This is a genomic window from Streptomyces sp. NPDC006643, assembly GCF_042870175.1.
Taxonomy (GTDB): domain Bacteria; phylum Actinomycetota; class Actinomycetes; order Streptomycetales; family Streptomycetaceae; genus Streptomyces.
Map to the genome: position 1 here is coordinate 57,155 of NZ_JBIAHA010000006.1, position 115,343 is coordinate 172,497.

The 115,343-nt window shown below is 69.0% G+C and carries 96 protein-coding genes, 1 tRNA gene, 5 pseudogenes and 1 CRISPR repeat array (2 of these 103 running past the window's edge); of the genes and pseudogenes, 35 read left to right on the forward strand and 67 right to left on the reverse strand.

The annotated features are described in order from the left end of the window. Positions 1 to 1,483, reverse strand: partial view of a CHAT domain-containing tetratricopeptide repeat protein gene (locus tag ACFYNU_RS10020; protein ID WP_356595345.1) — the start only. Its footprint begins 2,993 nt before the window's first position; the window shows 1,483 of its 4,476 coding nt (coding positions 1-1,483); it begins with the start codon at positions 1,481 to 1,483; its stop codon lies beyond the left edge, outside the window. Between the two features lie 113 nt (positions 1,484 to 1,596). On the opposite strand from ACFYNU_RS10020, the gene ACFYNU_RS10025 reads away from it, so the two are divergent. Next, complete coding sequence (locus ACFYNU_RS10025; protein WP_356595343.1) at positions 1,597 to 2,019, forward strand: hypothetical protein; 423 nt, start codon at positions 1,597 to 1,599, stop codon at positions 2,017 to 2,019. Next, entirely contained in the window at positions 2,019 to 2,969 is a 951-nt protein-coding gene (locus tag ACFYNU_RS10030; protein WP_356595341.1) for a hypothetical protein, read from the forward strand. Before ACFYNU_RS10025 ends, ACFYNU_RS10030 begins: the two co-directional genes overlap by 1 nt. A gap of 265 nt (positions 2,970 to 3,234) precedes the next feature. Here the strand turns inward: ACFYNU_RS10030 and kynU are convergent, their stop codons facing one another. From kynU to ACFYNU_RS10090, 12 genes are all read right to left on the reverse strand, one after another. Beyond that, positions 3,235 to 4,494 carry a kynureninase gene (gene kynU, locus ACFYNU_RS10035; RefSeq protein WP_356595339.1) on the reverse strand — a complete coding sequence of 420 codons (1,260 nt, stop codon included), beginning with the start codon at positions 4,492 to 4,494 and terminating at the stop codon, positions 3,235 to 3,237. Further along, positions 4,487 to 5,332: a tryptophan 2,3-dioxygenase gene (locus ACFYNU_RS10040; RefSeq protein ID WP_356595337.1), complete on the reverse strand. Its 846-nt coding sequence runs from the start codon at positions 5,330 to 5,332 to the stop codon at positions 4,487 to 4,489. The genes kynU and ACFYNU_RS10040 overlap by 8 nt, the downstream gene beginning before the upstream one ends. 92 nt (positions 5,333 to 5,424) lie before the next feature. Beyond that, the gene (locus ACFYNU_RS10045) at positions 5,425 to 6,330 is read right to left on the reverse strand and encodes a DUF3152 domain-containing protein (RefSeq protein WP_356595335.1); all 906 of its coding nucleotides are present in this window, start codon (positions 6,328 to 6,330) and stop codon (positions 5,425 to 5,427) included. A gap of 189 nt (positions 6,331 to 6,519) precedes the next feature. Then, positions 6,520 to 6,933, reverse strand: a complete 414-nt coding sequence (locus ACFYNU_RS10050) for a DUF3151 domain-containing protein (protein ID WP_356595333.1) — start codon at positions 6,931 to 6,933, stop codon at positions 6,520 to 6,522. Positions 6,934 to 7,098: 165 nt separating this feature from the next. Continuing rightward, positions 7,099 to 8,607 carry an MFS transporter gene (locus ACFYNU_RS10055; RefSeq protein WP_356595331.1) on the reverse strand — a complete coding sequence of 503 codons (1,509 nt, stop codon included), beginning with the start codon at positions 8,605 to 8,607 and terminating at the stop codon, positions 7,099 to 7,101. An 86-nt stretch (positions 8,608 to 8,693) separates the two neighbouring features. Beyond that, on the reverse strand, positions 8,694 to 9,863 hold the full coding sequence (locus ACFYNU_RS10060; protein ID WP_356595434.1) for an aminotransferase class I/II-fold pyridoxal phosphate-dependent enzyme: 1,170 nt from the start codon (positions 9,861 to 9,863) through the stop codon (positions 8,694 to 8,696). 121 nt (positions 9,864 to 9,984) lie between these two features. Continuing rightward, a complete protein-coding gene (gene fbaA, locus ACFYNU_RS10065; RefSeq protein WP_356595329.1) occupies positions 9,985 to 11,016 on the reverse strand; it encodes a class II fructose-bisphosphate aldolase in 1,032 nt (343 codons plus the stop codon). Between the two features lie 105 nt (positions 11,017 to 11,121). Beyond that, complete coding sequence (gene pyrE / locus ACFYNU_RS10070) at positions 11,122 to 11,667, reverse strand: orotate phosphoribosyltransferase (protein WP_356595327.1); 546 nt, start codon at positions 11,665 to 11,667, stop codon at positions 11,122 to 11,124. Between the two features lie 36 nt (positions 11,668 to 11,703). Further along, positions 11,704 to 12,522 (reverse strand): aldose 1-epimerase, encoded by an 819-nt coding sequence (locus ACFYNU_RS10075; RefSeq protein ID WP_356595325.1) that lies wholly within the window; start codon positions 12,520 to 12,522, stop codon positions 11,704 to 11,706. A 35-nt stretch (positions 12,523 to 12,557) separates the two neighbouring features. Then, positions 12,558 to 14,072, reverse strand: a complete 1,515-nt coding sequence (locus ACFYNU_RS10080) for an SRPBCC family protein (protein ID WP_356595323.1) — start codon at positions 14,070 to 14,072, stop codon at positions 12,558 to 12,560. 82 nt (positions 14,073 to 14,154) lie between these two features. After that, a complete protein-coding gene (locus ACFYNU_RS10085) occupies positions 14,155 to 15,774 on the reverse strand; it encodes a polyamine aminopropyltransferase (protein WP_356595321.1) in 1,620 nt (539 codons plus the stop codon). A 113-nt stretch (positions 15,775 to 15,887) separates the two neighbouring features. Further along, positions 15,888 to 16,406 carry a DUF2617 family protein gene (locus ACFYNU_RS10090; protein ID WP_356595319.1) on the reverse strand — a complete coding sequence of 173 codons (519 nt, stop codon included), beginning with the start codon at positions 16,404 to 16,406 and terminating at the stop codon, positions 15,888 to 15,890. Between the two features lie 1,000 nt (positions 16,407 to 17,406). Here ACFYNU_RS10090 and ACFYNU_RS10095 point away from each other — a divergent pair. Continuing rightward, entirely contained in the window at positions 17,407 to 18,609 is a 1,203-nt protein-coding gene (locus ACFYNU_RS10095; protein WP_388765764.1) for a pyridoxal phosphate-dependent aminotransferase, read from the forward strand. Between the two features lie 102 nt (positions 18,610 to 18,711). Here the strand turns inward: ACFYNU_RS10095 and ACFYNU_RS10100 are convergent, their stop codons facing one another. After that, positions 18,712 to 21,909, reverse strand: a complete 3,198-nt coding sequence (locus ACFYNU_RS10100) for a hypothetical protein (protein WP_356597323.1) — start codon at positions 21,907 to 21,909, stop codon at positions 18,712 to 18,714. Next, positions 21,906 to 22,286: a hypothetical protein gene (locus ACFYNU_RS10105; RefSeq protein WP_356597325.1), complete on the reverse strand. Its 381-nt coding sequence runs from the start codon at positions 22,284 to 22,286 to the stop codon at positions 21,906 to 21,908. Before ACFYNU_RS10105 ends, ACFYNU_RS10100 begins: the two co-directional genes overlap by 4 nt. A gap of 236 nt (positions 22,287 to 22,522) precedes the next feature. Between ACFYNU_RS10105 and ACFYNU_RS10110 the strand changes: the two are divergent. Next, positions 22,523 to 22,966 (forward strand): annotated as a pseudogene (locus ACFYNU_RS10110) (aminotransferase class I/II-fold pyridoxal phosphate-dependent enzyme); the annotation flags it as partial. Between the two features lie 38 nt (positions 22,967 to 23,004). Here ACFYNU_RS10110 and ACFYNU_RS10115 read toward each other — a convergent pair. After that, a complete protein-coding gene (locus ACFYNU_RS10115) occupies positions 23,005 to 26,895 on the reverse strand; it encodes a CHAT domain-containing protein (RefSeq protein ID WP_356587462.1) in 3,891 nt (1,296 codons plus the stop codon). Positions 26,896 to 26,979: 84 nt separating this feature from the next. Between ACFYNU_RS10115 and ACFYNU_RS10120 the strand changes: the two genes are divergently transcribed. From ACFYNU_RS10120 to ACFYNU_RS10130, 3 genes are all read left to right on the forward strand, one after another. Continuing rightward, on the forward strand, positions 26,980 to 27,396 hold the full coding sequence (locus ACFYNU_RS10120; protein WP_356587464.1) for a hypothetical protein: 417 nt from the start codon (positions 26,980 to 26,982) through the stop codon (positions 27,394 to 27,396). 82 nt (positions 27,397 to 27,478) lie between these two features. Continuing rightward, positions 27,479 to 28,363, forward strand: coding sequence for a hypothetical protein (locus ACFYNU_RS10125; protein WP_356587466.1), 885 nt, complete (start codon positions 27,479 to 27,481; stop codon positions 28,361 to 28,363). Positions 28,364 to 29,199: 836 nt separating this feature from the next. Beyond that, the gene (locus ACFYNU_RS10130) at positions 29,200 to 30,543 is read left to right on the forward strand and encodes a hypothetical protein (protein WP_388765768.1); all 1,344 of its coding nucleotides are present in this window, start codon (positions 29,200 to 29,202) and stop codon (positions 30,541 to 30,543) included. Positions 30,544 to 30,568: 25 nt separating this feature from the next. Here the strand turns inward: ACFYNU_RS10130 and ACFYNU_RS10135 are convergent, their stop codons facing one another. Both ACFYNU_RS10135 and clpB read right to left on the reverse strand, forming a co-directional pair. Continuing rightward, a complete protein-coding gene (locus tag ACFYNU_RS10135; protein ID WP_356587468.1) occupies positions 30,569 to 31,114 on the reverse strand; it encodes a YbjN domain-containing protein in 546 nt (181 codons plus the stop codon). 252 nt (positions 31,115 to 31,366) lie between these two features. Next, positions 31,367 to 34,012, reverse strand: a complete 2,646-nt coding sequence (clpB, locus tag ACFYNU_RS10140) for an ATP-dependent chaperone ClpB (protein WP_356587470.1) — start codon at positions 34,010 to 34,012, stop codon at positions 31,367 to 31,369. A gap of 193 nt (positions 34,013 to 34,205) precedes the next feature. Here clpB and ACFYNU_RS10145 point away from each other — a divergent pair, with 193 nt between their 5' ends. Then, a complete protein-coding gene (locus ACFYNU_RS10145) occupies positions 34,206 to 34,610 on the forward strand; it encodes a TIGR03618 family F420-dependent PPOX class oxidoreductase (protein ID WP_356587472.1) in 405 nt (134 codons plus the stop codon). Positions 34,611 to 34,765: 155 nt separating this feature from the next. On the opposite strand, the gene ACFYNU_RS10150 is transcribed toward ACFYNU_RS10145, so the two are convergent. Next, entirely contained in the window at positions 34,766 to 35,086 is a 321-nt protein-coding gene (locus ACFYNU_RS10150; RefSeq protein ID WP_023539836.1) for a hypothetical protein, read from the reverse strand. A gap of 293 nt (positions 35,087 to 35,379) precedes the next feature. Between ACFYNU_RS10150 and ACFYNU_RS10155 the strand changes: the two genes are divergently transcribed. From ACFYNU_RS10155 to ACFYNU_RS10165, 3 genes are all read left to right on the forward strand, one after another. Next, positions 35,380 to 36,363, forward strand: coding sequence for a helix-turn-helix transcriptional regulator (locus tag ACFYNU_RS10155; RefSeq protein WP_356587475.1), 984 nt, complete (start codon positions 35,380 to 35,382; stop codon positions 36,361 to 36,363). 175 nt (positions 36,364 to 36,538) lie between these two features. Then, positions 36,539 to 37,528 carry a LuxR C-terminal-related transcriptional regulator gene (locus ACFYNU_RS10160; protein ID WP_356587477.1) on the forward strand — a complete coding sequence of 330 codons (990 nt, stop codon included), beginning with the start codon at positions 36,539 to 36,541 and terminating at the stop codon, positions 37,526 to 37,528. An 18-nt stretch (positions 37,529 to 37,546) separates the two neighbouring features. Next, positions 37,547 to 38,527: a LuxR C-terminal-related transcriptional regulator gene (locus ACFYNU_RS10165; protein ID WP_356587479.1), complete on the forward strand. Its 981-nt coding sequence runs from the start codon at positions 37,547 to 37,549 to the stop codon at positions 38,525 to 38,527. A gap of 160 nt (positions 38,528 to 38,687) precedes the next feature. On the opposite strand, the gene ACFYNU_RS10170 is transcribed toward ACFYNU_RS10165, so the two are convergent. From ACFYNU_RS10170 to dnaK, 5 genes are all read right to left on the reverse strand, one after another. Then, a complete protein-coding gene (locus ACFYNU_RS10170; RefSeq protein WP_356587481.1) occupies positions 38,688 to 39,065 on the reverse strand; it encodes a peptidase inhibitor family I36 protein in 378 nt (125 codons plus the stop codon). 362 nt (positions 39,066 to 39,427) lie between these two features. Further along, positions 39,428 to 39,904, reverse strand: a complete 477-nt coding sequence (locus ACFYNU_RS10175; RefSeq protein WP_356587483.1) for a heat shock protein transcriptional repressor HspR — start codon at positions 39,902 to 39,904, stop codon at positions 39,428 to 39,430. Between the two features lie 5 nt (positions 39,905 to 39,909). Beyond that, positions 39,910 to 41,115, reverse strand: coding sequence for a molecular chaperone DnaJ (gene dnaJ, locus ACFYNU_RS10180; RefSeq protein ID WP_356587485.1), 1,206 nt, complete (start codon positions 41,113 to 41,115; stop codon positions 39,910 to 39,912). A 70-nt stretch (positions 41,116 to 41,185) separates the two neighbouring features. Further along, entirely contained in the window at positions 41,186 to 41,863 is a 678-nt protein-coding gene (gene grpE / locus ACFYNU_RS10185; RefSeq protein ID WP_356587487.1) for a nucleotide exchange factor GrpE, read from the reverse strand. Next, entirely contained in the window at positions 41,860 to 43,722 is a 1,863-nt protein-coding gene (dnaK, locus tag ACFYNU_RS10190) for a molecular chaperone DnaK (RefSeq protein WP_356587489.1), read from the reverse strand. The genes grpE and dnaK overlap by 4 nt, the downstream gene beginning before the upstream one ends. 294 nt (positions 43,723 to 44,016) lie before the next feature. On the opposite strand from dnaK, the gene ACFYNU_RS10195 reads away from it, so the two are divergent. The 4 genes from ACFYNU_RS10195 (at position 44,017) to ACFYNU_RS10210 (ending at position 49,518) form a co-directional block, all read left to right on the forward strand. Beyond that, a complete protein-coding gene (locus ACFYNU_RS10195; RefSeq protein WP_356587491.1) occupies positions 44,017 to 44,646 on the forward strand; it encodes a sugar transferase in 630 nt (209 codons plus the stop codon). A gap of 132 nt (positions 44,647 to 44,778) precedes the next feature. After that, entirely contained in the window at positions 44,779 to 47,046 is a 2,268-nt protein-coding gene (locus tag ACFYNU_RS10200) for a (Fe-S)-binding protein (RefSeq protein ID WP_356587493.1), read from the forward strand. Between the two features lie 278 nt (positions 47,047 to 47,324). Beyond that, positions 47,325 to 48,401 (forward strand): VCBS repeat-containing protein, encoded by a 1,077-nt coding sequence (locus ACFYNU_RS10205; RefSeq protein WP_356587860.1) that lies wholly within the window; start codon positions 47,325 to 47,327, stop codon positions 48,399 to 48,401. 157 nt (positions 48,402 to 48,558) lie between these two features. Continuing rightward, entirely contained in the window at positions 48,559 to 49,518 is a 960-nt protein-coding gene (locus tag ACFYNU_RS10210) for a Yip1 family protein (RefSeq protein WP_356587495.1), read from the forward strand. A 69-nt stretch (positions 49,519 to 49,587) separates the two neighbouring features. Here ACFYNU_RS10210 and ACFYNU_RS10215 read toward each other — a convergent pair whose 3' ends face one another. The 3 genes from ACFYNU_RS10215 to ACFYNU_RS10225 form a co-directional block, all read right to left on the reverse strand. Then, on the reverse strand, positions 49,588 to 50,094 hold the full coding sequence (locus ACFYNU_RS10215) for a phosphoribosyltransferase (protein ID WP_356587862.1): 507 nt from the start codon (positions 50,092 to 50,094) through the stop codon (positions 49,588 to 49,590). Positions 50,095 to 50,099: 5 nt separating this feature from the next. Then, positions 50,100 to 50,675 (reverse strand): dCTP deaminase, encoded by a 576-nt coding sequence (gene dcd / locus ACFYNU_RS10220; protein ID WP_356587497.1) that lies wholly within the window; start codon positions 50,673 to 50,675, stop codon positions 50,100 to 50,102. Between the two features lie 73 nt (positions 50,676 to 50,748). Continuing rightward, positions 50,749 to 50,946 (reverse strand): hypothetical protein, encoded by a 198-nt coding sequence (locus tag ACFYNU_RS10225; protein ID WP_356587499.1) that lies wholly within the window; start codon positions 50,944 to 50,946, stop codon positions 50,749 to 50,751. Between the two features lie 185 nt (positions 50,947 to 51,131). On the opposite strand from ACFYNU_RS10225, the gene ACFYNU_RS10230 reads away from it, so the two are divergent. Further along, positions 51,132 to 51,205: transfer RNA gene (locus ACFYNU_RS10230), tRNA-Gly, on the forward strand. A 283-nt stretch (positions 51,206 to 51,488) separates the two neighbouring features. On the opposite strand, the gene ACFYNU_RS10235 is transcribed toward ACFYNU_RS10230, so the two are convergent. The 3 genes from ACFYNU_RS10235 to ACFYNU_RS10245 all read right to left on the reverse strand — a co-directional run bounded on the left by ACFYNU_RS10235 (position 51,489) and on the right by ACFYNU_RS10245 (position 53,193). After that, positions 51,489 to 52,694 (reverse strand): site-specific integrase, encoded by a 1,206-nt coding sequence (locus ACFYNU_RS10235; RefSeq protein ID WP_356587501.1) that lies wholly within the window; start codon positions 52,692 to 52,694, stop codon positions 51,489 to 51,491. Continuing rightward, positions 52,691 to 52,957, reverse strand: coding sequence for a helix-turn-helix domain-containing protein (locus ACFYNU_RS10240; RefSeq protein WP_356587503.1), 267 nt, complete (start codon positions 52,955 to 52,957; stop codon positions 52,691 to 52,693). The genes ACFYNU_RS10235 and ACFYNU_RS10240 overlap by 4 nt, the downstream gene beginning before the upstream one ends. 107 nt (positions 52,958 to 53,064) lie before the next feature. Next, positions 53,065 to 53,193: a hypothetical protein gene (locus tag ACFYNU_RS10245; RefSeq protein ID WP_356587505.1), complete on the reverse strand. Its 129-nt coding sequence runs from the start codon at positions 53,191 to 53,193 to the stop codon at positions 53,065 to 53,067. 725 nt (positions 53,194 to 53,918) lie between these two features. Between ACFYNU_RS10245 and ACFYNU_RS10250 the strand changes: the two genes are divergently transcribed. The 5 genes from ACFYNU_RS10250 (at position 53,919) to ACFYNU_RS10270 (ending at position 59,684) form a co-directional block, all read left to right on the forward strand. Continuing rightward, positions 53,919 to 54,824 (forward strand): helix-turn-helix domain-containing protein, encoded by a 906-nt coding sequence (locus ACFYNU_RS10250; protein WP_356587507.1) that lies wholly within the window; start codon positions 53,919 to 53,921, stop codon positions 54,822 to 54,824. 7 nt (positions 54,825 to 54,831) lie between these two features. Then, entirely contained in the window at positions 54,832 to 55,653 is an 822-nt protein-coding gene (locus ACFYNU_RS10255) for a hypothetical protein (protein WP_356587509.1), read from the forward strand. Beyond that, on the forward strand, positions 55,650 to 57,254 hold the full coding sequence (locus ACFYNU_RS10260) for a hypothetical protein (RefSeq protein WP_356587511.1): 1,605 nt from the start codon (positions 55,650 to 55,652) through the stop codon (positions 57,252 to 57,254). The genes ACFYNU_RS10255 and ACFYNU_RS10260 overlap by 4 nt, the downstream gene beginning before the upstream one ends. 313 nt (positions 57,255 to 57,567) lie before the next feature. Continuing rightward, on the forward strand, positions 57,568 to 57,963 hold the full coding sequence (locus ACFYNU_RS10265) for a plasmid mobilization protein (RefSeq protein WP_356587513.1): 396 nt from the start codon (positions 57,568 to 57,570) through the stop codon (positions 57,961 to 57,963). Then, positions 57,960 to 59,684: a relaxase/mobilization nuclease domain-containing protein gene (locus ACFYNU_RS10270; protein ID WP_356587515.1), complete on the forward strand. Its 1,725-nt coding sequence runs from the start codon at positions 57,960 to 57,962 to the stop codon at positions 59,682 to 59,684. Before ACFYNU_RS10265 ends, ACFYNU_RS10270 begins: the two co-directional genes overlap by 4 nt. Before the next feature lie 538 nt (positions 59,685 to 60,222). Here the strand turns inward: ACFYNU_RS10270 and ACFYNU_RS10275 are convergent. From ACFYNU_RS10275 to ACFYNU_RS10370, 20 genes and pseudogenes are all read right to left on the reverse strand, one after another. Next, positions 60,223 to 60,693 carry a hypothetical protein gene (locus ACFYNU_RS10275; RefSeq protein ID WP_356587517.1) on the reverse strand — a complete coding sequence of 157 codons (471 nt, stop codon included), beginning with the start codon at positions 60,691 to 60,693 and terminating at the stop codon, positions 60,223 to 60,225. Continuing rightward, positions 60,690 to 61,939: pseudogene (locus ACFYNU_RS10280) on the reverse strand (IS256 family transposase). The gene ACFYNU_RS10275 and the pseudogene ACFYNU_RS10280 overlap by 4 nt, the downstream one beginning before the upstream one ends. Positions 61,940 to 62,075: 136 nt before the next feature. Further along, positions 62,076 to 65,471: a hypothetical protein gene (locus tag ACFYNU_RS10285; protein WP_356587519.1), complete on the reverse strand. Its 3,396-nt coding sequence runs from the start codon at positions 65,469 to 65,471 to the stop codon at positions 62,076 to 62,078. Between the two features lie 835 nt (positions 65,472 to 66,306). Beyond that, positions 66,307 to 66,435, reverse strand: a complete 129-nt coding sequence (locus ACFYNU_RS10290; protein WP_356587521.1) for a hypothetical protein — start codon at positions 66,433 to 66,435, stop codon at positions 66,307 to 66,309. A 155-nt stretch (positions 66,436 to 66,590) separates the two neighbouring features. Beyond that, entirely contained in the window at positions 66,591 to 67,409 is an 819-nt protein-coding gene (locus ACFYNU_RS10295; RefSeq protein WP_356587523.1) for a DUF317 domain-containing protein, read from the reverse strand. Between the two features lie 2 nt (positions 67,410 to 67,411). After that, complete coding sequence (locus ACFYNU_RS10300; protein WP_356587525.1) at positions 67,412 to 67,546, reverse strand: hypothetical protein; 135 nt, start codon at positions 67,544 to 67,546, stop codon at positions 67,412 to 67,414. A 699-nt stretch (positions 67,547 to 68,245) separates the two neighbouring features. Continuing rightward, complete coding sequence (locus ACFYNU_RS10305; RefSeq protein WP_356587527.1) at positions 68,246 to 68,698, reverse strand: hypothetical protein; 453 nt, start codon at positions 68,696 to 68,698, stop codon at positions 68,246 to 68,248. Between the two features lie 120 nt (positions 68,699 to 68,818). Continuing rightward, positions 68,819 to 69,706: a lipopolysaccharide kinase InaA family protein gene (locus ACFYNU_RS10310; protein WP_356587529.1), complete on the reverse strand. Its 888-nt coding sequence runs from the start codon at positions 69,704 to 69,706 to the stop codon at positions 68,819 to 68,821. After that, positions 69,703 to 70,497 (reverse strand): class I SAM-dependent methyltransferase, encoded by a 795-nt coding sequence (locus tag ACFYNU_RS10315; RefSeq protein WP_356587531.1) that lies wholly within the window; start codon positions 70,495 to 70,497, stop codon positions 69,703 to 69,705. The genes ACFYNU_RS10310 and ACFYNU_RS10315 overlap by 4 nt, the downstream gene beginning before the upstream one ends. An 89-nt stretch (positions 70,498 to 70,586) precedes the next feature. After that, complete coding sequence (locus ACFYNU_RS10320) at positions 70,587 to 71,015, reverse strand: hypothetical protein (RefSeq protein ID WP_356587533.1); 429 nt, start codon at positions 71,013 to 71,015, stop codon at positions 70,587 to 70,589. Between the two features lie 292 nt (positions 71,016 to 71,307). Beyond that, positions 71,308 to 71,469 (reverse strand): hypothetical protein, encoded by a 162-nt coding sequence (locus ACFYNU_RS10325; RefSeq protein ID WP_356587535.1) that lies wholly within the window; start codon positions 71,467 to 71,469, stop codon positions 71,308 to 71,310. A 103-nt stretch (positions 71,470 to 71,572) separates the two neighbouring features. Continuing rightward, complete coding sequence (locus tag ACFYNU_RS10330) at positions 71,573 to 71,710, reverse strand: hypothetical protein (protein WP_356587537.1); 138 nt, start codon at positions 71,708 to 71,710, stop codon at positions 71,573 to 71,575. 320 nt (positions 71,711 to 72,030) lie between these two features. Then, a complete protein-coding gene (locus tag ACFYNU_RS10335; RefSeq protein WP_356587539.1) occupies positions 72,031 to 72,642 on the reverse strand; it encodes a DUF6624 domain-containing protein in 612 nt (203 codons plus the stop codon). Beyond that, positions 72,639 to 73,229 carry a hypothetical protein gene (locus ACFYNU_RS10340; protein ID WP_356587541.1) on the reverse strand — a complete coding sequence of 197 codons (591 nt, stop codon included), beginning with the start codon at positions 73,227 to 73,229 and terminating at the stop codon, positions 72,639 to 72,641. The genes ACFYNU_RS10335 and ACFYNU_RS10340 overlap by 4 nt, the downstream gene beginning before the upstream one ends. Continuing rightward, positions 73,226 to 74,416 carry a hypothetical protein gene (locus ACFYNU_RS10345; RefSeq protein ID WP_356587543.1) on the reverse strand — a complete coding sequence of 397 codons (1,191 nt, stop codon included), beginning with the start codon at positions 74,414 to 74,416 and terminating at the stop codon, positions 73,226 to 73,228. The genes ACFYNU_RS10340 and ACFYNU_RS10345 overlap by 4 nt, the downstream gene beginning before the upstream one ends. Continuing rightward, positions 74,413 to 74,634 (reverse strand): DUF5999 family protein, encoded by a 222-nt coding sequence (locus ACFYNU_RS10350; protein WP_356587544.1) that lies wholly within the window; start codon positions 74,632 to 74,634, stop codon positions 74,413 to 74,415. Before ACFYNU_RS10350 ends, ACFYNU_RS10345 begins: the two co-directional genes overlap by 4 nt. 17 nt (positions 74,635 to 74,651) lie before the next feature. Next, positions 74,652 to 75,014: a hypothetical protein gene (locus tag ACFYNU_RS10355; RefSeq protein WP_356587545.1), complete on the reverse strand. Its 363-nt coding sequence runs from the start codon at positions 75,012 to 75,014 to the stop codon at positions 74,652 to 74,654. Beyond that, positions 75,011 to 75,487, reverse strand: a complete 477-nt coding sequence (locus ACFYNU_RS10360; RefSeq protein ID WP_356587546.1) for a DUF6415 family natural product biosynthesis protein — start codon at positions 75,485 to 75,487, stop codon at positions 75,011 to 75,013. The genes ACFYNU_RS10355 and ACFYNU_RS10360 overlap by 4 nt, the downstream gene beginning before the upstream one ends. Further along, a complete protein-coding gene (locus ACFYNU_RS10365) occupies positions 75,484 to 75,924 on the reverse strand; it encodes an ATP-binding protein (RefSeq protein ID WP_356587548.1) in 441 nt (146 codons plus the stop codon). Before ACFYNU_RS10365 ends, ACFYNU_RS10360 begins: the two co-directional genes overlap by 4 nt. Beyond that, positions 75,911 to 76,393, reverse strand: coding sequence for a hypothetical protein (locus tag ACFYNU_RS10370; RefSeq protein WP_356587550.1), 483 nt, complete (start codon positions 76,391 to 76,393; stop codon positions 75,911 to 75,913). Before ACFYNU_RS10370 ends, ACFYNU_RS10365 begins: the two co-directional genes overlap by 14 nt. Positions 76,394 to 76,673: 280 nt before the next feature. Between ACFYNU_RS10370 and ACFYNU_RS10375 the strand changes: the two genes are divergently transcribed. The 3 genes from ACFYNU_RS10375 to ACFYNU_RS10385 all read left to right on the forward strand — a co-directional run bounded on the left by ACFYNU_RS10375 (position 76,674) and on the right by ACFYNU_RS10385 (position 79,428). Next, positions 76,674 to 78,023, forward strand: coding sequence for a hypothetical protein (locus ACFYNU_RS10375; protein ID WP_356587552.1), 1,350 nt, complete (start codon positions 76,674 to 76,676; stop codon positions 78,021 to 78,023). A 25-nt stretch (positions 78,024 to 78,048) separates the two neighbouring features. Continuing rightward, the gene (locus ACFYNU_RS10380; protein WP_356587864.1) at positions 78,049 to 78,603 is read left to right on the forward strand and encodes a GNAT family protein; all 555 of its coding nucleotides are present in this window, start codon (positions 78,049 to 78,051) and stop codon (positions 78,601 to 78,603) included. Between the two features lie 246 nt (positions 78,604 to 78,849). Continuing rightward, positions 78,850 to 79,428 carry an HD domain-containing protein gene (locus ACFYNU_RS10385; protein WP_356587554.1) on the forward strand — a complete coding sequence of 193 codons (579 nt, stop codon included), beginning with the start codon at positions 78,850 to 78,852 and terminating at the stop codon, positions 79,426 to 79,428. A gap of 941 nt (positions 79,429 to 80,369) precedes the next feature. Here the strand turns inward: ACFYNU_RS10385 and cas3 (ACFYNU_RS10390) are convergent. The 5 genes from cas3 (ACFYNU_RS10390) to ACFYNU_RS10410 form a co-directional block, all read right to left on the reverse strand. Next, positions 80,370 to 82,766 (reverse strand): CRISPR-associated helicase Cas3', encoded by a 2,397-nt coding sequence (cas3, locus tag ACFYNU_RS10390; RefSeq protein WP_356587556.1) that lies wholly within the window; start codon positions 82,764 to 82,766, stop codon positions 80,370 to 80,372. Next, positions 82,763 to 83,434, reverse strand: a complete 672-nt coding sequence (gene cas5 / locus ACFYNU_RS10395; RefSeq protein ID WP_356587558.1) for a CRISPR-associated protein Cas5 — start codon at positions 83,432 to 83,434, stop codon at positions 82,763 to 82,765. The genes cas3 (ACFYNU_RS10390) and cas5 (ACFYNU_RS10395) overlap by 4 nt, the downstream gene beginning before the upstream one ends. A 129-nt stretch (positions 83,435 to 83,563) precedes the next feature. Beyond that, positions 83,564 to 84,592, reverse strand: coding sequence for a type I-B CRISPR-associated protein Cas7/Cst2/DevR (gene cas7i, locus ACFYNU_RS10400; protein ID WP_356587560.1), 1,029 nt, complete (start codon positions 84,590 to 84,592; stop codon positions 83,564 to 83,566). A gap of 2 nt (positions 84,593 to 84,594) precedes the next feature. Then, positions 84,595 to 85,983: a hypothetical protein gene (locus ACFYNU_RS10405; RefSeq protein ID WP_356587562.1), complete on the reverse strand. Its 1,389-nt coding sequence runs from the start codon at positions 85,981 to 85,983 to the stop codon at positions 84,595 to 84,597. After that, a complete protein-coding gene (locus ACFYNU_RS10410; RefSeq protein ID WP_388765794.1) occupies positions 85,980 to 86,501 on the reverse strand; it encodes a CRISPR-associated endoribonuclease Cas6 in 522 nt (173 codons plus the stop codon). The genes ACFYNU_RS10405 and ACFYNU_RS10410 overlap by 4 nt, the downstream gene beginning before the upstream one ends. Before the next feature lie 2,991 nt (positions 86,502 to 89,492). Between ACFYNU_RS10410 and ACFYNU_RS10415 the strand changes: the two are divergent. Next, positions 89,493 to 89,804 (forward strand): annotated as a pseudogene (locus tag ACFYNU_RS10415) (transposase); the annotation flags it as partial. Between the two features lie 27 nt (positions 89,805 to 89,831). On the opposite strand, the pseudogene ACFYNU_RS10420 reads toward ACFYNU_RS10415, so the two are convergent. After that, positions 89,832 to 90,842 (reverse strand): annotated as a pseudogene (locus tag ACFYNU_RS10420) (IS630 family transposase). A gap of 1,235 nt (positions 90,843 to 92,077) precedes the next feature. On the opposite strand from ACFYNU_RS10420, the gene cas6 reads away from it, so the two are divergent. The 9 genes from cas6 to ACFYNU_RS10465 all read left to right on the forward strand — a co-directional run bounded on the left by cas6 (position 92,078) and on the right by ACFYNU_RS10465 (position 102,094). Continuing rightward, positions 92,078 to 92,752 (forward strand): CRISPR-associated endoribonuclease Cas6, encoded by a 675-nt coding sequence (gene cas6, locus ACFYNU_RS10425; protein WP_356587566.1) that lies wholly within the window; start codon positions 92,078 to 92,080, stop codon positions 92,750 to 92,752. Next, entirely contained in the window at positions 92,749 to 94,179 is a 1,431-nt protein-coding gene (locus tag ACFYNU_RS10430; RefSeq protein ID WP_356587568.1) for a hypothetical protein, read from the forward strand. The genes cas6 and ACFYNU_RS10430 overlap by 4 nt, the downstream gene beginning before the upstream one ends. Positions 94,180 to 94,199: 20 nt before the next feature. Beyond that, the gene (cas7i, locus tag ACFYNU_RS10435) at positions 94,200 to 95,237 is read left to right on the forward strand and encodes a type I-B CRISPR-associated protein Cas7/Cst2/DevR (RefSeq protein ID WP_356587866.1); all 1,038 of its coding nucleotides are present in this window, start codon (positions 94,200 to 94,202) and stop codon (positions 95,235 to 95,237) included. A 5-nt stretch (positions 95,238 to 95,242) separates the two neighbouring features. After that, on the forward strand, positions 95,243 to 95,917 hold the full coding sequence (gene cas5, locus ACFYNU_RS10440) for a CRISPR-associated protein Cas5 (RefSeq protein WP_356587570.1): 675 nt from the start codon (positions 95,243 to 95,245) through the stop codon (positions 95,915 to 95,917). Continuing rightward, complete coding sequence (gene cas3 / locus ACFYNU_RS10445; protein WP_356587572.1) at positions 95,899 to 98,325, forward strand: CRISPR-associated helicase Cas3'; 2,427 nt, start codon at positions 95,899 to 95,901, stop codon at positions 98,323 to 98,325. Before cas5 (ACFYNU_RS10440) ends, cas3 (ACFYNU_RS10445) begins: the two co-directional genes overlap by 19 nt. Further along, positions 98,322 to 98,849 carry a CRISPR-associated protein Cas4 gene (locus ACFYNU_RS10450; RefSeq protein ID WP_356587574.1) on the forward strand — a complete coding sequence of 176 codons (528 nt, stop codon included), beginning with the start codon at positions 98,322 to 98,324 and terminating at the stop codon, positions 98,847 to 98,849. The genes cas3 (ACFYNU_RS10445) and ACFYNU_RS10450 overlap by 4 nt, the downstream gene beginning before the upstream one ends. Further along, positions 98,849 to 99,829, forward strand: coding sequence for a type I-B CRISPR-associated endonuclease Cas1b (gene cas1b / locus ACFYNU_RS10455; RefSeq protein ID WP_356587576.1), 981 nt, complete (start codon positions 98,849 to 98,851; stop codon positions 99,827 to 99,829). The genes ACFYNU_RS10450 and cas1b overlap by 1 nt, the downstream gene beginning before the upstream one ends. 6 nt (positions 99,830 to 99,835) lie before the next feature. Further along, the gene (gene cas2, locus ACFYNU_RS10460; RefSeq protein ID WP_356587578.1) at positions 99,836 to 100,099 is read left to right on the forward strand and encodes a CRISPR-associated endonuclease Cas2; all 264 of its coding nucleotides are present in this window, start codon (positions 99,836 to 99,838) and stop codon (positions 100,097 to 100,099) included. A 99-nt stretch (positions 100,100 to 100,198) separates the two neighbouring features. Continuing rightward, a CRISPR array of direct repeats spans positions 100,199 to 101,856; the repeat unit is 29 nt; unit sequence GTCGTCATCAGCCCTGGAGGGCTCGCAAC. A 94-nt stretch (positions 101,857 to 101,950) separates the two neighbouring features. Next, positions 101,951 to 102,094: a hypothetical protein gene (locus ACFYNU_RS10465; protein WP_356587580.1), complete on the forward strand. Its 144-nt coding sequence runs from the start codon at positions 101,951 to 101,953 to the stop codon at positions 102,092 to 102,094. Positions 102,095 to 102,488: 394 nt separating this feature from the next. On the opposite strand, the gene ACFYNU_RS10470 is transcribed toward ACFYNU_RS10465, so the two are convergent. From ACFYNU_RS10470 to ACFYNU_RS10520, 11 genes and pseudogenes are all read right to left on the reverse strand, one after another. Beyond that, entirely contained in the window at positions 102,489 to 103,418 is a 930-nt protein-coding gene (locus ACFYNU_RS10470) for a hypothetical protein (RefSeq protein WP_356587582.1), read from the reverse strand. Positions 103,419 to 103,647: 229 nt separating this feature from the next. Continuing rightward, positions 103,648 to 103,920 (reverse strand): DNA-binding protein, encoded by a 273-nt coding sequence (locus ACFYNU_RS10475; protein ID WP_327235382.1) that lies wholly within the window; start codon positions 103,918 to 103,920, stop codon positions 103,648 to 103,650. Continuing rightward, complete coding sequence (locus tag ACFYNU_RS10480) at positions 103,917 to 104,645, reverse strand: hypothetical protein (RefSeq protein ID WP_356587584.1); 729 nt, start codon at positions 104,643 to 104,645, stop codon at positions 103,917 to 103,919. Before ACFYNU_RS10480 ends, ACFYNU_RS10475 begins: the two co-directional genes overlap by 4 nt. A 12-nt stretch (positions 104,646 to 104,657) precedes the next feature. Then, entirely contained in the window at positions 104,658 to 106,679 is a 2,022-nt protein-coding gene (locus tag ACFYNU_RS10485; protein ID WP_356587586.1) for a hypothetical protein, read from the reverse strand. Beyond that, entirely contained in the window at positions 106,666 to 106,911 is a 246-nt protein-coding gene (locus tag ACFYNU_RS10490; protein WP_356587588.1) for an S-type pyocin domain-containing protein, read from the reverse strand. The genes ACFYNU_RS10485 and ACFYNU_RS10490 overlap by 14 nt, the downstream gene beginning before the upstream one ends. Before the next feature lie 228 nt (positions 106,912 to 107,139). Beyond that, positions 107,140 to 108,024 carry a hypothetical protein gene (locus ACFYNU_RS10495; RefSeq protein ID WP_356587590.1) on the reverse strand — a complete coding sequence of 295 codons (885 nt, stop codon included), beginning with the start codon at positions 108,022 to 108,024 and terminating at the stop codon, positions 107,140 to 107,142. Then, the gene (locus tag ACFYNU_RS10500) at positions 108,021 to 110,189 is read right to left on the reverse strand and encodes a hypothetical protein (protein ID WP_356587592.1); all 2,169 of its coding nucleotides are present in this window, start codon (positions 110,187 to 110,189) and stop codon (positions 108,021 to 108,023) included. The genes ACFYNU_RS10495 and ACFYNU_RS10500 overlap by 4 nt, the downstream gene beginning before the upstream one ends. Then, entirely contained in the window at positions 110,186 to 111,109 is a 924-nt protein-coding gene (locus ACFYNU_RS10505; RefSeq protein WP_356587594.1) for a hypothetical protein, read from the reverse strand. Before ACFYNU_RS10505 ends, ACFYNU_RS10500 begins: the two co-directional genes overlap by 4 nt. A gap of 1 nt (position 111,110) precedes the next feature. Further along, the gene (locus ACFYNU_RS10510; RefSeq protein ID WP_356587596.1) at positions 111,111 to 111,914 is read right to left on the reverse strand and encodes a Crp/Fnr family transcriptional regulator; all 804 of its coding nucleotides are present in this window, start codon (positions 111,912 to 111,914) and stop codon (positions 111,111 to 111,113) included. 730 nt (positions 111,915 to 112,644) lie between these two features. Continuing rightward, positions 112,645 to 113,489, reverse strand: a pseudogene (locus ACFYNU_RS10515) (sigma-70 family RNA polymerase sigma factor). Then, a complete protein-coding gene (locus ACFYNU_RS10520) occupies positions 113,486 to 114,064 on the reverse strand; it encodes a carboxymuconolactone decarboxylase family protein (RefSeq protein ID WP_356587598.1) in 579 nt (192 codons plus the stop codon). The pseudogene ACFYNU_RS10515 and the gene ACFYNU_RS10520 overlap by 4 nt, the downstream one beginning before the upstream one ends. Before the next feature lie 204 nt (positions 114,065 to 114,268). On the opposite strand from ACFYNU_RS10520, the gene ACFYNU_RS10525 reads away from it, so the two are divergent. Then, positions 114,269 to 115,343 carry the 5' portion of an EcsC family protein gene (locus tag ACFYNU_RS10525; protein ID WP_356587600.1) on the forward strand. The gene runs 50 nt beyond the window's last position, so only the first 1,075 of its 1,125 coding nucleotides appear in the window; its start codon is at positions 114,269 to 114,271; its stop codon lies off the right edge, out of view.

Below are 115,343 nucleotides of genomic sequence, written 5' to 3' on the forward strand. Positions count from 1 at the left end.
GGTTGTTCAGGGACCGGAGACGGTCGGGGGCGCCGACGGGCGTGGCATCGACGACGGCGCGCTCGCACGCGGCGGCGTCGACGAGTTGACCGATGTCCCCCGTGTACTCGTACTCCTGAAGGAGGGCGGCGGCCAAGCCGCTGAGCCGCCCCAGCCGGTCGGGGCCGTCGTCGGAGACGTCGACCGCCTGCCGGGCGACGGCGACCGCCTCCTTCGCCGCCGTGGGGTCGGTGCTGTGCTCGGCCAACGTACGAAGGTTCTCGGCGAGGTTGTGGAGGTACCGCGCGCGGTCGGCCGGAGCGGTCCTGGCCGCAGAGCTGACCGGAGCGTCAGCCCAAACCGCGTCGACCCCAGCCGCCTCGACCGCGCCCCGGCCGGCGGTGATCGCCTCTCTCAGCGCCGACAGATCTGCCGTGCGCTTGAACAGTCCGTTGAGGCAGCCGGCGAACCGGTCCAGACAGTCGGCCCGCACGGGCAGGCCGGCGGGGAGCGCGGCGGCGGCCTCCCGGCCGACGGTGGCCCCTTCGCGGAGCAGGTCCAGCTCGGCGGTCCGCCCGTACTGCTTCTGGAGAGCGATGAGGAGGATATGGAGCTGGGTGCCTCGCGCGGGGGCGCCCGCGGGCATGGTGGCGAGGACGGCCCGGGTCAGCTCGATCGCCTCGGCGGCTGCCACCGGATCGGCCTCGGCGTCGGCCCACATGTGCAGGATGACGGCGAGGTTGTTGCGGTACACCATCAGATTGGCGTGGCCGGGCGAGGTCGTGACGACGGCCCTGCGGGCGGCGGCGAGCGCCTCACCGAGCGTCCGGGTGTCCGTCTCCGCTTCCTTGTCCCGCATGTGCAGTTGGAACAGGGTGAGTCCCAAGTTGGTGAGAAACATGGCGTGTTCGGGATGCCCGGTGGCGTGGACCGCCTCGCGGGACGCCGTGACCGCCTCGTCCAGCACGCCGCCGTCCTTGGTCAGTTCGTACGTCTGACGAAGGACGAGCCCGAGGTTGCTGAGGCTCATGGCGCGGTCGAGCGGATTCTCGAACGGTCCGGCGACCGCCGCGCGGAACAGCTCGACGGCCCGCCGCAGCAACGGGTAGTACTGGCCGCGCTCGTACGCCCGGTACACGGCGAGGCCGAGTTCCAGGGCCTCCTCGCCGGACACGTCCTCGCCCGTACCCTCCTCGGCGGCGAAGACGGGGCGCAACGGATCCGGTACGGCCTCCGGGTCCACGTCGTGCACCGGGGCCAGGAAGCGAACGGCCTCGATCACCGTCTCCTCGCGCGCCGGCCCGTCTGGCAGCGCGGTGAACCGGATCCAGTGGTACACACCCAGGACGTGGCTCGCCTCGACATCGGTCGCCGGGTCGGTGACGGCAGTGAGGGCTGCGGCGGTACGTTCCGCGCCGGCCGTGAACAACCCGGCGGCGTCGTCCGCGTCCACAGCCGTGCCGATACGCCACCGGAGGTCACCGAGCAGATCCCGACCGGTCATCCCGTCCTCCGATTCGCGCGGTGCTTCGGCTACTGGATGGTACATTCACAAATCCGCCTGAATGCAGGCCAGTTGACACGCCGAGGGCACCGGGACGCTGTGGAGGTAGCAGGGTGGCGAGGTCGCGGAACGGCACGCGGAACCGGCTGGGTGTGCTGTGCGACCAGCTCGCCCGGCACGAGTCGATGGCGGCGGAGATCGACACCGCCGGGGCGGGCCCGCAGTTGCGCGAACTGCTCGAACTGATAAGCAGCGGAGCCGCGTCGGCCGGGGGAGCCCGCGAGACGGAGCTGCTGGACAGCATCGAGGACGCCTGCGTCCGGCACGGCCTGTCCGCGCTCGACGTACGCGAGTACGGCAACGCACAACTGCCGGACGGGTTCGGCCTGCCTCGGGAGAACGGCACGGGCACGCCGGGAGCCTGGGTCTGTCCGTGGGGCAACTGCGGACGCGTGGTCCTCCCCGGCGAAGCCGGGGCGTCCGCGCCCCGGTGCGCGGCGGGCGACGAACCGCTGCGCGCCTTCCCGGCCGCCTGATGCCCGGACTGCTCGCCGGGATCGGCACCTGGATCGCGGACCGATGGCTCCAGACGGTGGTCCTGTCCGGGATGCTGTGGGTCGCGACCCTCGTCGTCGCCGCGCGGCTCGGCCAATCGCACCCGTTCGACGTGGCACGGCTCCACGGGTGGCTCGACGAGATCGCCGCGCAACGGGCCGGGCACAGCCCCGCCGCCATCCTGCTGGCCGTGGCCGCCGCCCTGCTCGCGGCCGGTGCCGCGGGCCTGGCGGCCGGCGGACTGGGCGCCCTGCTCCAGCGCCTGTGGGGTGCCGACGGGGCCGGGCCGCTGCTCGCCAGGCTGGCGCGGTGGCGCCGGAGTTGGTGGGAGAGGCGGTACTCGGAGCCCGCCCGGCGGGCCGTGGCCCACGCGGTCGCCCCCGACGACGGCGACCGGTCGTCGGACCCAGCCCCGGCCCGACAGACCGCGCAGGCCCAACAGGCACGACAGGCACGACAGGCACGAGCCGAACGCGCGCTACGCCTGCGGGCCGAGCGGGAACCGCATCGCCCCACCCGCGTCGGGGACGCCTTCCACGCGGTCGCCGTCCGGGTGCGCACGCGCTACGCCCTCGATGTGGACCTGGTCTGGGCCCGGCTGTGGACGATACTCCCGGACGCCCCGCGCGCCGATCTGTCCGGCGCCCGCACCGCGTACAACTCCGCCGCCCGACTGGGGGGTTGGGGTCTGCTCTACGCCGCGCTCGCCGTGCTGTGGTGGCCGGCCGCGCTGATCGGCGCCGGTGTGCTGATCACCGCCGTGGCTCGGGCCCGCGCCGCCGCGGCCGTCCTCGCGTCCCTGGTGGAGGCCGCGGTCGACCTGCACCTCACCGATCTCGCCGACCAGCTCGGCGTCCAACCGGACACCGACAACCTCACCGACCTGGGCCGCGCCCTCACCCACCGCCTGGGCCCGCCCCCAACTCCCTGACGCCGTCGGGGGCGTGCGCGGAGCGGGGCCGGGCCGTCCCGGTGTTCGCGCCCACGGCACCGCGGGCGCACCTCCCGTGCCGGCACCCCGCCGGAACACCTGGCGAGCGGGCGGAGGGGGCACAACTCAACACCACGCCTCCACCACCTCGCGATCCCCGGCACGGCCGAGCCACAGCGCGACGCCCTGCGGGGCGGGGGCGTGCCCCGGATCAGACCAGGTCAACGCCCCCGGGCCGGCGCCACCCCACCGGACGGCGACCCGCTCAGGTCCCCGGAGCCCCCGCGCCACCCCCCGTACCGCGCCGCGCGCCGCCCGCCGGGATCTCGCGCAGGACCTCGCCCAGCACCCGCGCCGCCCGCTCCGCGTCGCGGAAGCCCACGTACAGCGGTGTGAAACCGAAGCGCAGTACGTCCGGGCGGCGGAGGTCGCCGATCACGCCCCGGGTGATCAGCTCCGCCATCACCGCCGGTGCCTCCGCGCAGCGGAGTGCCACCTGGCTGCCGCGCTCCGCGTGTGCCGCGGGCGTCAGGGAGGTGACCCGGCCCGTCGGGGCGTACGTGTCCACGCACCGCAGGAAGAAGTCCGTCAGCGCCAGGCTCTTCCCGCGCAGGGCCTCCAGCGAGACGCCGTCCCACACGTCGAGCGCCGCTTCCAGAGCCAGCATGGAGAGGATGTCCGGCGTGCCGACCCGGCCGCGTGTCGCGCCGTCGGCGGCGGTGTAGTCGGGTGTCATCCCGAACGGGTCCACGTGCGAGGTCCAGCCCGGCAGCGGGGAGTCGAAGGCCGCCTGGTGGCGTTCGGAGACGTACAGGAAGGCCGGTGAACCCGGCCCGCCGTTCAGGTACTTGTACGTGCAGCCGACCGCCAGGTCGACCCCGTCCGCGTCCAGTGCGACCGGCAGCGCGCCCGCGCTGTGGCACAGGTCCCAGATCGCCAGCGCGCCCGCGTCGTGCAGGGCCGCCGTGATGCCGGGCAGGTCGTGGAGCCGGCCCGTGCGGAAGTCGACGTGGTTGACGAGCGCGGCGGCCGTACGCGGCCCGGCGGCGCCCGGCACCTCGGCCGGAGACACCGGCACCGGCCGCAGGCCCGTCATCCGCGCCGCCGACTCCGCGATGTACCCGTCCGTGGGGAACGTGTCGGCGTCCACGAGGAGTTCGTCGCGGCCCTCCCCCGCCAGCCGCGCCGCCGCCACAACCGCCTTGAAGACGTTGACACTTGTGGAGTCGCCGACCACGATCCGGCCCGGCCCCGCGCCCACCAGCGGCGCGATCCGGTCGCCGATCCGCTCCGGCGCGGTCCACCAGCCGCCCTCGGTCCAGGAGCGGATGCGCAGCTCGCCCCACTGCCGGGTGATGACGTCCTGGACCCGCTCGGGTACGTGGCGGGGCAGCGCGCCCAGGGAGTTGCCGTCCAGGTAGACGGCCTCGTCGAGGATGAACCGCTCGCGGTACGCGGCCAGTTCGTCCGCCGCGTCGAGTTCGGCGGCGCGCTTCGACAGCATCTCGGACAGCGCCTCAGACATGGCTGCGCGCCGTCCACAGCTCGGGGAACACGTTCTTCTGCGCCCGCTTCTCCAGCCAGGCGACCCCGGCGGACCCGCCCGTCCCGGTCTTGGACCCCATCGCGCGCCGGGTCGCCACGAGATGGTCGTTGCGCCAGCGCCACACCAGCTCGGCGACGTCCGTCAACGCCTCGCCCAGCCTGATGAGTTCACCGTTCTGGTCGGGCTCCGCGTACAGCCCGGCCCAGATTCCCTCGACCGCCTCGGACGGCTCGTACTTCTGTGTCAGGTCCCGGTTCAGCGCCGACGCCGGCACCGGCAGCCCGCGCCGGGCCAGCAGGCCGAGCACCTCGTCGTACAGGCTCGGCTCCTGGAGCGCCTTCTCCAGCTCCGCGTGCACGCGCGGCGCGCCCCGGTGCGGTACGAGCATGGACGCCGACTTCTCACCGAGCAGGAACTCCATCCGCCGGTACATCGCCGACTGGAAGCCGGAGCCGTCACCGAGCGCGCTGCGGTACGAGTTGAACTGCGCGGGTGTCAGCTGGCCCAGCGGCGTCCACGACGCGTTCAGCGCCTCGAACTCGCGCACCGAGCGCTTCAGCGCGTCGACCGCGACCGGCACCCGGTCCTCGCGCAGCGCGCGCGACGCGGTCTCCCACTCATGGACGATGACGGTGAACCACAGCTCCATCACCTGGGTGGTCACCAGGAAGACCATCTCGCCGGGATCGTCGGACACCGGGTGCTGCAAATGGGTGAGGACGTCCGCCTGGACGTAGTCCTCGTAGGGGGTCGTACCCGCGAAGTCGAGGTTCGGGGAATCCGAACCGGCTCCGGAGGCATCGGGGTGCTGCGACATCTCTGTCTCCTCGATATTGCTACCGGGTAGCGGTCCGCCCCTTCCAATCGGCATCGGAGCTCCGGTCCCCTGTTCGCATCATAATCCCGACTTCAGGACACCGCCGGGCCTGTGATGTACGTCCCGTCCTCCGCGTACGGCCATGCATTCGCAACGCAGCCGTACAACCCCTTGATCTGCTGCATCATCGCCGGCGCGGGCTCGCCCTCCCCGCCGCACGTGACATGGCCCCGGCCGAGCCGGTGGCCGACCTCATGATTGATGATCAGCGCGCGGTACTCGGTGACCGGGCCGTCGAACTGCTCGGACCCCAGCACCCATCGCTTGAGATTCACCACGACGGTGCGGCCGACGGTGCAGTTCACCTCGCCGCGCGTGAGCAGGCCGGCGGCGCCGCAGATCCGGTCCACCGTGCCCGGCGTCGCGATCTTCACGTCGAAGTCGGACGGGCCAGAGCCGACGAGTTGGAAGGAGCTGCGGCCGTCGGCGGTCCAGCCCCGGGGGTGCGCCAGGATTGTCTCGATCTCGACGGCGGCGTCCCGCTCGGACAGCTCGATGCCCTCCTCGACCTGGACCCGGTAGCGGCGCACGGTGGCGCCGGAGCCGACCGGGGAACCGGCGGAGCGGGCGGTGGTGAAGGTGCCGGGCCCGTTGGCGGGTATCGGGATACGGCGCGCCGAATCCGCCGAGTCGGAGGAGTCGGCGGAGGAAGAGGGGGAGGGGGAGGCGGAGTCCGAGGGCGACTTCGACGCGCTCGGGCCGGGTGACGTCTCGGGTGCCCCGGACGTGGGGGCCGGGGGCTCACCGGCCGCCGCGTCGGCGGCGGGCCCGCTGCCGGACCGGCCCGCGAGGGCCGCGGCCCCGCCCACGACCACGGCGACCAGACACACGCCGAGGATCACGGCGCGGCCACGGGCTCGGGCGCGGGCACGAGGACGGCTCCCGGCTACGACACGGTTGCCCACGATGTACTTCTCCCTGCGTTCGACCGGAGTCAACGGGGAGAGGGTGCCGGGGCCTCGTACCGGATTCGATGGCGTGTGCGATCGTATCGACCGAACACCGCGGGCCCGTGGCCGCCGTAGCCTTTCGGACGTCCACGGACCTGCGGCGCGACCTCGGCCCGGAGGCCGCGGGACTCAGAAGCCGCGGGACTCAGAAGCCGCGAGGCTCAGAGGCCGCGAGGCTCAGCCGAGGGTGTCGGCCGCCGCCGCCGAGGAGTCCCGCAGGAAGACCGAGCAGCGCTCGTACTCCTCCTGCTCGCCGATCGCCTGCGCGGCGCGGGCGAGGGCGTGCAGGGCGCGCAGGAAGCCACGGTTCGGCTCGTGCTCCCACGGCACCGGGCCGTGCCCCTTCCAGCCGCTGCGGCGCAGGGAGTCCAGGCCCCGGTGGTAGCCGGTACGGGCGTACGCGTACGACTCGACGACCCGGCCGTTCTCGAACGCGTCGTCGGCGAGCTGCGCCCACGCGAGGGACGAGGTCGGATACTTCGCCGCGACGTCGGCGGGCGCCGTCCCGTTCGCGAGAAGCTCGCGCGGTTCGGGGTCGTCGGGCAGGTGGGTGGGGGGCGGTCCCCCGAGAAGATCTTTATGGATGGCCATGCCTCCGAGTGTCCCAGGTCGCGCGGGATTCCGTGGCAGTGGTGCGGGTTTGCCACCGGCAATCGCCACCGTCGCCAACGGCAATCGCCACCGTGCCCGGACACCTGTCCTACACCCGTCCCAACGCCCGCCGCTCGCCCTGCCCGCGACCGGCCCACGCCCCGCTCACGCCCCGCTCTCCGCCCCTTCCCCCAGCCCCTGCGCCTGCCCCTGCCGCCGTACGGTCGTCGGCTCCAGCGGCGGCGCCGACAGCCCGCAGTTCACCTTGCACTGGGGCAGGGTCGGCGCGGCCTCGGCGGTCTTGTCGGCGGCGGACGGCGTACGCACCAGCGCCCACGCGATCAGCGACCCCAGCACCAGCACGCCCGCGCACATGGGCATCGCCCGGTCGAACGCCGCGTCGAACTGCGTCGGCGAGCGGTACACCTCCGGCCCCGCGCCCGCCAGCAGCGGCAGCGCCGCCACCGCGATCAGACCGGCGGCGCGCGCCGCCGCGTTGTTGATACCGCTCGCCAGCCCCGCGCGCGAGCTGTCGACGGACGCCAGGACCGTCGACGTCAGCGGCGCGACCAGGGTCACCATGCCGAGGCCCATCACCACCAGCGCGGGCAGTACGTCCCGTACGTACGAGGCGTCCGCCCCGCCGCCCACCCGCAGCATCAGCAGCAGCCCGCCCGCGCACAGCAGCGGCCCGACGGTGAGCGGGATACGCGGTCCGATCCTCGCGCCCAGCTCGCCCGACCTGGCGGAGAACAGCAGCATCAGCACGGTCGTCGGCAGCAGTGCGGTGCCCGCGCCGAGCGCCGAGTAGCCCGCGACGACCTGGAGCTGCAACGCCGCGAGGAAGAAGAACCCGCCGAACGCCGCGTACACGCACAGCGTCACCAGATTCACCGCCGTGAACTGCCGCGAGGCGAAGATCTTCGGCGGCAGCATCGGATCGGGCCGGCGCCGCTCCAGCATCACGAACGCCACGGCCACCAGCACCCCCGCGGCCCCCGCCCACCACGCCTTCGCGATCAGCGCGTACGTCACCAGGCCCAGCGCGACGGCCCCGAGCACCGCCCCGAGCACGTCGAACCGGCCGTGCGCCGCCGGATCCCGCGACTCCGGCACATGCCGCAGGGCCACCGGCACACAGAGCGCGGCCAGCGGCACGTTCAGCAGGAAGACCCACCGCCAGCCGGGCCCGTCCACCAGGAACCCGCCCAGGAACGGCCCCACCGCGGCGCCGACACCCCCGAGCCCCGACCACAGCCCCACGGCCCGCGCCCGGTCGTCCGGATGGAAACTCGCCTGGATCAGCGCGAGCGACCCGGGCACCAGCAGCGCCCCGCCGACCCCCTGCAACGCCCGCGCCAGGATCAGTACCTCGGCGGTGGGCGCGACACCGCACAGCAGCGACCCGAGCGCGAACCACACGATCCCCACCACGAAGATCCGCCGCCGGCCGTACCGGTCCCCCAGCGACCCGCCGAGCAGGATCAGCCCGGCGAGCGTGAGCATGTACGCGTTGACCGTCCACTGGAGGTCGGCCAGACTCGCGTTCAGATCGTCACCGATGTGCGGCAGCGCGACATTGACGACGGTCGAGTCGAGCAGCGCCATGGTCGAGCCGAGCACCGTCGTCAACACGATCCACCGGCCGGAGGCCGTGCCGAGCCTGATGTCCATAGGGGGATCATCCCCGCCGAGACGGCGCCTGGCGAGCCTCGCGACGAGGTGGGCGAGCCCTTCGGCTCCGGCTGCGGACCCCGCGACTACGTGGTCAGCCGGCGGAGCGCGCGGATCAGCGCGTCCGTGCCCAGCTCCGCCTTGGCGCGCGGACAGCCGACGTTGAGCCGGACATGACCCGCGCAGCCGTACGTCGTACCCGGCATGATCGCCACCTTCTCGCGCTCGATCAGCTCGCGCTGGAGCGCGTCGTCGTCCACGCCCAGCGCCCGAAGATCCATCCAGGCGAGATAGCCGGCCTCCGGCGGGCGCCAGCCGAGTTCGGGGAAGGCCGCGTCGAGACGGGCCGCGACCATCCGGAGGTTGGCCGTGACGTACGCGTTCACCGCGTCCAGCCAGGGCGCGCCCTCGCGGTACGCGGTGATGGTGGCCGTCAGCGCGAGGACCGCCGGGGAGCCGAGCCCCTCGGCCGTCAGCATCCGGCGCATGAACTCCGCGTGGTCGTCCGGGTCGCCGACGATGCCCCACGAACCAGTGAGCGCGGGGAAGTTGAAGGACTTCGACGCCGAGGTGACGATCGCCCACCGCCCCGTGCCGAACCGGGTCCACGGCAGATGACGACGCCCCGCCGGGACGAACTCGGGGTGGACGAAGTCGGCGTGGATCTCGTCGCTGATCACCGCCACGCCGTACGCCGCCGCGAGCCGCGCGAACTCCGCCAGCTCGCTCTCCGTCCACACCCGCCCCGTCGGGTTGTGCGGCGAGCACAGGATCAGCACGCTGCTGTCGCCCCGCGCCAGCTCCCGCTCCAACGCGGCCGTGTCCCCCACCGGCACACCGCGCAGCTCCCGGCCGAGCCCGGTGACCGCCTTGCGGAAGCCGTCGTACGTGGGGGTGTGGACGACCACGCCGTCGCCGGGGGCGCTCCACATCCGCAGCAGCTGCGCCACCTGGTTGAGGACGGACGGCCCGTACACGACGCGGTCGGTGTCCAGTTCGGTGCCGTAACGCGTGGTGAACCAGTGGCGCAGCGCGGAGAGGAAGTCCTCGTGCCGCCAGTCCGTGTAGCCGAGCACGCCGTGCGCGAGGCGCGCCCGGAGGGCGGCCAGCACCTCGGGCGCGCAGGCGAAGTCCATGTCGGAGATGGTGAAGGGGAGCAGCCCGTCCACGCCGAACCGGTCGGCGACGCCGTCCCACTGGACGCTCCAGGTGCCACGGCGGTCGACGGGGGTGTCGAAGTCGTACTCCACGTCCACGTCCACGGTCGTCGGTTCCTCCTCGGGACAGCCCTCGGGCCCGGCATCACGGGGACACCGGGCCCGATACTCGCGGGTGTTACTTGAGACTGGTTACTTGAGACTGGTTACTTGAGCCTGGTTACTTGAGCCTGGTGCCGGTCGAACGCAGCGCCGCGCACGCCTCGGTCACGCGCGTCGCCATGCCCGCCTCGGCCAGCTTGCCCCAGGTGCGCGGGTCGTACGTCTTCTTGGAGCCGACCTCGCCGTCGACCTTCAGGACGCCGTCGTAGTTCTTCAGCACGTGGTCGGCGACGGGACGCGTGAAGGCGTACTGGGTGTCGGTGTCCAGGTTCATCTTCACGACGCCGTTCTCCAGCGCCGTCGCGATCTCCTCGGCGGAGGAGCCGGAGCCGCCGTGGAAGACGAAGTCGAAGGGCTGGCTGCCGGCGGGCTTGCCGTACTTCGCCGCCACACCCTCCTGGAGGTCCTTCAGCAGCTCGGGACGGAGCACGACATTGCCCGGCTTGTAGACGCCGTGCACATTGCCGAAGGACGCGGCCAGCAGGTAACGGCCCTTGTCGCCCAGGCCCAGCGCCTCGGCGGTGCGCAGCGCGTCGTCGACGGTCGTGTAGAGGGAGTCGTTGATCTCGTGCGAGACACCGTCCTCCTCGCCACCGGTCGGGGTGATCTCGACCTCAAGGACGATCTTCGCGGCGGCGGCCTGCGCGAGCAGTTCCTCGCCGATGGTGAGGTTGTCGGCGAGGGTCTCGGCGGAGCCGTCCCACATATGCGACTGGAAGAGCGGGTTCCGCCCGGCCTGGACGCGCTCGGCGGAGACCGCGAGGAGCGGACGCACGTACGTGTCCAGCTTGTCCTTGGGGCAGTGGTCGGTGTGCAGCGCCACCGTGATGTCGTACTTCGCGGCCACGATGTGCGCGAACTCCGCGAGCGCGACGGCGCCCGTCACCATGTCCTTGTTGTACTGACCGCCGAGGAACTCCGCACCACCGGTGGACATCTGGATGATGCCGTCGCTCTCGGCCTCCGCGAAGCCGCGCAGCGCGGCGTGCAGAGTCTGGGACGAGGTCACGTTGATGGCCGGGTAGGCGAACTTGCCTGCCTTCGCCCGGTCGAGCATCTCGGCGTAGACCTCGGGGGTTGCGATGGGCATCGGGCCGCTCCTTGTGATGTGCGGGTGTGAGGTGCTTTATCCCTGACCTGGGGGCGACGTCATTGTCGCCCTCATCTTTCCAGATCCTTTTCCGTACGGTGAGGCTCAGGCCAGCCCGAGGTCCGGCAGCGTGTACGCGCTGACGTAACGGACCCCCGCCGCCTCCACGGCCGCGGCGGCGCCCCGGTCCACGATGACCGCCACCGCGACGACCTCGCCGCCCGCCTCACGCACCGCCTCGACGGCGGTCAGCGGCGAACCGCCGGTCGTCGAGACGTCCTCCACCACCAGACAGCGGCGGCCCTTCACGTCCGTGCCCTCGATGCGCCGCTGCATGCCGTGGGCCTTGCCCTGCTTGCGTACGACGAACGCGTCCAGGCTCGTGCCGCGCGCGGCGGACGCGTGCAGCATCGACGTCGCGACCGGGTCCGCGCCGAGGGTCAGCCCGCCGACGCAGTCGTAGTCGAGCCCGGCCGTCGCGACGGTGTCGAGCATGACCTGCCCGACCAGCGGCGCGGCCTGCCCGTCCAGCGTGATGCGGCGCAGATCGATGTACCAGTCGGCCTCGATGCCGGACGACAGGGTCACTCTGCCGTGCACGACGGCCTTGTCCTTGATCTGCTGGAGCAGATCGGCGCGTACGTCAGTCATGGGGCTGAGCTTACGGGCCGCTCTCGGGCGCCCCGCTCAGAGGCGGCGCCAGGCCCAGGTGGACCGGATCTCCAGGGGATCGATCGGGGTCACCAGGCGCGGGGCGGTGTTGAGTCCGTTCGGTGGGCCGGTCTGCGGCTCCACGCAGACCGCCTCGGCCTGCTCGTCGTAGACGACGACCCACTCGGCGCCGCTGGTCACCTTCAGTTCGAGCCGCCCCGGCCAGGTCAGCGTCGCGTCGACACCGTCGGGCATCCCGAAGCAATCGTCCCACGGGCCGGGGCGGGGGGCGACGCGGCGCCCGGTGGGCAGATGGTCCTCGCCGCGCTCCTCCTGCCAGGCCGGCGAGAAGTCGAGCCGTACGGCGTCCTCGTCGGCCGTACCGCCGTCGAGATGCCGCAGGAACCACGGATGCCAGCCCGCCTGCGCGGGAAAGGAGTCGTCGTACGTCTCGACGCCGAGCGTGAGCGTCAACGAGTCGCCGGTCAGCTCGAAGAGCTGTGTGACCCGGCCGGTGTACGGCCAGGGGTCGGCCAGCTCGTAGGTGAACGCCGCCTCGCCGGGGCCCTTGCGGGCCGTGCGCCAGGAGGTGTCGCGGCCGGTGCCGTGGATGGCGTGCGGCGGTGCGTTGAGCGGCAGTTGATGGATGACACCGCCGTCGCCGAACCGCCCCTGGGCGGTACGCCCGCACCACGGCACCATCGGGAAGCAGCCGTAGCGGTCGCCCTGCCGCAGCAGTTCGGTACCGCCGACGCGCAGGCTCGCGACGCGGCAGCCGTTCGCCGGATGGATGGTCAACTCGGCGTCGCCGGCCGCCAGTCGGATCTCGCGCTTCTGGTCCGTGTCCGTACTCACGCCATGACCCTAACCGGCGGACCCCGCCCGCCGGCTCAACGCCTGCGCCGCAGCGCGCGCCCCACGACGACGGCCCCCGCGATGGCCAGCGCGGCGGCGGGCGCCACCCACCTGAGCGCGACCCCGGCCCCACCGGCGTCGGGCGCCTGCTCGGGCGCGTAACGCCCCCGGGGAGGCGCGTGATCGACCTCCTCGGCACTGCGCCCGATCATGGTCCGCCGCGCGTGCGCGGCCTCGGCGGGCGGATCGAGCGGCACGAGGAAGTCCCCGTCCCCGGATGCGGTGGCCCCGAACCCGGCGGAGGCGTCGAGGGGCACGTCAAACCCGTCGGGATCGTCGGGCAGATCGAAACGGGCACTCTCCTCCACGTCGTCGCCTGCCGCGGGCGGCCCCGGTACGTCCTGCCCCTGCCCAACGGCCGGGTCCGCCCGGCCGTCGCCGGCACGGGAGGCACCGGGGGGTTCCTCTGGTACGTCGCCTGCGGCGGGCTCGTCGGAGCCGGCTCCCGATTCCGAGCCGTCAGCGGAGGCCCGGGAGGCACCAGGGGGTTCCTCCGCCACGTCGCCTACGGCGGGCTCGTCGGAGCCCGCTCCCGATTCCGAGCCGTCAGCGGAGGCCTCGGGGGTGCCTGAACCGCCGTCGGTGTCGGCCGAGCCGTCAGCCGCAAGTGCGGCGCCCGAGCCACTACCCGTGGCCCGGTCGGCACCGGAGACGTCGTCGGCGTCCGCCGCCGCACCCGCGTCGCCGCCTGCGGCCCCCGCCGCCCCGCCCGCACCAGCGGTGCCTGAACCGCCATCGGCGTCAGCCGCACGTGCGGCGCCCGAGCCACCACCCGTGCTCCGGTCCGCACCGGAGGTGCCCGAGTCGCCGTCGGTGTCGGCCGCATGCGATGCGCCCTCATCGCCGCTTGCGGTCCGTTCCGCACCGCTGGCACCGGAGGTGCCCAAGCCGTCGCCGCCCTGCGCCGAGCCGTCCGCCGCGTCCTGGTCGCCGCGCGCGGCCCGGTCCGCACCGGAGGTGCCGCCAGCGTCGGCCGCACCCGAGCCACCACCCGTGGCCCGGTCGGCACCGGAGACGTCGTCCGCCGAGCCGTCCGGCACGGCACCCGCCCCCGCGTCCGGGGCGCCCCCCGCCCCCGGCTGCGCCAGCGCCGCGACGAAGCGGTCGAGCAGTCTGCGGGCCGCCGATTCGCCCGTCGAGATCGCGACGTCCGACAGGCGGCCCTCCGACGTCGGCGTCGATGTCGCCGTGAACGCGACCGTCGTGCCCTCGCCCGTCTCCGTCAGCCTGACGCGGACCGAGACCTTCGTGGAGCCCGTACCGCGTACCTCCGCGCCCTCGCCCTTCGCCGTGAAGACGCCCGCCCGTTCCGTGAGCGTCAGCGCGCCCCGGTAGGTGATCGTGTGGCCGCCCACGCGGACCTTCAGACGGCCCGAGAGGGGTCGTGCCGACGCGTCCGCGTCCTGTTGGAGTCCGGGGACGCAGCGCGCGACGCGTGCGTGGTCGCGCAGCGCCTCGCGGAGGGTCTCAGCCGGAACCGGAATGAACACCTCATGCTCCATAGGATCCGAGCCTACTCAGCCCCGCCGCCTCAGGCGCCTCTCCGCGCACAACCCGTCCCATCGAGGTCCGTCAGCCCGCGTACCTCGGATGCACCAGCGTCGACGGCGGCAGATCGCGCAGCCGGGTGCGTTCCGCCCCGAGAACTCCCGCCTCCAGGACCGGCCCGGCCAGCGAGCGCAGCGGGGGCGTCTGCGGGGAGAGGGCCACCCGTGGCGCCCGGCCGACGGCGGCCAGGACGAAGCCCCAGTCGTCCTTCTCGGCGTCACCCCCCGCGCCCTTCTCGTCGTGCGCCCGGTCCGGCCCCGCCCCGAAGCCGGACACCCGCCCGGTCGCGCTGTAGGGACTCGTACGGAAGCCCGCCGCGCGCAGCGTCGCGTCCACCGTCCAGTACGTACGCGGCAGGGCCGCCGGCGGGCCCGCGTGCACCGCCAGCCGCCCGCCCTCGGCGAGCACATGGGACGCGAGCCCGTAGAACTCCTCCGAGTAGAGCTTGGTGCTCGGGGTGATCCCGGGGTTCGGCAGGTCCGAGACGACCACGTCGTACGCCCCCGGCACCGCCTCCTCCCGCAGCCACGCGAACGCGTCCGCGTACGTCACCCGGAATCGCGGGTCCTCGTACACATGCCCGTTCAGCCCCGCCAGCGCCGGGTCCGTACGGGCCAGGCGCGCGACGCCCGGGTCCAGCTCCACGACGGTGACCGAACGGACGTCCGGGTAGCGCAGGACCTCGCGCGCCGCGAGCCCGTCGCCGCCGCCCAGGATCAGTACGCGCGCGTGCCGGCCGCCGCTCATCGCGGGATGCACCAGCGCCTCGTGGTACCGGAACTCGTCGCGCTCGCTGACCCGCAGCCGCCCGTCCAGATACAGGTCCAGCGGCCCGTTCCGCCCGCCCGTCAGGACGACCTCCTGGACGTCGGTCTGGAGGGCGACCCGCACCCCGTCCCCGTACACCGCGCGCCGCGCGGCCCGCTCGAAGTCGTCCACCGTGACGGCGGCGGTGCCGAGCACCGCCAGCACCAGCACGTTCACCAGCAGGAGCAGCCCGCGCTCACGGCCCGTGAGGTCGCGCCCGAAGACCCAGAGCACGAGCGCGCCGCCCGCCACCACATTGACCGCGCCGGTCAGCAGCGCGCCCGTGAGCTGCCCGAACCACGGCAGCAGCAGGAACGGGAACGCCAGCCCGCCGACCAGCGCGCCCACATAGTCCGCGGCGAAGAGATCGGCGACGGTCCCGCCCGCGTCCTGCCGGGACACCCGCTGGATGAGGGTCATCAGCAGCGGGATCTCCGCGCCGATGAGGATCCCGATGGAGAGCGAGAAGCCGATGAGCGCGTACCGCGATTCGCCCATCCAGGCGAAGGTCGCGTACAGCACCAGCGCCGACATGCCGCCGAGCAGCGCGAGCGCCGCCTCGACCAGACCGAATCCGACGGCGGCGCGGCAGCGCAGCCGCTTCGCGAGCAGCGAGCCGAGGCCCATCGCGAAGACCATCAGGGACAGGACCACCGAGGCCTGGGTGACGGAGTCCCCGATCAGATACGACGCGAGGGCGACCAGCTCCAGCTCGTACACGAGTCCGCACGCGGCGCACACGAACACCACGGCGAGGATCAGGAAGCGACCCGCGCTCGGTCGGACGGGCAGTCGCGCCGCGCTGTCCGGCGGCGCGACCACGGACTGGTCGATCATTCCAGTAACGCTACGTCTCGACTTCCGTACGGTTTGTCACCCACACGAGTGGTAACTGGCGTTCACACCCGCGCACTTGACCCGACAGCCCCTCCGGGCGGCCGAGCGGCCCGTCACAGCGTGGCCGGCACCCGCACCCCGACCCGTGTCCGGGTCACGACCAACGCCCCCTCCTGGGGATACGCGTGCCAGGTGCGCCAGGAGACCTGCCCCTCGTGCCGCTGCACGAGCATCGCGGTGAACGCGTGCGGGTCGCCCGGGAACGTGCCCGCGAGACCGTTCGGATGGTCGGCCACCAGTGCGAGCAGTTCCTGCGCGCGCCCCGCGAACGAGCCCTGCGACAACGTCTCGACACGCGCGGCGAATTCGTAGCTCCACTCCCCCACGCTCTCGGCGACGCCGAGCGGGAGCGGCGTGCTGCTGCCGGGGATGCAGGCCACCGTCTCGGAGCAACTGCCCTGCGCCTCCTCAAGAAGCACCTGGTGGGAGGCGCCGAGAAGTCTCAGCTGGACCTTGGCGCCGGTGAGTTCGAGATCGAGGACGGCGAGGGCGGGCAGCGGCTCGCGCCCCAACGCCCAGGCCAGATCGGCGGCTCGGGTGTCGGTGTAGGCGGTATTGAGGGTTCTGAGCATGGGTCGGCTCCGCAAACACGCTTGGCAAAGTGGACCGGGTGGCGCCCGGGATGCACGAGAGGATGAATGAGCTGAACTGAGGGCTGTGAGCTGGAAGTTGAGAAAGTGAATTGAGGGCTGAGAGCTGCGGACCGACGGCAGTGGGAGATCAGCTGCTCGGCTCCGCGCGACGGTCCGAGGTTCGAGGCCCAAGGTCCCAGGGCTGGAACATCTCAACAGCGAGCGAATCACGAAGTAAGGGGCGCTCACAGCGTTTTTACCCAACTTGGCGGGGTTTCCATCCCCTCGGGGGCACCGCAGTTCAACTGTTCAACGAAAAACCGCTCATCTGCTCACCATCGGATCGCCATCAGCCCGCCACTGACACCCCATCAGCCCCTCATCAACCCCTCATCAACTCCCCAACGAACGCCCAACGACCGTCCACCGAGGGGCCATCGACCGGACATCGACGCGGCATCGACGGGGCATCGACGCTCCGTCGGCCCGCCCCGCCGCCAACATGGCGATGCCCGGCGGAAGTTCACTCCCGCCGGGCACCCTCAATGACCACGGACCAGCTGCCCCGTGTCAGCTGCCTCCGCCGCCGCACCCCCCGCCGCCCCCACCACCGCAGGACGAACCGCCACCGCAGGACGAACCCCCGCCGCAGGACGAACCGCCCCCGTCACCGGACGAGAACCAACTCCCGCCGGCGTCACCGCCACCACCACCGGCGCCCGCGCCTCTCCGTCGGCCGCCGGAGAGGCGGACCCCACGGCCGCGGATCTGCGCCCGCCGATGCCTCGCGTACGCCCCCATCGCGAACAGAAACCCGACGACCACCAGTGCGATCAGCCCGAAGGCCACTGCCACAACACCCATCGTCCACACCGTCTTTCTGCTTCCCCCGAAGCGAGGCCCCCCGCCCCGCCTTCCTGTGTGACTTGGGGATGCCCTCCGCCCCGCACACCCAAAGCAGACTTGAGCAACTCCAGAGCTTCGGCGCAGGATGTCCGGCATGACCGCCACAAACCCCGCAACTCCCCCGGCCCGCCGCCCCCTGCTCAACCGACGCCTCGCGGAGTTCGGGACGACGATCTTCGCCGAGATGTCGGCCCTGGCCGTCCGGACCGGCGCGATCAACCTGGGCCAGGGCTTTCCCGACACCGACGGCCCGGAGGAGGTCCGGGAGGCGGCGGTACGGGCGCTGCGCGACGGCCGGGGCAACCAGTACCCGCCCGGCCCCGGCGTCCCCGAGCTGCGCACCGCGATCGCCGACCACCAGCTCAAGCGGTACGGCCTCGGCTACGACCCCGACACCGAGGTCCTGGTCACGGCGGGCGCCACCGAGGCGATCGCCGCGTCGCTGCTCGCCCTGGTCGAGCCCGGCGACGAGGTCATCGCCCTGGAGCCGTACTACGACTCGTACGCCGCCTCCATCGCCCTGGCGGGCGGCACCCGCGTCCCCGTCACGCTGCGCCCCCACGACGGCGCGTACCACCTGGACCTGGACGAACTGCGCGCCGCCGTCACCCCACGCACCCGGCTGATCCTCCTCAACACCCCGCACAACCCGACCGGCACGGTGCTCACCCGCGAGGAGCTGGCGGCCGTGGCCGCGCTCGCCGTCGAGCGGGATCTGCTGGTGGTCACCGACGAGGTGTACGAACACCTGGTCTTCGACGGCGAGCACCTGCCCATCGCGTCCTTCCCGGGGATGCGCGAACGCACGGTCACGATCGGCAGCGCGGGCAAGACGTTCTCGTTCACCGGCTGGAAGGTGGGCTGGGTGACGGCCACGCCCGAGCTGGTGACCACGGTCAGGGCGGCCAAGCAGTTCCTGACGTACGTCTCCGCGGGCCCCTTCCAGTACGCCGTCGCCGAGGCCCTGCGCCTGCCCGACAGCTACTTCGACGACCTGCGCGACGACCTGCGCGCCAAGCGCGACCTGCTGTCGGCGGGGCTCGCCGCGGCCGGCTTCGAGGTCTACCGGCCGGCCGGCACCTACTTCGTCACCACCGACATCCGCCCACTCGGCGAGAGCGACGGCTTCGCCTTCTGCCGGGCACTGCCGGAGCGGTGCGGTGTGGTGGCCGTACCGAACGCGGTCTTCTACGACCACCGCGAACAGGGCGCCCCCTTCGTACGCTTCGCGTTCTGCAAGAAGCTAGCCGTCCTCAGGGAAGCAGCATCACGTCTCCGAACGACCTTCAACAGCTGAGGGCAACTCTCAGGATGGTCCCCTCAGGGCAAAGGCAAAGACCGACAGGCAGCTATACCAGTCCATCGTGTGGCCACGGTGTGGACGAAGGCAAATACCGGATCAACCGCCTGCTGACGCAGTCGCCAACCGCACTTCACCCAGTGTGACGTCGCCGTTGGCCGTACCTGCGAGGAGACGCAGCCCATCGAAGGCCAGGCACGTGATGGCGCCGTGCAGCACTACGTGACCGACCCGTTCCCGGTCGGCGAGATCGTGGATCGTGACGGTGCCGTTATTGTGCCCCGTTGCGAGGTAGCGACCGTCTCTGGTAACAGAAGCGACCAAGTCATCATCAGGGAGGGGAAAGGGTTTGTGCTTGTTGTCGGGCCATAGGACCCGGGTCAGCTCGCCGGTATTGACGCTCCATTCCTCCACTCCCAGCCACCTGTGCCGGTAGATGCCGCCGAGTTGAGCGACAGTGATGATGTGGTCTCCATCCGGCGTGAACCGAACGGTCCGGACGAGGTGCCCACCCCGTGTCACCTCGCGTACAAGATCACCGCTGTCCGCGTCCCAGACACGCACCACGCCATTTAAGGTTCCGGTCGCGATGCGGCGGCCGTCAGTTGACAGGTCGAGGGCCGAAACGGGGGAGCCGTCTCGATCGTTGAGACGTGTCGGCCAGTGGACGCGCGGGCAGTCACCTGCTCCCACCGGAGGCAGCGCTTCGTCCCGGGCGCCTTCGCGTGTCCGCCAGTTGTCGTCGCAAGGGACACCCGCAACCATGAACGGCCGTCTCACGGAACGACGCCGCAGGTCATGGAGCCTGGCACTGCCGTTGTCGCTCCCCACGACGCACAGACTGCCCTCGCCGTCCGAGGCGAGAGCGCCTTCGCGTCCGGAATCGGGAGGTGCGTACACCGTGCGCAGGTCTCCCGAAGCTGCGTCCCAGATCTTCAGGTCGCCGTCATTTCCCAGAGTCGCCGCATGATCACCGGACAGCGATGCCGCACGCACGGAGCCCCGGTGACCGTCCAGTGAGAGCCGCGGCGCGGGGGACAAGGGGCTGAGGACGTGAGCTCCGCCGATGGCCGAGCCTACGATCACCCACCGGCCGTCAGGTGAGATCGCCAGGTTGGTGGCGAGACGGGCAGCGAAGATTCCCAGCATGGTGCGGTTTGCGAGGTCCCACATGAGCACCGAGCCGCTCGCGCTCTCGTACACGGCCGCGTACCGGCGATCCGGAGTGACCGCCGCGCTCAACTCGGCAAGCTCCATCGGGCCGGTCCCCTTCTTGGGCATGGCGTAGGGCGGGAGGTCAATCGGCTGAGAGACGGACTGGACCTCGTCGGGCTGCAGCGGTTCTGCGGTCCCGGAAGCCACGTCCCAGACCACGCCTGTTCGATCTACCCGCAAGGCTGTGAGGTACCGACTGTCGTCACTAAAGCGAAGACTCCACACCATCATTCCGTTCTCGGTGGGTGCAAGTTCTCGGATCGTCGAACCGGTCTTCGTATCGAAGACGTGAATGCTCGGCCCGTCACTCTCTTTCCAGGTACGTCCGCAAAGCGCTGTCCTGGTTCCGTCCATGGACATAGCCACTGCCTCCACGTGGAATTCGCCGGTGGCCAGCGTGTGGGACAACAGCCGGCAGTTCTCGCTCGCGGCGCTCCACAAGGTCTCGACGATCGGTTCGTGTTCGGGAACTCGATGGCGGAGGAGACTGGAATGCCCACTCACCGAGCACTCGTGCTGGAGCTGTTGAGTGGTGAACGACGTCCCTCGCTCCAACTCTTCGTTCCGCAGGTTGTGCGCCTGACGTCCGAGCACCCCACGCATCGCACCGAGTACCGCATTCTCCGGATGCAAGCCATGCAGAGCAGTGATCTCGTTAAGGATGGAGTCCACGCCGGTCGCGGTGATACGCGCGCTGAGATAGCCGCAGTCCGTGACGGTCTGCTCCAGTTCGCGCAGTGCTCCCTGTTCCTGTCGGCTGTGCTCGGCGATGTACGCGCCGTCAGGGCCGGGGGCCGTGAGCCGGACGCGGTCGGCCATGTAGCCCAAGAGATGCTCCACGCCATGTGGACCGGTGGCATCCGCGCGGAACGTCTCGGTGATGCGCTCTGTCGACTCCAACGGGTAGATGCCGTGCGGGGACTCCGAGCGGAGATGCTCGCGCAGTGACCCGTGGAAGGGAAGAAAAGGACCTTCGGGCCGCGAACTTCGTAGATACGGAGCACATATCTCCAATGCATCATCGACGGATGATTGGCGAAGACCGGACAGCCGAGTCAGCTGGCGCCTCGTGAACCCATTACCTCGGCTCTGTACCAGGAGACCGAGAACCGGGCGGATGACGTCACGCCACCGGCCGGGGTGGGCGGTTACTTGACGGTCGAGGAAACTGTCGTACAGGTCCGCGAGCCCGTGTGGCAGAGCATGCTCGCCCGAGGCAAGGAGACCCAGCCACCCGGCATCCTCGGATGCGGCCAGGGTGGCATAGAGAAAGTTGCCATCGGCGGCGTTCGCGATCAATTGTGCGAGAAGCGTGGAGTCGGCGATTCCTCTCTTGTGGAGGCGACCCTGAAGGTAGGTCTGCACGTCGTGCGTCCCCGTCGGCTCGTCCTCTCGCAGCCGCAATCGCCGACCATGGTTGAAGCGCTCAGCAGTTGGTCCGTTGCGTGTGGTGAGCACTAGCCGTAGTCCTGGTATGGGGTCGGTGCGCAGCGTGGACAAGAGCCAGGCCAGCGTTCGCGCCACACCGATCTGTTCTTCCGTCTCGTCCACCGCGTCGAACAGGATGACGACGTTGGCCTCAAGTTCGGACAGCGGCTGTCGGAACAGGGTGTCCAGCAGCTGACGCGGTTCGGCTTCGGGGAGTACCAGGCGGTCGATCCCAGTCACAGTGGAATTGTGTACGGGCCCCGTGAACTCCTGGTTGATCACGACGCTGGTGGCCGAAGTGCGGTACGCCACGGCTTCGGCGTACCCGGGGAGCGTGGCGCACAACTGTCCGGCCACCTGTTCCAGCACCCCGCGAATGTCCAGCGACCCGAATCGCTGAGCTTGGCAGAAGTGCCACGCGTGCAGCCAGCCCTGTCCAAGTCCCTGTGGGGACGGCACCCCGCCGAGCGAGATTCGGCCCAGCCGTACCGCGAGCGCGGACTTGCCGACCCCTGGCTCTGCCGATATGACAAGAAGCGGTTCGGCGGTCTCGTACCAGGACGCGATCTCGGCAAGAGCCCATTCACGCCCTACGAAGGAGTATGACTGCCCAGCCAGTTCTGCCGGGATTCTCGGCACTTTGTCGAACGTCACTGGTTGCTGTTGCCGTCAATGCCGACGATGGTGGACCGGCTCACCGCACCAAGGCGCTGCCGTACTTCCGTCTCACCGCCTCCGACGGGACGACGTGCCGCTGTGATGTTGCTGTCTGACACGTCCGCGAGATGTTGTTCCACCTTCCAATCCGACCGAGGCGGAGGGGTGTCGTCGGCGACACGACTCCGGCCCCATTCGAAGAGTGCCTGAATCAGAAGAAGGGTGCCGAGGCCAATCCCGGCGGGCCAAGTCCAATTGGTCGTCCACACATTGACCACAACCGCGATGGCCGTAGCGGACACCGTCGAGATGACTGCGGCCGACGCGCGAGAGCGAAAGGCCGACCCAAGAGGTCGCGGCAAACGATTCGACATGTGTCTTACTCCTCAAGCGGGTGGCTTCTCGTCGTGCAGTCTGTCCAGGGGCTACCCACCCCCGTCTCCCTCGCGAATGGCATCTGCGTGATCGGCGGAATCCGCGCCGCCACAATCGAGTTGAGAGCATGGATCGTCCGCTCGTTGCCGACGTAGGGCCGATAGTTGATGCCAACCTGGAGAATACCGTCTCGCCCATCTTGTGTGCCCATGTGAATAAGGTGCACGAACAAGGAGTGGGCTGGGTGACGGCCACGCCCGAGCTGGTGACCACGGTCAGGGCGGCCAAGCAGTTCCTGACGTACGTCTCCGCGGGCCCCTTCCAGTACGCCGTCGCCGAGGCCCTGCGCCTGCCCGACAGCTACTTCGACAACCTGCGCGACGACCTGCGCGCCAAGCGCGACCTGCTGTCGGCGGGGCTCGCCGCGGCCGGCTTCGAGGTCTACCGGCCGGCCGGCACCTACTTCGTCACCACCGACATCCGCCCACTCGGCGAGAGCGACGGCTTCGCCTTCTGCCGGGCACTGCCGGAGCGGTGCGGTGTGGTGGCCGTACCGAACGCGGTCTTCTACGACCACCGCGAACAGGGCGCGCCCTTCGTACGCTTCGCGTTCTGCAAGCGCGTTGAGGTCCTGGCGGACGCGGCGGACCGGCTGAAGACGCTCGCCGAGCGGCTCTAGGGCACGCGAGCCCGGCAAGATCGGCAAGACAACACCCCTTAGGGTCCCGCGTGGACCTGGCAGGCCCAGAGGCTCGGGGTGCGCGGGTAGTCGGCGCGTACCTCGCAGACCGCGCGGTGCAGGGCGCGGGCCGAGTCGGTGACGGTGAGGGCGGCGCCGGGGGGCGCGGGGTGCAGTTGCTCGTACACCCGGCGCGCGATCCTCGTGCCGACCGTGTCGTCCACCTGCCAGAGCGAGCCGACGACATGCGGGAAGCCCGCCATCTGGAAGGCGCTCGCGATGTGCACGGACTCGTCCGCGAGTTCGGCGCTGATACGCATGGTGTCGCACGCCGACAGATACGCCAGGCGCGCGCCCGGCAGCCGTAGCCGGGCGAGATCGCGGATCGTCGGCGACGCGTCGGGCGGGCCGTGCAGGACCAGCCGGCCGGCCGACGGGCGCAGCGGGTCGCTGACGGCGTGGCAGGCGAAGTGCGCGTGCGCGTGGCCGCACAGCCGGGCCTCGACCGAGGTGCGGGTGGCGGCGTCGTCGGCGAGGACCGTGGCGCACGGCAGCCGCTCCGCCAGCCACTCCGCCTCCTCGCGGGCGCCGTGCAGCGCGGGCCGGCCGGCCGCCTCCGGGACCGCGACGATCAGCACCGAGTCGTCCCGGCGGGCGCCCGCGCCGCCGGGTGCGCCGGCGGCGGGCCGGGCGTAGGCGCGCGAGGGGATGCGGGCCGGGGTGCGCGTGCGGGCGTGGTGGAGCGTACGGAGCGTGGGGGCGTACGAGGACACCACCCGGTCGAGCGCGCCGGGCCCCGTACCGTCCGGCGCGGCGGCGTGCAGGGGCAGCGTGCCCAGCAGCCCGCCCGGTGACCACCAGACGCGCGGCAGCGTCGCCCCCTCCTGGGGCAGCACGCCGAGGCCCAGCCGGTCGAGCACGGGGCCGGTGACGGCCGACCAGAGCCAGTCCAGCGTGGACCGGACCTCGCCCTGTGCCCGCAGCGCCTCCTCATGGCCGGTCCCGGGCTCGTTCAGCCGGGCGAGCGCGTCGTGGAACGCCTCGGTGCGCGCGGTGACCTCCGGAGCGGTGAGCCGGGGCAGCGGCAGCGCCTCGACGGACCGTCCGGTCACGAGGAGCGCGCCGCCCGGCGGGGCCCCGGTGCCGCCGCCGCTGTCGGCGCGTGGCACATGCACCAGCACGACGGGCCCCTGGGCGGCCGTCGCGTACAACTCGGCCTCGTCCCAGTCGCGTACGGACCGGAACAGCCGCAACTCCGGGTGTTCGGCACGGACGCGTGCGGTCAGCTCGTCCCACTCGGCGGTGAGCCGCTGCCGCCGGTCGCTGGCGGGGGCGACGGCGGGGCCGAGGCCGGTGGCGGGCTCTGCGGAGTCCTCGGGATCCTCCGGCTCCAGCGTGCCCGTCGACTCGTCCAGCCCGTCCCGCAGCCGTACCAGCCGGTCTGCCAACTCCGGCGCGCTGCGGGCCAGTTCCGTCAGGTCGCTGTTCGCGTCGAACGCCTGCGCCAGCAGCACTCCGCGCGCCTGGTCCAACAGCCGTACCGCGAGCGCCGGTTCGCCGCACCGGACCGCGCAGGCCGCCGCCTCGGCGCCCAGCCCGGTCGTCTCGGCCAGCCGCAACTCCTGGTCGTCGCGCAGCAGATGGCGCGGCGAGAGCGCCGGCATCAGGTCGACGGCGACGACGTACCCCTTCAGCGCGAGATCCGGCCGGCCGCGGTCCAGCCCGGCACGGGCCCACTGCCAGGCGGCCTCCAGCCGTTCCGACGGCGGGCACTGCGGCTCCAGCGTCGCCTCCCGGAAGACACCGGCGGACTCCCTGAGGTCGTCCTCCGCGCCCGTACGCGCGTACCGCTCGGCCAGCGCCGCGCCCAGCGAGGACAGCCGCATCGTGAGGTTGGGATGGTCCGCCGGGGTCACATCGACCGCCTCGCGCAGCAGCCGTACCAGTCGCTCCCCGGAGTTCGGCGAGGCCCCTTGGGCGACGGCGGCCACCATGAGCGCGTTCGCCCGCCGTGGGGACCCCTCGGGCAGCGCGGCGAGCACCGCGTCCGCGAGCTGCCGCGCCTCCCGCAGATCGCGGCGGCGGAGCGTCATCCCGGAGCGCCGCATCAGGGTGATCGCCAGCGCCAACTGCCGTTGCGGCAGCAGCGGATCGGTCGCGTCGGTCAGCTCCAGCGCCGCCCTGAGCTGCTCCACGGCCTGATCGGCGGTGGCCGGGTCCTGCGTCCGGTCGGCGGTACGGAGCAGAGCGCCGCCCGTCGCGGACAGGATCGCGGCCCGCTTCACGGGAGACGTACCGGGGAGCGCGGCGGCGCGCCGCCGGCAGTCCAGCGACTCGGTGAGATCCGCCGAGTCCTGCAACCGGTCGAACCGGAGCATCAGCGCGCCGCTGAGATTGATCAGCCGTCCGTCGAGTTGGTGGTGTCCGGCGGGCGTCTCCCGCACGCACTCCCGCAGCGCGTCGACCGCGTCGGTCAACTCAGCGAGATCCGAGGACTGTTGATAGCTGGAGACCAGGGCGGCGCCGAGATTGTTGAGTACGCCCGGCCGTGAGGCGTGACCGGGCGGGACCATGGCCAGCGCCTCGCGCAGCCTCGCCGACGCCGTACGGAGATCGTCCGGATCCCCGTGGCCCCGCTCGTACCGGCCGCGCAGCTCCAGCGCGGAGTTGACCAGGCGCCGAAGGGCGTCGCCGGACGACTCGCCGGGGGCCCTGCCGTTCGGCGGGGCACCGCTGAGCAGGCGCCGGGCCTCCTCCAGATCGGCCACGTCCCCGAGGCGCCCGTGCCGCATGCGCAGGGCGAGCCCCAACTGCTGGTCCGCGCGGGAGCGTTCGGCCGGCTCGGCCCACATCTCCCGGCGCGACCGGGACAGGACGGTGATCGCCTCCGTCAGATCGGACATCGCGCCCGTCACTTCGTACCGCTTGAGGAGCGAGGCGCCGAGGTTGGCCAGACCCGCGCCGGAGCCGTTCGGGTCGCCGGGCGCGGCCAGCCGGTACAGCTCGACCACCTCGTCGAACTCCTCGACGGCGCCGCCTGTCCGGTCGAGCCGCAGCATCAACGCCCGTGCCAGGATGCTGCGGTAGCGCGGGAGGTCGGGGTCGCGGCCGGCCGTCTGGGCCGCGACGTCGCGGGCGATCCCGATCGCCTCGTCCAGGTCCTCCGGGTCGGAGTCGCGTTCGTAGCGCCGTACGAGCGACAGCCCGTGGTTGCTCAGCCGGGGCAGGCGGTCGGGGTCGCCGGGCGGGGTGAGCCGTACGGCGCGGCGCTGGAGCCGTAACACCTCGTCGGTCAGGCGTAACGCCTCCGCCCGCAGTTCGTCGTCGCCCCGGGCGTCGGCCGCCGCGGCCATGGCCTCGGAGAGCCGGCCGACCCGGATGGCGCGTTCCGGATCGTCGTCGTCGGTGGCGAGCACGGCGAGCCGTCCCGCGCCGATCGCCTGCGCGCGCAGGATGTCGGGGGTGACACCCGGCAGTTCGAGCGCCTTCGCCATCTCCGGTGGCGCGCCCGGCAGTTGACGGCCCTGCCCGGCGGCCGTGGCCGCCACGCACACCATGCTCCACTCGTCCGGCCCGTCGGCGTTCGCCGGATCCGGCCAGGACTCGGGGGGCTGAGCGGCCCAGAGTCCCGCCAGCTCAGGCGGTACGGCGTCCCGGTCGCGCGCCCACACGGGGAACAGCAGCATCCCCGCCGAGCTGCCCTCCTCCGCGCCCTGCCCTTCGCCGAGCGAGACGCAGCGGTACCAGAACAGCCAGCCGGCGACATACCGGGCCTCCATGTCGGTACGGAGGTCGCAGCCGCGCAGCAACGCGCCCAGCTCGGCCTCCGCCCCCGCACCGAACAGCAGTGCCTGGTCACCGTGTTGATCGACTCGTGCCAGCCGATCGACCACGGCGGTCAGCAGCCGCTCCCGACTCGTCGTACTCACCCTGCCGCCTCCCCGCTCGCTCCCACCACCCATCATCCGCGTAAGTGCCGACCAAGCGTGGCCGATCGAGGCAGACTTGAGGCCATGACCGCATCAGACAACGCGCGCGGGGAGCGCCGGCGCGCCGACTGCGTCGCGGCGCTGTGCCTGCTGCTCAACGACCCGGCCGGACTGCGGAGCGGCGACGGCCAGGTCGCCGAGACGGTCGAGCGGGCGAGGCGGCTGCTGGCCGCGGGCGACGCCGAACCGGCTCAACTGGACGCCGCCTTCGAGGCGGTGGACCAGGCGCTGCGCAGGGCGGGCGACGCGCGGGGGCTCGGCAGCCGGCGGGGGGACATCGCACTGCCCGGCGTCCGCCCGATGATCAAAGTCGCGCTCTGCCCCGGCACGGTGCCGTGCACACGGCGCGAACCCGCGAAGGACTGGCGGGCGGCGCCGGCGTGCGCGGTCAACGGCGTACCGATGCGCAAGGAGCCTCTGCGCGGGAACCCGACGGCATGAGGCCGGGGCCGCCGATGTCCCTGCCGTACGCACCGTCCCTGCCGTACGCGCCGTCCCCGCCGTACGCGCCGTCCCCGCGCCGGTGAACCCGCTCCTGCTCACCCTCGGCGCGAAACTCACCGAGCGGTGGCTGAACCTCCTCGTACTGCCCGGTGCGCTCTACCTCGGCGTCCTCGCCGCCGGCACGACCCTCGGGCACGGCCACTGGAACGACCTCCACCGGCTGAGCGAGTCCCTCGACGAACTGACCGCGCGGCCCGTGCTGGACCGCGCCGGCACGGCGGCGGTCGCGGTGGCCGCGATCCTGCTGGTGTCGGCGGCGCTGTCGCTGGCCGCGCAGTTCCTCGGGAGCGCCGTCGAGAGCTACTGGCTGCGCGAGAGCCGCTTCCCCCTCGGCCGGGGCCTCCAGCGCCGCCGGCACACCGCCTGGCAGCGCCTCGACCGCGAACGGACCGACGCGATCCGCGACCTGGCCACCCCGCCCGACGAGATCGAACGCCTCACCCGGGCCCGCGACCGTATCGCCCTGACCCCGCCCACCCGCCCCACCTGGTACGGCGACCGCCTCGCCGCGGCGGCCCTGCGCGTCCACGCGGCGTACGGCATCGACCTCGCCGCCGTCTGGCCACGCCTGTGGCTGACCCTCACCGAACCGGCCCAGCGCCAGATCGAGTCCACCCGCACCTCCTTCGCGGCGGCGGCCCGGCTGGGCGCGTGGTCGCTCGGCTACCTGGCCGTGGCCGCGTGGTGGTGGCCGGCCGCCCTGATCGCGGTGGCCTGCGCGGCGCTTGCCCGCTCCCGCGCCCGCGCCTCGGTGGAGGCACTGGCGTCCCTGGTGGAATCGGCGGTGGACGTCCACGCCCGCGACCTGGCGGTCCTGGTGGGCCTCCAAACACCGGACAGCCCGGGGCTGTTGTCCCCGGACAACGGGGACAGGCTGTCGGAGATCTTCCGCAAGGCGGACTGAGGGAGCGGCGCGAGTCGAGCGCCGGCGCGGCGACCGGGAGACCGACCCTCCCAACGCGGGGCGCCGGCCGGCGGAACGCTTCCACCAGGCGGACCAACGACGACCAGGCCACGGCACCGACGGCCCGGCGACCGCGACACCGACCCTCCCAACGCGGGATACCGGCCCGACGGCACGCACGCACAGACCGACGCCAGACGGATCGACAACGACCAAGCCACGTCACCCACGGCACGGTGACCGCCAGACCGACCCTCCCGAGGCGGGACGCCGGCCCGACGGCACGTACGCACAGCCCGACGCCAGACGGATCGACAACGACCAAGCCACGTCACCGACGGCACGGTGACCGCCACACCGACCCTCCCAACGCGGGGCGCCAGCCCGACGGCACGCACGCACAGACCGTCCGGGGCTCCCCCGAGGCGACCGGGCGGAACGCCCTGGACGACCTCGCCGGGCCCGGCGGCGCCAGCATGGACGACGACCGAGCCGCAGGCGCCGGTTGTGCGCTGCCGCGTACGTACTTACGCGCCTGCGCCGCGGGCCCGCCCGTGCGCCTCCACGGACGACGACCCAGCCGCAGGCCCCGGTTGACGCTGCCGCGTACGCACCTACGCGCCTGCCGCAGGGCCTGCCCGACGCCCCGCCCAAGGCCCCGCCCACAAACCCCCGCCCGGCGCAGCTGCCCACCCCGTACCGACACCCGGCCCCCACACCCACGCCCCGCACCCCGCGCCCCACCCCACCTGTCACGTCGACACGCCGCCACCCCCCGCACACCCCCCGTCCGGCGCCGCTTCGTACCCGGTCGGCGGGTCTGCGGTCGCGTGGGGGTGGGCGGGCGCGGAGGGTCGGGGCGACCGAACTCGCGCGACCGGAGGTGCCCCCTGTCCGCCGACACGCTCGACACCGTCGACGCATTCGACCCGGCGAGACCCGCCGGTCCCGCTTCCCCGGCTTCCTCCCCGGCCGGCCCCGCCGCCGTCACGTTCGTCCCCCTCGCCCGCCGCCGGCGCGCCGCCCGTCTCTCCGCCGTCCTGCGCCGCGCCGCCCCCGCGCTCGGGCTGTTCGCCGCCGCCCGGCTCACCGGGCTGCTGGCCCTGTGGCTGTGGGCCGAGCACATCGGGCGCTCCCCGCGCCAACTCCTCGCCCACACCTGGGACTCCACCTGGTACACCCGGATCGCCGCCCAGGGCTACGGCCACACGCTGCACTTCACCGACGGCGCCGTCCACAGCGATCTCGCGTTCTTCCCGCTCTACCCGGGTCTCGTACGCGCCGTCACCACCGTGCTCCCGATCGGCGGCGGCACCGCCGCCCTGCTCATCTCCTGGGCCGCCGCCGCAGCCGCCGCGTTCGCCGTCTATCTGCTCGGCGAACGACTCCACGGCCGGCGCACCGCCACCGTCCTCGTGCTGCTGTGGGGCCTGCTCCCCCACGCGGTCGTGTCCTCCATCGCGTACACGGAGCCGTTGCTCACCGCCCTCGCCGGCTTCGCCCTGTACGCGGTGCTCACCCGCCGCTGGCTGTGGGCGGGTTCGCTCGCCGCGCTCGCGGGGCTGGCCCGGCCCAACGGGGTCGCGATCGCCGCGGCGGTGGTCGTCGCGGTGGCGTACGAGCTGTGGCGGCGCCGCGCGCACGCCCCCCGGCGGCCTCCCCGGCGGGCCCCCTGGCGGCTCTGGGCGGCGGCCGTCGTCGCGCCCCTCGGCTGGGGCGGCTATCTGCTCTGGGTCGGCGTACGCGTCGGGGATCCGCTCGCCGGCTACTTCGCCGTACAGAACGGCTGGCGCTCCCGCTTCGACTTCGGCGCCGACGCCCTGAGCAACGTACGCGACATCGTCCTGCGCCCCGCCGAACTCGCCTCCACCGGCACCGTACTGATCGTCTGCGCGGCCGTGCTGCTCTTCGCGCTGCTCGTCCTGGACCGGGAGACGCGGCCCCCGCTGCCGCTGCTCGTGTACGTGGGAGTCCTGCTGCTGATCACGGTCGGCGGCGGCGGGAGCTTCTTCGAGTCCAAGCCGCGCTTCCTGCTGCCCGCCTTCCCGCTGCTGCTCCCGCTCGCGTGCGCGCTCACGAAAGCCCGGCCGAGAGCGGCGATCGTGGTGATCGCGGCCCTCGCCGGGCTGTCGTGCTGCTACGGGACGTATCTGCTGACGCTGGCTCCGATGCCTCTGTAGGAGGGCGCGCCGCACATCCGGGCCGTCAGGCCTCGTCGGCCGGCTTCTCGTCGGCCGGCTTCTCCTCCGCCGGCGTCAGGCCGAACGTCTCCACGATCCACTTGTCGAACTCGATCGACGCCCGCACCCAGCTGACCGTCGACGAGACGAAGTGCTCCAGGCTGACCCCGGTGCCGATCAGCATCTGGGCCTCGCCGATGAGCCGGACGGTCGTGGGGCCGTCCTCCTCCTCGTGCACGTGGCTGTAGACCTTGGGCCACAGCGTGCGGCGGTTCCAGTCGTCGATCGCGTCGAGGATCTTCGGCTTGTCCTCAAGGGCGTGCGGCCGGTCGTAGAACGTCCGCACCGAGAAGACCTGCTGGTCGCCCTCCCCGCGGAACATGAAGTACGTACGGAATTCCTCCCACGGCGCCGCGAGGTCGCCCTCGTCGTCGACGACGTACTTCAGCTCCATCTGGTCGAGGAGCTGCTTGACCAGATCCTGGTCGGGGACGACAGGGCCCGCCGGTCCCGCAGCCTGCGGTTGGGGCTGGGCCCCGAAGTTCGGAATCGAGGACGGGTCGATGGTCATCGCTGGATTCTCCTGAGGATGGCATGCCGTTGTCTGGCAACGACCCTAGCCGCGATCCCCCGCCGGAAACCCTGCACCCCGGCCACAATCGGGCGCGGGCACGCGAGGGGCCCGCGGCCACGGCGTCTTCTCCGCTTCGGCGTCCTCTCCGAAGAAGGCGCGCCCCCGGGTCCGCTTTGGCGTCCTCTCCCAAGAAGGCGCGCCCCCGGATCCCCTACGGCGTCCTCTCCCAAGAAGACGCCCCCGGATCCCCTACGGCGTCTTCTCCAAAGAAGGCGCCCCCGGGCCGGCCTCCGACGGAGTCTCCACCCCGCCCGTCGCCCGCCCCACGATCAGCTGGTCCCCCGCGCGGTCCACCCGCACCGTGTCGCCGTCGACGACCTCACCGGCGAGGATCTCCTTCGCCAGTCGGTCGCCGATCGCCGTCTGGATCAGCCGGCGCAGCGGCCGGGCGCCGTACGCCGGGTCGTTGCCCTTGTCGGCGAGCCAGGCCAGCGCCTCCGGCGTGATGTCGAGCGTGAGACGGCGGTCCGCCAGGCGCTTGGCCAGGAAGGCGATCTGGAGGTCGGCGATCTTGGCCAGCTCCTCCTTGGAGAGGGCCGAGAAGACCACGAGATCGTCCAGCCGGTTCAGGAACTCCGGCTTGAACGCGGCCCGTACGGCCTCCAGGACCTGCTGCTTCTTCGTCTCCGCCGAGGGCAGCGGGTCGACCAGGTACTGACTGCCGAGGTTCGACGTGAGGATCAGGATGGTGTTGCGGAAGTCCACCGTCCGCCCCTGCCCGTCGGTGAGCCGGCCGTCGTCCAGGACCTGGAGCAGGATGTCGAAGACCTCGGGGTGCGCCTTCTCCACCTCGTCCAGCAGCACCACGCTGTACGGCCTGCGGCGGACGGCCTCGGTGAGCTGGCCGCCCTCCTCGTAGCCGACATAGCCGGGGGGCGCCCCGACGAGGCGCGCGACGGAGTGCTTCTCGCCGTACTCGCTCATGTCGATACGGACCATGGCCCGCTCGTCGTCGAAGAGGAAGTCGGCCAGCGCCTTGGCCAGTTCGGTCTTGCCGACACCGGTCGGCCCGAGGAAGAGGAACGAGCCGGTGGGCCGGTCCGGGTCGGCGATGCCCGCGCGGGTGCGCCGTACCGCGTCCGAGACCGCCTCGACCGCCTCCGTCTGCCCGATCAGCCGGCGGCCCAGCTCCGCCTCCATACGGAGGAGCTTGCTGGTCTCGCCCTCCAGCAGCCGCCCGGCCGGGATCCCGGTCCACGACCCGACGACATCGGCGATGTCGTCCTCGCCCACCTCGTCCTTGACCATGGTGTCCTTGGCGGCTTCCTGCTCCGCCTCGTCCGCCTCCGCCAACTCCTGTTCCACGGCGGGGATCTCGCCGTACAGCAGCTTGGACGCGGTGTCGAGGTCCTGGTCGCGCCGCGCGCGCTCCGCCTGCCCGCGCAGCTCGTCCAGCTTCTCCTTCAGCTCACCGACACGGTTGAGGCCCTGCTTCTCCTTCTGCCAGCGCGCGTCGAGCCCGCGCAGCTCCTCCTCGCGGTCGGCGAGGTCGCGGCGCAGCTTCTCCAGCCGCTGCTTGGACGCGGGGTCCGACTCGTTCTTCAGCGCCAGCTCCTCCATACGGAGGCGGTCGACCGTCCGCTGGAGTTCGTCGATCTCGACGGGCGAGGAGTCGATCTCCATACGGAGGCGGGACGCGGCCTCGTCGACGAGGTCGATGGCCTTGTCGGGCAGGAAGCGCGAGGTGATGTAGCGGTCGGAGAGCGCGGCGGCGGCCACCAGCGCGGCGTCGGCGATCTGCACCTTGTGGTGCGCCTCGTACCGGCCCTTGAGGCCGCGCAGGATCGCGATCGTGTCCTCGACGTTCGGCTCGGCGACCAGCACCTGCTGGAAGCGCCGTTCCAGCGCGGCGTCCTTCTCGATGCGCTCGCGGTACTCGTCCAGGGTCGTCGCGCCGACCATGCGCAGCTCGCCGCGCGCCAGCATGGGCTTGAGCATGTTGCCCGCGTCCATGGCGGAGTCGCCGCCGGCGCCCGCGCCCACGACGGTGTGCAGCTCGTCGATGAAGGTGATGATCTGCCCGTCGCTGTCCTTGATCTCGGACAGGACGGTCTTCAGCCGCTCCTCGAACTCGCCCCGGTACTTGGCGCCCGCGACCATCGCGCCGAGGTCGAGGGAGACCAGCTTCTTGTTCTTCAGGGACTCGGGCACGTCGCCCTTGACGATGCGCTGCGCGAGTCCTTCTACGACGGCGGTCTTCCCGACGCCGGGCTCGCCGATCAGTACGGGGTTGTTCTTCGTACGGCGCGACAGCACCTGCACCACACGGCGGATCTCCTGGTCCCGGCCGATGACCGGGTCGAGTCTGCCCTCGCGCGCGGCGGCGGTGAAGTCCGTGCCGAACTTCTCCAGGGCCTTGTACTGGCCCTCCGGATCGGGTGTGGTCACCCGGCGTCCTCCCCTTGCCTTCTCGAACGCGGCTTGCAGCTTCTTCGCGCCGGCCCCCTGCCGGTCCAGCACCTCGCCGGCCTTGCCGCCCTCGGCGGCGATCCCGATGAGCAGGTGCTCGGTGGAGAGATATTCGTCGCCCAGCTTCTTCGCCCGCTTGGCACCGTCGGCGATGACGGCGAGCAGCGCGCGGTCGGGCCCCGGGGGCGCGACGGTGGTGCCCCGGACGCTGGGCAGCGCGGCCAGCAGCCGGTCCGCCCCGGACCGTACCTCGGCCTGGTCGGCGTCGACCGCGACGAGCAGGTCGGTGACGTTCTCGTTGTCCTCGCCCTCAAGCAGCGCGAGGAGCAGATGCGCGGGGGTCAGGTCGGCGTGGCCCGCCGACACCGCGCGGTCGGTGGCCGCGTTGAGCGCGGCCTTGCTCTTGTTCGTCAGCTCGGCGTCCACGTGCGGTCTCTCCTCCTTGGCGCGGGGTCCGTCCCCGTAAGAACCTGACTCACCAGACGTACGCAAAGTTGAGTCTATTCCACTCAAGCACGACTGCAAGCATGACCCACGCCCGGAGGAGGCGCACCCGGCCGCGGGGACCAACTCCCGCCGCACCACACCTTCGAGGCCATTACGCGCCTATTCTTCCGGCATGGCCCAAGACGTACGCGATCCCGACGCCGACTATCTCGCCTTCTGGCGGGAGCGGCATCTGTGCACCCTGACCACACTCCGGCCGGACGGTACGCCCCACGTGGTGCCGGTGGGTGTGACGTACGAGCCGGAGACCCGGCTGGCACGTGTCATCACCGGCAAGCACTCCAGGAAGGCCGCCAACATCCTGGCCGCGGGCCCCGGCGGCGCGCGGGTCGCGGTCTGCCAGGTCCACCGAAGGCGCTGGGCGACCCTTGAGGGCCTCGCGACGGTGCGGACGGAGGCCGACAGGGTGGCGGACGCCGTAGGCCGTTACGCGGCCCGCTACGAGCGCGAGCCGGGACCCAACCCGGACCGGATCGTCATCGAGATCGCCGTCGACCGCGCGCTCGGCAGAGGATGACCCGCGGCGTACGGCGGCACGGCCGCCGGCCCGCACAAGGGCGGCTGCGCGCGGCGCCACGCGGGCAGCACAGCGGCGCCATCGCGTTTCAGGTCCACGATGGCGCCGCTGTGTGGGGGAAGTGCCGGAGCGATCTACTACGACGGGGGAATCGCTCAGGCACTGCGGGGGGTGGCGGAAATGGTTTGTGGTTCAACCAGCTGGTGGTCACGCTGGTCGAGATTGACGAAAATCATGTCGTACCGAATCGCGCAGCGTACGGGCTGCGGCGCCCCCCTGGGCTTCCTCAGACACCGGTACGCACGGACGTCCTCGTCCTCCTCGCGGACGACGACCACGGGCTCACCGAACAGGGTGACCATCAGCGAGTCACCACGGTGTGGGATCGCCGTGACGAGATCGATGAAGTGCCATCCGGACCGGTAGGCCGAGGCCATCTCACGCCGAAAGACCCTGTCGTCCGGCGGGACAGTCATGCGCCCAAGTCCACCGGAGCGCTCTCCCAAGAGGGATCGCCCGGCAGAGCCTGCACCGCGGACACAGAAGCGCTGTCCGACGAGTGGACGCTACCCGCGACGAGCGAACCCGTCACGGCCATCGCAAAAGCAAGTACGCAAAACGCGCGAGCCATCCTCTTCATGGACGATCTCCACCCCATTCTGATCACTATCCCTCCCCCCGCGACTAAGACGATGGCCCACGCTGAACGCTTCCACCAGCAAGCACGGGCATCATGTTCCTGTAATTCAGGACCCTGAGGGGGTGGCAAATGCGGTCAAGTCATGAAGTTGACGGACATAAGCATGGGCCTGGCGAACTATGCGAAGCGGGCAAAAACCTCTACGCAGCAGCTCTGCGATCCGGCCGGCTGTCCCGGTCCGAGGTGGAGGGCGCACCGTGCCTGCTGGCTCTCGCACTGCTGCGCCCGGACCCGGACGACGCCCAGTGGCTCCGTCCCGTGTCCCCGACGATCGCCCTCAACCAGCTCACGCACCCTCTTGAGCGTGAGATCCAGGAGCGGCGGCAGCTCGCCATGTCGCTGGCGGAGACCTTCGAGCCGTTCATGACGCTCACGGCCATGGACCCGTCAGCCACGCACGCGATCACCGTGCTCGAAGGGCTGAGTCTCATCAACTCCACCCTGGACCGGGTCACCGCGGAGTGCACCGAGGAGTTGCTCACGGTCCAGCCGGGCAGCGGACGGGGGCCGACCGCCCAGGAGGAAGCCCTGCGCAGGGTCAGCCCGTTGATCGACAACGGGGTGAAGATGCGGACGCTGTACCAGCACACGGCCCGGCACCACCCCGCCACGCTCGCCTACGTGGAACGGGTCGCGCCGCAAGGGGTGGAGGTGCGCACGCTCGAGGAGATCATCGAGCGCCTGATCATCGTGGACCGCAAGGTGGCGTTCGTGCCCGCCCGCAGCGATCGCCGGATCGCCCTGGAGCTGCGCCACGAAGGGCTCGTGCAGTATCTCGTCGGCGTCTTCGAGCAGTTCTGGCTTCATGCCACGCCCTGGGACGAACAGCTGTCGTACGCACCGGAGATCGACGGCATCACCAGCATCCAGCGCTCCATCGCCAAACTCCTCATCGACGGTCACGTCGACGAGGCCATCGCGCGCCGACTGGGCATGAACGTGCGCACCTGCCGGGCGCACATCGCCAAGCTGAGCACCACGCTCGGCAGCGGCAGCCGGGCCCAACTCGGCTATCTCATCGCCCAGTCGGGCATTCTGGACCACGACCACTGAGCCTTGCGAGGGAGGGAGACCGTGACCGCATCGGGGGGTGACACGGCCACGGTCGGGATGTGATCAGGGAGTTGGCCGCTCCCAACCACCAGCAACACTCCTCCACCGACTAGGATTTCACCACCGTCATCTTGCTGCACTGCACAAAACGGGGGGTGCCAAAGTAGGCGAAACCATGGAGAACCAGAAGCACCACCCACACGGTGACCGGGAGCTGTGCGAGACGGCGATCGGTCTCTACACCGAGGCGCTTCGCAGAGGACGGATCACCCGCGCCGAGCTGACGCCGGCGCCCTGCCTCGTCGACATGGCGCTGCTGCACCCCGACCCCCAGGACGAGGCGTGGATGTGCCCGGTGCCGCCGTCCGCGGCCCTGGCGCACCTGCTCCAGCCCATCACGCGCGAGATCCACGAACGCGTACGGCTCAGCGCCTCCCTGGCCAACTCACTCGCGCCGCTGAGCGCCGTCGTCGCCGAGGACCCCAACCTCTCCATCACCATGCTCGACGGGCATGTGCTGATCGACGCGAGGGTCGGCGAGGCCGCCCGTACGGCGACGCGGGAGATCCTGACGGTCCAGCCGGGCTTCAGCCGGGAGCGCAAACTCATGATGGCGGGGCTGTCCCGTTCCCTGGCCGCCATCGAACGGGGCGCCCGATTACGGCACTTGTACCAACACCCGGCGCGCTACAGCCCGCACGTCAAGGAGTACCTGGAGCACGTACCCGCCGACCGGCTGGAGGTACGCACGGTCGAGCAGACGGTCGAGCGCCTGATCATCGTCGACCGCGCCGTGGCCTTCATCCCCGCCAGCGCCAACCGCCACACCGCCCTGGAGATCCGGCACCCGGCCCTGATCACCTATCTCGTCCAGGTCTACGAGGTGCTGTGGTCCCAGGCCACCCCCATGACCGAGCGCCCGCCCGCCGTCTCCCCAGACGCCTCCGTCACATCCGTCCAGCGCGGCATCGCGCGGCTTCTCGTGGAGGGGACCTCCGACGAGGCGGTGGCCCGCCGCATGGGCATCAGCGTCCGCACCTGCCGCTCCCACATAGCCAAACTGATGACCGCCCTGAACGCCTCCAGCCGCACCCACCTCGGCGCCCTGCTCGTCCGGTCCGGCCTGCTGGACGCCGAGACACCCCGTCCCACGGACCCACGCTGAACAGGAGCGCAGACGAAGTTGACGCATCCACACGGCGATCGGGAACTGTGCGACGAGGCGGTACGGCTCTACACCGAGGCCCTGCGCAACGACGGCATCGACCGCGCCACGTCGGCCGCCGCCCCCTGCCTGCTGGACATGGCGCTGCTGTACCCGGACCCCCGGGACGCCGACCGGCTGCGGCCCGTGCCCCCGTCGGCCGCCCTGGCGCATCTGCTGCTGCCCATCACCCGGGAGATCCAGGAACGCGTACGGCTCACCGCCGTCCTCGCCGACTCCCTGGCACCTCTGATGGCCGTGCCGAGCGCCGACCCCAACCTCGCCATCACCGTCCTTGAGGGAATGCCGCTCATCAGCTCCGTCCTGAGCGAGGCGTCGGCCGCCGCCACGTCGGAGATCCTGACGGCACAGCCCGGCGGCAACCGCACCAGGGAGGCGATGGAGCAGGGGCTGGACAACTCACTGGCGGCCATCGGGCGAGGCGCCCGGCTGCGCCACATCTACCAGCACCCGGCGCGCTACAGCCCGCACCTCAAGGAGTACATGACACGGGTGCCGGCCGACCGGCTGGAGGTGCGCACCGTCGAGCAGACCGTCGAGCGCCTGATCATCATCGACCGCGAGATGGCGCTCATCCCGGCCGACGCCGAACGCACGACCGCCCTGGAGATCCGGCACCCGGCCCTGGTCACGTATCTCATCCAGGTCTACGACGTGCTGTGGGCCCACGGCACCCCGCTCACGGAACAGCTGCCCGCGCCCAGGTCACCCCGCGCCCAGGTCACTCCGGTCCAGCAGAGCATCGCCCGCCTCCTCGTGGAGGGCACCTCCGACGAGGCGGTGGCCCGCCGCATGGGCATCAGCGTCCGCACCTGCCGCTCCCACATAGCCAAACTGATGACCGCCCTGAACGCCTCCAGCCGCACCCACCTCGGCGCCCTGCTCGTCCACTCCGGCCTGGTCGAACCGGAAACGGGCAGCCCCTCGGCAATCCGCTGAGGGCCCCGGCGGGCAGGGAGATCGCGGCGCGTCGGAAAAGGCGGACGCCGCGCCCCGGAGACGGGACGCGGCGTCGCCGCTGCTGTTGGTTCACGAGCGGCTCACGGGCGTTTCACTGGCGATTCATGGGCGGTTCACGTGCGGTTCACGGGCGGGAAGCTCAGGGGCGCGCGTTCCCCAGGCAGACGCTGTCGGACGGCCCGCCACCGAGGGGCGTGCCGATGTCGCTGCTGAAGCCACCGGCGGGCATCGTGCGGATCAGGGTGCCGGACCCGTTGAAGACCCTGGCGGTGACGGACCCGTTGTTGGCGTACGAGCGGATGTCACCGAACACGAAGGTGTCCCAGGGGCTGAAACAGGCGTTGGTGCTGGCGCTGATGATCCGGTCGCCACTGAAGTTGACGCCGTCGTAGATACAGAGTCTCGCCGCCGGGCAGTCCCCGGGCGCCGCCGCGGCCGGAGGCGCCGCGGCCAGCATCCCGGCGCCGGCCATCGCCACGACCGAGAACACGGACGCGGCCTTCTTCTTCCATTCCATGGGATTCCCTCTCAGAGCCTGTTGCGCCGATTCCGGAATGAACTGGCGCGTATCACCAAGGCAGCTGAAATCAACCGGAGTTCACCGACATTTCCCGGCGACTTCGGATGACCCACCTGCCGCGTTCAGACTCTCCCGGGGGCAACTCACGCACCACCGTCATCTTGCTGCACTGCACAAAGCGGAGGGTGCTAAATCCGGGCACAAGATGACAAAATCATGCACTAAGAGTGATCGTTCAATGACGAAAGGTAGCGATGAAGGGTCGGTTCCGGAACAGCACAAGAGCCCGCCGCCCCTGGAATCACCAAGGGGCGACGGGCTCCCGGCCCGCTGCGGAAGTCGCTCCCGCGGCGGCGCGACTAGTCCGACGACAGCTTCGGCTTCGGCCGCCACACCACCAGCGCGCTCGTCTGCTGAACGTCCTGGTACGGCACCAGGTCACGCCGGTACGACGCGTGGACCTGGGCCTCGCGCTGGCGCATCGCCGCCGCCGCGCCGTCCACCGCCGCGCCGAGTTCGGCCACGCGTGCCTGGAGCGCCGCGACCTGGTTCTCCAGCTCGATGATGCGCTTGATGCCGGCCAGGTTGATGCCCTCGTCCTGCGACAACTGCTGCACCTGGCGGAGCAGTTCGATGTCGCGCGCCGAGTAACGCCTGCCGCGGCCCGCCGTACGGTCCGGCGAGACCAGGCCCAGCCGGTCGTACTGACGCAGGGTCTGCGGATGCAGACCGGACAGTTGGGCCGCCACCGAGATGACGTACACCGGCGACTCTTCGGTCAGCTCGAACGCCCGGTTGAACGATGAGTGCGGTCGACGCCGCCCGACCCCGTCCATTGGAGTCACGCTCCCTTCGCTGCCTGGAACAGCTCGTCCCGCGGGTTCTCCCCCGCGGTGGCCTTCCGGTAACTCTCCAGCGCGTCACGAGCCTCGGCGCCGAGATCCTTGGGGACGACCACCTCGACGGTCACCAGGAGGTCGCCACGACTGCCGTCCTTACGGACTGCGCCCTTTCCCCGGGCGCGCATCGTACGGCCGTTGGGCGTGCCCGCGGGCAGTTTCAGGGTGACGGAAGGACCGCCCAGCGTCGGGACCTTGACCTCGCCGCCGAGCGCCGCCTCCACGAAGGTGACCGGCACGGTGACGGTGAGGTTGTCGTCCTTGCGGCCGAAGACCGGGTGCGAGCCGACGTGGACCACCACGTACAGATCGCCCGCCGGACCGCCGCGCTCGCCCGGGGCACCCTTGCCGCGCAGCCGGATCCGCTGGCCGTCGCTGACGCCCGCCGGGATACGCACCTGCATGGTCCGCGAGGACCTGGCACGGCCGCTGCCCTTGCAGACGTCGCAGGGGTCCTGGGCGATGAGCCCACGGCCCTTGCAGTCCACGCACGGGTCGGTCAGCGAGAAGCCGCCGCCCGTGCCGCGCGACACCTGTCCGGTGCCGACGCAGGTCGGGCAGACCCGCGGCGAGCCGTTCTTGTCGCCGGTGCCCGAACACGCCTTGCAGGGCGCCTGGCTGGACATCCGCAGCGGGACCGTGGCCCCGTCGACCGCCTCGGTGAAGCTGAGCGTCACCTCGGACTCGATGTCCTGGCCGCGGCGCGGCTGCGTACGCGTGCCCGTACCGGGGCCGCCTCTGTTGAAGAGGCCGCCGAACACGTCCCCGAGCCCGCCGCCGAAGCCGCCGGCGCCGCCCTGGCCGCCCTGCGTACCGCCGCCCTGGGGGCCGCCTCCGAAGAGGTCGCCCAGGTCGAAGTTGAAGGACCCGCCGCCGCCGGCGCCGGGACCGGCCCGGAAGCCGCCCCCGTTGCCGAAGAGCGAGCGCGCCTCGTCGTACTCCTTGCGCCGCTTGGGGTCGCCGAGTACGTCGTTGGCCTCGGAGATCTCCTTGAAGCGCTCCTCGGCCTTGACGTCACCCTTGTTGGCGTCCGGGTGGAACTCGCGTGCGAGCTTCCGGTACGCCTTCTTGATCTCGGCCTCGGTGGCGTCCTTGGGGACGCCGAGAACCTTGTAGTAGTCCTTCTCCACGAAGTCCTTGGTACTCATTCCCGACGTCCCTCCTCACTGCCCGTCATGCGTACTGCCCGTCCGTACCGCCGTACCGCTCGCCGGCGCGTCAGCCCTCGTCCGGGCCACCGCTCTCCTCGTCCGTGTCCGGCTCGTCGGCGTTCGACGCCTTCTCCCCGGGCGTGGCCCCCGGCTGGGGCTCCGCCACGGCGACGCGCGCGGGCCTGATGGTCCGCTCGCCGAACCGGTACCCAGGCTGGAGGATCGCGACGCACGTGTCCTCGGTGACATCCGGTGCGTAGCTGTGCATCAGGGCCTCGTGGATCGTCGGGTCGAAGGGCTCGCCCTCCTTGCCGAACTGCTGGAGGCCCATCTTCGCGGCCACCGTCTCCAGCGATTCCGCCACCGACTTGAACCCGCCCACCAGCTCGGCGTGTTCCCGGGCGCGCCCGATGTCGTCGAGCACGGGCAGCAGCTCGGTCAGGAGGCTCGCGATGGCGATCTCCTTGACCGTGACGCGGTCCCGCTCGACCCGGCGGCGGTAGTTCTGGTACTCGGCCTGAAGCCGCTGGAGGTCTGCCGTGCGCTCACCGAGCGCCGTACGGACCTGGTCCAGCTGTGCGATCAGCGCGGTCTGTGTGTCGTTCTGCTGTACGTCCCCGGCCGGGGCCGCCGGGCCGGACTCCTTGGCGGAGTCCGGCTCGGCGCCCTTCGACGCGGCGTCTTCGGGGGTGGCGCCGGAAGGGACGTCGGGCTCCTCTTCGAAGCCCGGAGTCTCCTCCGTCACGCGGCACCGTCCTTCTTGGGCTTCTCGTCGTCGACGATCTCGGCGTCCACGACGTCGTCCGCGCCGTCGGTGCCGCCGGCGGGACCGGCCTGCTCCGTGCCGGGCGCGTCGGCGCCGCCTTCGGCCTGGGCGTTGGCGTACATGGCCTGGCCGAGCTTCTGCGAGACGGCCGCGACCTTCTCGGTGGCCGTACGGATCTCGGCCGTGTCCTCACCCTTGAGCTTCTCCTTCAGCTCGCCGATGGAGGTCTCGACCTCTTCCTTCACGTCACCGGGGACCTTGTCCTCGTTGTCCTTGAGGAACTTCTCCGTCTGGTAGACGAGCTGTTCGGCCTGGTTGCGGGTCTCGGCGGCCTCACGACGGCGGTGGTCCTCGTCCGCGTACTGCTCGGCCTCTTCACGCATCCGGTTGACCTCGTCCTTCGGCAGCGAGGAGCCACCGGTGACGGTCATCTTCTGCTCCTTGCCGGTGCCGAGGTCCTTCGCGGCCACGTGCATGATGCCGTTGGCGTCGATGTCGAAGGCGACCTCGATCTGCGGCACACCGCGCGGGGCGGGCGGCAGACCGGTCAGCTCGAACATGCCGAGCTTCTTGTTGTACGCCGCGATCTCGCGCTCGCCCTGGTAGACCTGGATCTGGACCGACGGCTGGTTGTCCTCGGCCGTGGTGAAGATCTCGGAGCGCTTCGTCGGGATCGTGGTGTTGCGCTCGATGAGCTTGGTCATGATGCCGCCCTTGGTCTCGATACCAAGAGACAGCGGGGTGACGTCGAGCAGCAGGACGTCCTTGACCTCGCCCTTGAGGACACCGGCCTGGAGCGCGGCACCGATGGCCACGACCTCGTCCGGGTTGACGCCCTTGTTGGCGTCCCGGCCGCCGGTCAGCTCCTTGACGATCTCCGCGACGGCGGGCATACGCGTGGAGCCGCCGACCAGGACCACGTGGTCGATCTCGGACAGCGCGATGCCGGCGTCCTTGATGACGTTGTGGAACGGGGTCTTGCAGCGCTCCAGCAGGTCGGCCGTCAGCTGCTGGAACTGCGAGCGCGTGAGCTTCTCGTCCAGGTGCAGCGGGCCCTCTGCCGACGCCGTGATGTACGGCAGGTTGATCGTGGTCTCGGTGGAGGACGACAGCTCGATCTTCGCCTTCTCCGCGGCCTCGCGGAGACGCTGGAGAGCCATCTTGTCCTTGGCCAGGTCCACGCCGTGACCGTTGGCGAACTGCTTCACCAGGTAGTCGACGACACGCTGGTCCCAGTCGTCACCACCGAGGTGGTTGTCACCGTTGGTGGCCTTCACCTCGACGACGCCGTCACCGATCTCCAGGAGCGACACGTCGAAGGTGCCGCCGCCGAGGTCGAAGACGAGGATCGTCTGGTCGTCCTTGTCGAGCCCGTACGCCAGCGCGGCGGCCGTCGGCTCGTTGACGATACGCAGGACGTTGAGGCCCGCGATCTCGCCGGCCTCCTTCGTGGCCTGGCGCTCGGAGTCGTTGAAGTACGCCGGGACGGTGATGACCGCGTCCGCGACCTTCTCACCCAGGTAGGACTCGGCGTCGCGCTTCAGCTTCTGAAGGACGAACGCGGAGATCTGCTGCGGGTTGAAGTCCTTGCCGTCGAGGTTGATCTTCCAGTCGGTGCCCATGTGGCGCTTGACCGACCGGATGGTCCTGTCGACGTTCGTGACTGCCTGGCGCTTGGCGACCTCTCCGACGAGCACCTCGCCGTTCTTGGCGAAGGCGACGACGGACGGCGTGGTCCTGGCGCCTTCGGCGTTGGTGATGACGGTGGGCTCGCCGCCTTCGAGAACGCTGACGACGGAGTTAGTCGTGCCCAGGTCGATGCCGACCGCACGTGCCATTTCGATTCCTCCAGCTGACTTGAGTGGAACAGACTCAAGGATGCACGACTGATCCTCAGGCGTCAACAGAGCTGAGTCGATCAGACTCAACTATCGTGCGGCCCGATTCCTGGGCCGACCCTGGGAAGGACGCGGTTCCCGCAGGTCCGCGCGCCTTCGGAACTTCACCCGCCCGCTGAGTCACGATCGTCCGGCACGCGCGTCATAAAAGACGTGATGCCGCACACAGTCACACACAACGGTCGGGGGTATCGCATGGTTCCGCACCCTGGCCCCGGCCCACGGGGACCGGGCATGGACCGACCCGCCGCCGACGACGCCCTCGGCCGGCCCCTCCCCGGCGCCTTCGACCACCTGCTCGACCATCTCCTCGATCCCAAGCGGCTGCTGGACCTGACACTCGGCACCCTCCTACTGATGCTCACCGCGCCGCTGCTGGCCGCCGCCGCCCTCGCCCTCACCCTGTCCACGCGCCACCCCGGCGGCGCCTTCACCCACGAGCCCCGCGTCGGCCTGGACGGCCGCGTCTTCACCGTCCGCTCACTGGCCACCCGCCGCCGCCGGCTCGATCTGCTGTCCCGGCTGCCCCATGTCGTACGGGGCGAGATGTCCCTCGTCGGCCCCGCCCCACTGGCGCCCGGCGACCCCAGGACGGCGGCGCCCTGGCGGCAGCACGTACGGCCCGGCCTCACCGGTCTCGCCCAGGTGCGCCGCCGCTCGCCATGGCCGTGGGACGAGCCCGCGCTGCTCGACCAGCACTACGTGGAGCACCACTGGATCGGCCTCGACCTGGCGATCCTCGCCCGTACACCGGCCGCCGCGTCGGCCCCGTACGCCACTGGCGCCGCCGCGGCCCGGATCCCCGCTCAGGGTCACCTCAGCGACACAGATCACCGGCCGCGCGGCTACAGTGCGGCGGGATAACTGGGTACCCTCAGCACAAACCGATTAAGTTACCGCTTAGTAGCACCCTCTCAGTACTTACTGCGGCACCCACCGCCGTACTTACCGAGGCGGTGCTGTTCTTCCCACCCTCGCAGGCCCGAGGAGCCCCCAATGCAACTCGCCGCGATCATCGTGTCGCTGGTGCTGACCGTGGTCGGCGTCGCGCTCATCGCCCGAGCCGTCGCCGAGATCTACCGGTTCGTGAAGCTCGGCTCGCCCGTCCCGGCCGGCAGCCGCACCGACGACCCCAGAGCGCGCACGCTCACCCTGGCCAAGGAATTCCTCGGCCATACGCGGATGAACCGCTGGGGCGTCGTCGGCTTCGCGCACTGGTTCGTCGCGATCGGCTTCCTGACGCTCGGGCTCACGATCGTCAACGCGTACGGCCAGCTGTTCCAGGCCGACTGGATCATCCCCGGGATCGGCACCTTCCTGCCGTACGAGATCTACATCGAGTTCATCGCCCTCGCGACGACCGTCGGCATCCTCGTACTGATCGCGATCCGGCTGCTGAACCTGCCCTCGCGGGCCGGCCGCAAGTCCCGCTTCGCGGGCTCCACGGCCTGGCAGGCGTACTTCGTCGAGTACGTGATCCTCACCATCGGCCTCGCGATCCTGATCCTGCGCGGCCTTGAGGGCGCCCTGCACCACGTCGACAGCTACGACCCGGCGTACTGGGTCTCGTATCCGCTGGTCCTCGCCTTCAAGGGACTGAGCCTCGGCACGCTCCAGAACCTGGTCTATCTGACCGCCATGATCAAGCTCGGCGTGACGATGATCTGGGCCATCACCCTCGGCCTCAACACCACCATGGGCGTCGCCTGGCACCGCTTCCTCGCCTTCCCGAACATCTGGTTCAAGCGGAAGTCCGACGGCGGTACGGCGCTGGGCGCGCTCCTGCCGATGACATCGGGCGGCAAGGAGATCGACTTCGAGGACCCGGGCGACGACGACGTCTTCGGTGTCTCACAGGTCGAGCAGTTCTCCTGGAAGGGCATCCTCGACTTCTCCACCTGCACGGAGTGCGGTCGCTGCCAGTCGCAGTGCCCCGCCTGGAACACCGGCAAGCCGCTCTCGCCGAAGCTCCTGATCATGTCTCTGCGCGACCACGCGCACGCCAAGGCGCCGTATCTGCTGGCGGGTGGCGGCAAGACGATGGAGGGCGAGGAGAAGGCGACGGAGGAACAGCTGGCCGGCGTGCCCGCGGCGGCCCTCGCCGAGGCGCAGCGCCCGCTGATCGGGACGCTTGAGGAGAACGGCGTCATCGACCCCGACGTGCTGTGGTCGTGCACCACGTGCGGCGCCTGCGTCGAACAGTGCCCCGTCGACATCGAGCACATCGACCACATCGTCGACATGCGCCGCTACCAGGTGATGATCGAGAGCTCGTTCCCCTCCGAGGCCGGGACGATGCTCAAGAACCTGGAGAAGAAGGGCAACCCCTGGGGACTCCAGAAGAAGCAGCGCCTGGAGTGGACGAAGGAGGTCGACTTCGAGGTACCGGTCGTCGGCAAGGACGTCGAGGACCTCTCCGAGGTCGACTATCTGTACTGGGTCGGCTGCGCGGGCGCCCTCGAAGACCGCGCCAAGAAGACCACGAAGGCGTTCGCCGAACTGCTGCACATCGCGGGCGTGAAGTTCGCGATCATGGGCGGCGACGAGAAGTGCACCGGCGACTCGGCCCGCCGCCTGGGCAACGAGCCGCTGTTCCAGCAGCTCGGCCAGGAGAACGTGGCGATGCTGAACATGGCGTACGGCGAGGACGACGAGGACGAGTCGACCCGTAAGCCGAAGTCCTCGAAGAAGATCGTCGCGACCTGCCCGCACTGCTTCAACACGATCGCCAACGAATACCCGCAGCTCGGCGGCGAGTACGAGGTCATCCACCACACCCAGCTGCTCCAGCACCTCGTCGACGAGGAGAAGCTGATCCCGGTGACCCCGGTCGAGGGTCTGATCACCTACCACGACCCCTGCTATCTGGGCCGGCACAACAAGGTCTACACGCCGCCGCGCGAGATCATCGCGAAGGTGCCCGGCCTCCGTAACGAGGAGATGCACCGCCACAAGGAGCGCGGCTTCTGCTGCGGCGCGGGCGGCGCGCGGATGTGGATGGAGGAGCGGATCGGCAAGCGCATCAACAACGAGCGGGTGGACGAGGCGCTCTCCCTCAACCCGGACATCGTGTCGACGGCGTGCCCGTTCTGCCTCGTGATGCTGACCGACTCGGTCAACGGCAAGAAGAACGACGGCAAGGCGAAGGAATCGCTCCAGGTCGTGGACGTGGCCCAGTTGCTCCTCGACTCGGTGCGCACGCCGGCCGACCCGGAGGACTCCCCGGAACCGGCGGCCGAACCGGAGCCGGAGCCCGCGACGTAACGACGCCCGGGAGAAGAGCGCGGCCGGACCTGCCTCGGGGGCGGGTCCGGCCTTTCTCCTTTCTTGGGACTTTCGGCCCGTGATCGCGATCGGTCCGTTTCCTTACCGCGACGCGCGAACTGGAGCATCATGTGGCAGCGAACGGCGGCGAACGCCGTGCGGCGAATGCCATGCAGCGAATGCCATGTGACGAAACGGAAGGTGAGGTCGTGCGCATACGTCCCGGCGGTACGGGCGGCACCGGCGGTACGGGCGGCACCGCCGCGACGACAGCGAGGATGACCGGCGCCGCCCTCTGTACGGCACTGGCCCTGCTGTTGACGGGTTGCAGCGGCTCCGACGGAGAGTCCGCCGGCGGCGGCGAGGCGAAGAACGGCGACACCGCGCCCCTCGCCGGCCGCGCCTCCGTACCGAAGCGCCCCGTCCCGCGCGGCGACGGCAGCGCGGAACCGGCCGACTTCAACGGCGACGGCCACCGCGACCTCGTACTGAACGACCTGGTCAAGGCCCCCGACGCGATCCAGGGCGACGACGCGGGCATCGGCATCGTGTACGGCGCCGACTCCCCGCGCGGCGTCGACCCCGCCGTACGCCAGACGCTGAGCCCCACCGCCAACGGCGCGGCCACCGACGGTGTCCTCCCGGCCGCCTTCGACGCGGCGGCGAGCTGCGACCTGGACGGGGACGGCTTCACCGATCTGATCGTCAGCACGGACCCGCCGTACGACGGCCTCGGCCGCCCGCCCGTCCCGCTCCAGCTCCTCTTCGGCGGCCCGGACGGCATCACGGGCAAGGCGGTGGTCCTGAAGATCCCCGCCAAGGCGCGCTACGGCGACGACTGGCCCGACCATCCGGTCTGCGGCGACTTCGACGGCGACGGCAAGCCGGACCTCGCCGTCTCCGCGAGCGCGGGCCAGGTCAGCTATCTGCGCGGCCCGTTCAGCCGCGCGGGCGCTCCCCGCGCCGCCACGGCCCCCGTCCCCGGCGGCGGCCCGGTCCTCTACGCCCCGACGGCCAAGGCGGACACCAACGGCGACGGCTACGACGACCTCGTGTACGCCACCCGCACCCACGAGCCCGGCAAGGCCGCGAAGGGCAAGCTGCTGCTGGGCGGCCCGGACGGACCGGGTGAGCCGGGCGGCACGTACGCCTTCAAAGCGGTCGAGCTACCGCCCGCCCCGAAACTGCCGGGCGCGGCCGGCACGCCCACGACGGACCTCGTGGAGGCGGCGCGGTCGGCGGACTTCATCGTGACGCGCACGCACCAGGGCGAGGAGAAGGATCTGATCGCGCTGTACGCGCCGAAGAAGGACACCCCGCTGCTGAGCTTCAGCACATCGATCTTCCTCGAATAGCCTCTCCCGGTCTCTCCTACCTCTCCTCGCCTCTCCTCCCGCCCCTGGGGCCGGCCCCCCAGGGCTCCCTTAGGGGATGTCACAGGTCGGCCGCAAAGGCCCGCCTGTTCCGGCTCCTCGGACCACGCACCCGCCCGAAGCGGGTACGTTCGGTGACGTGGCTGGATTCAGGATCGGACGCGGCCGGGACAACCGCACACGTCAGCAGGACCCGCAGCAGCAGCCGTACGGACGGCAGGCGGCGCCCCCTCCGCAGTACGGAGGCGGACAGCCGGCACCCCCGTACGGCAGACAGCCGAGTCCTCCGCAGCAGCAGTGGCCGCAGCCGGGCGCCGGACACCCGGGCCCGCAGCAGGGCGGCTACGGCTACCCCGGACCGGGCGGGAACGGCGGTCACGGCGGGCACGGTGAGCCGGAGTACTTCGGCGACCCGTACAACCAGCAGCACGGCGGAGGCGGCGCCCCCGACCCGTACGCCAACAACCCTGGTCACACGCAGCAGTTCAGCGTGGACGAGGACGGCTACGGCGACGGCTCGACGTACCACGCGGGCACCGCGCCCGCGCCGCCGGCCGGCCCGCGCCTGCACTGGAAGCAGCTGCTGAGCGGCATCGTGCTGCGCCCGAACGCGACGTTCTGGCAGATGCGGGACTACCCGGTCTGGGGCCCGGCGCTGGTCGTGACGTTCCTCTACGGTCTGCTCGCGATCTTCGGCTTCGACGGCGCCCGCGAGGAGGCGATCAACGCCACCCTCTCGACGGCCATCCCGTACGTCCTGACGACGGCCGTGGCCTTCGTGATCGGCGGCCTGATCCTGGGCGCGGTGACCCACACCCTGGCCCGCCAGCTCGGCGGCGACGGCGCCTGGCAGCCGACGGTCGGCCTCTCGATGCTGATCATGTCGATCACGGACGCACCGCGCCTGGTCTTCGCGCTCTTCCTGGGCGGCGAGAACTCTCTGGTGCAGATCCTCGGCTGGGTCACCTGGATCGCGGCGGGCGCGCTGTTCACGGTGATGGTCAGCAGGTCGCACGACCTGCCGTGGCCGAAGGCGCTGGGCGCGTCGGCGATCCAGCTGATCGCGCTGCTGTCGCTGATCAAGCTCGGCACGATCTGAGACGGCGGGGCCCTCGGCACGATCTGAGACGGCGGGGGCCCGCCGCCGCGCGTACGGCGGCGGCGGCCCTCACCCTCCCCGTACGACGGGGGGTTCCACGCTCCAGGGAAAGTTGATCCACTCGTCGGTGCGCTTCCAGACGTACTCGCATTTCACGAGCGACTGCGACTTCTCGTAGATGACCGCGCTGCGGACCTCGGCGACGGTGTCGAGACAGAATTCATGGACGAGCTTGAGGGTGCGCCCGGTGTCGGCGACGTCGTCGGCGATGAGGACCTTCTTGTTGGAGAAGTCCACCACGTTGGGCACCGGCGCCAGCATGACCGGCATCGCGAGGGTCGTACCAACTCCGGTGTAGAACTCCACATTCACCAGGTGGATGTTCTTGCAGTCGAGCGCGTAGGCGAGCCCCCCGGCGACGAAGACCCCACCGCGGGCGATGCTCAGCACCACGTCGGGCTCGTACCCGTCGTCGGCGATCGCCTGCGCCAACTCCCGTACGGCGACCCCGAATCGCTCGTAGGAGAGATTCTCCCGCGTCTCCCAGGTCGTCCGGGTCTCCGGCAGGCCCTCCACGCGCGTCACACCTGCGTCCGGTGGAAGTTGAGGAACGACCGGGAGGCGGTGGGCCCGCGCTGCCCCTGGTAACGGGACCCGTAACGCTCCGAGCCGTACGGGAACTCGGCCGGCGAGCTGAGCCGGAACAGACACAGCTGCCCGATCTTCATCCCCGGCCAGAGCTTGATGGGCAGCGTCGCGAGATTCGACAGCTCAAGCGTCACGTGCCCGGAGAAGCCGGGGTCGATGAACCCGGCGGTGGAGTGCGTGACAAGGCCCAGGCGCCCGAGACTGGACTTGCCCTCCAGGCGGGAGGCGATGTCGTCGGGCAGCGAGATGACCTCGTACGACGACGCGAGCACGAACTCCCCGGGGTGCAGGATGAACGCCTCGTCCCCGGCCGGCTCGACCTTCCGCGTCAGATCGGTCTGCTCGACGGCGGGGTCGATGTGGGGGTAACGGTGGTTCTCGAACACGCGGAAGAACCGGTCGAGCCGTACGTCGATGCTCGACGGCTGCACCATCGATTCGTCGTAAGGGTCGATACGCACGCGCCCGGAATCGATCTCGGCCCGGATGTCCTTGTCAGAGAGAAGCACGCCCCGAGGATACGCAGAACGCGCGGGCCCACCCCAACTCGGGCAACCCCGCGCGCCCCACCGACCACCTGCGCTAGCGCCGCCCGCCCTCCGCGGATCCGACCACGGGCACAGACACGGGCACCGCGTGCCGCAACCGAGCACAACGCGGACACCGAATCAACCGACCGGGCCCAAGCCGCCCGGCGTCAAGCTGCTGCATCGGGAACGACGTAGTACTGAACACATGCCCTTCGGCACAGCGGACGACGGTGCGATCCATCAAGTCCATCAGGTCCCTTCCCCAAAAACGCGGACGAACCCACACATTAGGGGATCAACAGAACGCCCAACCAAGCGGCACTCCGACGAGGGACGCTACGCCCCAACTCCCGCGACCAACGCCGCCATCGAGCACCGAGAGTCGACAATGGGGTAGAGTGTCCAGCGAAGCGCCGCAGATCATGGCAGCTCCACGCGGGTGTAGTTTAATGGTAGAACATGAGCTTCCCAAGCTCAGAGCGCGAGTTCGATTCTCGTCACCCGCTCCACGACGAAGGCCCAAGTCAGTGACTTGGGCCTCCTTTGTTGTCTAGACCATTTTCCGGCCGCGTGCCATTCGCGTGCCATAACGACCCCTCCGACCAGGTCGGACGTTGCTGTCGGACCTCCTCAGGCGGCGCCTGACACTCCGTCGTCTCATTTAATGAGACACACTTCGAGTGACCTGCATCACAAGAGATTCATCTGGGTGGGCTGTGCGGGGGCGAATCCACCGCGGGGCGACTGCTCTTGTCGTCGTCACTCTGCGGTAGGAGGAGGCAGTCCTTCGGACTACCGGCGACGAGCGGGTTGTGCGCCAGGTCCCGGCGGGCGCGGCACGAGAGGGTGAATGGTCGCGCCGCTGCCACTCTGCTGGGTCGGCTCTGTCTGGCGGCGGACGTCGTGGTCGATGTCGGCGGCGAGCCGGCGCTGGTGCTCCTTGGTGGAGTGCTGGTAGATGAGCTGCGCCTTCTCGGAGGACTGGCCCGCGCGGACCATGAGGTCCTTCAGCTTGGCCCCCGTGTCGGCGGCGAGGGTGTTGCCAGTGTGCCGCAGATCGTAGAAGCGGAAACCTTCAGGCAGGCCCGCCTGATCCCGGGCTCTTCGCCACTTGCGCCCGAAGGTCGTACCGCGCAGGGCCGCGCCCTTCTCTCCGACGAACACCAGCCCGTCGCTTCCTGGCTCGGCGAACCATTCCAGGTGACGGCGGAGATCGTCGTACAGGAAGGCGGGCAGGACGATCTCCCGTTTGCCGGCCCGGGACTTGGGGTCGCCGATGACGCGGTGCCCGGTGTTCAGCTCGGGCGCGGCACGGCGCACCCAGAGAGAACCCGCTTCGAGGTCGATGTCCCCTCGGCGGAGTTCGGCGAGTTCCTCAGGGCGCATCGAGGCGAACGCGCCGAGGAGGACCATCAGCCGCCAGCGCAGGCCGATGACATCGGCGACAGCGAAGACCTGGGCCACCGTCGCGACGGGCCGTTCGTCGGCCTCCTCGCGTCCCGCACCGCGGATACGGCACGGGTTCTTGCGGATCATGTCGTCGTCGACCGCGGTCTCCATGACGGCTTTCAGCAGCCGGTACGACTTGGCGACCGTGGTCCTGCCCGTGGCCCGCAGCCGCTCCGCGCGCCAGGACCTGACGCGGGCCGGGCTGATGGCGTTGACGTACAGAGCCCCGAACGTCGGCTCCAGGTGCAGCCGCAGGAGCCGGCGGTACAGCTCGTCCGAGGTGGGCGCGAGGCCCCGTTCGTCGATCCAGCGGGTGGCGTATTCGGCGAACAACACCTCGCCGTCGGCCGGGTCGATCCAGTCGCCACGCGTCTGGTCGGCCTGGATCTGTGCGAGGAAGACCTCGGCGTCGCGCTTCGTCTCGTACGTGTCGGGGGCTGGGCGCAACACGCCGTCGGGGCCCGGGTAACGGGCCTGGTACCGGCCGGACGGCAGCTTGCGTATCGCGCCGAAGCGGCGACGCGAAGCCCCACGGGCGCGGGCGGTCAAGCCACTCTCCCGTGACGGGACCGCGCGCTGCGGACGGGCTCGATGGTCCGCTCGTCCACGTAGGCGCGAAGGACACTTTCGGCGATGCGGACGTACTTGCCGACCTTGACGTAGCGGATACGGCGCTCGTGGATCAGGCGGCGTATGAACCGCTCGCCGGTACCGAGCCGTTCGGCGGCTTCGGCCACGGTAAGGAGGCGATCGGGTTCGTTGCTCACCTCCTTCCAGACAGCGGTCCGGGCGGAGGGTCCGCGCGAGGGCATGGCGGAGCGGTGCAAGAACGTTCCTGTTCCGGCGCGCGGGACTGGCATCCCTGGGCGGCGCCTTGGGTGTTGATCGCGGAAGGGCGGGGAGAGGCGGAGCTGGCCGGCTAGGCGGCGGTTGGCTCCCGCAGCAGTGCGGAGGGCGAGACGCGCAGCGCGCCCGCAATGACGACGAGGTCGTCGATACCGGGGCGTCGTGGGGTGCGTTCGATGCGGCACATGGCGGTGTTGGTCACCGGGCGTCCCAAAGCGGTTGCCCGGTGGGCGAGTTGACACTTGTCGATGCCGTGCCGGGTGCGGAGGAATTCAAGGATGGGATCACCCCGGATTCCTGGCTTCCCTATTGCGAGCGGTCTGATTTCCATAGCCAAATTTGTACCTCGCGTTCGCCGGTTTGGTGAACCGGCGTTCTGCGGCTATGTTGCGCCCCGTTTCACCGTCACAGGGAAGTTGAGCGGGGTGCCCGGGGGCGAGGTGCGGGTGTCGGCGGCAGGCGTCGAGGCGTGATCTGACGTGGGGTTGTGTGTTGTAGCTCGGGTCGCGGCGGCTGTGCAAGGTTTCCGCGATGTGATGCTTCTGGCTTTGCCGGTGCGCGGGCTTTTTCGTCAACCGGCGTTTCGGGTCTACCGTTATTGAAAGGCCCCGCAGCAGGTGTTCGCCGACAGCTGTGCGCTTTCTCCGGTGAATGCTGGACTTGTGCGGCGTCACTGTGGCTTCTTGGATTCGCCCGCCAGGAAATGAGGCCGGCTCCCGGCGCGCAAAGCGCCGGGAGCCGCCAAGTCCCCTGCCGATTCGCCCTTCCGCGACGAACACAACGGTGCGCCATGGGTGCCAGCCCATCGGCCACCGGGTGAGGAAACTCCATGCCCGATCTTACGGCCCAGCCCGCCGTAGCGGCCTCCGATGCCCCGAGCCCGAGCCAGCCGCCTGGTCCCACCGCAGACGGCCGCCGGGGCGGCCGATGAGCAAGGACGCCCGTGAGTGGGTGTGGGAGCACAGCTCCAGCCGGGGAACCGCGCGCCTTGTCCTGCTGTCGATCGCCGACCGGGTGCCGGACGGGCAGTGCGTCGCCTGGGCCTCGATCGCCTCCCTCATGCAGCGGACGAACGCGAGCCGCAACGCCGTACGCAGCGCCCTGACCACCCTCGCGGCGAGCGGCGAGCTGCAGACGCTGGACGCCTTCGTCGGCCCGCAGCGCAGCACGGTGTACCGGCTGCCGCGCACCGCCGCGTGGCTCGCCGAGGTCGCCGCGGCCACGACGGACGACCTCGACGCGTACGTCGAGCCGGCCGCGTCCGATCCGGTGCCTGAGGTGGACGGGAAGCGGCTGCGGAAGCACGGAATCTGGCCCAAGGGCGGGGCGGAATCCGACCCCCGCCGTCAGAATCCGACCGAGTCGGAATCTGACCCCTCACGTCAGAATCCGACCCCTCGACGGGTCGGATCCCGACCCCCGGAAGGGTCAGAAACTGACCCCCAGAACCGTAGTGAACCGAAGGTGAACCGAAGTAGGTACAGCAGCAGTGGTGCTGCCCCGGTCACCTCGGCCGACGAGTGGCAGGCCGACCCGGACACCCACGCCTGGGCCCGGCAGCAGGGCCACCTCGACCGCCTCGGCGAACACGGTCTCGCCGCCGCCGACGCGAAGTGGCGTGCCCACCGTGCCGCATTCCAGCCCCGCACGGCAGGAGCGTGGGCGGCGGACTGGCGGTCCTGGATCACCCGGGAGCACAGCCCCACCCCCAGCCGCCCCAGCCTCTACGCCCTCCCCGGCCAACACCCCTCTCCCGCCGGAGGATTGACCCGCACCGAGGCCCACATCGCCGCCCTGCGCGCCGCGCTCGACGAGCCGAACGGAACGGAGTAGCACCCCGGTGACCCCCAACGAAGTCGGCGCTCTGCTGGCCTACCTCGGCCGGCTCGACCCGCGCCTCATCCGCACCGACACCGGCGAAGCCCGCGACCAGATAGCCCAGTGGCACCACCTGCTCGGCGACGTGCCCCTGGACACCGCCCACGGATGGGACACCCGCCTCGTCGCACGGGAACACATCCTCAACTCGCCCTACCCGATCCTCCCCGCCGACATCGCCCGCCGGTGGAACGCCAACCGCCGCGACCGCCTCCAGCGGCACACCGACCCCACCCCGACCGCCGATCCGGACGACCAGGCCGCCTGGACCGCCGAACTCGCCCGCACACGAAGGGCCGTGGCCACCGGCAGCGCAGAGCCCGCCCAGCACAGGGCCATCACCAGCGGGCGTGACGGGATCGACCGGGCGCTGGAGGCGCGGCTGCGGGAGATCGGCTCGTGCATACCCCCGGCCGTCCGCACGCAGCTGGCCACCTACCGGCCCACCCGCGCGGCCCGCGAGGCAGCCATCGCACAGGGCCGACCGGATGCCCTCGGCGTCCGCTGCGAGTGGTGCCACGCCGCCGAGGGACAGCCCTGCCGCAGCAGGCGCGTGGGCCCGGACGGCGGCGCCAGAGGCAACGCACCACGGACTACTCCCCACCCGTCCCGCCTCGAATCCGCCGCCGCGCAGCACGCACAGCAGCCCGCAACGACCTCCGAGCGTCCAAGGACAAGCTCGACGAGCAGCCGACCCGCGCCCAACGGCCCCGATACGGACGAGCCAGCGACCCGCCAGATGTCGGCCGACACCGCGAACGCCCTTCTCAGAAAGGCCGCATGAGCAACCTCCTGCCCTCAGGTTCGATCACCGACCTGCTCACTCTTCTCGCGGTCGGGGTCGCGTTGACCGGCGGGTTGGCCCTCGCCGTGGCGGGGTGGTCGAGACGGCGGCGCACCGCACGCAGCCCGCACCAGCCGGGCAGTCCTGCGGTGAAGGTCGCCGCGGTCGCGGCGGTCGGCTGCACCGCCTACAGCGCCGACACGAGCTGGCGGTTCGCCGCCGACTACCTCGACATGGCCGGCACCATGGAGCGGGCCGCGATGTTCGGCGCCGCGGAACTGGCCCTGTTCGCCACCGCGCTGATGGCCCGCCAGAACCTCAACAGCCAGGGCGCACCGGGGCTTCCTGGCAGCCTGGTCTGGGTCATCACCGGGGTGCAGATCATCCCGGCGTACGCCGAGTCCGGGATGGTCGGCGGCACGGTACGGGCCTTCGTCGGACCCGTCATGGCCGCCATGCTCTGGCACCTCGCCATGGGCATCGAACTGCGCCTCCACAAGCCGGACGCCGCTTCGAAGAGTCTCCTGGCCACGCTCAGACGCGAGGTGCGCGAGCGGCTTCTGTCCCGCCTGGGCATCGCCGCCCGCGACCGTGACGCCGCGCAGATCACCCGCGAACGCGCCACCGCCCGCGCCGTCACCCTCGCCACCCGCCTCGCCGAACGCACACCCGCTCAGAGGCAAGGGTGGCGCGGGCGGAGACTCACACGCCGCCTGTCCAAAGCCGTGGGACGCGCCGCAGTCGGCACCGACCCAGCGCAGCGCGCGCAGCTGCTCGACCAGCTCGCCGCCCGCAGGCACGCACTTGCCCTTGCCACGGTTGCCCTCCCCTCCCCCTGGACCGTCGTGCACAACAAGCGCGCTGATGCGGTATCAGACACGGCCCCCTCACCGGGAGACCGGAACACCTCGGTCCCCGGCGACGGTCCCCGCGCTGAAACCGAATCCTTCGGGGACCGGGCATCGGGGACCGAAAGGGGACCGGTCCCCGAAAGCGAAAAGCACGACGCCGGGACCGACGTGGGGACCGAGCAAAGCGAACTGGGGACCGACGAGAAGGCCGAGGACTCTGCGGGGACCGACGCCGTCGTCAGCGACGAGGACTGCGTCGAAACCGCTGGTCAGGCGACTCCTGAGCAGCCTGCCGTGATGCATCGCGGGGGCCGGGACCGCCAGAGCACCGGCGTGGGGACCGTCCGCCGTGGGGACCGGGGCCAGCTTCTCGCCGTCACGGGGACCGCGCGTCACGGGGACCGGGACCGCAGAACCACACGCGTGGGGACCGAGACGGAGACCGAGGATCACGGGGACCGAGAGCGAGCTCGCACGGTCCCCGTGCGACGGAACCAGAGGGCGAAGGGCAAGCGGAACCGGTCCCGAACGAGGCAGACGAAGGGTGCGCCGAAGGGACCGGCCCTGTCGATGGACCAACTCGTCGCCAGGGTTCGGCCCCACGTCCCGGCGGTGCTGGAACGCGACGGCAACGAGACCGTCACCCGGGTTCAGCTGCGGGAAATCCTCCGCCACGAGGGCCTCACGGGCGGCCGGAACGACCGCCTGGGCGTCGTCCTGCAAGAACTGCGCACCGAAACCACCACCTGACATCCGACAACCACCCACGAGAAGGAAACCGAACTCGATGACAGAACCGCAGCACGCCCCCGCCCACGAGCCCGGGAGGGAAGACACCAACTCGACCTCAGGCGGAGCAAGTTATCGCGTGAGCATTGCTGCCGATGGCAGCAATGCTCACGCGTCTCCCGCCCCGGAGGTGGCGGGAGCCGGTCGGCGCCAGGGGGCGCCGGCCGGTCCGGATGGGGCCGAGGGCGGCCTCCATCCGGAACAGCAGGAGGAGCAGCATGAGTGCCGTCGTTCGTCGTGTGAGCACGCTTGCGCCGCTCCGTTGAAGCCGCGTGTGAAGCAGCGTGAGCGTCTGCGTGACAACGAGAAGCGCATGCACCAGCCGAGCTGCCGCATGAACGACACGGAGTACCAGCGTCTGGCCCGAGGCGCTGCCGCCTGCGGTATGAGCATCGCCGCGTTCCTCGCCCGCGCCGGCCTCAACGCCGCCCGTGATCTCGACCGGACCGCCGCCGAGGTGGCCGGTGAACGCGAAGTGGTGAGCGAGCTGTTCGCGCTGCGCCGGCGTCTCGGGCAGATCGGCAACAACCTCAACCAGGTCGCCAAGGCCGCCAACTCCGGCGCCGACGCACCCCATGCCACGGCTGTTCTCGACGCCGTCGAACGCGCCGCGCGGCGGGTCGACGCCTTCACCCAGCAGTACCTCACCGGCGAGAACCGGCCCGGATGATTCCCCGTGTTCAGAAGCGGGGCAGCCGCACGGTCGGCCTGATCTTCTACCTGTACGAGCCCGGCAGGTGCGAGGAACACACCGACCCCCACCTCGTCGCGGCCTGGGACGCCTTCGCCCCCGACCCCGGTCGCCACCCGGACGCCACCCACGGCGACCTCGCCCGGCTCCTGGACCAGCCCGTCGACGCCCTGTCGCCCTCGCGTCGCCCCGACCAGCACGTGTGGCACCTGTCCGTACGCGCGGCTCCCGAGGACCCGGTGCTCACCGACGAGCAGTGGGCGGACATCGCCCGGCGTATGGTCGCCGCCACCGGCATCGCCCCCACCGGAGACGACACCGCCTGCCGGTGGGCCGCCGTACGCCACGCGGACGACCACATCCACATCGTCGCCACCCTCGTACGCGAAGACGGCCGCAGACCACGGCTGAACAACGACGCCGCCCGCGCCCAGGCCGAAGCACGCCGCCTCGAAGCCGAATACGGCCTGCGGCAGCTCAACCCCGGCGACGGCACCGCCGCGAAACGCCCCACCAGCGCGGAGCGCCACAAAGCCGAACGCGAGAACCGCCCCCAGACCCCACGCGAGGAACTACGCGAAACCGTGCGCCACGCAGCAGCCGGCACCCTGAACGAGACCGAGTTCTTCGAACGTCTCACCGCCGCCGGTCTCCTGGTTCACCAACGTGTCGCGCCCTCCGGCGACCTCCTCGGCTACAAAGTCGCCCTGCCCGACGACCGCAATCACGACAGTGAACCCGTCTTCTACGCCGGTTCCACCCTCGCCCCCGACCTCTCCCTCCCCAAGATCCGCAAACGGTGGACCACCGGCGGTCCGGAAGCGCCGGGTGACGCACCGGCCGACGCGTCCGCAGGTCGTCGGTGGCCGGGGCCGGGGGGCGCGAGGCGGCGGGCGAGCTGGGCGATGTGGCAGGCGCTGCTGGTCATCGACCACGGCACCGACGAGCAGGTAGCCGTCCGCATCACCGGGGCGGGGGAAGTCCTGGACGCGCTCGCCGCCACCTCCGACACTGCCACCAGAAGTGAACTTCGCCGGGCGGCCTTCGTGTTCGAGCGCGCCACCCGCTCCCACACCCAAGCAGCGCATGGGCATGACCGGGCGTTGCGCCGGGCCGCCCGCGACCTGGTCCGCAGCGGGCCGGCCCTCGGGGGCGGGGAGGACGGGGCGACCACGGCCATGGTGATCGACATGGCGTTCTACCTGATCACCGCCGCCGTCCACTGGCACGCCCGCAAGAACCACACCCAGCAGGCCGCCGCCGCCCGCCAGAGCGCCGAACACCTGCGCAACGCCTACCGGGCCGCCGCCCGACACCCGATGGCCCTCCTCCACCAGCGAGGCCAACACCTCACCCAGCCCCGGCTACAGCGACAGGCCGTGCATCTTCGCACCGCGGTGCCGGAGCTGGCCGAGCAGATCCTCGCCGAACCCGGCTGGCCCGCCCTGGCCGCCACCCTCGCCGACGCCGAAGCCGCCGAACAAGAGCCTTCCGAGCTGCTCGCCGAAGTGACCAGGCGCTGGGAGCTTCACACCGCCGACTCCGTCAGCGACGTACTCGTCTGGCGGCTGCGCCGCATGGCCAACCTGCCCGCCGACGCCGAACAGATAGCCGTCGCCGGAGATCTGCCCGCGCCTTCACGAGCGCGCGTCGTCGGCCAGGCGAAGAGTCGTACGGACCGACCACGTCAACGGCGGTGACCAGGGAATGCTGACCGATACGACGGTCGAGGTCGCCCTCTGGCAGTACTGGCCGGAGGGCGACCGTTGGATAAAATGACCGGCTACGAAGAGCTGGTGAAGCGGGTGCCCTGCACGCCGGGGAAGAGCCCGGGAGCGAGACTGATCGCGAAGTCCCGGATGGGTACTTCGACATTGAATATGAGACGCCCCCGTTTCTTATGACGTGATTGTTTACTGCTCTGTGCATGACGGATCTGGTCGAACCGTCGGTACCGGCAGAGTTGCGGGTGTTGTTCCGACGGGGTGGTGTCATCGGCTGATGCGAAGCGGGGGCCGGGTCCGGTCCAGGCCCGATCGCCTGCGGCCTGCCTCTGTCAGTGGGCATCTTGGCCCGAACCTCCACGACAGCCGCGCCCCTGCTTCTTCACCGCAGACTCAGCAACTGAATTGACCTCTTAGAGTCCCTTGCTGGACTGCCCGACACACAGATGTTGAACATGCCCTCCCGCTTGACCTGGAGCAATCGTCAAGACTTGTGGATGAAGTGACCTGCGGATCAGTGTGAGCTGTGCCGCTGGAGGGTGGTCTTGGCGGTGTTGCGGATCCGTTTGGTGCGGCCTTGCTCGGCGAGGAGGCTGACCGCGTCGGTGTTCGACGTGGTGGCCACTATGAGCTGAAGCCAGTTGGATGAGCCCAGGAGGGTGTCCGGGCGCCAGGGCTGACCCTGCGCGACGGCCCGGAAGAGGGACCACTCCTGCAGGCGCTGCGCCAGGAACGGAGAGCTCGTCGTGGCTTCGGTCATCATCTCGGCCCAGGGCTCGTAGCCAGGTCCGAGGTGGAGTGCGCTGGCGCGGTGGTCCAGGTGCCGTAGGACGGCGGACTCGGCCATCATCTGGTCCGGATCGGCGAGGACCTCGCGGATCAGCTCGGGCTCGTCGGCGTCGGTGACCTGTTCCAGCGCGCTGAGGTAAGCCCAGAAGCGCAGGTGCTCGGCCGGCTCCTGCGGCTGGAGTGCTTCGTCGGTCATGCGACCTGCTCCTGCCGCTCGACAAGGACACCATTCTCGAAAGTGGCGCCAGCACGAACCAGTGCGACCAGGTGGGCGCCGGTGATCGCGCGCCAGCGGTCCTGGGCGGACTCGACCAGCTTGAAGACCATGGCCAGGGCCGCGGCGGGGCTGCCGGCGCCGCGGGTGACCTTGGTGCGGAGCTTGACGGTGGCGAAGGTGGACTCGATGGGGTTCGTGGTACGCAGGTGGATCCAGTGCTCGGCCGGGAAGTCGTAGAACGCCAGCAGTTCCTCCCGGTCGTCGGTGATTTTCGTGGCGGCCTTGGGCCACTTGGTGCCGTAGGTCTTCGCGAACGCGGTGATCGCCTTCTCGGCGCGGGTGCGGTCTTCGGCGTTGTAGATCTCCTGCATTGCCTTCGTCGCGCCTGGCTGGGCGGACTTCGGCAGGGCATTGTTCACATTTCGGGTTTTGTGGACCCAGCAGCGCTGATGGCGGGCCGCGGGGAAGACCTCGGCCAGGGCCTTCCACAGGCCCATCGCGCCGTCGCCGACCACCAGCTCCGGGTCGCGCATGCCGCGTCGGCGGCAGTCGCGCAGCAGGTCGGCCCAAGACTCGGTGGACTCGCGCAGCCCCTCGGCGATAGCGATCAACTCCTTGGTGCCGTCGACGCGCACCCCGAGCAGGACCAGGACGCACGAGTGTGCCTGGCCGAGGGGATCTTGGGGTGGACCCCGTCGGCCCATACGTAGACGAAGTCGCGGTCGGACAGGTCGCGGGCCTGGAAGGCTGTGTGGTCCTCGCCCCACTGCTTCGTCAGCCGGGTCACCGTGGCCGGCGACAGTCCGGCGGCCGAGCCGAGGAACTGCTCCAGCGCGGGCACGAAGTCCCCGGACGACAGGCCGTGCAGGTAGAGCAGCGGCAGCACCTCGCTGACTTTGGGCGACTTGTGGCACCACGGCGGAAGGATCTTCGAGGAGAACCGCTTGCGCTCGCCCGTGGACTCATCGACGCGACGGTCGTTCACCCGCGGTGCCCTGACCTCGATGGCCCCGGCGGCCGTGGCCACGGTCCGGGGCCGGTGGCGGCCGTTGCGGACCACCAGGCGACGACCAGATTCGTCGGTCTCGGCCGCCAACTCGGCTATGTACTGGTTGACTTCCGCCTCCAGAGCGGCAGCCAGCATCCGGCGGGCGCCTTCACGGACAATCTCGTCGATCAGGGAGCCGGACTGGGTGGAGCCGTCATCGGTGACTACGCTGAGCACTGGGCGTACCTTCCCGACCCGCGCTGCAACGCGGGCCTACTCGGAGACCTTAAGGATCATTCGGGAAGGTACGCCCTCCGCGTGCCCTCCCGGAACCGATCCACAAGTCTTGAGCATTGCTCCTTGACCTGTGCCACTAGTCACGGTGGGTTAGCACGATGCGTGCAGCTGCGGACTTGTCCGCCTCGGCAGCCTGACTGAACAGGTTCATGAGCGCCGTTCCTGCCCAGGGATGCCCTATTTCCTGAACTAGCGCCTCGTAGTAGCGACCCAGAGCGGCCAACAGCGGACCGTCACCGCTTTGAACCTCCGCAGCCCCTTTGCGTAGACCTTCCAAGAGAAAGGGCAGTGCTGAGGCGGAGACCCAGGGCTGCGTCAGGGCTTGGACGGAAAGCTTCTGCAGGTTGCCGGACCTGTGGGAGGGCAGCGTTGCCCGCCAGAGGCCCGCGTAAGCAGCTGCCAGCCAGGCCGAAGCATGGTCCGGTTCTGAAGCGATGATCTGTGCAACTGCATCAAGGACCAACCGCACCACGCCCTGCACATCGGCCCAGGCCGTCGGCCGTGCGATCGCGGCAGCTACCCCTCGTGCGTGCCAACCGTCGGCCTGCGCTGCAAAACCGTACACGTCGCTGGAGAAGGGTATGTCCATGTAGAAATTCCGCAGGAGTTCGGCCTTCAAAGCCATCGCCTCCTCCGGTGCCATGGTCTGCTCGCGTTGGCACGCGTCGATCAGGGCGAGCGTTCCGAATGCGGGTACACCCACCGACCGGGCGGCCGCGCGCAGTGCTCGGTCGTCGCACCACAACACCAGGCCGTGCTCTTTGGCCAGATCCAAGCCCGTGAGCCATGCCTCCGTACCCCGGCCAGCAGGCATCCCCGGCAGTGCACGCAACTCCGGTCGGGCCACCCGCGGCAGTGAACGCACAATGTCAACGGCACGCTCGAGCGTGCGACGCAAGGCACTCACCTCCTCATCCGGAGCAACGTGAAGATTCGCCCGTGATTCGTCCTCATTCCAGACCAGCGTGGCACCGGACCGCTGGGCGAAGAAGTCGAGGGCGTGGAAAGCATCGCCAACGATCTGGTCGGTTGTCACGATGCTCCGGCAGGAGCCGATGAGCCGTTCGGTGGCGCCCCGCTCCAACAGGGCAAGAGACACCGCCGCACTTGTATCCACGACCACCCGCCGGGTCAGCGCGGCTTGGATAGCACCCGCCTCCACCGCGTTTGCGGACGGGTCGGAGGCGAACACACCAGGCCGTCCTGCAGTGAGCCGCACACACAACTCGGCGTATGACCTGCCGGTCATCAGGGCCAGCATCCCCATGGGAAGCTGGCCTTGATTGATCCGCTCTCGGATCTCACGACGGTCCTCGTGCTCGCGGCGCAGAATCTCGCCGATCTCGTCGAGCACCGCCTGCGGATCCGTGGCATCGAGGGCGCGGAAGTAGACGCTGTCCGGGAAGCGCTCCAGGTAGTCCGAGCTCGCTTCACGCATCAGCTCGGCCGTCTCTGCAGTCATGGGCTGTGACGTGGTGGTGCGCCAGTAAAGAACTCCCAGGAAGACCCCTAGCAGTTCGTCATCCTGTGGCCAGTTCTGCATCAGTTCCAGCGCACGCCCGACGAACTGTGGATCAGCAGAGCAGCGTGCCCCCAGTTGAACCCACAGGAGCGCTTCATTGCGGCGCCTTGGTGCAACTGCCTCCCCGAGTTCGGTGAGCGTCTGCCACGCTTCGTCTTGCTGTGCCCGTGTGGCATAGCACCTCACCAGGGCCCAGCGCGCGTCCAGATTGTGCGGGTCCAATCTCAGGAGCACGATGGCCGCGTCGGTGGCCGACTCCCAGTTCCCTGCAGCGGATTCTGTCTCAACGAGCAGCTCATACATCGCACCTTGCGCTGCCCAGCCTGGGCCGGCGATCCTCAGCGCGCTCTCAGCGCACTCTTTAGCCTTCTCGTAATCCCTCGCTTGTTGATAGGTGCGGGCTGCTGTTGACATCAGCTGCGCATCGCGCCACTGTGCTGCGGCTTCCTGCAGGGTGGCCGCAGCCCTTTCGAAATCGCCGAGTTGTTGATAGCGCTGCGCCAGATTCAGGGCGATGAACGGACTCTGGTTCGCGTTGGCACGCAGAACCGACAGATCGCCGCCCGCTGCACCGCTGACGGCGCGGGCGAACTTCTCAAGATCCGCTACTGCTTCGGGATAGTCACCCCTCAAGTGAGTGATCCCAGGCAGGCTCTGCCCAGATTCCACCAGTCCCATGGCCGCCATGAGCTGCTCGGGTCCCGTCTGCGCTGCATCCCATGCGTGTTGCCAGGCTTCGGCTACCCGCTCGTCCTCGCTGTCACTGTTGGCACGGCGTTCCTCCAGCACAGCCAACACCTGCGCTGTGACGAACGGGCTTGTCACCACGTCCAAGAGTTCGCGCGCCCGGTATTCGCGGCCCGTCATCGCCGCGATCAGGGCACTCTCTTCCAGGACCCGAGGATCCTCCGCTTCTTGCGCGTTGGCGTCTCCTTCTGGAGCCAGCTGTGAGAGCGCCCAGGCGGTCGCCGCATCCTGGCTGAGCAGTGCGGCCTGCATCCCCAGGACCACCGCTGCCGCACTGTCACCGAACCATTCCCGACGTGCGTTACGCACCCGTAGGCTGACGGCCAGGGCTTCCTGGGCGTCGGCGAGTTTACGGCGCGTAGCGCGGCGCGTAGCTCGCTGCAGCAGGGTCTGGGCCAGCGCCAGCCCAAGCTGAGGAAAGCGCGCGATATCAGCGTCTCTCAGAGCTGGCAGAGCCTGGTCGGTCAAGTCCTGCCCTACGAGGGCGTCCGTTGTGAGGAGAAGTTGCAGAGCTTGCGCACTGTCATCAGGAGGCGTCCACCGGCTGAGATGGCTCAGGGCTGCGGGCCGGTCGCCGTCGAGGACAGATCCCAAGGCGTGAAACAGCGGCGAGTCCAGATCTTGATGGGCAGTCAGATACGAACGTGCGCTGCCCGCGGTCAATGTCTCTGCCTGCAGTGCAGCCAGTACGACGAAAAGGTCACGAGGGAATCCGCCCTCGCGTACCGCCCGTTCATAGAAGGAGAACGAGGCGGTGCGGGCATCGTATGCCGACGCCAGTTGGGCTAGCCAAGGAAATGCATCGGCGGGGGCGCTGACGAGCCACTGCGGCTCGTGCCTGGCCCACTGCTCCAGTATGTTCTTGCGCGAAGTCCTGCCTATCGGAAGCTGGTTGACGACCACTCCCACGTGAGGCCAGTGATCACACAACCGGCGCGCTTCCTCTTGGAGCACGGGCGGCAAGGTCCCTAGCGCCTGATCGAAGCCGGACCCGCCCGCACCCAGCGCCGCGCCCCCGTCGGTCACGTACTGCGTTGCAATGAACGTGACCTTGCTGTTTTCACCGATCGCAGAACCGACGATTGCTCCGCCGGCCGCGACCGCACCCGGACCGGCAGAAACCGTCCGCGCGGCTTCGACGGGAATTTCGCCTCCTGGAGCGGTGGTCTGGCTCTTGCCGAGAAGCCAGGAAAACAACTTCACCGTTCACTACCCTCCCCGAGGGCGCTGTCCGTAATGTCACCACCGGTCGCGATCCCGTCTCTACCAGCTCGCACATCATCTGCGTTCCGCCTCCCAGCACTACTCGGCGTGGTGTGAGGACCGGTCACCTTAGAGTTGTTCCCGATCGCAGAGCCAGTGATGTTGCCTCCAGCCACGATCGACCCTCGGCCTCCACGCACGCGACGCCCACCTGGAGACCCACCAACTGTGCTGCGGATCAGGACGATCACAGACACCAACAAGCCGCCCATGGCGAGGACCGCACCCACCACCCCCACAGTCCGCTCTGTCGTGTCAGGATCCGCGAAAACAGCCATCAGGACCATCCCAACGGCCGCCAGTCCGGTCAACGTCACCATCACCGATATCCACACGCGTGCCGTTCCCCTCATAGCCACATCCTCACCGATCCTTCGCCAACGCCCGTTCTGCGCAGAAGAACAGAGAGTGCCCTCATCGGCCCCCGATGAGACCGTAGCGGCAAGGTGGTAGATCAAATACCCGAATCGAGTTGCAGCTGAGGATGCGGCAGTCTGCACGCTAGCTGGGCCGGGCGCGACTGACGAGCGCGTGATCGCAGTGAGCTCCCGTCTCGCGGTAGTCGTGTGCGGCGACCAGGGAACTCCCTCGTCTTCACCGCTATAGCCGCCAGCTTGATCAAATATCGGCGACTCATCAAGGAGAACGACCTCTTAAGCGCGGCACTCCTCGACCTCTTTTCCGAGCCTGCGATGAAGGTGCCTTTCTCGGACGACCGGATCTTCTTCGTCCGCTGGTCGGCCTCTAGCACCCCCAAGGCCATCTTCACCAGGTCTTAGACGACGAAGAAGTCGGCGTCCACACCGGTACCTATGGCCTCCTCGTACTCGTACGGCCTGCCGTGGGCCGTCATCGCCCCGGGCGAAGACGTTCCTGACCCGAGCTCGATCAGCAGGCGGCCCACGAAAGTCCCCCGTCCACGCGGTGCGATCTCAGAATCCGTCGCGCTCTCGGCCTGTGATTCCCGCACGGGGTGCCCCGAAGTAGAGCAGTGTGACCCTTGCTGCCTCATTTGGGAGGCCACGCTTCGCTCACCGGATCGCAGGGGCCCTTGAACCGCTAGTTGGCGGGGGCGAGGAGGAGCCGTTCCTTCGTGCTTTCGGGCAGCACGTGGCGCAGGACTGGTGCGGTGCTGCTGAGGGATGCGGCGAAGGCGGCGACGAGGTCGTGCGGTACGCCGGCGGAGAACGACGCGGCCCACAAGTACGGTTCCCTGAGGGCGGGTTCGGCCCATGCCTGCCATCCGGCCGGGCCTGTGTCGTCGGCGGCGAGGGTCAGGGCGTGCGGGTCACCGTCCTGGATGAGCGGCGGCACGTCTCCGAGGCTGAGGTAGGTGGTGAACATCGGGTCCGTCGCGCTGGCATGGGGCTGGTCGATGTCCCGGAGCCAGCCGTGCGCCGTGACCGCGTCGAGGACCAACTCGGGTCCGCCGAGCGGCAACGCGGGCTGGTCGCGGTTGTCGAGTGCGGCGATGAAGTCGGCTACGGCTTCTCCGGGGACGTCCGGGGTGAAGTAGGCCGACCACGCGGCGAGCGGGCTGTTGGTGTTCGTCCGGGCGGAGATCTGCCAGGCGACCGGCAGCCCGCCGAGGAGGAACGGCTCGTCGGCCAGGACCCACTGGGCCCAGCGGAGGGTGTCGGGGCTGATGTGCAGGACGGTGCTCCGCAGGACCTGCCGGTCCTCCGGCGCCTCGTCCGGCTCCTGCCGTCCGCGGACGATCGTCAGGTTCGTCCAGCCGAGCCTCGCGAGCGCGTCGGCCACCGTTTCGTAGAACTGTCCGTCGTCGCCGGCCAGATACCGGGGACCGGCCCAGAACGCCTGGGCCCCGGACGGGTTGGGCGGTTGGAGCGGGAACTCGGGGTACAGGGGCGCCTCCAAAGCTAGGGGTACGTGGCTACATGCCGCCAGCGGGGCGGCGCGGGGACGACCGTCTCGGGAGCCTTCTTCGGCTGCCGGTCGAGCTGGATCTCAAGTACGGGGCGTGCTTTGGCCGCTTCGACCCCACGGGCAGACATGCCTGTTCAGAAGCTGAACAGGAGAGGTGTTCAGTGTCTGTACGCGGCGGCCGTTCAGATTCTGAACGGGCTTGCGGCGATCACTGCCACCGGTCTCCGAGTGGCTGAATCAGGCGCGCACGTGGACGACGGCGCCTTTCGCTTCGTGGACAGCGAGGCTCTGTGCCGTTCACTGAGTGAACGGGCTGTGGCTTCAATTGCGTCTCTGACTCTCGGCCGTATAGCGGCAGCGAGTTCTAGTGGCCGCCTTGCAGGTCTTGGCCGAGCAGGGCCACTTCGACCTGTCCCCCGAGGTACGGCGCTGTTCGTCCCTCCGGGGAACGGGGGCGTGTTCCGAAGCGGAACGGGACAGTGGCAGAGCCTCGACGGTGGCAGATCATCCGGGGCCAGTTGGGGCCGCGGTCACGAGCAACTACTCCCCTGACCTGGCATCTTCGGGGAGGTTGTCTACGTTGGCATGCTCCGCCGACGGTGCCCAGTCCTTCGTGGGTCTTTCCTGTCTGCCTGCGGCGAACTGGCCGCGCGGTCAGCAGGGTCGCCCCTTGTGGCGAGGCGGACGCCCGGGGTGGTGGCCGAGGACGGAGGTGTTGACGGGGCTCTGAGATGTCCGCGTCGTGGCCCTGCGCAGCGCGCGTTCACGGTAAGCAGACCGCGACCAAGGGAGGCTGCCGGCCCAGGGATCCGGCCAATGGCTTCGGGTCAGGTCCGCCTGCGGCTCGCGATCTCGTCGGAGAGCCGCTGCACATGGGCGGGGTCCGCGTCCCGGGCAAGAGCGACGTAGTGGTCCATGACGGCCGGCCGGTAGCGCACGGGCAGCGCCTGTCCTGGGGCGAGTCGGGTCAGCTCGGTGATCGTGAGGTCTTCGTCCGCGATACCGCGGAACGAGGTGCCGCCGGCGGTCTCCACGTCGAGCATCAGGACCACGCGTGGACTGCCGTCGCTGCTGACCTCCCGCCAGTCGACGAGAACGCCGAGGGCGAGCGCCCCCGTACGCAGTTCCGCATTGCGCTTCCGTGCGTCACCGCTCAGGAGCGGGTTCGGGGCGACGCCCGGGAAATCGGGCCCGACGCCGAGCGATTCCCGACTCAGATCGGGCCGGAGCCGCGCCATCAGATCGTTCAGATCGGTGAGCTTCTTCTTCCGACCGAACATCCCGACCCCTCCCTCACACCGGTGCCGGAATCTCGGCCTGGCGCCTCGCCCTCACCGCGAGCCTACGTCACGGCCATTCCCGACCACCGTCACATCGCCCCGCCCTTCGCCAGAGACGCGCTAGCTCAGTTCCTGGAACCGGTGGTGGAGTTGTCGTGCTGTCGGGCGCTGGGCCGGGTCCATGGTCAGGCCGGCCAAGATGGCCTTCTCGAAGGCCGGGAATGCCCACGGTCTGGTGATGGTGAGGTCGCGGCAGCGGCCTTGGGCGAGTTCGGCGCGGAGGGCTGGTGTGCTGAGCTGGGTGTTCTTTTCGCTGATCGGGTAGATGCCGGTCCAGCAGGCGTAGATCGTGGCGCACAGGGACCAGACCTCTGAGGCGGTGGTCAGTTCCAGGTGTTCGGACGGCTTGGTGGCCAGTCGGCGGGCTGCCAGTTCGGGGGAGTTGAAGAAGTCGTACGCGCCCCGGTAGGTGACGGGGGCGGGGCCGGCGGGGGCCGGTGGCTGGGCCATGGCGAAGTCGAGCAGGTGCGCCCCGTCGTCGTGCAGGAGGAAGTGGACCTCTTGCATGTCGCCGTGGCGCCAGCCGTTGTCGTGGAGGTCGGCGACGGCACCGGCCATCGCCGCCGCGTAGCTGGCGGCAGTCCGGTCACTGGGGGTATGCCGCAGTTTCGCGAAGGCGGTGTCGGCTTCTTCGCCGTGCAGCCACCGCAGGGCAAGCCAACTGCCCTCACCGTCGGGCAGGTGACCGTGCTGGTGGTAGAAGCCGGTGATCACGCCGTCTCGCTCCAGGGCCTGGAGGAGCTGGGCCTCGACGAGCGCGAGGCGTTCGGAGTCGACGTGGCCCTGGGGGTCGCTGCACGCCGTGGTGATCTTCAGCGCGTGCTGGTCGCCGTTCTCGTGGCGTACGCGCCACAGGGCGGTGCCTCGCCGGTCGGCCACCAAGCTGACGCGTGCGTCAAGGGCGTCGGGGCCGAAGGCGTCGGTGAGGATCTGCTCGGGGATGGTCATGCGGTGTCTCCGGCGGGCGATGGGGCGGCACTGTCTGCTGGTTGGTGACTGTAGAGGGACACGTGGTGCGTGCTGATGGTGGTGAACGGGGAGTCGTCCCAGTTTGCGGTCCGGCGCTCCAGACGCAGGCCGGCGAGCTGCGCCATCAGGTCGAGTTCGCTGGGGAAGGCGTAGCGCATGACGTTGGGAAGCAGACGGTAACCGGCGGGGCCGATGCGTACTTCCTGGGCGTGGACGGTCTGCGCCACGGAGTCGTGGACGAAGGCCGACCACTTCAGATGGTGTTCGCTCATCTCGCGGACGATCATCTGCTGTCGTTCGGCCGCCATGCCCGAGGTGTGCGGGACCGCGGCCTCGATCACGAAGTGCCCGTCGGGGGTGAGGTGCCTGGCGGCGCTGCGGAAGCAGCTGACCTGGGCTTCCTGGCTGGTGAGGAGGAAGAACGTACTGGCCGAGATGTAGATGAGCGGGTAGCGGATCCCGAGGTCGAACAGGGCCATGTCGCCGAGGCGGGCCCGCACGGCGGGGCGGCCGGCGGGCAGCCGGTCCTGGTGTTCTTCGAGGCGGCGGATCATTTCCGGTGAAGCGTCTAGCCCGAACACGGGAATGCCCCGGTCGGCGAGTGCGAACGCGACGCGGCCGGTGCCGATGCCCAGTTCCAGGGCCTTCCCCTCGCCAGCGAGGCGCGCCAAGCCGTCGGCGGCCGGACCGGGGTCCTGGTTACGGGTGTCCTCGTCGTAGTGCGGCGCCCACTGGTCCCAGCGGGCTGCCTGCTCGTGCAGGTCGTTCACAGTGTTCTCCCTACAAGCCGGGTCGGACCGGGGGCCGGCTCCGTGCGGAGCCGGCCCCCGGCAGGCGTCAGCCTTGTGTGCGTGTCCGGTCAGGCAGCCGGGACGGCCCGCCAGTGGGTGACCTCGACATGGTTCGCGCCGACGCCGAGCTTGCTGAACATGCGCTGGTGCATGGTGTTGCCGTACACCTGGGCCTTCTCGGTGAAGTACGTCTCGTCGTACCAGGCGACGCCGAACAGGACGTGCCCGCCGCCCTCGGTGCTGCCGGTGTCGGGCTGTACGAAGACGGACTGCCAGTCGTACTTCTTCTCCGCCACGGGGCGCTTGCGCAGCTCCTCGTCGGACAGCCGCAGAGCCTCGATCGTGCGCTCGATGGTGGCCGAGTCCTCGCAGTACAGCGAGCAGTCCGAGCGGCCGACGAGGGCCTTGGTGCCGCGGCGGGCGCGGTCGTCGTCCTCGCCGGTCATGACCCGATAGCGCGTGGGAGTTTCGGGGTTTTCGAGCAGTGCAGAATGCATGGTGCTCCTTCTCGCTCCTGTGGAGTGGGGCCTTGATCCGGTTGCGCCCGGTTCAGGGCCTTGGGGGTGCTCGCGCCCTGGCCGGGGTGGGAGCCAGTCCGGCCGTATCGCGGTCGGCATTGGCCTCCCGGCCAGGGCGGCGGCCCGCTCACGGGCATGTAGCGCCCTTGAGCGGGGGTCGTGCCCCTGAACCTGCGCGGGCCCACCAAAAGGGCGGCACAGGAAGGGAGTTGTGAGTTCAGGCAGCCTGTCGGTACCTGCGCGTTGGGGGATGGGATGTCGCGTGTGCGCGCTACTTCCCGCCCTTCTTCTTCGCTTCCTTGGCTGCCGCCCGCCGGTCCGCCCGATTGCCGTTCGCGTCCGGGGTGGCGCCCAGCGCTCGACTCCTACGGACCGTGTATCCGTCCGACGCACCGCCGGTGTGGGTCTGCGTCGCCTTGGGCTTCTTCGTCACCTGGTCTCCCCTTGTCGTGTCTGAGTGGTGATCGTCCCGGCGGGGCCGTTGCTTGCCCTTCCCCGCCCCTCCGGAACGGTGTTCACGGAGCTGGCCGGCCGATCTACGCGGCGAACAATCCGCCCACCAGATCGAGCGGTTCGGCCATGTCGCCCCTGCCCCGCTCGCGCTCGATGGTGGTCTCGGTGTCACACCCGGTGATCTCGGGCTGGTCGGTCTCGGGCGTGATGGTCGCGGCCATGCCGCACCCCTTCTCTTGGTGGTTCCGGGCCCGGTTGGGCACGGGATCGCCCGTCCGTCCGTCACAGGGAACGGGCGCCCGCCCTCGGTTGGGCTGCCGGCCGTGATGGGTACCGGCAGCCCTGGGAAGTCCCCCCGAGGGCGGAAGCTGGTGTCCGCTACGGAAGATCCACGACCGTCACGCCACGCAACTCACGGTGCAGGCGGGCGGCGAGCCTTCCCGGATGCCTCCGAAGCGAGCCCCGCGTCGGCACCGGTGCCATGGCCGCTCAGGCACGAGCGGCGGTCCTGCGAACAGCTCGCAGACCCATGGACGGGTCATCAGGCCGCCGCTCCCGTCGGCAGGAGGACTTTCCCTGCGAAGGGTTCGTCCCGGTCGGCGTCGGGCCGGTCCGATTCCGGTGTTACGGGTTCGCGGAGGTGGCGGCGTCGTAGGGCTTCGTGGGCGACGGCGAACGGCGGAAGTCCGACGCTGGCCCGGCGGTTGTCCAGGCCGGCGGGTCCCAGGATGGGAAGCACGGTCATTCCGGCCGGGCCGTGCTGGTACTGGGTGCCGTAGAGCTGGCGCTTCCCGGCATTGACGCTGCACCGGTCGTAGAGATGCGCCCACTGCTGGATCGCGGCCTCGCCCCGTTCGACGGCGGTGGCGAGCAATCGCAGTGCGCGGCGCTGGAGTTCGGGCTCGACGTCGGCGTACAGGGCGATGAGCCAGGCGGCGTCCGCGCCGTCGTCACCGACCAAGGTGCGGCCGGGCCAGCCATGCTCGGCCACCACCCGTCGCAGGAGCCGGGCGTTGGCGAAGTCGCCGTGTCGCACGCGGTCGATGTCGGAGCGGTCCAGGCGCCCGCGTGTCAGGTGGGCGTAATGGCGGCGGGCGGCCTCCGCACGGGCGACCAGATCACGCCTGATGTCGGGCCGAAGTGGTGGTTTCATGTCGGGCCCCCGGATCGCAGCGCCACCAGGAGGCGGCGTGCGCTTCGCAGGTCGATCGCGTCGAGCGAGAGGCCGACGAGCGCGCCGCAGCGCAGGCAGTCGGGGTGGACGGTCGGGTCGAGGAAACCGCCGCCGGTGACGGTCTTGAAGGCCGCGCGAAGCCGGTCTGCGGTCTGCTGTGCCTCGGGCCACTCTCCGTCGCCCACCTTGATGTCCTGCGGCGGCGCTCCGAGAAAGCGGGCGAGTGCGTCGGCCGTACTAACGGAGACGTCGCCGAGTTGCACTTGTCCCTGGTCCAGGTCGAGGTCGGGCACGTCGAGTCCGTGGGAGTCGAACACGGCACGCAGCGCGTCGACGGTCTTGTAGGCGCGCTTGGTGCCCTTGCGGATCAGCTGGGCGATCTCGACGGCGGTCTCCGCGTCGACCGCGCTCAAGGCGACCATCGGCACCGGTCCCTCGACCGTCAACTCGGCCGAGAACCCACTCAGACCAGCGGCCCGGGAGACGCGGTTCACCTCGAACGCGGCATCCGCACAGGTTCGGGCGGACTGCTCGCGTACGTCTGTGTCTGCGGTCGGAATGTTCATGAAGTCTCCGGAGAGGACGGGGCGCCTTCGAGCTGGGCGAGGCGTAGAAGATCGAGGAGCGAGGCCCCGATACAGGCGGCTCTCCACACGCGTTCGACAGGATCCGCGGGCAGCTCCGCCAGGGCGGTGAAAGCTGCTCGGCGTACTTGTGTTTCGTCTTCCGCGGCGAGCCGGCGGTTGACGGCCAGCGGTATGAGGTGGCCGGCCGTGGCACGCAGGATGCGTATCTGCTCGCTCACTTCCGTAGTGGAGCGTGTGCGGCACCGCCACCAGTTGTGGGAGACGCGGACGGTGTGCCGGACCGCCTCCGCGCTCAACTGCACCGTCGACGCCTCACCCTTGAGCACCTGGGCCGCGTGCAGAACTCTGACGGGTGACCGCAAGGGAAAGGGAAGGTCTGGGCGCACTACGGGGGCACCCTTCGGAAGAAGGGTGAGCGTGCCCTCGTCGGCCATCAGGTGCAGGGCTGCCCGCACGTTCGGCCCGGACGAAACGAGGCTGCGTACCAGATTGGTCCTGACGGGCAGGAACGTGCGCGTCGGATAGACGCCGTTCGCGATCAGGCTGGTCAGCCACTCGGCGATCCGGCGCGGCCGGTGGGACTCACCGCCCCCGGGAATCCGTGGGCGCCCGCTGACTCCAAGGCTGATCGTCCTGGCCTCGGCCAGATCCTGGAGCGCGAGGTGCACGCGCGCGGCGGGGATGTTCAGGTCTGCCGCGATGTTCCCGGCGAACGGTGCGGAGCCGGGAGGGTAAGTGCCCGATTCGATCAAGCGGGTGATGCGCCGGGCGACCTCGGCGACCGGCACACAAGGCTGCTCCGTCTCGATCAGCGCACGCAGCAGATCCCGCGCCTGCCCGACCAGGACCAGCAGCCCCTCGTATGTCGCACCGGCGATGCCCCCGCCGGAAGGGCTCTGGACCGCGCCGATCAGCCGCTGCCAACGAGCTGTGTCGCAAGGCGAGTCCAACGCCTCCTCAAGACGCTGGAAGGCCAGGTCGATCCACGGACCGGTGACCTGCCATACGAGCCGGTACCCGAGGACGACCGCGCCCATGGACGCGGCATCGGGCGCGCTCCCTACCGAACGGAGCTGGACAAGGGCCTGGCGCAACCCCCGCTCACGGAACGCGGACGCCAGCCCGTCGGCGTCCGGCGCCGTGACCGTGAGGGGATGCGCGGTCATGCCGCGACCACTCCCTTCAACTGCATCGAAGGGAACGAAGGCAGAGGCCGGTGCGGGGCGATGACCTGCCCGTCGGGCAGCAGTTCACCGGTGTCCTCGAACAGCAGGACGCCGTTGCACAGCAGGCTCCATCCCTGCTCCGTGCGGGCGGACAGCGTGTGTGCGGCTTCACGGTCGGAGTCGACGGCCGCCGGGCACGGCGGCTGATGCGTACACATAAGGGATCCTTACGCGGCTAAGTAGCCAGCAGTGAGGGTGTGATGGACGCGAGGCAGGGGTCCCTGAGCGGCAGGACGGAGACGACCCTCACCGTCCAGGTCCAGCAGCCCGCCTCGGTGGGCAGCGCGAACTCGTACGGCCGGCCGCAGCGCAACTCCTGCACCGCCACCGCCACCGCCCGGTGATCACCGAGCCAGGCCCAGGCCGTACCGAAGTTCTCCCGCCCCAGGCCGGGAAGTGCCGCCCGGACCGATTCCCGCATCCAGTCGACCGCCAGGCCCGGATACGGAGCAGTGGTACCGACGGTCGCGATACGTACACGCACCGAGCCCTCGTAACCGCGGTGGCACCAGTACGTGCGGGGCAGCAACTCCGTCACGACCGCACACCGCCCAGAGCGGCTGGAGCCGCACCGACGTACCGGTCGTCGTCGCTCACCAGCTCCAGCACGTCGAGGGTGGCCAGCGCCAGAAGCCGCAACTGCCCCAGCGCCGAATTCAGAACAGTGGGCGCCGGATCGCCGAGCTGCCGCACGCGCCGCACCACGCCGGCCAACTCATGAGCAGACTGCTCGGTGTTTCGCTGCACGGCGATGTTCACCAACTGGCCCAGGATCTTGCGCAGTCGGGGCGTGAGCCTGTCGATGTCGTCGATCGACAGCGCCGTACCGGGGTCGAGAACCGCGTTCAGTACATCGTCGAGCTCGTCGTCCTCGATGAATGACATGTGTAGCTGCGCGAGGAGGCGTCCGACGGACCAGGTGTCGACGGAGAACCCGGCCGGGGTGTCCAACTCGCTGTTGTGGCAGTCCGGTTGGCGGATGAGAGGGGCAGGGGTGTTCAGCGCATTCATGCCTCTGCCTCCTTTGAGGTCGTACGGAATGCGATCCACACGCGCTTCCCGCGCCGGCCGGGGGCGAATTCGCTGCCCCACCGGTCGACCACGGCCGCGACAAGCTCCAGGCCGCGACCGGACTCGTCCCTCTCGCCGGCACACCGGCGACGAGGCTGGACCGACGACGGGTCAGCGACTTCGATCAGCAGCTCGTCGGCTGTGCACCAGGCGGACACGGTGACCGTCTCGTCGTCACTCCCGCAGCCGTGCTGGATCGCGTTCGCCATCAACTCGCCGACGGCCAGCAGCGCCACATCGACGAAGCTCTCCAACCCCCAGGCGCCGAGCCGCTCGCGGACCGCGCGCCGAACGAGACGCACCTGGGCGGCCTCGGCGGCGAACGCCACCTGAAAGAACCGCCCATCCACCTCGGCCGACGCCTCAGCCCCCGCCACGACCGAGCACCTCCCTGCGGGACCTCCTCGGCTCCAACAGGAAATGCGCCGTCGCGCCAACCACCTCAAGCCGCCGACGCACCTCCAGCTGGTGCCTGCGCTCCAGCTCTATCTGGGCCTCCTTGAGCACCAGCACCGCCTGCGCATCCCCATGAGTAAGCAGCTTCATCACCAACTGCCACTGAGGCCGCTGCGCACCCCGCGTCGCCAGCGGGCACAGGTCGTACAGCTCGGCGTGAACCACCCATCCCCGATCCAGCGCGCGAGTACGCAAAAGCCGCAGCGTCGTGACCGGATCACCCAACTCATGACACGCGTACAGCACCACCCGAGTACCAGGCCGGCTGACAGGCTCACCGGACTGCGGTAACCCCGGAGCGTGGTTGGCACCACGCGGCGTCGACCACAGCGCGAGGGCGGTCCCCTCATCCACACCGGCACAGGCCACGGCATCGAGCTCGGGCTTCACGGCGATCCTCCGGCATCGTCGAAGACGGCAAGGCGATCTTGCTTTAAGTGTTCGGGTGAACACTCGCAGCGAGGAGTTGTTAGAGCGTGGCAACCATGGCCGGCGCAGCGCTAGCCCCATTCCTTCCTCGGACTTCGGCGCGAGAGGGAGGAGCATTCTCGGCTTTTCCTCGGCATGACCTCGATGCCCGTAAGTAGCTTCGGAAAGGGGCATGTTGAGGGGGAAGACGTTCTACCGTCGGTCACCGTGACGTGCTGGACGTACGGGATAGGGAGGCACGATGCGCACGCTATTCCGGCACCTGCTCGATGAGAGGGAGTGGCAGGACTACCGAGCCTTCCTGCCGAGGTTCAAGCAGGCTGCCAAGGAGCTGTCCCAGCTCGAAGGGGACCCGTCGCTCGCAACCCTGGAGCCGGCGCTGAAGACCTTTCAAGCTTGGTACTACGGGACACGTCAGCCGCAGGTTGATCCGCGCCGGGTGCTGGTCCACATGTTCGGCCTCAGCATCGACCGGCTATGGGCCGGTCCTCCTGACGAGCAGACACCAGCCCTCGTACCGCTGGCCGGCACTCCACACACCGAAACCCGTGCCGATATCGGCACGGGGCTGCATGAGATGAGAAGGACAGGTGCAATGGCCGCACGCCGCGCAATGGAATTCGCCATGGGGTCGGAACGGGACCAGGTAGGAGAAGAAACCCTCGGCTTCCTCAGCGACGAGGTGAAACGAATCGCCGAGGCATACCCACGAGTTCCCCTGTCGGAGATCTGGGCGGACCTGGCTCAAGCCCAGGACGAGGCTTTCCGGCTGATGGAGAGCGGTCGCGCTCGCCCGTCGCAGACTCGCGACCTGCACTTCATGGCCACGGTGCTGTCCTTCCTCATGGCCAAGGGCTCGCACGACATGGGGGACGCGAGGACCGCCATGATGCAGGCACGGGCAGCCGGCTTCTGCGCACGCCAGTCCGAGCACGCGGGACTCGCCGCTCTGGTCGACGGACTTCAGTCGTTCATCTCGTACTGGGCGAACAGGCCCGAGGACGCACTGCACTACGCGCGGAAAGGCATGCACGAAAGTGCCACCCTGCGGGGAACGGTCTCTGTCTGGCTGCCGGGCCTGGAAGCACGAGCAGCGGCCCTCCTCGGCGACGAGCAGACGGTCCGCACGGCAAACGAGCGGGCGGAAAGTCTGCGGGAGCAGGTCGTCCTTGATGATCTCGACTCCCTGGGAGGCTTGTTCACCTACCCGGAAGCCAAGCAGAGCTACTACACGGTCGAGTCGTCGGTGCTGCTCGGGCGCGGGGACGCGCAGATCGCCGCCCAGGCCGAGGAGACGGTCCGGCGGTTCAGCAACCGCGACGACCCTGGCTGGGCTTTCGGCGATCAGGCCGGTTCCCAGTGCAACCTGGCCCTCGTCCGCCTGTTCGCCGATGACCTCGACGGAGCGGCGGAGGCAATCCGCCCCGTCCTCGACCTGGCACCCAGCCACCGGAACAACGGCATCGTGGTCTCAGCCGAACGCGTACGAGATGCCCTTGCCCGCAGTGCCAGTCGCGACGCCGCCGTAGCGCGGGACCTGAGCACGGAGATCGCGATGTTCCAGCCTGTGCGACCAGCACTTCTCCGCTAGGAGGCTACGAGTAATGTCACCTGGCATGTATCCGGTCAGCCGCCACCTCCAACGCCTGGAACTCCGCGAGTTCACCACCGACGACGCGGACGCCGTCTTCGCGATCTACGGAAGCCACGAAGCGACAGAGCACCTGTCGTTCGAGCCTCGCTCCCGTGACGAGGTCGGCCAGATCCTCGACCGCTCCATCGCTTCAGCTACCGCAGAGCCGCGCACCGAGTACGCCCTCGCCGTCATCGAGCGCGACGGTGGCGAACTGATCGGATTCGCACGCCTCGCAACCGACCCCCACCAACAGCGCGCCGCCACTATCGGTTTCGCGCTGCGCCCCGACCGATGGGGCGCCGGCTACGGCGTAGAGACCGTGCGGCTCCTTCTCGGCCTCGGATTCAACGACCTGAACCTCCACCGCATTTGGGGCGCACGCTCACCCCTCAACACCGCCTCCGCCAAAACCATGCTCACCGCCGGGATGCGGGAGGAGTACACCATCCGCGAACACATCCAGAAGAACGGCGTGTGGCGCGACTCCGTCGTACACACGATCCTCGAACGCGAATGGCCAGCGCACTGCTCTTGAATCACGCCCTATCGCCGACGCGCGCCCAATTGCTAGGCGGCCCTCCCCAGGGGCTTGATCGAGCACCTGGTCACGTCGTCCTCTACACCCACTCGCAGCCTCTTCCGAACTAGCCGACGCACTCAGCAAGTGGACGGCACAACGACTCGATAGTGGCCTGATCTCCTCACGCGCAAGGCAGTAACTGACCGCCGCACATTGCGTTCTACGCGAGAACCCGACGTGACAGACCGGAGGACACACCACATGGCCGATGACACGGGACAGGTGAAGGGCACCGCGGGCTTCCTGCTGGAGATGGGCATGCTCAAGCGTGCCAAGCGAAGCGGATGGTGGATCGCCGGAGTCAAGGACCCCGAGACGATCGCCGAACACAGCTTCCGCGTCGCCCTCATCGGCTCGGTACTCGCCATGATGGAGGGCGCCGACCCGGCGAAGACGGCCCTCCTCGGCCTGTGGCACGACACCCAAGAGACCCGCGTCAGCGACATCCCGCACATCGGCCGCCGCTACCTGGACGCCGCCTCGAACGAAAAGGTCACCGCGGACCAGGTCTCCGCAGCCCACCCTGCGGTACGGGAGGGTGCTCAGCGCATCGTCGAGGAGTACGAGAACGGCGACTCGCTAGAAGTGATCTGCGCGCACGACGCGGACAAGCTCGAATGCCTCATCCAGGCCGTCGAGTACCGGGAACAGGGCTACTCCAACGTCCAAGGCTGGATCGACAGCAGCCTCCAGAAGCTCAAGACCGCATCTGCCCGGGCACTCGCCGAAGCCGCGTTGAACATGACATCAGTGGAATGGCAGAAGACCTACCTGCCCTGACGCACTCCTGCGAAGAGCGGCGCCCTATGGAGTGTCGGATCCAGCGCCCACCCGCCACGCTGGCCAGCTCCTTCCCAGTGCCAGCACGCGCGTGATCTTTACCGGAGCTGCCAGCAGTCGGCCCAGGGGCTGATGACGATTCGTGATCACCAAGATCTGCCGCTATTGCTGCGGGTGGTCACCAGCCCACTTGGGTCGACAACCCGTCTGCAGGGCAGAGGAATCGGCCGGGGCGGGCCTGTTAGGAAGGGCCCGCTACTCCCTATGTTGCGAGCCTTCCAGGGCTGATGACGACCCGGGGCCACGTTCGACGACACGCCGCGGCGCCTGGTGTTGCGAGCCCTCCAGGGCTGACGACGACCCGGGTGCGGCGAGGAGGTCGACCTCGGCGTCATCCAGTTGCGAGCCCTCCAGGGCTGATGACGACACGCCGGCCACCGCCGAAGCCGGCCTGGCCTTCGTGTTGCGAGCCCTTCAAGGCTGATGACGACTTCTTCCCCAACGGCGACCTGTCCAGCGCGATGCGGTTGCGAGCCCTCCGGGGCTGATGACGACGCGCAAGGCGGGCGGGCACGGGCCCACGCTGGAGGAGTTGCGAGCCCTCCAGGGCTGATGACGACTCCGCGCCTAGTACGGCATGTTGCGGACCGACGCCGGTTGCGAGCCCTGCAAGGTTGATGATGACTCGGCGCCATTGTTACCGGGCGCCTTGCAGCTAGCCCGAGGATCAACGGCCTCGGATCCGCAGGTGCCGCTGTGCGGCCCCCTCAGAGAGGGCACCCGAATCATGCAGTTGGAGGTGGGGCAGGCGTGCGGCCTTGAGGGGGCGATGAGGCGGGTTCACACGAGGTAAAACGCGTACGTTGTGACCCCTTGTCGGGGTGATGAATGGGTATGAAGGTTTCAAGATGCGCGGTTTGATAGGGCGTCGTTTTCGCTGGTCAGTTGCGGATTCTACCGAGGCCGTTCTCCTCGTCGTAGTCGGCGTCGATGGTGTTGACCTTGAGCTGTTCGTTCCAGGTCGTGTGGGTGTTGCCTGCGACGGGGATAAGTAGGTCTTCTGCCAGGAGGCGGCCTGGCCGGCGGCCGTCGTCGATGGCGAGGCGGCGGGCGTATTCGGCCTGGTCGGTGGTGAGGACGGCTTCCTTGCCGTCGAACATCGCGTCGAAGTCTTCCTTGTCCAGGGAGCGGTCGCGGAAGGGTTCGTCCCAGTTCAGGAATACTTCGGTGAACTGGTCGGCGGCTTGTTCGACTTCGTCTCGCCAGGCCACGCCCCAGCTGCCCGGAGCAGTGGAGTAGATCTCATTGAGCCACGTGGTGATCATGGGTTCGTCGATGACGTCGCTGTGCTGGCGGCGGAGGATCTGCCATGCCAGCGCGACTGGTTCCTTGGGATAGACGCCGTCCGCGAAGAGTCCGGTTTCGTCGCGGCGGAGCAGGTACACGGGCGTGTGAACGACGACATCGGCGGGCGGCCGGGCACCGCTGCGGTTGACGCGGCCGAAGCGCTGGCAGAGGGCGTCCATGGGAGCGCAGGTGGTGTGGATGGTGTCGAAGTCGACGTCCAGGGAGACTTCGACGGTTTGGGTGGCGACGAGGACGCCGCCTTGCCGCTCTGTCTGGCCGTTGTGGTAGCGGGCACGGATGCGGTCTTCGATCGCGGCGCGGTGGTCGCGGCGGAAGCGGGAGTGGAGCAGGATCGCGGCATCTTGGTCGCCGTGCATGCGTCGGGCGATGCTTCCGAGTTTTCGGTAGAGGGCGCGGGCGTTGGGCCGGTTGTTGGCGACGACGAGGAGTGCTTCTCCCGCTTCGATTCGCCCGAGCATTTCGGTGACAGCCTCAGTCGAGGTGAGCGCGCTCTCTCGTACGAGGAGGCGGTGCCGGCGGGGGAAGACGGTTCCGTCTGGTGGCTCGACGAGGTGTACGTCCTGGGTGAGGGCGTCGCGGATGGCGTCCTGAAGTGCGTCGGGCAAGGTGGCGGACACGATTGCGAACCGGCCTCCGAGGCTTTCCCAGAAGCTCATCATGGCGAGGATCATGCCGAGGCGCTGGGGGTCGTAGGCGTGAAGTTCGTCGAGGATGAACAGGGAGTTCGCGGTGTCGAGGAGCACGCTGGAGTGGTTGGGTCCTGCGAGTGCGCCGCGAAGTGGCTGGTAGGGGGTTCCGACTCGGATCAGTTCGCGGAAGAGGCGGGTGGCGTTCTCCTGGGCGAGGGATACGCGTGCAGCGGCGAGGGCTTCGGTGTCATCGGCGCAATCGTCTTCCAGCGCTCGGCTGAGGTAGTAGGAGGCCGCATGCGAGTGCGAGACGCCGACCTGGCCCACGGCTTGCAGTTCTCCCTCTTCGAGGCGGCGGACCATCGAGTTGATCGCTGCGAGGTACGGGAGCAGGTAGAAGAGGCGGGGTGTGCCCTGCCCTGATGCGGTCATGTCCTGAAGGTTGTGCAGCGCCCACAGGAGTGCGGCTTCGGTCTTTCCGGAGCCGGTCCAGGCGCGGATGAAAACATGGCCGGTGGTGTTCGCGGCCTCGGTCTGGTGCGGGCGCAGGCTGTATCCGTGCGCACGGAGCCGTTGTTCGAGGCGTTGCCGGTACGCGGGGGTGAGGGGATGTTTCTGATGTACGGGTGTGCGGGCGGAGGCCATGCGGTCGGCCATCGTGACGCCGCCCTGGAGGAGGACGGCCAGTAGTCCGTCAACGCCGTCTTCGGGTCCCAGCGACCACTCCCAGCGGTCGATGAGTTCGCCGAAGAGGGCGTGGGCGTCCTCAAAGAGCTTCTCGGGGGTGAGGGTCGGTGGCGGACCTTCGGGAATCAGGCCGGCTTTGGCGGCTGTGGTGTGCAGCCAGGAAGTGAGGTTCTGGACGGCGTCCGCGTCGATGTGGCCGAACTTTCCCGCGAACTCTTCCGCACTGTCGCGCCCGTAGAGCGGAAGAAGCGCGTGGCGGCGGCCGTCGCCGCCGGTGAGCGGTCGGTGGTGGGTGACCACGCCGGTGGCAATCCAGAGGACCTCTTGTCTCGGGAGGGCTGCGAGGAGCGTGGGCAGGAAGCCGAGGGAGAGGACTTCGTGCCGCTCGCCCCAGACTTCGGCCGGTTCAGCCGTGTTGCCGATCTGGCGCTGCAGGCCGTAGGCGACCTTCCCGGTGTCGTGGAGGAAGGCGGCGGCCCGCAACCGGAGGGCGAATCTGCCGTGGCCGAAAGGTAGCTGTCCGATGCGGGCAGCGATGGTGTCCGCGCGGCGAAGCGTCGTCAGGGAGTGGTCCGTGAGCAGTTCACCCGTGGTGCGACGACCGCGGGGGCTCTTCGCGCGCGGAAGCGGGGCGTCGTACGCCGCCGTCCTCACGCCGTGGCCTTCATGGGGTGGGGCGGGGGGAGCAGGATCAGGGCCTGGCCGGTGCTGGTGACGTAGTCGGCGTCGAGGGTGGCGGGTGTCCCGGTGCGCGCGTAGCGGTAGGTGTCCCATTTGGTGCGGGCACGATCGAGAGAGACGGCGCTGGGCAGCTGCATCTGCTCGCCGTTGTTGGACGTGCGTGGATCCGGGGAGGTGGCGTGCGGGACGAGGGCGTGCCCCTGCGTGCCGCGGCCGGCCCGGGTGAGATGGACGCGGCGGGTGCGTGCGGTGGCGAGGTCCTGGGAGCGGCCCAGGACCAGTGGCCACACAGGGGTGCGGAGTGCTGCTTCCCACCGGCCGAGGTCGGTGGTCAGCCAGACGGTGAGGGTGATGTTGGTCAGGAACTCACGGTCTTTGATGGTGACGTTCCGGTAGGCCGGTTTGGCGGCGGCGGGATGGTAGGTCTCCAGATCCGTACCGGAGCCTTCCGCGGTGAAGGTCATGGCGAACCGAGTGTTCTCGGGGACCTCGTCCCAGGTGCCGACGGTGGCGGCGAGCATGCCGCCGACGGTGCTGGGCGGGGGGCAGGGAAGTCCGATTTGCATGCCTTGGTAGAGGGGGTTGCGGAAGCTTGCGACCGGCGCGGTGAGAGTGACTTCGAGGGCTTCGACAGGTGCCACCGGGGTCTCCCTGGCAGTTCGTAGAGGGCCGGTTCTTCGCAGCGCTGCAGAGGTCAGTTGAAGCGTGCAGCGGAGAAGAGACCGGATCAGCGCGGTGCTGAGCCCTTCGGGGCCTATGAACAAGCGGGGTTAGTCCTGGAGCCAGGTGTCGTGTTCGCCGGACTCGATGGACTGGGCGAGGTCCGCCAGGACGACCCGGGGGTGGCCGATGACCAGGCGGTCAGCGGTGATCAGGTCGGCCAGATCAGCGCGGGCGCTCTCGCGCTGGTCTCCGAGAAAGCCCGGGGCCCAGCCCAGGTGGATCTTTCCGTCGATGAGATCGGACCAGGCGTCGATCTCTTCCCGAAGGGTGTCTGCGAAGAAGCGAATCTCTCCGTCGACCGGCGCCAGGATTCGGTTGAAGGGCTGGTTCCCGCCCCGGATCGGGGCGAGGAGAATCAGCGCAGGTGCACGGTCACCGTAGTGAGCTGATTGATTCGCACCGCCGTGCATCGTGGCCATCGTGCGCAGCAGCACGCCCACGCGCCGGCGGCGCTCCTCGATGGGGAGCAGGACACCGGAGATGCCGCGGCGGGTAGCTTCGACGCATCCGGCCTGGAGGGCTTCCTTGACGGCCTCGTCGGAGAGGGCTGCCTTGCGGACCTTGCCTTCCTGCTCGAAGAAGCCGACCCGCAGCATGTCGAGGCGCAGATCTCCCTGGAGCGCGGCGGTGTAGAACTCGTGCTCGTGGAGGATGGGGTTGGAGCCCGTCGGCAGGTCCCGGCTCATGGTGCCGAAGTCCCGGGTGGGCCGCTCCGGGGCGATGGAGACGAAGGTGCCCGTGGACAGGACCGAGTTGCGCATGTGCTGGGCGGTCTTGGTGGCGGCCATGTAGCCGAAGAGGTCGTCGTCGGTGTGCCGGTCTGGGCGGCCGGAGGTGTAGGACTGCTGCTTGGAGTCCTTGCCGTTGACGATGACCGGCGAAGCCGTCTCGGTGTCGGGGAAGCTGTCCCTGAGCATGCGACGCCACCACTGGGCGGAGCCGTAGGGATAGGTCTTGCCGCCGGTGCGGTGCTGTTTGACGGGGGTGACGTTGCCTTGGTCGGCGGTCCCCCGGCCGTTGTTGGGAGCGCCGGCCTGGATGTCGAGGACGGCTTGGCCGGTCAGGTACACGCTCATGGTTAGCTCTCTTCCAAGTCGTTCGTGTCGAGGGTCTTGAAGTCGTCGTCGGTGGTGGTTTCATCGGTGGCTTCGACGCTGGCTCCGCGGGTGCAGAGTTCCTCGAAGACCGCGACGAAGAGCAGCTCGCGGGCGCTCCAGGAGCTGTTGCCGGCGTCGAAGAGGACCCGCCATTGCGCGACGCTGATGAAAGGGTCGCTTGCGGTGTCGGCGGGGCGTTTCCTGGCCCAGCCGGCGATTTCGCTGCGCAGCCAGCTCTTGAGGTCGTTGGGCCGGCGTGTGGCGACGACGAATTTCTTGAGACGCTTGTCGTCGTTGGTGGTGACGACGTCGGCGATGCGGCGGGCGACGGTGGTGACGTGTCCGACGTCTTTTTCCAGCACGTGCAGGACCTCCGTGAGGTAGGTGCGGACCAGGGGTGCCAGGTGCGGCACCGCGGCTGGGATACGGCCGGATTCGCTGATCTGGTCGCGGATCCATCCGGTGGCCCGAGCGGGGATCTGCGCGGGCTGGTTGAACGCGCGCCAGGCGAGCATGCGCAGTCCGGGGACTTTGGCACTTGCCTGACTCTGGGCTAGGTAGCGGAATCCGATCCGTCGTCCGGAGTCCGAGGCGGTTGAGCGCAGCCACTCGGCCAAGGGTTGGCCCATGTCCTCGACGTGGAACTTCATGTCCCTGGTGTTGTTGCTGAACTGGATGGCCTGCACCCCGGCGGTGATGCGCCGGTCCCACCAGCGCAGCGCCCTCAAGGCAGCGAACTCGACCGCGAAGAAGCCGCCGCCTCGTTTGAGGTCGCGTCGGAGAGCCATGTTGCGCCGATTCGCAGGGACCGCGCTGCGGGTGGCACGGGCCATGAACTCTTCGTCCCAGGAGTGGACCCCGTAGAGAAGGCCGCCTCCAGCGGTGAACACGTAGGGCAGAGCATGGAAACTGCTGACGCAGGGGAAGCACAACGGCGTGCCCTGATGGTCGGGTGCGGTGGTGTTGCGGTGTTCGACGCTGGCACCCATGGGGATATCGACGTTCCCGTACCAGCCGCAGGCGGGCCGCCCGCACAGAGAGCACGGCGCGTCGGGCCACTCCTCCGCGGGGGGCGCGGAGCGCCAGGTGGCGATCCCCGCAGGAGTGCACTTGCTCTTGTAGTGCAGGGCGCAGTTCGGCCACAGGGTGTACGACAGTCCCTTGAGGTACCAGCCTGCGCTGCCCTTGACGACTGTGCTGGTAGCGACGAGGTCCCCGATCATGGTCTTGATGACTCGCTGGAACTGGTCGCTGGTGACCGCGTGCGGGTGGCCTGCCTTGGCGAGGGCGGCGATGGCGTACGCGCCCGCACGCTGCAAGGGATGTGCGGTGAGCCGGAGTTCGTCCTGCGCAACGACGACCGCCGTCATTGCCTCACCCACCCAAACCCGGCGGATGTCGCCCCACCAATGCCACACGACCACAGGGCCTGAAGCGCCGCAGGCGGCCCGGACACCTCGATCTCCACCGGGGCGCCGGTCTTCTTGCCCCAATGCACTGGGCCGGAGGCATCACTGCCGTGACCGACAACGGAGAACGATCGCTGACGCCCGATCCAGGTAATGGCTTCCAGGGTCACCGGCCCGTAGCCGAAGGTCTCCGCCTTACGACGGAGACTGTGGCTGAGCGCGACGTCGAATCCGGCTTCGCCCGGAAGAATCCACACCCCACCACTGCGGCTGTCTTCCGGCTCCCGCGTCAGCTCGCTCTTGATCGCGACGGGGCTGACGGTGCGGAACCTTCCGCGACCGGAGGCAAAGGCCGGCGGTTCAAGGTGCGCGACGGCCTCGATGTTCAGCGCCACGCCACCCCAGTCCAGGATGGGGATCATCGCAAAGTCCTTGGCCAACGCCTCGACGATCTCCCCGACGGGGCTGCCGAACTCCACCGTGCCGGGGCCGCCGGCGACGTAAGCACCACGCTCCCGTCTCGGGGCCCGGAATTCAGGGGCGCCATATCCGAAGGGAGCAATCCGGTGCGGGCCCCACCCGGAGTCATGAACCTTGGATCCGAGCTGCGGAGCCTGGCGAGTGAGCGCGGAGTAAACAATGCCGCGGCCAGGCGCGATGACCTGATCCCAAGGAATCTCTCTCGCTCGTGTTCTGACGTGAACGCGTAAGCGCACGTCTCCTCCCTTCCTGCAGGTCAGCGGGACACGGATGCACCCGCGGAATGGGTCGTGTCGGTACGAGTTTTGTCTCGATACGGCCGACTGCGGAGATACTTCTATCACACGAAAATCCCCGCACTGGAATCTCTCCTACTGGTCTAGCAGGGGCCACTGACAACAGGTCATAAACGATCAACGGGCAAGCGAAAGAAGACAGATATAAGCACCCTGAGAATGATCCCGACTACCAGATGTAGAGTCCATAGAGGTCACGCCGGGAAGGCCCCGGAAGTGCACGACGACTTGAAAACCACACACCACTCATCGCCCGGACAACGGACCCCCGACGCTACGGTGCTGCCGTCTGAGTACGCACGGGACTCTGATCCCGGAAGAGCTTTGCCGTACGCAGTTTCGCCGACTGGGACGCCGGACCCACGAGCGCCTCATCTGCATCAACCCAGGAGGGCTTGCAACTGCTGCCGAGTTCCAAGATCGAAATGGCGTGTGTAAGTCGTCATTAGCCCTTGAGGGCTCGCAACGTGTTGTGGCCGACCGCGACCAGCGCCCAGCCCAGCCGGTCGTCATCGGCCCTGGAGGGCTGGCAAGACGGTCGTGACGCGCCATTCGCTGAGCGCCTCCGGCGTCGTCATCAGCCCTGGAGGGCTCGCAACTGGGGGTCATCGCCCAGGGGCGGGGGAAGCGTCACGGGTCTTCATCAGCCCCGGAGGGCTCGCAACGCGGCCCGGCCGGACCGCGTATCCCGCCGCCGGCGGAGTCGTCATCAGCCCTGGAGGACTCGCAACGAGTTGGCGACCACGGTGATGTACTGCAAGTCCCGGTCGTCATCAGCCCTGGAAGGCTCGCAACAGCGGGGGCAGCAGGCTGTACGGGTCGGTGTAGGCGTCCTCATCAGCCCTGGAGGGCTCGCAACGGGGTGATGAACCTCATTTCGACCCAGCCCACACCCGCCGTCATCAGCCCTGGAGGGTTCGCAACACCAGGGCGTAGGTCTCGGCGCGGAGCTTGAGGACGCGTCGTCATCAGCCCCTGGAGGGCTCGCAACACGTTCCGTATACGGATCTGCACGTACTCAGCGAGCCGCACTGGAGGGCTCGCAACGCCAGCCCGCCGAGGTCCTAGCCCTAGGCTCGTGCCGGTCGTCATCAGCCCTGGCGGGCTCGCAACAACTTGATAGCAAGGTTCGGGACTGCGGCGTTCCTAAGTCGTCATCAGCCTGGAGGGCTCGCAACGTGATCCGCGGGCAGAAGCCTCACAGCCGTTGGGCCGCCGTCATCAGCCCTGAGGGCTCACAACCGCAGGTGGTCCCAGTGGTCGAGGACGTGCTGGAGCCGTCATCAGCCCTGGAGGGCTCGCAACATCGCAGCCTCCATCCCGCGCACGGCGCCTCGGGCGTCGTCATCAGCCTGGAGGGCTCGCAACGTGAAGACGCACTCGTTCGTGAGAGTCTGACCGGAGTCATCATCAGCCCTGGAGGGCTTGCAACTCCATCAGAGCTGGGTCAACGGAGAATCCACGGCCCGAGGTAGGCATTGCCCCAGGAGGCTCGCGACAGGCCGTGAGGCAGAGCGTCGGGCACGTGGTCTTTCAGTGGCCCAGGAGGGCTCGCCACATCTTCTGCGCACTTGCGTCGAAGAGCGTCCGATGCTGGGGCGTAGTCAGCCCAGAAGGGCTCGCAATACTTAGGCGAGCTGGGCGGTAAGGCCACGTAGCCGGGTCGTCATTAGCCCAGGGAGGCCCGAAGCACGACCAGTTCCATGCTTGCGGTCTCAAGGTCCTTGATTATCAATAGCCCTTGACGGCTCACAACACCGCCTGCGCGATGGTGTAGAGGATGAGCGGGGTCGTCGTCAGCCCTTGAGGGCTTGCAGCCCCGACTGGGACTACGCCGGAGCGCTTGCCCCAGTGTCGTCATCAGCCCAGGAGGGCTCGCAACCAGAAGCCGGGCAGGCCCGCGCGGGCGACGATCTTGTCGCCACTAGCACTGAAGGGCTCGCAACCCAAGGGCTCGCCTCAGCTCGGCCGGGCGACGGCGGGCCGTCATTGACCCTGGATGGCTCGCAACAAGTACGTGGCCATGTTGCGTCCCAGGAGACAGGCGCGCGTCATCAGCTCTGGAGAGCTCCCAACGCGGCGATCCGGGCCTCGTTCGTGAAGAGCTGCTCGGTCCGTTAACAGCCCAGGAGGACTCGAAACCTGTGGTGGCCGACGAGGATCGGCTGGCCGAACTCGCCGTTGTCAGCCCAGAAGGATTCCCAACGCTGCCAGGAACCGCAGACCGGTCAGGAGGTCCAGCCCAGCCGTCATCGGTCTAGGAGGGCTCGCAACAGGATGTCCTGGTGGTGAAGCGGGCGGTCAAGGTCGCCGTCATCAGCCCTGGAAGGCTCGCAACTGCTTCGTCAGGGGATGATGCTGGCGTCCGTTCCCGCCGGGCCATCATCAGCTCAGGAGGGCTCCCAATGTGGTGTAGCCAAACATGTGCGGTGACAGCTCGAACGTTGTCATCAGCCCAGGAGGCTCGCAACAGGGGTGCGGTGCGCTTGGCGGTGCCGAGGGCGTGCTGTTGTCGTCAGCCCTGGAGGGTTCGTAACTTCAGCGCCGCAATGGACTGCCGCAGCCCATCCGCCGAGCCAAAGCCGTTATCAGCCCCGTAGGGCTCGCAACCCGAGGTTGACCAGGACCCAGTTGCCGTATTCCTCGAGCCGTCATCAGCCCAAGCGGCTCTAACAAGAACAGTGACATCGCAAAGGGCGGCCCCGCAGTCGGCCCGATGTGGTTCTGGCCGACACGGCGTAATCCTCCCGCGCGATTCGCGAGCACCTGGGCCAACACGGAATCCGAGCAGTCATCCCCGCCCCGGCAGATCAACGGGGCCACCGACTGCGGTGGGGCAGCCGGGGCGGCAGACCGCTTGTCTTCGACCGGGAGGAATACAAGCTGCGTAACACCGTCGAGCGCTGCATCAACCGCCTCAAAAAATGACGCGGGATCGCTACCCGCTACGACAAGACCGCAGCCATCTACCTCGCCGGAATCCATCTCGCAGACATCTTCATCTGATCCACTCGATGATCCAAACGAAACAGACTAGTGATCTGAGTCAGAGATTCGGTGGCAGGAGGCGGCGACTTTTTCGAGGATTTCGTCGGCTGTCTTCGTCCAGTGGAATGGTCTGGGGTGCTCGTTCCAGTCGGCGAGCCAGGTGCGGATGTCGTGTTCGAGGGGCCTGGACGGAGCGGTGGACGCCGCGCTTGAGTTTCTTCTGTGTGAGCTCGGCGAACCACCGTTCCACCAGGTTCAGCCAGGATGCGCTGGTCGGCGTGAAGTGCAGGTGGAACCGCGGATGGGCCAGCAGCCACTTCTTGATGTCGGGGGTCTTGTGGGTCGCGTAGTTGTCGAGGATCAGGTGGACCTGGAGGCCGGCCGGGACTTCCTTGTCGAGCTTGGTCAGGAACTTCCTGAACTCCGCTGCCCGGTGGCGGCGGTGGAGGGAGCCGATGACCTTCCCGGTCGCCACTTCGAGGGCGGCGAACAGGGTGGTGGTGCCGGCGCGGACGTAGTCGTGGCTGCGGCGTTCGGGAACACCGGGCATCATCGGCAGGACCGGCTGGGACCGGTCCAGTGCCTGGATCTGCGACTTCTCGTCCACACAGAGCACCAGGGCCTTCTCCGGCGGATCGAGATACAGACCGGCAACGTCGCGGACCCTGTCGATGAACAGCGGGTCGGTGGACAGCTTGAACGTCTGCGACCGGTGCGGGGCCAGGGCGAACGCCCGCCAGATCCGCGAGACCGTCGACTGCGACATTCCCGTGGCCGCGGCCATCGACCTCGTCGACCAGTGCGTCGCGTTCTTCGGCGTCTCCTCGAGCGTCTTGACGATCACCCGCTCGATGAAGCGACGCCGCCAGATGCGGACCGCGTCCGGCACAACCCGCAGCCGGCGGGACACCTCCATGATCGAGTGGCCGTCGGCGCAATCCAGCACGATCCGCGACCGCAGAGCCAGAGCCTGCGCCGTCGTAACCAGCCCTCCAGCACCGCCCGCTGGGCATCAGTGACCGACAACGGCGGAATCTTCGGACCCGGACGACTCATACCCGACCAACGACGAATCTCTGACTCAGGTCACTAGTTGTTATTCAGAGATCGTGGAGTAGACGAGCGGAACTAGGACTGCGAGAACCGCAAGGGCAGCCGCAAGCGGCTTCCATACCCGAGGGTGCGCATAGACGAGGTACGCGGTAGTCCCGGTCGCCAAGAACAGCACCAAGACCGCGAGCACCGCCACGGCTGCGAGAGGTGCCGCTTGTTGGGCAGGGGCGGTTGTTGAGAGCTGGTCTGACAAAGAGGTGACTGATCCAGTACTCATGTGCGGTCGCCTTCTGGTTGTGAGGTTGGGAATCTCCTTGCGGTATCTGGAGTGCTTCTTGTGCGCCCCTTCAACCGTCTCGCGTCACCGATTCATCATCTCGGATCGGAAGGATTCGCCCTACGTGACACGCTGACAGACAGCAGGAGACGGCAGCGAAAAAGTGATTACCAGACAGGGGATAGCTGACCGAGGGTCGCAGTCCCCTCATTTGTCTCTTGTCGAGATAAGTAAGAAAAAACTCGCCCGATTCTCCACTCTTGTGGTCGGGCGAGTCTCAAGTAACTCTCTAGAGTTGATTACGGGAATCACATGCGAGCGAATCCTTCGTTTCCATCCCTAAAGGGAAGATGAGTGGGTAGCGGTGACGTCTTCGCTCGATTCGAAGATCGTGAAAGAAAAGGGTGATCCTGGCCGTGACCCTGATATCTGCACTGTTGCCTGCCGGGGCGATGGCGAGTCAGTCAGCCCGGACACGTGATGATTGCCGCCTCTACGCGTCCCGAGCGCTCATGGGCTGATCACGACCACCCGGCCCGAGGGCCTGCCCTTGTAGCGAGCCTGCCACTCGTTGCGAACCCTCCTAGCTAGATGACAACCACCTTCCTGATGGTCAGTGCCCAGATGTACCGCCAGCGTTGGGACTTGTCCTGGGTGGATGGCGACCACCCGGGGGTAGATGGCCCCGGTTTCCTTCCCCCTGCGTGACCTCGAAAGGCTGATTCTGTAGCAACCCAGCGGCAGCGCATCAGGCCAGGTCGGAGGGTCTACAGAGGGCAACCATCCGATGGGGTCGTAGTCAGATTGCCCTATAGCACAGTTAGAGTGCTGATGAGGGATTTGACATCTATGGGAGTTTACATCGACCTAGTCCGCTACGTTCGCGTTGTCGCCGCCGACGACGATAGTGATGTAACAGAGTTGCTAGGTATGGTTTTTGGGGAGTGTTGTGCGGGTCAGGGTGGACGTCGATGCGAATGTGCAGAGCATGGGCTGGGAGCATGTGCACGGGCCGGCGCGAGCAGTGATGTACGAGTTGCTCGCCAGCCAGGATGCTGCTTTGGCGCAGTCGTTGCACGATTCTGGCTGGAACGGGCAGCCCCTCAAGCCGTTGGGGTTGACGGTCCCTCAGTTCCGGGGTGCGCCGAAGAAACGTGGTGTCTACACCACATCGCGGGATGGGTCTGTGTGGCTAGGCTCGCCGGTGCCGGAGATCGCAGCGGTTCTGGTGGCGGCCCTCGCTTCTCGTACCGAGATCGTTTGGGGGCCAGCGCGGTTGAAGGTGCGGGGCCTTGCCATCGATGTCGAGGTCCCGGTGCACGGTCCGGTGGAACTGGAGACGGTGACGCCGGTCGTGCTCAAGCACGAGAATCGCTATCTCCTTCCGGGCGACAAGCACTATCTGGCACGCCTGCAGCACAACCTCACGCACAAGGCTGATGTTCTGGGGCTGCCAGCGCCGAGTGGAGTGCGCGTGTTGGAGGCGGGGCCGCGTCGGCGGTTCACGGTGCGGGGGGCGCCGCGTATTGGGGCACAGGTGCGGGTGGGGTTGGAGGCTGATGCCCAGTTTGTTGAGGCGTTACGGTCCTGGGGGGTTGGGCTGGATACGGTGCAGGGCTTCGGGTGGATCCGGTGAGCGCGCTGGCAACCAATATCCCGGCGTTGTCTGTGACGAGTCATCCGATCCAGCGCGCGGGAGCCTGGTCGGTCGCGGTGCTGGCTGGCCGGGCGGAACCGCAGGAGGTCACCGTGCCCGATCTGGACGCGGTTGCCGATCGTCTGGTCGAGGACGTGATGGCCGCCGCCTTGGCGCCGAAGGACTCGGCGGCGTACGACTGGTGGAAGGTGCTTTTCGCGCTCTACCCCAACTCCAAGGCGACACATAGCAAGCGGCCTCGCGACCGTGACGTTCTGATGCCGGAGATCACGGCGCTGTTCGTGCCCGATGTCCCGGGCTCCCCAGGACGGCCGTGCACGTTCTGCGGTACGCCTGCGGCGGCGGTGTGGACGAAGTCGAATCTGCCGATGTACGACACGAGCAAGGCGCTCAATACGTTGCCGCCCGGTCTCGCGGGGTGGCCGGTTTGCCGTGGGTGCCGCATCGCCGTCTGGGCTCTGCCGTACGGAGCGTGGGTCACTCCGGGTTCCGCAACAGTGGTCTCCTGTGAGCAGGAATCGGCAGAGCGCGAGTTCACAGCCCGCAACGTGCTGCGCGCCAAGCGGATTATGCAGCTTGGCTTCGGCGGGCCAGCAGAGGCTGACCGGCCGGAGAGATTGGCCCTTAGGGCTCTTAGGGACCGATGCCCGGAACGGTCAGCTGCCACCACGCTGTGGAGTTTCAAGAACGACAACCAGGAACCGTGGCTGCGGGTGACGCGGACTCGTCGCGCTGTGCCCCTCTTTCTTGCGGCAGTGGAGGGAAACGCTGAACCTCGCCGGGGGTGGTGGCTGCTGGAAATGGCCCTTACCCGCCGTGACGAGGACGGGATGCTGGTGGCCAGTGGCTCAGCCGAGGCGGCGCGACTGCTGTTCGAGGCCGAGGACGGTCGCAGCCGATCGCTGCTGGCACAGCTGCACCGCCTTCTGGACGAGCCGGAGAAGTCTTGGAGCCTTCGGAATCGAGCTGCACTGACGCGGCTCGCCTTCATCTACGCCGAGGAGATTCTGGGCATGACCCCGGACCTGAAGCCGGTGGCGACGGTGATCGTCGACTGGATCGAACATGGCGGTGGCACACCTCGGGGACGCCTCGCGGAGTACCGGAACGTTGCGTTGAGCGACTACAAGCTTGGTGCCCTGCTGATGCAAGCGCATTTCCGCCTGACTCTTGACGGCCGGGTGGTAGCGGCCGGCCCCGACGACTGGCGTCCGTTGATCCAGCAGCGCCCCCGGGCCTGGGAGCAACGAATGCTGCTTTCCGCCACTGTCCTTCAGCTGCTTCAGGTACGGGGGGTGGCGTTGACTGAACGAGCCGTCTATTCAGCTGAGCTAGTTCGTGCGGAACGGCTCGTGGACGCGCAAATTCTGCACGCCGAAGACGACGATGAGTTGAGAGCAGCGTAATGGCCTATCTGGCAGGCAAGATGGTAGTGGCTATCGGGGCCGGAGCGCCCAACAACGGCAAGGGCGAGGAGGCGAAGTCCAGAGTCAAGTACGCCAGCATTCGCGGTCGGCACTACCCGTACGTCTCGGCCCAGGCTGTACGGCGCTGGGCACGCGACGGGATGGTCGAGCTCGGCGCGGTCCCCTCGCCGGTGAGCCGGGTGGGCAAGGCCCAGAACAGGGCGCAGAAAGCGAACACCGAGGCGAACCCGGTGCGTTACGTTGACGACGACCTTTTCGGCTACATGAGGGCTGGCGCCAAGAAGGATGGTGAAGCCACCACGTCGCGGGACAGCCCGTTCATGCTGGGGACTCTCATGTCGGTCGAACCGGCCTATCCGACCGAGGACTTCGGCGTCATGGCGCGTGGCGTGTCCGAACCAGTCCTGCACGGACACGAGTTCTACACGGCGGATCTGGCAGCCCCGTTCTTGCTGGACCTGCCGAGGATCGGCACGTTCACCCTGCCTGACGCCGGAGGTGTAGGCCGCCCGAACTACCTCAACCGGGAAGAGGCCATGCAGGTTGCCGAGGCCGCGCAGGCCGGTGCCTCCTCGGTCATCTTCCGGGACCAGCCAGCGGTGCAGCTGCCGATCGAGGAACGCCGCAACCGGGCGGCACTGCTCCTCGAGGCACTCGCGCACCTCAACGGCGGTGCCAAACAGGCTCTCCACTACGGCGACCGCGTCCCTGACCTGCTGGTGATGGTGCCGTTCAAGGGCGGCATCAACCCACTGGCGCACTGTGTGGACGGTGAGGAGGGGACCGGACTGCGCGTCCGTGGCGACGTTCTGCGCAAGGAGCTGATGGCGTGGGACGGTGAGTGGGAGGCCCCGGTACGGATCGGCTGGCGCCCCGGTTTCCGCGACCTTCTGCGGGAGGACTTCGAGAAGGAGTGCGCCCAGGAGATTGAGGACGGGACCATCGTCATCGACCACCCGCGTACGGTCCTGCGTAATCTGGCCGCCGAACTACGGGACGGCCAGCTCGACGGCTGGTTCGACGACCCCGCCCGGTGATCTCGGTGTCGGACACCTCACGAACAGCGTGGCGGGCGGATTTCTGGGCGCCTATCGCCTCTTTCCGCGATCCGCTCTTCCCGGGTCTCACTCGCGGCCTGCCGCTGCCCCCGCCGTCGACCGTCCGCGGTTTGTTGGCCGCAGCCACCGGAGAGTCGGCCGAACCTCTGGCCTTCGGGATGGCCGCCCACGCCGAGGGCGCCGGTGTGGACGCCGAGACATACCACCCCATCTCCGCCGACGGAACCAACCCGGCGGTCTCCGGCCGCGTGCGCGCCATCAAGGGAGGCATGACCATCCGCGACCGTCCCTTCCTGGCTCACGTCCATCTCACGGTCTGGCTTCCCGGCACCGACGGCGACCGCATCGCGCAGGCACTACGCCGCCCCCGATGGCCGCTGCGTCTGGGACGGTCCCAGGACCTCGTTCACCCCGTAAAGCTGGTGCGCACCACACTGCGTCCGGCAGCCACAGCCACTGTCGATCATGCCGTGGCCCCGGCGGACGGCCACGATGTACCCCAGGCGACCGTGCACCGCATGGCGGCGAGTGTGTCCGCCGAACGCCTCTCCACCGCGTGGTCGGACTACCTGTGGTGCGACACCCCCACCGGGCCCCACGCCGTGCGCGACGCTTATGAGGACGACGAGGGGCAGGCTGTATGGCTGCTCGCCCCTTGACCCGCGAGCCCGCGCCTCGCCGCCTGGCCGACGTCCGAGCCAAGTCCGCTTCGAAACACGACCCCGAGCGCCTGACAACTCATTCGCTAGTGGTCCACAACAACGTCGGGCAGATTGAACAGCGCCTCGCCACCGCCGGGTTGCTCGCGACCGAGCCAGCATTCTGGACCCGCGTACGTAAAGCAGCCCTGCTCCACGACGCGGGCAAAGTCGCGCAAGGCTTCCAGCAGCAGTTGCTGCCTGGGGGAACCTTCTGGGGCCAGCGTCATGAAGTGCTCTCGCTGGCCTACGTCGACCTGCTGGCAGGCGGCGGGGGCTGGAGTGACGAGGACCGGCTGATGATCGCCACGCTCGTCGCCACTCACCACCGGGCCCTGCACACGGCGAACTCCGGTGCCAGCAGTGGGAAGCCGAGCCTGTCTCAGCTCTACAACTCGCGTACGCGGTGGGCAGAAGCCTTCACCCGAACGCCACAACCCGATGGTGAACTGCAGATTCAGGTCACCGTCAGGCTGCACCAGGAACTCCTCGCCTGGCTTTCCGGCGCTCTGCACATGGACCCGCCCACCGACCCCGGTGGCGGGCCCACGCTTGCCGATCGCGCCCGGCTCACTTTGGACCACCTGCTCACCACTTGGCGGCAACCGACCACAGCGGACCGAGGACTGCTGGCCGTTCTCGCCCAGGGCGCGCTCACCCTCGCCGACCACGCCGGTTCCGCACATGAGAAGTTCCAGACTCACATGCCGCTGCACACCGACTACTTGGAGCGGCTCCCCTACCCTGCCTACGCGCACCAAGAGCTGTCCGCCGGCACCGACGGGCACCTCGTCCTCCTGGCGCCCACCGGCAGCGGCAAGACGGAAGCCGGCCTGGCCTGGGCGGCAAGGCAGTTACTCACGATGCCCGGCCTGCCCCGTGTCGTCTGGACTCTGCCGTACCGAGCCTCCCTCAACGCCGCCCGCCGAAGGCTGCAGCGAGACCTGACCCCCGCTCCGGGCGAGGCCAGCCCGGACATCGGACTCCTCCACGGCACCGTCGCTCACACGCTCCTCGGCGAGGCGGCGGAAGACGAATGCCCCGACGGCAGCACACCCCCGGCCGGCGAACCGACCGCCGCCATGGCCCGCCAGGCACGCGCCCGCGCCGGTGCCATGCGCCTGTTCACCCAGCGGCTTCGCGTCGCCACTCCACACCAGCTGCTACGAGGCGCCATCGCCGGCCCCGTCTACTCCTCGGTGCTTCTCGAACAGACCAATTCGCTCTTCGTCATGGACGAGCTCCACGCCTACGAGCCCGAGACCTTCGGACGCCTGTGTGCCGCGATGGGACTGTGGGAGCGGCTCGGCAGCCGCGTCGCCGTCCTCTCCGCCACCCTGGCCCCACCCATGACCACCCTCATCAAGGAGAGTCTGACCCAGCCGGTGACCCACCACCGAGCACCCCAGGGCACCAGCCCGGTCCGCCACCGACTCGTCCTGGACGAGGACCATCTCACCAGCCCGGAAGGCGTCGCACGCCTCCGCGCCTGGCTGCACGCGGGCCACAGCGTCCTCGCCGTCGTCAACACCGTGGCCACCGCACAGGCCCTGTACGAGGAACTGGCCGACGACGCCCGCACCTGTCTGCCCAACGACCCTTACGCCGCGCTGCTGCTGCACTCACGCTTCAAGAACCGCGACCGCGACCGGATCGAGCGAAACCTGCTGCGACGTCACCCCGAGCGCGGTACGGAAGACCAGGGACGCCGAGGGGGTCTGACCGTCGCGACACAGACCGTCGAAGTCTCGCTGCAACTGGACTTCGACCGCGGAGCCGTGGAGAACGCCCCGATCGAGGCGGTGGCCCAGCGGGCAGGACGCGTCAACCGCCGGGCACTGCACCCCGAGGGCCCCGCCGAGTTCCGAGTCCACCGAACAGCCGCTGGCCGCCCGTACGACGACGCCGCCGTTGACGCCTCCTGGAACGCCCTGACCACTCTCGTCGCAGAAGGCGGCGAAACGCTGAGTGAACAGGACATCGACCGCCTCCTCGAACTCGCCTACGACACCGACTGGGGTAAGGCATGGGAGGTGAGAACGCGTCAGGCCAGAGACGACTTCGCGGCCACCTTCCTCACCTTCACCGACCCGTTCCACGACCGCACCGAGTTCGCCGAGAAGCTGAGCAAGGAGTTCGACAGCGTCGAGGTCCTGCTCCGAGAGGACATCGAGGAGTACCGCGACCTCACCACCGGAAAGGACGGCCACCCCCTGCGCGCGGCCGGCCTGCTCATCCCGCTCCGGTACGGCCAGCTCAAGACGTACAACGCGGCGAGGGACAAGGATCTCGGGCTCTACGTGATCGACGGCGTCTACGACGAGACCACCGGACTGAAGCCACCGCTGGAACCGGAGACGATCCTGTGACCGATCCTGGCTCCGCCAACGGGCCGGAGGAGGAGAACGCCCCGCTCGGCGGCGTGCACATCAAGTACCTCCACCACTGCCCGCGTCAGCTCTGGCTCTACACCCGCGGTTACCGGCCCGAGCAGCGCAGTGACCTCGTCGCCTTCGGCGAAGTCATCGACGACACAACGTTCACGCGCCGCCGCGACGTCGACCTCGGCGAGGCGAAGATCGACTGGGTCACCACCGGGGCCGTCGTCCACGAGACCAAGTCCTCGCGCGCCCCCTCACCCGCCCACGCCGCCCAAGTGCGCCACTACTGCCTCCTGCTCGAACGCCGAGGCGTCACCGTACGAGGCGGCACCATCCACTACCCCCTGATCCGCCGCACCACCAACGTCCCCTGGGACGACACCGCCCGCGCGGAAGCCGAAGCGTCCGAGCACCGGGCCCGAGCCACCATCGAAGCCCACGAGCCACCACCCCGTCTCACCCGCGCCAACTGCCGCGGCTGCTCCTACCTCGACTACTGCTGGGGAGACTGATGCCCGCCGTCGGACGCACCTACTGGCTGACCGAACCCTGCCGCATCCGCCGCGAGGACAACAGCGTCCGCATCGAGCGCGCCGACGGCAACCCGGTCCGCATCCCCATCACCGACATCCGCGACCTGGTCACCTTCGACCACGTCGACATCAACACCTCGGCCCTCTCACTGCTGAGCCGCAACGGCGTCGCCCTCCACGTCCTGGACCACTACGGCAACCACGCCGGCCACTTCAGCCCCTCGGAATCCATGTCCTCGGCCGCTGTCGTACGCCGACAGGTCGAGATCACCGCCGACCCCGAGCAGCGCGCCGAGACCGGCCGCGCCCTCGTACTCGCCACGGCGGAGAACCTGCGGTGGGCACTGGACACCGACCTCCTCGACCCCGCCTTGCAGTCACTGCGCACCGCTCTCCCCGAATGCGCGGACAGTGACGCGATCATGGGCCAGGAAGGCAACTTCCGCCGCACGGCATGGGCAGTCCTCGACACCCAGTTACCGGCCTGGCTCCGCCTCAACGGCCGCACCCGCCGCCCACCAACCAACGCGGGCAACGCCTTCGTCAGCTACCTCAACACCCTCGTCTACGCCCGCGTCCTGACCGCCCTGCGCACCACACCGCTGCACCCGGCGATCGGCTTCCTCCACGCCGACACCGACCGTCGCCGCAACACCCTCGCCCTCGACCTGGCCGAACCCTTCAAACCGCTCTTCGCCGAGCGGCTTATCAAACGAGCAGCTGCTCAGAAGAAGCTGAAGCCGTCCGACTTCGAAACCGATATCGCCCGCGCCTCCCTCAGCAAGGACGGCCGCAGAAAAGTCGCGGCCCTCGTCAAGGAGGAACTGGCGACGACCGTCAACCACCGCACGCTCAAGCGCAAAGTCAGCTACGAGGAACTCATCCACCTCGAAGCCCTCAAGATCGTCCGCATGTGCCTGGAAGACCGCCCCTACAAGCCCTTCCGGCCCTGGTGGTGATCGAGCATGTTCGTGATCCTCGTCTACGACACCGCCGTCGAACGCAACCCCAAAGTTCTCAAGACCTGCCGCAAGTACCTCCACTGGACACAGCCCAGCGTCTTCCAGGGCGAACTCAGCATGGCGCAGTACCGCGCCCTGATCGCTGCACTCAAGACCACCATCGACCCCGACTACGACAGCATCGTCACGTACGCCGCCAGATCCCCCGACATGATCGAATCCAGCACCCTCGGAGTCGACCTCGGCGGCCCCGGCGACATTCTCTAAGCTGCTTTGACCTGCGCTGATGCACTACCGGCAGACTGCTGCAAAAACGCTGCCGGAACGGCACCACGCGGGGGTTCTGACCTGTGGCTTTACCATCGGGTCGTCATCAGCCCTGGAGGGCTCGCAACTACTTCGCTTCGGTCGTGTGGCCGTCCCACTGGGCGTCGTCATCAGCCCTGGAGGGCTCGCAACTACGCCTCCGGCAGCCCGTTGCGGTCCATGAAGCGGTCGTCATCAGCCCTGGAGGGCTCGCAACGCGCGGCCAAGCGAGGCACCCGCAGTAACGCCGCGTGTCGTCATCAGCCCTGGAGGGCTCGCAACGTGGGCACTTGCCCGCGCTCCGTGACTCCCCGCGCCGTCGTCATCAGCCCTGGAGGGCTCGCAACGCGCCGCCAAGCGAGGCACCCGCAGTAACGCCGCGTGTCGTCATCAGCCCTGGAGGGCTCGCAACAGCTGCTGGCCGATCCGCATCCGGAGCTGACCCGGTGTCGTCATCAGCCCTGGAGGGCTCGCAACATGAGCTGGCCGAGCCTGTGGGCGTTGATGGTGACGGGTCGGCATCAGCCCTGGAGGGCTCGCAACCACGGGCCACGGCCCGGCCGTTGGCCGCCTCTGCCGTCGTCATCAGCCCTGGAGGGCTCGCAACGCCAGCGGCTGTACGCGCGGATCAACCACAACAGGTGGTCGTCATCAGCCCTGGAGGGCTCGCAACTCGGGCAGCCTGAAGCGACACGGTGTGCAGGTACCAGTCGTCATCAGCCCTGGAGGGCTCGCAACACGCGCACTGGCCGCTGTTCCTCCACGCGCACCCGTGTCGTCATCAGCCCTGGAGGGCTCGCAACTAGCGGGCGTGGACGGCGCGCCGCCACGGATCCGTGTCGTCATCAGCCCTGGAGGGCTCGCAACCTGGGCAAGCCCGTGCGGTTCACCCACCCCGAAGTCGTCGTCATCAGCCCTGGAGGGCTCGCAACCTCGTCGATCACCCGCTCGACCGCGGCGACCGCCTCGCGGTCGTCATCAGCCCTGGAGGGCTCGCAACGTAGACGTGCGGCACTCCCGGCCGACGTGGTAGCCATGTCGTCATCAGCCCTGGAGGGCTCGCAACGCGGTGAGGCTGGTGACGCCGAGGCTGACGATGAGGTCGTCATCAGCCCTGGAGGGCTCGCAACAGGGCGAGGGGCGGTACGGGGACGGGCTTCTTCTTCCCGTCGTCATCAGCCCTGGAGGGCTCGCAACAACGACACGGTGAGCATCCCGCCGACCTCACACGAGGTCGTCATCAGCCCTGGAGGGCTCGCAACACCACAGGCATGGTGGACCTCCGGTTTGGGGAATGCGTCGTCATCAGCCCTGGAGGGCTCGCAACGCCGCGCGGCCGGCCTTCTCGGCGGCGGCCTCCCGGGTCGTCATCAGCCCTGGAGGGCTCGCAACAGGACCAGTTGCAGTCCGTCGTTGGCGCCCTTGCCGCCCTTGTCGTCATCAGCCCTGGAGGGCTCGCAACACGCGCACTGGCCGGGTCGACGGGGGTGAGCAGGGTCGTCATCAGCCCTGGAGGGCTCGCAACAGGTCCGTCACGCTCGCGTGGATCACCTCGAACCCGGGTCGTCATAAGCCCTGGAGGGCTCGCAACGGTAGGTGTGGCCGGCGGGTGGGTACTGCTGCGCGGTCGTCATCAGCCCTGAAGGGCTTCCAACTTGGTGGCTCCCCATTTGGCAACCCTCTGCCGGAGTCATCACCAGCCCTGGAGGGCTCGCGTTGCGACAGCCATGTCACCGCTCAAGTCCGACATCTTCGCGGACATGCTGGGCATACTGCTAGCGCGGGGACGCCCCGCTCGAAGTCGGTGACTGCGTGCTGCTGCCCGAGAAGAACGTGAGCCGTCTCAAGAACGGCCCAGCCCCCACCGTGGGCGTGGTCAACAAGCTCGGCACCACCTACCGAGGGCCCCCGTCCGACATCGTGGGGCGGGCACCGGCAACCGGCGGAGACGGCTGAGGGGACCTCGTGCCACAACGTGCCAGTAAGTGCCGTGAACAGCGGTCAACAGCAGGCAGGGGAAGACAGCAAGAGCCCTCCCGATAGTGGGTATTTTCGCAGGCCAGAGGCCAAATGAGGTCCGATTGCCGGGTGATTCCCAAGCTCAGAGCGCGAGTTCGATTCTCGTCACCCGCTCCACGACGAAGGCCCAAGTCAACGACTTGGGCCTCCCTTGTTGTCTAGACCATTTTCAGCGCCACGCCATTCGCATGCCGTAGGAGACCCCATACTGAGCCGAATTGAAGCGCCGGACCAGCGGGTGCTGGTCCGGCGCTCAGAGATGGTTCACGCCTCTCACGAGACCCGCCCATCGACGTCGCGCAGACGCGGAACAGGGATGGCTCCGCGGAACTCAGAGGCTGACGTCAGCGTCCTCCGAGGAGACCGGGGACTCCCTCAGCGCCATGGCCAGGCTCCTAAGTTCGTCAAGTACGGCCACACTCTGGAAAATGGTCTGAAGGGATGCGTTGATCTGCTGGGAGGGGCGGCGCAGCTGACGGCTGGAAGATCCGAACATGCTGATCATTGCCATGACTTCCTGGAAGGCGCCCGCCGCGTCCTGTACTTCCTCGGGGGACGTGACGACCTGCTCCAGCACATCCTCCGCGCCCTCAGGCCATTCGCGGCGCGGCGTGCTCGCAGCCCATTCCAGGAACGCCCGGAACGCATCGACACTGACCCCCATGCGCGCCGCGAAGCGCTCGGCCGCCGCGGCCAGGTCGTCGGCCGGCCCTTCGATGGCTTTGGCCAGGCGGTTGATCACGGCCATCCGCGTGTTCATCGAAGCCCCGTGATGGCTGACACGGGCCATGTCCTCGCCGATCAGCCCCATCATCTCCCCAAGGTCCGCCAGGGCGGACTCCACGTCGGCCATGTCGCCGGAGATGGCCTCCAGCTCCGCTTCCGCCTCGACGACCAGATCAAAGAGGCCGGGGGCATCCTCGTCGCCCCCGGCGGTCGACTCCACGCCCGGCTCGGGGGTCGATCCCCCGGGGAGCGACAGGACACTGCCCCGGCCCAGTTCCTCCGCCAGCACGCTCGTCAGTTGCCGCCGGGCGGTCACGGTGTCGGCGGGGTGTGACGGGAACGGGATCCGAGGCGTCGTTCCGGGGCCCGGGAGCTGTTCGGTTCCGTCCGTGACATGGATGGTGCACCGACCGAGGGCGTGTCGCGCTCCGAGCCCGAAGGACAGCTCTGCCCCGGATCCGCCGAGGTCGGCGACGACGACGTCCACTTCGGTGAGCATGCGCAGCAGTTGGTCCATGGGCAGGCCGGCCTCCATGAGCCTGTCCGCTTGTAGGAAGGTGAGACCGAGCTGCGCACACGCGGGACGCACGATGTCCTCGTAGAGGACCGTGGACCGGTGTCGCTCCCCCGGAGCGGAATGACCAGGAGGGCCGGCGGCGGCGGTTCCGCAGATGACGAGGCAAGTGGGCATGGCAGGTTCCTTTGACAGTGGGTCAGGGGAGGCCCTGTCGGTGGCCGGGCAGCCAACAGGGTGGAGGGTGGAGTCAGTCGAAAAGAGTGAGCGCCACTCCGTCGGCGACCTCGTCGGCGAAGACCGGGCGTTCCTCGATGCCCAGTGCGCTCAGGAGGTCCACGGTGAGCACCCGGTGGCGTCGGCCGACGCGCACCGTGGGGCAGGGGAAGGCGTCCTGGGCCACCAGCCGGTAGGCCGTACCCAGGCACATTCCGAAGGCTCTGGCCGCCGTTCGTAGATTGACGCTGACCGGGAGGTTGAAGATCTCGCGGAAGGTGAGGGGCGTCTCGACGCGGTCGGTCATCCGCTCCTCCGTACGCGGCGCAGGGAGACCGTGGCGACCTGGCGACCCTGGCCCGAGAATCCGACGCTCGTGGCGGTGTCGGCCACTCCCCAGGTCTGGGCCAGGACGCCGAGGCGTACGCCCTCGACACGGTGAGCGGGAACGGTGATCCGCACCGTGGCCGAGAGCCCAGGGTGGCGCGGGGCCGGGTCATAGTCTGCCTGCCAGTGGTCCGCCGCCTCCCCTTCGACGGGAGCGCCACCGGCCCGCTCCATGTCGTCCACGGCCATTTCGAGGCGAGCGTGGCGCCATACGTCGTACACGCGTGAACAGGCTGAACGCAGCACCGTCCCGCCGGGGTCGGGGTCATCCGTCGCGAGACCCGCCAGCGCTTCGAGGTAGCAGGTGATCAGTTCGGCCTCGACATCGCCTCGTTCGGCACGGAAACGCCAGGTGATCTTGTAAGCAGTGCGGCGGAGCCCCGGGAGTCCCAGCCACACGACGGCCTCCGGCCAGTCGGGCCCGACGACATCGGAGTGGACGCGCTCCGCGATCTGGTGCCACAGGCTCGCACGTGCCTCGGGGCAGGCAGAGCGGTCATAGAGCAGTTGGCGGGCCCGTGCCAAGACCACTGGTACACCGGCTTGTTCCGACCCGTCGTAGAGACGTAACAGGGGCCCGGGCTCGCTGTCAGCACAGTGACGCTCGACGGCGGCGAAGATGCCGGGGTGAGGGGGAAGTGACATCGGTCCTCCTGATCATTCGGATTTGGAGACAGGTGATTTGCCACGCCACGCAACGAGCGCCAGGGCTGCCGGCTCCTTGCCAGGCATCGCGTCCGGACCCCTCTCGACGGCCAGAAGCCAGCGAAGAAAGCCCGGTTGGCGGGCGGACACCAAGCCATCGAGGAGTTCGCGCAGTGCCCGGGCCCGGTGCTCCTCGCAGGCCGCCTCGGCACACCAGTCGAGGAGGGCATCGCGCATGGCCGGGAAGGCGGCCGACTCGTTCAGGGCATGTGCTGCCAGCTGAACCGTGCTGGACGCCAACTCGGCGTCGGCGAGGACCTGGTCGCTCCACCACGAGCGGTCGGTGTCCACCATCAAGGGAAAGCAGAGGGCCGTCAGCAAGCTGAGAACGCCCTCCGGTCGTGTCCAGTCGCACATCCGGCGCAGGACGGTTGTCCTGGCGCCGGAATCCCCGGCTTCGAAACGCCGCACCAGCGTCTCAACGACGACGGATGGGGCGTCCGTGTCGTCATCCAGGGTTGTCATGAGCCGATGCAGCAACCACAGAGCTTGCTCTTCCGTGACGTGGCCGCGGTCCGGGTGGCAGGCGTGGATCACCGTCTCGCGCAGCGGCGCCTCAGTCGTGACGCTCCACTGTTCGAGCAGGTCAGCCGCCATCCTTCCCGCTGCCGGGTCCTGAACAGCCGCCCCCAGACACCATCCCGCCACCTGGGGAGCTGGGCGCGACGGAGCCAGCGCCAGGTCACGCAGGTGTTCCATGGACCGGCCGCCGGTCGCCACCGCCATGGCGGCGACCGCCCGCCCGGCCCGTTCGATCTGCTCCGCCTCAGAGCCGGGAGCGGCGAGCCAAGAGTGCAGTAGGGGCACGAGATCCGTGTGGTCACGGCACAGGACCTCCCACACGGCCTCGCTCACAGCAGGCCAGAAGAAGGACACCGTGTCAGTGGCTACGTCTGCGGCACACCGCGCATGGTGCGCCCCGAGAAGCCGCAGGGTCTCAGACCAGGGCCGCTGGCGGGTACCCGCCGCCGAGTGACCGTGGAAATTCGAGGCGTCGGTATTCTTCTCCCATCCCGACCTCCCGAGTTGGATCAGATCCCCAGCACGCTCCGTCAACACGCTGCGGTGCAGCCCTCCGTAGACGGTGATCGCGAGCAGGTCGGCACGGAGGGCGGGATCCGTCTGGGACCGGGCGACGACTTCGGAGCCCTCGGCTCGGGCCACGTGACGCAGCACCTCGGCGCCGATCGCTCCGCCCGCGACACCCAGCCGGAGCACGGTCTCCGCCGCCCGCGCCGCGTATCGGGGCGGAAGTCCTTCGGGCAGCAACTCGTCGAGTTGACCAGGCTCCAGGGCCCGCAGCCACCCCGCGTACGCTTCCTCGTCGTAGGAGCCGTCGGCGAGATGGGCGCTGAAGACCTGCCGTGCGTCCGGTGGATGGTGGTGCACCACCGGCATACCCAAGTGGTCTGCCAGGGCGCCGGTCAGCCCTGGGGCATCCGTCAACACGATGATCAGACGCGCCCCGGCCTCGGCCAGGGATGTTTCCAGGCGGGACAGATCCCATGCCCGGAGCGCGAACGGGTCCGGAGGCTCCACTACCAGGTATCCGTGCACCCCGTGAGCCCGCGGTCCCCATCGGGAGAAATTGACGGCCCGGTCCACCTGGACGAGCACGGGCTCCTCAATGCCATGGGCCAACAAGTTGAGGGCGTGGGTTTCACGTCCTGTCCCCGGCTCTCCGAGGAGCACGGTGATGCCGGAATCGAGCGCGGCAAGCGCGTCCTCGAAGCCGGGCGGCGGCACAAAGCGCCTTCTCGCCGTCTCCAGGTGCTTTGCCCGGACGGGGCCCTGCCGCATCGGCCCCGCTGCCTTGCCGCCTTCGGCCGGCTCGGACACTGTGTGCCGCTGGCCGCCCGTCACCAGGCCGGTGTTGACGGTGCCGTGCGGAGCCACGACCACCATCTCCCGGCCGGCCAGGGCTGCAACAAGAGTGTCGAGGTCGCCGCCTTGAGGAATCTCAGATGTCCCCATCGGCTCCACCGTCGACGTGGCCGGAAAGCTCGATGGCGGTGACGTGCTGGCCGCCGTAGACAGTGCCGGTGTTGATGATCCCGCGTTCGGCGTTCAGGGCAGTCGCCGGGGAGACCTCCGTTTCGGGGCCGGTATCCGGCAGCGCGTGGCGGGCGGACACCGACTCTGCGATCTCTCCCGGTTGAGGGAACGCGATGACGTCATCCGTACTGCGATTCTCTTCTGCTCGCATGTCGCCCTTCAATGCTCTGGGCACCCGGAAAGTGGATCGGGCACCCGTCTTCTGGACGAATCGAGAATCCCGCGTATCGCTCCACGCATCCGCTCCCGAGGCCCAGAAATCGGGTGAGCGTGGTCACAGAGAGGGATTCGCGGAACCTCATACGAAGAATGAGCGGGTGCGCTGTCTTCGGACAGCGCACCCGCTCATTCATTCGATTGCCGAGCAAGAATCCTGATGTCAAGTGGCCACGCCAGGTACGGAACGCCCGAGCGCGGAGATCCGGTCCCGCAGGATGTAAGAAATCTCTTTGCGCTCCTGATCGGTCAGCGTGCCCAGCAGTACGGCCAGTTCCTCCTGCCAGTCACTGCGCGGAGGGCTCAGCAGATTCTGGTGATCGACCGACCAGTCCAGCACCTGGCGTACCTGGTCGGGATGTCTGAGGAGCCAGAGCGCTGCCAGGGACACCGGCCCGGCGTTGAGCGCCTGGAGGCAGAACTCGTACTCCCCACGACGGCTGGTCGTCCAGGAGTAGCGAACTCCCTCGCCCTCCTCCTGACCGAGCAGCAGTTCCTCACCGCTCTCACGGAGCCGTACGTCGAACACCCGGTAACTCAGACCCGTTTCGTCCAGGCGCTGCGGCACGCCGAGGTGCTGCATGATCTCCGGGGCCCCCAGCCCGCTGCCGGCCACCGCCTGTGCCTCGGCCAGGTGGTGCAGGGCGCCGGTGAGACGGGTCCGCACGACATGCCAACCGTGCGCGGTCCTCGTGTGCACGACGCGTACGGGGTCATGGACCCACCATGAGACCCAAAGATCCACAGATTCCGTTCCGTACACGGTGGGAAGGGCGACCGCTCGCGTGTCCACGTGCTCGATCGTGTCCACCCGGAAGACGTCGGTGTACCGTCCGCCCAGCCCGGGCGGAGCCGCCTCGTCCGGTGCAGGTCCGTAAGTTCCGGCGGCGTCGGGATCCCCACCACGGCCGAGGAGGCGGTACTCCCCGGCCTCGTCCCTGAGTACCAGGGACCAGTCGCTGGTCGCGGACCAGCGTCGGCGGAGGATCTCCCGCCAGGGCGGGCCCGCGACCCGGAAGTAGAGACGCTCGGTCGACTCGTCGCTCATGCTGCCTCCCTTCGTTCACCGGCTCGCCACCTGCTGAGCGAAGCCCGCGCCGTGTTCAGTCCAGCCCACCCGTCCGCACCCGTCTCATCCATTTCGACGAACAATCGAAATTCGCCGAATCGCATCACATGAGCCAATGCGGCAAAAAGGTTCTCCACCGCGCGGAACTGTGTTTCGTCCCAACGCGCCCAGTCGGCCCAGCGCAGCAATGCCGCACAGGTCGCGTCGAAGGAGCTCTCGGAGTTCAACGCGCGACGGACGAATTCCACTATCGACCCCGCTTCCGGAGTCTCAGCCGCGAGTCTCCGCATGAACCACCCCGGGGACTGAAGCAGTTGCCCGAACACCGAAAGCACTTGTTCCGTGTCGCATCGCTCCGCGTCCAGCCATTCGACAAGCCGACCGAACACCTTGGCCTCATTACCGGCCTGGAAAAGACTCAGCATCGCCACCCGCACGGCTAGCAGAACCTTGCCGTCGTCGTCCTGGCCCCGATGGCCAGAACGACTCCGCACGCCGAGGAGGAGATCGTGAAGAAGTCGCAGGGCCAGGTCCGGGCGTGAGAGCCCGAACTCCGCACCGCAGGTGTACGCCACTGTCGTCCGCAGGTGGGCGTCGGCCGCCACACTCCAGCGCTGAAGGCGATAGCGCACCTCCGCGACGAGTACCGGGTCCTCGGCCGCGATGCCCAGCGCGTTCGCCGCGATGAGACGACTGGTCGTGCGGTCCGCCTCGGCGAGAGCCTTGATGTGCCGCAGTGCGCGCCGCCCGCCTCCCCATATCGCCGCCCTGCCCATGAACTGGCCCACCGGCTTGGTGAGTTCGGTGGTGCGCTCCACTTCCCGCAGCCACTCGACCAGTAGGTCCGACAACTGTCCGTACTCACGCCACACGTGTCTGAGCACTGCCTCGGCCTGCCGGTGCCTAACGAACACGACCCCTTGCACGCTGTGCGCGTAGGCGCCTTCCGTGCTGATCTCACGTTCCCGGCGGACGGCCCGAACGGCGTGCAGCAGTTCCGTCAAAGACCGCCGGAAGACGAAGTCCGGGTTGGGCCGACCAGCCTTCTCAGCTCCCGAAGAGTCCGTCGGAGGCAGCTCTGCCGTCAGACGGCCTTCGGACAGCTTCAGCAGGCGGATGGCCTCCTCCCTGACGAGTCGGTGATCCTGGCCCTCGTAGACAGCGGCTGCCAGCAAGAAGGCCAGGGCGTCCGGGTCACCACGCAACTCCCGCATGAGTTCGGGAACCTCCTCTTCCGCCCGGTAGCTCAGCCGCCCCCCCAGGTCACCGAGTGCGTCCGGGTCGCCGTCAGCCGTCACGATGACTGTCACCAGCTCCACCACCTCGGCCGGCACCAACTCCGGGACCAGCAGGTCGCTCAGCTCATGACGCCGGTTCAGCGCCGACAGCAAGCGCTCCCGCTCCCGCTGATCCGGAACCACCGCCTCGAAGTAGCTGCCGAAGACCATGGCGGGCGGCGGCGGTACGCACCGGACGGGACGGACGTGCAGGTCCTGTTCAAGGCGACGCAGCAGCGCCGCGTCATCAGGCAGCATGATCACCATGTGCGCCGTGGCCTTGTCGAGCAGTGAGCGCACATGGCCCAGGACACCGGGGCCAAGGGGCCGGGACGGGAACAGGCCGTCCATCAGGTATCCGCGTGCCGACGGATCGGTGGGCTGCCAGCGGTCCAGTTCGGTGACGCTGTCCAGTGCCCGCAGCAGGGCTCCTTCCCCACAGCTCTCGCGCAGGAGGTTGAGCGCCGCGGTTCGTCGGCCCGAACCCGGCCGTCCGGCCAGGAAGAGCGGCCCGTCATTCAACTCCGTGAGGGCTTTGTTGAACCAGTCGGGTCGGGCGAACCCGAAGGCGGCGGCCCGTACCTCCGCCTCAGGGACAGGCCCCTCGCGCACCCTGCCCTCCCGTGGCCCCCGCCCTTCGTTCGCGGACCCGTTGTGTACACGCTGGCCGCCGTGGACCGCACCGGAGTTGAAGTTTCCTCGCGGGGCGTACACGAACGAGAGCGAAGCCCGCTCGGCAGCGCCGATGGCGTGGAGCAGCTCGGGGACATCGTGCTCGGCCTCGACACGCGACGGCCCGTCGTCGGGCGGCGGCGCCGGTGCCGAACCGGGCTGCTCCGTCGGCGGCGACTCCCCGTCCGGGGTCACTGGCGCCCCTCGTACTTGTTGCCGCGGACCTGGTCGCCCTGGAATCCGCGGACACGGCCGGCCTTGTTCCCCCCGACGTGATCGCCGGCGACATGGTGGTTGGCCACGCTCTGTCCGCCGTGAACGGTGCCGGTGTTGAGGTTGCCGCTGGGGGCGCTGTTCCTCACCTGAGGAGCCGGTGTCTCGTCATGCGGCCGAGGCCGGGCCGCTTCCGGGGCGGACTCCTCGCTGGTGTTGGCGTCCGAAGCCTCCTCGTACAGCGGCCCGGACGGCTGCGGTACGTAGATCCAGGCCCGCTGGGAGAACGGCTTGCCGTCGACCGTCGCGGCCACCTCCACGAAATGGTCGGGATGGCGCCCGGTGTACCCACCGGCGACGGCGTCCTCGTAGCAGCGGTCGGAGAGGATCGACGCAACGTGGGTGATGTTCTCCTTGTGAGAGGCGAGCACGGCCTTGACGGGACGTGAGTCGAGCAGGCGGTGCGTGTCGTTGCGGGCCGTGCCGTTGCCACTGAACTCGTCCCCCGTGTCGGGCAGCGGGCCGACGTTCACACTGGTTCGGAGCCTGATGGGCACCGCCCCGTAGGACAGGACGTTGTAGTCGGTCAGTACGTCCTGAAGCGTGAGCAGAAGCGGGTGGATCACGAAGGGCATTCGCTCGGGGTCGAACCCGAAGACGTAGCCGTCGCCGGTCGAGGCGGGGAACCTGCGGTCCTCCCAGAGGTCCCCCAGGTCAGCCCTGGACAGCGCGGTCTTGAGAAGCTCGGGCACGGCCCGGCTGACGGCTTCGTGCTCGATCGCCGGGCGTCCCGTGAAGTCCTTGGCATCTACCGCCAGGATGCCCCGGTAGGCGGGCAGCGGACGGCTGTGGGTGTACGGGCTGGCAATTCGGCGGGGCAGTTCGCTGCTGAACTCGCGCATGTCACTCCTCTGTGAAGCCCACCCGACCTCTCGGAGGTCGGGCCGGGGCACTCGTGCGTGCGGTGGCTCGCGTTTCGAGCTTCACAGGGAGCGCGGAAACGTTCGGTGCCGCAGGACCCGACGAGGAGTGACGTGGAGCACATCGCGCTCCTGGCTCGACGCGGCCGGCGAGCATCTCGCGCAGCGCTTCCAAGTCGGTCACTTCAATCCGGCGTTTCCCGGCCTCCACCCGGTCCTGCCCGAGCCGTTCAAGCGCCTTGCTGACAGCCTTGCGGCCGACACCGATGTGCTGTGCCAGGTCTTCCCTGGTGAGGTCGAAGGATCGCTCCCCGCCGGACACCTCGACCAGACGAAGCAGGGCCACGACAAGCCGCTCGTGCACGGCCCCGTCATGGATCTCGGTCTGCTCCAGCAGACGACGGGAGGCCATCACAGCGAGTGGATAGGCGAGTCGGTGACTGTCCACGAACCGCCGGAACTCCTCTCCCTCGACGAGGGCAGCTTTGCATCTGCTTATCGCCCACACGCTGGCCATTCGCACCCCCACACCCTGGAGCGCCATCTCGCCCAGGATCTCGCCGGTTCCACGGAAGGCGAGCAGTCGCTGCCGCCCGTCACGGTCGGTTCGGACGACTTTCACCAGCCCGCTGATCAGTGCGAGTACGTGATTTCCCTTCTCACCCTGACGCAGCAGCGGTCGTCCGGCGAGGTAGGTCTGGTTTCGATATCGGGTCAGCTCTGCCCACTCCTCCTGCGACACCAGAGCACGAAGAGGCGACAGCACGAGAGGGTTATCTTCGCTCATGCGATCACAGTAGAGAAGGAGTTGGCCGAGTAGGTGCCGAGTTCCGTATTCCGCGCCTACAACAGGCAGAAGAGACCGGAACTCTTCCATTCGGCGAGACTTCCGACGGAAGTCGTCCGAGCACACGCCGCAGCTCAGTCCCCGTCCTCGCGACAACAGCTCCACGCGGTGTCCTTGCTCGCGCAGGCAGTGCAAAGAACGGGGCCAACCTCCGAGCCGCGGCTCTGGCCTGCCCGCATAGCTTCGATCAGTCAAGCTGTCCGCCAGCCGCCATCGAGACCGGCCCGACGCCAACAGCGACCTCTCGCAATCCGAAGTACACCCCATAAAGACCGTCACGCGACATCGCCAACCATCGCTAAAGGCCATTTGCCAGCGACCTGTTGCCCCAACCCAGCCCTTCAGGGCGGCACGCCAAGGTCAGAAGCCGTCAGTCCAACCGGAGCCAGCACAGTTCATAGACCCAAGTAACACCTGTTCAGAGCCCTGTGGTGCCCCAGAGCTCCGTGGATTCCCAAGCTCAGAGCGCGAGTTCGATTCTCGTCACCCGCTCCACGACGAAGGCCCAAGTCAGCGACTTGGGCCTTGTTTGGTGTCCAGACCATTCCTTGCCCCGCCAGCCCTTGCTGCTGGCAGAACGCCCGGCTTCGGCGCCCTTTCGCGCGAGGCGCGAGCCGTTCCGCGCCGGACTGCCTGAATGGCGAGACCGGCACCAGAGCCGGTGGGCGGCCTACCTGGTGAGGTTGACCGGTTCGTCAAGTCTCGTGAGCTTCAGTGGATTTCTCACCAAGTAGATCCGGGTGATCCGGCCGTTCTCCACCACGAGGCTCACCGCCGTGGACGGCTCGCCGTCGATGTCGATGCGGCCCGCGGGTGCGCCGTTGAGCCACACGGACGTCGTCGTGAGCGGGTCGACCTGCACCCGGTTCGTGCGGGCGAGCACCTTCGAAACGAGCTCGACCCCGTGGATCGGAGCCAGAGCAGCGGCCGCGAGTCCGGCGCCAGGACCTCCACAAGTTCCTGCAACTGCCCCGTACGCAAAGCGAGCAGGAACCTCTCCACCACGGCCTGCTGCTCCGACCTGCTCACCCGCATCCGCGGCCGTCGGGCCGCCACATGTTCGCGGGCTCGCCGCCCGATCTGCCGTACCGCGGTCGCGGATTTCCCGATGGCCTCGGCGATCTCGCCGTACGGCAGCTCGAAGACCTCGCGGAGTACGAACACTGCCCGCTCCGTCGGCCCGAGCGTTTCGAGGACCGTCAGCATCGCGATCGAGACGATCTCCGCGAGCTCCACGTCCTCGGCGATGTCGGGGCTGGTCAGCAATGGGTCGGGCAGCCACTCGCCGACGTAGTCCTCGCGGCTGCGCGCCAACGTACGCAGGCGGTTGAGCGCCTGGCGTGTGACGGTCCTGACGAGGTACGCCCGCGCGTCGCTCACCCGCGACGGGTCGACCCCTGCCCACCGCAGCCAGGACTCCTGCAGCACGTCCTCCGCGTCGGCCGCGGAGCCGAGCATCTCGTAGGCGACCGTGAACAGCAGGTTGCGATGGGCGACGAACGGGTCCTCGGTCATGCCGTCGACGCGACGTCGGACGTCTCAGGACGCGCGGCCAGCGGGATCTCGCAGGCGTCGGAGTAGCCCTGCGAGGTGATCCCGTGCGCCGTGTTGCACCTGGCTGCCAGGTTGGCGAAGCCGATGAACACGGTGAGCTCGACCAGCGCCGCCGGGCCGAGCCGGCCGAGCAGACTCGCCGACAGCTCATCGGTGACGGTCGTAGGGGTGTTGGTCATGGCCTCGGCGTACTCCATCACCTCCCGCTCCAGCGGCGTGAACACCTCCGACTCCCGCCAGCGCGGCACCTGGCTCGCCTTGGTCAGGTCCAGGCTCTGGTTCAGTGCCGCGAAGTAGTTGACGTCCAGGCACCAGCTACAGCCGATCTGTGCCGCGACGGCCATGTGCGCGAACGTCTTGAGGCTTGCGTCGGCCGCGTCCCAGGTGGCCACCTTGGCCGCGAACTCCTGGTTGTCCTCGGCGAGCTTGGGGTTGTTCCACAGCACCTCGTTGGGCTCGGGTACGGAACCGAGCTGCTTGATCAGATTCTCGCGGAGCTCGGCGGGGAGCTCGGCCTTCGGGACGCGTACCGCCATCGTGTTCTCCTTAGCCGCTTGCAGCTGTTTGCGTGTGCGGCATGAAGACACCACCGGGCCAGGGAATGTGACACCCACCATCACCGCTGCGCGGGAATCGCCGGCGTGCAGGCCGCCCCTCGGCAGGGCGTGGAACGGGTGTGCGGCCTCGTCGGCACCTCGGAACCGGTGGTGCGCCAAAGTCTTGGCCACTACGGTCGCGGCATGACCGTTCCCTCGGACTACGAGCTCGAAGCATGGGGCGCAATCCAACAGTTCAAGGGCCGCCCGCTGTCCCGAGCGATGCGAAACGCCGGCGATCAAATGGCCAACGGCGTCGCGGAACTGGGCAAGCGTGCCGCGAAGCAGCTGGAGAACCGCCCACGGGCCAAATCGGCGGTTTCGCGTGGACAGAAAGTGGTCGCGAAGGGGGCTCACAAGGTCGGCGCCGGGGCTCGCGGAGCCGCCGGCGTCCTCCCGGACTGGAGTGGCACTGCCGTTCAGTCCTTGCGGCAGACGGTGGGACGGGTCTCGCGAGCGGGACTCTCCTCCAAACGGGTGGTGGCTCTCCACAAGAAGCGTGGGCACAGCGTCGCGTCACTGTCCGACGTGCGCCGCCTCGACCTGGAGCAGGTCGACGCTGTCCGTGGACGGGCGGCCGGCTGGTACTACCCGGCCGCCGCGGCTCTCTCCGGAGCGGGTGCGGGACTTGTCATCTCTGGAGGACAACTCGTCATCGCCGCCTCCGCCGGCGCCGCGGCAGCGCCTTCGGGAGGTGCGATCACGGGTGCTTTCGTCGCTGATACGGCGGTCGTCCTCGGACTCGCTTCCCGCGCCGTCGGCCAAGTCTCGCTGCTTTACGGCTACGACCCCGAAGAGACTGCCGAGAGGCTCTTCGTGATGTCTGTCGTCAACGCCGGGACGGCCAGTTCGGCCACCGCCAAGAACGCCGCGATGGCCGATATCTCGCGGCTCACCCAGGCACTGTTCCGCGGCAAGACGTGGGAGGTCCTGAACGACGCCGTGGTCGCCAAGGTCTCCAGGCAGTTCGCGAACGCGTTCGGCTTTCGCCTCACCAAGAAGGGCCTCGGCAAAGCCGTACCCGCAGTCGGGATCCTCGTCGGAGGGACCCTCAACTGGACCACTCTGGAAGGGATCGTCGACGCCGCCGAGATGGCGTACCGGCGCCGGTTCCTCCTGGAGAAGTATCCGCATCTCGCTGACGAGGAGGCATCCGGACCGTTCCTCCACACCGGCTCGGACGTCTCCGACGACGCCGACGCCGACGCCGACGAGGCGA

Excerpts from the sequence above, each read along its gene's own strand:
- ACFYNU_RS10240 (WP_356587503.1), bottom strand. The coding sequence starts at position 52,957 with ATGCCCTCGCGCGGACCCTCCGCCCGGACCGCTGTCTGGAAGGAGGTG.
- kynU (WP_356595339.1), bottom strand. The coding sequence starts at position 4,494 with ATGTCTGAGGCGCTGTCCGAGATGCTGTCGAAGCGCGCCGCCGAACTC.
- dnaJ (WP_356587485.1), bottom strand. The coding sequence starts at position 41,115 with ATGAGTACCAAGGACTTCGTGGAGAAGGACTACTACAAGGTTCTCGGC.
- ACFYNU_RS10375 (WP_356587552.1), top strand. The coding sequence starts at position 76,674 with ATGCGCACGCTATTCCGGCACCTGCTCGATGAGAGGGAGTGGCAGGAC.
- ACFYNU_RS10175 (WP_356587483.1), bottom strand. The coding sequence starts at position 39,904 with ATGGACGGGGTCGGGCGGCGTCGACCGCACTCATCGTTCAACCGGGCG.
- ACFYNU_RS10085 (WP_356595321.1), bottom strand. The coding sequence starts at position 15,774 with ATGATCGACCAGTCCGTGGTCGCGCCGCCGGACAGCGCGGCGCGACTG.
- ACFYNU_RS10200 (WP_356587493.1), top strand. The coding sequence starts at position 44,779 with ATGCAACTCGCCGCGATCATCGTGTCGCTGGTGCTGACCGTGGTCGGC.
- pyrE (WP_356595327.1), bottom strand. The coding sequence starts at position 11,667 with ATGACTGACGTACGCGCCGATCTGCTCCAGCAGATCAAGGACAAGGCC.
- ACFYNU_RS10105 (WP_356597325.1), bottom strand. The coding sequence starts at position 22,286 with ATGTCGAATCGTTTGCCGCGACCTCTTGGGTCGGCCTTTCGCTCTCGC.
- ACFYNU_RS10485 (WP_356587586.1), bottom strand. The coding sequence starts at position 106,679 with ATGGGGACATCTGAGATTCCTCAAGGCGGCGACCTCGACACTCTTGTT.
- ACFYNU_RS10040 (WP_356595337.1), bottom strand. The coding sequence starts at position 5,332 with ATGTCGCAGCACCCCGATGCCTCCGGAGCCGGTTCGGATTCCCCGAAC.
- dnaK (WP_356587489.1), bottom strand. The coding sequence starts at position 43,722 with ATGGCACGTGCGGTCGGCATCGACCTGGGCACGACTAACTCCGTCGTC.
- ACFYNU_RS10120 (WP_356587464.1), top strand. The coding sequence starts at position 26,980 with ATGACCGCATCAGACAACGCGCGCGGGGAGCGCCGGCGCGCCGACTGC.
- ACFYNU_RS10335 (WP_356587539.1), bottom strand. The coding sequence starts at position 72,642 with ATGAAACCACCACTTCGGCCCGACATCAGGCGTGATCTGGTCGCCCGT.
- ACFYNU_RS10135 (WP_356587468.1), bottom strand. The coding sequence starts at position 31,114 with ATGACCATCGACCCGTCCTCGATTCCGAACTTCGGGGCCCAGCCCCAA.
- ACFYNU_RS10205 (WP_356587860.1), top strand. The coding sequence starts at position 47,325 with ATGACCGGCGCCGCCCTCTGTACGGCACTGGCCCTGCTGTTGACGGGT.
- ACFYNU_RS10155 (WP_356587475.1), top strand. The coding sequence starts at position 35,380 with ATGCGGTCAAGTCATGAAGTTGACGGACATAAGCATGGGCCTGGCGAA.
- ACFYNU_RS10520 (WP_356587598.1), bottom strand. The coding sequence starts at position 114,064 with ATGGCGGTACGCGTCCCGAAGGCCGAGCTCCCCGCCGAGCTCCGCGAG.
- ACFYNU_RS10330 (WP_356587537.1), bottom strand. The coding sequence starts at position 71,710 with ATGGCCGCGACCATCACGCCCGAGACCGACCAGCCCGAGATCACCGGG.
- ACFYNU_RS10510 (WP_356587596.1), bottom strand. The coding sequence starts at position 111,914 with ATGAGCGAAGATAACCCTCTCGTGCTGTCGCCTCTTCGTGCTCTGGTG.
- ACFYNU_RS10030 (WP_356595341.1), top strand. The coding sequence starts at position 2,019 with ATGCCCGGACTGCTCGCCGGGATCGGCACCTGGATCGCGGACCGATGG.
- ACFYNU_RS10320 (WP_356587533.1), bottom strand. The coding sequence starts at position 71,015 with ATGCATTCTGCACTGCTCGAAAACCCCGAAACTCCCACGCGCTATCGG.
- ACFYNU_RS10160 (WP_356587477.1), top strand. The coding sequence starts at position 36,539 with ATGGAGAACCAGAAGCACCACCCACACGGTGACCGGGAGCTGTGCGAG.
- ACFYNU_RS10260 (WP_356587511.1), top strand. The coding sequence starts at position 55,650 with ATGAGCAACCTCCTGCCCTCAGGTTCGATCACCGACCTGCTCACTCTT.
- fbaA (WP_356595329.1), bottom strand. The coding sequence starts at position 11,016 with ATGCCCATCGCAACCCCCGAGGTCTACGCCGAGATGCTCGACCGGGCG.
- ACFYNU_RS10275 (WP_356587517.1), bottom strand. The coding sequence starts at position 60,693 with ATGACCGACGAAGCACTCCAGCCGCAGGAGCCGGCCGAGCACCTGCGC.
- ACFYNU_RS10150 (WP_023539836.1), bottom strand. The coding sequence starts at position 35,086 with ATGACTGTCCCGCCGGACGACAGGGTCTTTCGGCGTGAGATGGCCTCG.
- ACFYNU_RS10350 (WP_356587544.1), bottom strand. The coding sequence starts at position 74,634 with ATGTGTACGCATCAGCCGCCGTGCCCGGCGGCCGTCGACTCCGACCGT.
- ACFYNU_RS10095 (WP_388765764.1), top strand. The coding sequence starts at position 17,407 with ATGACCGCCACAAACCCCGCAACTCCCCCGGCCCGCCGCCCCCTGCTC.
- ACFYNU_RS10505 (WP_356587594.1), bottom strand. The coding sequence starts at position 111,109 with ATGCGCGAGTTCAGCAGCGAACTGCCCCGCCGAATTGCCAGCCCGTAC.
- ACFYNU_RS10250 (WP_356587507.1), top strand. The coding sequence starts at position 53,919 with ATGAGCAAGGACGCCCGTGAGTGGGTGTGGGAGCACAGCTCCAGCCGG.
- ACFYNU_RS10305 (WP_356587527.1), bottom strand. The coding sequence starts at position 68,698 with ATGTTCGGTCGGAAGAAGAAGCTCACCGATCTGAACGATCTGATGGCG.
- cas1b (WP_356587576.1), top strand. The coding sequence starts at position 98,849 with ATGCCCGCCGTCGGACGCACCTACTGGCTGACCGAACCCTGCCGCATC.
- ACFYNU_RS10380 (WP_356587864.1), top strand. The coding sequence starts at position 78,049 with ATGTATCCGGTCAGCCGCCACCTCCAACGCCTGGAACTCCGCGAGTTC.
- cas2 (WP_356587578.1), top strand. The coding sequence starts at position 99,836 with ATGTTCGTGATCCTCGTCTACGACACCGCCGTCGAACGCAACCCCAAA.
- ACFYNU_RS10475 (WP_327235382.1), bottom strand. The coding sequence starts at position 103,920 with ATGACCGACCGCGTCGAGACGCCCCTCACCTTCCGCGAGATCTTCAAC.
- ACFYNU_RS10195 (WP_356587491.1), top strand. The coding sequence starts at position 44,017 with ATGGACCGACCCGCCGCCGACGACGCCCTCGGCCGGCCCCTCCCCGGC.
- ACFYNU_RS10385 (WP_356587554.1), top strand. The coding sequence starts at position 78,850 with ATGGCCGATGACACGGGACAGGTGAAGGGCACCGCGGGCTTCCTGCTG.
- ACFYNU_RS10270 (WP_356587515.1), top strand. The coding sequence starts at position 57,960 with ATGATTCCCCGTGTTCAGAAGCGGGGCAGCCGCACGGTCGGCCTGATC.
- ACFYNU_RS10480 (WP_356587584.1), bottom strand. The coding sequence starts at position 104,645 with ATGTCACTTCCCCCTCACCCCGGCATCTTCGCCGCCGTCGAGCGTCAC.
- ACFYNU_RS10345 (WP_356587543.1), bottom strand. The coding sequence starts at position 74,416 with ATGACCGCGCATCCCCTCACGGTCACGGCGCCGGACGCCGACGGGCTG.
- ACFYNU_RS10050 (WP_356595333.1), bottom strand. The coding sequence starts at position 6,933 with ATGGCCATCCATAAAGATCTTCTCGGGGGACCGCCCCCCACCCACCTG.
- ACFYNU_RS10310 (WP_356587529.1), bottom strand. The coding sequence starts at position 69,706 with ATGACCATCCCCGAGCAGATCCTCACCGACGCCTTCGGCCCCGACGCC.
- cas7i (WP_356587866.1), top strand. The coding sequence starts at position 94,200 with ATGGTAGTGGCTATCGGGGCCGGAGCGCCCAACAACGGCAAGGGCGAG.
- ACFYNU_RS10340 (WP_356587541.1), bottom strand. The coding sequence starts at position 73,229 with ATGAACATTCCGACCGCAGACACAGACGTACGCGAGCAGTCCGCCCGA.
- ACFYNU_RS10300 (WP_356587525.1), bottom strand. The coding sequence starts at position 67,546 with ATGTCTGCCCGTGGGGTCGAAGCGGCCAAAGCACGCCCCGTACTTGAG.
- ACFYNU_RS10170 (WP_356587481.1), bottom strand. The coding sequence starts at position 39,065 with ATGGAATGGAAGAAGAAGGCCGCGTCCGTGTTCTCGGTCGTGGCGATG.
- cas7i (WP_356587560.1), bottom strand. The coding sequence starts at position 84,592 with ATGAGCGTGTACCTGACCGGCCAAGCCGTCCTCGACATCCAGGCCGGC.
- ACFYNU_RS10145 (WP_356587472.1), top strand. The coding sequence starts at position 34,206 with ATGGCCCAAGACGTACGCGATCCCGACGCCGACTATCTCGCCTTCTGG.
- ACFYNU_RS10055 (WP_356595331.1), bottom strand. The coding sequence starts at position 8,607 with ATGGACATCAGGCTCGGCACGGCCTCCGGCCGGTGGATCGTGTTGACG.
- ACFYNU_RS10360 (WP_356587546.1), bottom strand. The coding sequence starts at position 75,487 with ATGAATGCGCTGAACACCCCTGCCCCTCTCATCCGCCAACCGGACTGC.
- ACFYNU_RS10470 (WP_356587582.1), bottom strand. The coding sequence starts at position 103,418 with ATGGAGGCCGGCCTGCCCATGGACCAACTGCTGCGCATGCTCACCGAA.
- ACFYNU_RS10090 (WP_356595319.1), bottom strand. The coding sequence starts at position 16,406 with ATGCTCAGAACCCTCAATACCGCCTACACCGACACCCGAGCCGCCGAT.
- cas3 (WP_356587572.1), top strand. The coding sequence starts at position 95,899 with ATGGCTGCTCGCCCCTTGACCCGCGAGCCCGCGCCTCGCCGCCTGGCC.
- ACFYNU_RS10495 (WP_356587590.1), bottom strand. The coding sequence starts at position 108,024 with ATGAGCGACGAGTCGACCGAGCGTCTCTACTTCCGGGTCGCGGGCCCG.
- ACFYNU_RS10405 (WP_356587562.1), bottom strand. The coding sequence starts at position 85,983 with ATGACGGCGGTCGTCGTTGCGCAGGACGAACTCCGGCTCACCGCACAT.
- ACFYNU_RS10490 (WP_356587588.1), bottom strand. The coding sequence starts at position 106,911 with ATGCGAGCAGAAGAGAATCGCAGTACGGATGACGTCATCGCGTTCCCT.
- ACFYNU_RS10225 (WP_356587499.1), bottom strand. The coding sequence starts at position 50,946 with ATGGACTTGATGGATCGCACCGTCGTCCGCTGTGCCGAAGGGCATGTG.